This is a genomic window from Paenibacillus sp. FSL H7-0357 (assembly GCF_000758525.1).
Lineage (GTDB): Bacteria > Bacillota > Bacilli > Paenibacillales > Paenibacillaceae > Paenibacillus_AQ.
Map to the genome: position 1 here is coordinate 4,612,919 of NZ_CP009241.1, position 115,343 is coordinate 4,728,261.

Genomic DNA, 115,343 nt, shown 5'->3' on the forward strand with positions numbered 1-115,343 from the left:
GTTCCGGCAACGCTTCAAAGGGATGCGGCGGCAGATCCGGCGCCTCTGTCACAAGAGCAGGCAGCTTCCCGCCATGCGCCAGCCGCAGCCAACCGTCTTCGGTCCATACACAGCGCTGGATCGCCGTCTCTCTGCCGAGCGGATTCATCGTCCCTGTCCCGGGAATCGGGCGTGTGCACAAATGGGCCATATACCATTCGCCATTCTGTGTTTCCACCAGTGACCCATGACCAGCCTGCTGGAAGGGATAGTTCAAGTCATGGGCGGTCGTCATTATCGGATAATCGGGATCTGTTTCATAAGGTCCGGTCAAGCTGCGGCTTCTCGCCATGGTGACCATATGGTTCACACCTGTACCGCCTTCAGCAACAAGCAGATAGTAATAACCATTGCGTTTGTACAATTGCGGACCTTCCGTAACTCCGGTCGGCGTCCCTTTATAGATTTCGTGCACCGGACCGGTCAGCTTGCCGGTTGAGAGATCATATTCCTGCATAATAATACCGGAGAAATTGCTGTGGCTCTTGCGGAAATCCCAGCGCATATTTAGCAGCCATTTCCGGCCGTCTGTATCATGGAACAGAAAGGGATCAAATCCGCTGCCGTTCAGCCGGACCGGCTCACTCCATGGCCCCCTAATATCGGGCGCAGTAATGAGGTAGTTATGCAGATCCTTATACACACTCTTGCGGGATTTCACATCCGTAAACAGTAAATAATACAACCCGTTATCAAATGAAAGCGCCGGTGCCCAAATGGAGCCGGAACTTACGTTGCCGCGCAGATCAACCTGCGAAGACTCCGTCAGTACACGGGTAAGCGAGTGCCAGTGAATCAGGTCGCGTGAATGGTGGATCTCGACACCCGGGAACCATTCAAAAGTAGATGTAGCAATATAATAATCATCCCCAACCCGTAAAAAAGACGGATCGGGATGAAAACCGGTCAATACCGGATTCACAATCGGTTGCGCCATAAATTCTAAACCTCCAGGGATGATTGGATTGTCTATTTAAATTTTGGATTTACAGTTAATATTCTAGCGCTTACAGCGGTTGAAAGTTATAATGAGTTATTATAAAATGTTTGTATTTTGTCATGATGGAGGAACTATGAAGCAACTGTTCGAACCTGTTATTTTCACGGACCACAAGTCGCTCATCTGGGACTATCAGCTATACACTGATGACTATTACAAGGGCTACTACCACTGGCACCAGTGCTGCGAGATCATGTATATCCACAGCGGTCAGGGCAATGTTGTCGTCAATCAGCAAATGTATGATATCCGCTCCGGCATGCTGTTTTTTTTCCAGCCTTATCAGCTGCACCGGATTTATTCGGAGGTCTCTGCGGAATGCCCGTTCGTGCGCAGCATTTTCTATGTGGATCCGCATACCGCCGAGAATCTGCTGAAGAACTTCCCCAAGCGCAAAGCGCTCTTCTCTGCCTTATGGCAGGGTAAGAACACCTATTGCGGGTTTGATCTCGGCAGTCAGAATGAGGCCATACAATGGATTTATAACCAGTATGATCAGTGCCGGACCCATTCCCCGGTGGAAGATTCCGAGGATATTACAATGCTGCTTACGCAATTACTGAGCTGCCTGGGAACCGGCGGCAACATGTTGATCCAACCGGAGGAACGGCGGAATCTCCGCTATTCCGAGCAGATCATGAACTGGATCGAGGAGCATTACCAGGAAGAGGTGAACCTCGAGCAGCTCGCAGTGGAGACCCATTTATCGAAGTCTTATGTCTCGCGGATCTTCCACCAGGAAACGGGAAGCCGCCTGGTCGACTACCTGACCGCCCGGCGGATCAAGCAAGCCTGCCGCCTGCTCAGCACAACGGATATGCCTGTGGAGCAGATCGGTATCACGGTTGGTTTCCCGAACGCCTCCTATTTCAACCAGCTGTTCAAAAGAGTCCTCGGCACCACTCCCCTAAAATACCGGAAGAGTAATTAACGGGAATCTTCACTTACAAAAACAATATTGCGCGCATATTCATTGATCAGCATTCTGTCTGTGCGCGCCTCTCCTATCACTTCACCATTGATCTGCAAATTGATAAAAGATACACCGTCTACGCCCCGTTTTCCATCGTATCCATAAATACGGGAAGGTTGGATGTCAGCTCCGTCATAACGGACATTGCGGAACGTAATATTTTCGATGCCCGAGCCCGGTTCCGGATTATAATCCTTGTTCATCACCACACGCAGATCCAGCAGCTGACCCTGCTCTATCCGTTCCACCCTGATATCGCTATACAAGATATTCCGCACCATATTGCGGTCCCCGGCATTAATCGCCAGTGCTCCCCAATAATTCTCCTGAGGTTCATGATGCTCCAGAATATCGATATTCTCGAACACAATGTTCTCGATCAAATCCCCGCTCCGTTGGTGATCTCCATGAGTGCCAATCATCAGCGGATGAGCCACATCGGCCCATAGTATGGAGTCCCGTACGGTAATGTCCCGGCTGTCTCCATAGAAATCCCATCTGGAGCCGTAAATGGCGATGCAGTCGTCGGAATTCCGCATGAAGACATCACGGATGTCAATAACGCTGCTCGCCATAATGTCGATTCCATCGCTCCAGCCCCGTGTGCTGAATGATTTCAGGTTGTTGATCGAAATCTTAGCAGACTGCCCGATAAATACACTGTAATGTGGCGGGTCAATGACAGTAATTCCTTCCACATTCACCCGTTGCGAGAAGACAATTCGTACACCGCGAAAAGCCGAAAACCGGTGGAAATCCGCCAAATAAATGACACCCCGCCCGTGGATGGTTACATCCTCTACTCCTTCACACACCAGTGAACCTACTAGGACTGACCCTCCGGCAAGATATACGGTCGTTCCTGAGGGCACCGGAAATGCCGTTTCTTCGATGTAATGAGTGCCTGGTGCAAAATAGAGTGTTTGCGGTACTCCGCCTTCGGCCTCTCTGGTCGTTTCGAGCAGGTTTAACAGATCGGGAGTCCGGTGAATGCCCGGCTGAATCAGGTGCACGCTGGCATACTCAGGCTGAGGCACATTTTTCTCCAGCTCATTCGCGAACAGATGCAGATTACGGAAACGGTCGCCGTTTATTTCCACCGAAAGCTTTTGCGGGCCGTTCAACAGGAAAGAGAGTTTGCGGCCATCCTGCTCAAATTTGATATTTCTTGCTGCCGGAGCAATGTTCACATGAGTAATTTCTGTATAGAGGCATGTAATTTCCACTTCAGCCACACCCTGCAGATCAAAAAAAGCGAGCGATGCCGGGCGGACCTGATGCATGTCCACTTTGACCTCGTAAATCAAAAGCGGCTGCCATTCCCCTCCAACCGGACGAACCTTAACCCTGAAATCCTCCCTGAGCGGTATGTTATTGGGAGCGTTATAAATTTGCACTTGGTTCATTGACCTGAGTCCCCCCTGTAATTTTCCTATTCATATTATAAAGTTCAGGGGCCGCACAAAAGTTTGGCAACGTTATAAGGAAATGTTTATATTTTGTCGCGTTAGCAGTAGTTGTGGAATTCGCGAATGATCTTTATTCAGTTATTATCATGACAATATTTCGATATTTTTGAATATCAAATCGCAACTTTGACAATACGGATAGCGATATACTGGGGACACATCTAAAGCATTGGAGGATTCGCGATGAGTAAAACGTATTGGCAGGAAATCATGGACAGACTCGATACAAAGGTAACGCGCATGGTGGAGCAAATCGGCGGCAAATGTCCGCATTTCGCCGGAGCAGACGGCAAATTTGACGATATCGGCTCAGACTGGTGGACGACGGGCTTTTGGCCGGGCCTCCTGTGGATTATGCATGATATGACCGGAAAGGACCTGTACAAGGAGGCCGCCTGGCATTGGGATGGCACACTCGAGGAATGGTTTGTTAAACCGACCGTTGAATTTCATCATGATGTAGGTTTTCAATTTCTGCCGACAGCCGTAATTAAGAATACTTTGACCGGAGATGAGGATGGGCTGCGCAGAGGACTTGAAGCCGCCAATTTCCTCGCTGCACGCTACAATCCGGTGGGCAAATTCATCCGTGCGTGGAATGAGGATAAATACGGCTGGGTGATTATCGACTGCATGCTGAATATCTCTCTGCTGTTCTGGGCGAGCAAGGTCAGCGGCGATCCGCGGTACAAGCATATTGCTGTGAGCCATGCCGAAACGGCGATGAAATATGGCGTCAATGAAGACGGATCGACCAAACATATTCTCTCCTTCGACGCAGAGACCGGAGAATACATCGAGAACTTTGGCGGACAGGGTTATTCCGCCGAATCCTGCTGGAGCCGCGGGGCAGCCTGGGGACTTTATGGCTTCATCAACACTTACCGCCACACCGGGGATGAGCGTTTTCTGGATACGGCCAAGCGGATTGCCCATTATTTCATCGCGGCATTGCCTGAGGATCAGGTGCCATATTGGGATTTCCGTCTGGAGGATGACAAGCGGATGTTCAGAGACAGCTCGGCTGCATCCATCGCTGCCTCCGGATTGCTGGAACTCGCTGAAGTTGTTCCGCCCGGCGAGAAGAGCCTTTACGCAAATGCTGCAGAACGGATCTTGCGCTCGCTGACAGAGAACTACGCCACCTGGGACCAGCCGGAGCATGAAGCCATTCTGCTGCACGGGACGGGCAGCGGAACCTCCTTCATCGACGTGTCACTGATTTACGGAGACTACTACTATGTGGAAGCTGTCTCGAAATTAAACGGATGGAAACATCGCATTTTCTAAGCTTGAGAATGAAGCATGTGACCATAGAAAACGCCTTGCGCTCCCTAAGAGGACAAGGCGTTTTATATTGATACGTACAGTTTATTTATGCTGAGTATTCGCTTCATTGATCAGTTTTTCAGCTTCTATTGGAGTTAACTTTCCAGCTTTCACCTGTCTTTCGCAATAAAGCTTTATTGCAGCCAGCAATTCTTCTTTGGTGTCATAGGGCCCGATGTCTGATATATTTCCGTTGTCATCGGAAATTGTCATTCCGTGGGCTGAAGATACCTCTACTTCTCCAGGGTTATACGACAACATTACGTCATCTTTTCCATCCACCGATTTTGAGACCTTCACACCCTTTTTAATCTCTTCCAATATCCCTTCATACATGGCGATGGTCTCATTAACCTTCTCGGGTGTCCATTCATACCAGCCGTCGGTCGGGTTCCAGCCTTTTCCGCCGATGATCGTTTGCAGCGATTTCTTTTCTTCCGCAAGCCATGTTTTATATTCTTCATAGGTCCACCATACAACTTTTGGCTTCGGATTCGCTTGTTCATATGCTTCTTCACTCATCCACGTTTTCCCGTCATCGTTGCTGATTTGAACTGCGCCAGTTTCATCGCTATAGGAATACACAGTATCAGACGACTGACCCATTGTGCCAGACTGGCCCTCGGAATTATCCGAATAAGCGAAGTCTTCATTGTCCGCAATACCGAGTTCCTTTCTTTTCTCAGCGAACTCCTTCTGCAAAGCTTTCTTCTCGGCTGTTGTCTTGCTGAACTCTTCCGGGCTCCGCTTTTCGATTCCAGCCAGTTTGCCATTCTTATAGACTGCATATACATCCACAGTTCCATCCATCATGGACTGGCCGACTCCGGCCTGTTCATCAAAGAAATCACGGACTTCTTCATTTTGATACATTAATTCGTGGCTTTTTGCATCGTAGACCAGACCGTAGGGTTCATAAACCGCCAGCGAATTCTCTTCAAAACCACTGCCAGAAACCGGCTTAGCAGCACTGGTTGCAAAAGCAGTGACTGTACCCGCAATCAGCAGCAATGCCGCTGCAGATCCAAAAACTGTCGTTTTTTTCATTTTCATAATCGCAATGATCCTCTCTTCAATTGAATTTTTACTGAAGCTGTTGAATAACGGAGTCACCTTGCTTTTCTTCTCCTCCATCCCAATCAGCGTCATAGCATAAGCCGCTTTTACAGGTTCCCCAAATATCCGCACGACGGTTTCATCACAGGAGAGTTCAATATCACGATTGACCAGGATATACATCACCCAGACCATTGGATTGAACCAGTGCAGGCACAGGCCAAATGTCAACACCAGCTTGGTCAAGGCATCAAACCGCCGGATATGCACAAATTCATGGGTGAAAATATACCGCAGCCTCGTTTCATCAGTCCAATCCATATCTTTGGGCATGAGTATTACAGGGTGGAGAATGCCATACGTCAACGGCGCTTTGATTTGATCCGATTGCCTGATTTGTACCTGCCGGCGCAGGGGATGTTCCTGCAGCCAACGGGCGGTGAAATCATTCCCGACTGGCAGAGAGGTTTGAAACTCCCTGCGGCATTTAATATAAGTCACGATAAAAAACAGGGCAAAGACACACATCCCTAGCAGCCCAATGATCGCAAGAGGTGAGATGGATGCTGTTGCTGATGTCGATCCCGATGACGCGACATTTCCTATTGACTCCGCTGTCCCTGAAAAATTCACGGTATGTAAGATTCTTGATGCTTCCGCAGGAGGCGGAGTTGAGGATGTTGTCCTAAATACCCGCTCCAGCTTCTCTAAACCTGTGTAGAAGCTGAAGGGAGACGGGATCGAGAACGGAATAAGCAAGCGGCAGAGCACCACGCCCCAAAGTACGAGAAACGTTTTCTTCGGGAGCTTATGCAAGGTTAGCGCACGAACAACCACGATCGCAATAATGAGTACAGCCGCGGTCAGGCTCATTTGAAAAATATCCATCAGCCAGCTCATTTCAATTGCTCCACGAGCTGCTTGAGTCTTGCGATCTCCTTAGCGGATAGATTCTTCGTGTTCAAAAGAGAAGCAAACAGCATCTCGGTGGAGCCGTCAAAGACCTTGTTTATCAATTCAGCCGTTTCTTGTTCCTGTACCTGCTCTTTAGAGAGAATAGCCCGGCAGAGAAAATTAGGTTCAAGCCGTTCTATGGCACCCTTGTCGATACATTTCTTGATCACAGTGTAGGTGGTGTTCTTGTTCCAGCCCACCTGCTCACTCAGGACTTCAGCAAGCTGCTTGGCGGTTATAGTCCCTTCCTTCCATAAGACATCCATGACCTTGAGCTCAGAGTCAAAAAGTTTAATTTGAATGTGGATCATCTCCTTTCAGACTATTGCAATAGTTTGTAACACCATACTACTACGATCGTCTACACAAATCAAGACTATTACAGTAGTTTCTAAAAATTTTTTTCTCTTACAGGATTTCCGTATCTCAAAATGACTAAAAAGCGGTCCCCGGTCATGAGCTAACCGGAGGAACCGCTTATTCTGGTATTCCCTATATCAAGTACTCGCCTTGCGCTTGTGCTGGAGCACTCTGCTTAGTGTTCATCCAGCCACAGGATAGCTGTTACCCCGCGAGGATAATATTTGCTGCCGGTAATTTCCCCGGAGATAATCTGGTCGCTCCAGCTCCAGATGGAAAGCTGCGGATGCGTGAGCCATTCCACATGCGCCCGGTCCGCTTCCCGGCCGGCTTCATTCCATTCCAGCCCGAGAATTTGTCTGGCGATAAATTGGCAGAGATACACTTTGCTCAGCCAGCTGTTGTTGCTGGTAGAGGAGATTTTCCAGCCGCCGTTCTCGAACAGGCAGACACCCTGCACAAGAACCGCCTCCAGATGCCGCTCCAATGCCGCGATATAAGCGCCGAACCGGCCTCCGCGTTCCAGTGCTTCCTTGCAGCCTGTGAAATACGGGAAGACCAGACCTTCAATAGCCGGGATGATCTTCGAATCATTCCCTTCCCCAATCACTGCCGGGATATAACCATCTTCTGTCACGCTGGCAACAATCGTTGCTGCGCAGCGTTCCGCTTGAGCTCCGGCTGTTTCTGACAGTACTGTGTTTCCATTCTCCCGGAAAATCTTCTCCATGGCCAGATAAGCCGCCCAGCACTTCCCGGCAAGATAGATGTTGTTTCGGGCCTGGCCAAGCGAAACATCCAGGCTGTCATAGGTGGTAATTTCGGCACCGCCCATTGTGCGCGAGCTGTCGAGGCCCATAACTCCGTTTCTCTGCTCCGGGTCCGGATGATCGCGGTTCAGCATACTTTGCAGGCAGCTCTCCAGCACGGTCAGATTCCGCTCCATCCAGGAAAGATCGCCTGTATGCTCCAGGTAAACGGCCGACGTAAGAACCCAGTTGACCAGCTGTTCATGAGTCATATGCGAGAAGCAGCCGTCAATGCCGTACATCTCATAGGCGGAATAACCGGGACGTGATACAGCATTTGCCACCCCCATATCATGGGTAAAGCTGAGGCCTCCAGGGTACTCCGTTTGGTCGCCAGGGAAGCGGACCGTATCGACGTAGCTGAATCTGTCTACGAACATATCCAGCTCGTTGCGCACCGTCCATGGATTCATCTTCAGTTCATAGAACAGCTGATCGACGGTAAGGTCGAAGGTGTTCATCATCCGGTATTCGCCTTCATTTACGATCCAGAACGGCTTGCCCTTGTAGTCCAGCAGCTGCGTCGAGCCGTAATAGCTGCGGATAGCGTGAGCCAGCATAAAGGTCTGATCCCTGCTAAGGCCTGTATTTTCCAGCAGGCTGTTCGCCTGCAGCGCCTGCTGCTTCAATTCATCAAAATGCGACAACGCATATTCCGCCACGGACTCCACATTGCTGAAATAGCGGTTGTAGTAATAGGAAGCATCCATACCGGAGGTAACGTAACCTGACCGGTGGAAGCTGACAGCGAAACGGTAGGTCTTCCGGACGCCAGGGGGAACATCCATAACAAGCGCTCCTACCCGGCCAAGGCCAAAGGTCCAATTCTCCTCCAGCTCCGACAGCAGAATATCCTCCAATTTAAAATGCATGGCCGACCTTGCCGTTCCCTGCTCTGCGGCAATCGCCACAAATCTTCCTTGCCCGACACCGGCAAGCTCTGCAGAGCAATCATCCAGTCTTCTCATCGCACTATAGGGATCGTTGCCCTGGAAGCCAAAGAATGCACGCCGCTCAACTTCACCGGCAGTGTTATCTACTTCAAATTCCACCAGCAGTGCCGGCAGCAAAATCCCCTTCAACTCTTCTTCCGAAGCCGTCTCCGGGTCCGGCATGGACCGCACCGGCGAATAAATGCGGAAGGTCAAATCACCGGCCTGCCAGCTGTCTGTAGTCAGCTTGAAATCCCGGACAATTTCCCCGTCTGCAAACGGAAAGAGGATCCGCGGCTTAGACGGTTTAGGATCCGGATTCTCGATATCGTAGCGCTTGCTCTCATCCTCTCCGTCATGCTCGTGAAACGGCAGCGTATCAAAGCCGCTGCCGTCCTTCCGCTGCAGTCCGATAAATATATTCTGTCTGGGCGGCTTCCCGGCTTCCAGATCAAAGCCGCCTCCAGCCCCCTTAAATCCTAATGTAAAGCTGGCAAAAGAGCCGATCGGTGAATGATGGGCGTTAAAAAACTGATTCTGCGGCATATCGTAAAAACACTCCCTCCAGGCTGATTCCCGGCGGCGGCCGGGCTCTATCTCTATGTTATCTATGCCGCCCTGGGTGCGACAGGGCCAAAGCCGCCTATTATTTGGGCAAATCAATCGCCTGGAGCAAGCTATGCTATAATAAACCCATATTCTATTCGAAAATGAGGATGGCAATGAAGTCAAATGATCCCGGCATTCAGCATTCCCTGGACGGCCGGATGTCACCGGACATCCAGGCAGCTTTTCATATTTTTGCCGCCCACTGGCGCAAAGTAAATACGCAGTGGCAGTATCCAGTACATACCCACCCAATGTTTGAAATCAATGTAGTTCTGCAGGGCAGGCAGCAAATGACGGTCGGCGGCCGCGCTTACGTTCAGGAAAGCGGAGATATTCTATTCATCCGCCCCGGCGTGCAGCATTCCAGCCTCGGCGCGGATTCCGGCAATGAAATGACTTATTTCTGCCTGCATTTTGATATTGATGATCTGATTCTGCGGCGTTCCCTAATGACGATGGATACGGTAAGTCTCAGCGGGAGCAGCCCGGAGCTGCGGTCTATCCGTTCCGCGCTGGACATTATCATCAGCAGGGTGATTCTCTCCGAAGCCAGCGATTCACAGTTGAACCGGTTAATGATACTGAACGCCTCATTGCAGCTATTCACCGCACTCAGCGGCTGGGTCTTGGCCGAAATGCCTGTTGTTTCTGGAAGCGCACTCCCGGGAGTCACGGAGAATACCGTTGCCCTGGCGAATGCCATCGAAGGCCTGCTGCAGGAATCCGTCTTCACGGCAGAAGCTACAGGCAGCCGTGGCGACGGTATTGAAGGCATTGCAGCGCAGCTGGGTTATAGCCCGAATCACTGCAACCGGGCCTTCCGTCAGATCTACGGGATGTCTCCGAGACAATATCTCTCCGATCTGATTATCCGCCATGCCAAGCTGCTGCTGCTTGACAACAGCCTGTCCGTCGAAGCGATTGCCCATCGGCTCGGTTACCGCGACGTCTCCCATTTCAGCAAACAATTTAAGCGCTGGACCGGACTGCCTCCAATGGGCTACCGCAGGCTTACAGCTGATCCAGAGCTGTCAGACGATAAATTAAGCTAAACATCAGGGGAACCGGGAGGATCATATGAAGATATACAGCTTTGCCAAAGAGAGCGGTAAGTCCATTACGGCTTTCAATTCAAATTTTATAATGTCGCGTATTGTACAAACCGAACAGGCTGCCCATATCGGATGTATGCATCTACCAGAGAATGGCGTAATCGGTTATCACCAAGCCGTTGTGCCGCAGCTGCTGCTGATCATAGAAGGAGAAGGATATGTCCGGGGAGAAGCAGCAGAATATGTCCCGGTGCAGGCCTGGGATGCAGTATTCTGGGAGAAAGACGAATGGCATGAAACCAGAACAGATTCCGGATTAACCGCGATTGTTATTGAAAGTGAGACGTTAAATCCGGAAGCATTTATGAAAATGCAGCAAGGCCGCCCCCTGTGATCTAGGGGCAGCCTCAGCAATATATTTATGCTTAACCTTTGGTAGCACCTGCGGCGATGCCTTTTACAAAATACTTTTGCAGCGATACAAAGACAATCAGCACAGGCACAACGGACATCGCTGTTCCGGCAAAAATCATATCCCAGCGGGAGGAAAATTCACCGATATAGCGGTAGATTTCCACGACCATCGTCTTGGCTTCGCCTGAAGGAAGCACGAGCATCGGCAGCAGGAAGTCATTCCAGATCCCCAGACCGTTAAGCACAACCATGCTTGCCGTAACCGGACCCATAAGCGGGAAGACAATTTTCCAGAAGATTCCGTAACGGGAGCAGCCGTCAATCTCTGCCGCTTCCTCAATTTCCTGCGGAATGCCTTTGACAAAGCTGGTGTAGAGCAGGCAGCCAAAGCCGACAGCCCCGGCAACATAGACCAGAATCGGACCGGCAAGACTTCCATACAGTCCGAACATTCTCAGCTCTTTGAACAAAGGGATCATGTATGCCTGAAACGGAATCATCATCCCGGCCAGGAAATACAGGAACATAAATTTGGTCCAGCGTACATTTCTGCGTTCAATGGCGTAACCCGCCATAGGAATGATCAAGACCTGAGCTACAATCGAAACCAGTGTTAGAATCAGACTGTTCAGGATCGCCCGGGGAAATTCGGTTTCTGTGAGCAGGTATTTAAAGCTGTCCAGATATAATCCCTTAGGGAACGCGATGGCGTCCCTCATAATTTCGGCGTTGCTTTTAAAGGCGGACATCAGGTTAAAGAAGATCGGGAAAAAGAAAATGATCGCCAGCAGCAGCGTTACAATAAACAGGGAAATCTCCCAGAGTCTTTTTTTCGTATGAATCGTCATATTACATCTGCACCTCACGTTTCCGGAGGAATTTAACCTGGATGACCGTAATGATCATAATGATCAGGAACAGCACCATTGCCAGCGCCGTACCAAAGCCCTGCCTTAGTTCGCCAAAGCCGACTTTATAAATAATATAGGTCAATGTCTCGGTATCAAAACCGGGGCCTCCATCGGTCATTACTGCAATCTGATCAAAAATCTTCAGCGCACTGATCATGGAAAGCACCATACATACGGTCATCGATCCAGCTAACAGCGGGAAGGTAATGTGGCGGAATTGCTGCCAGCCGTTCGCACCGTCAATGCTCGCCGCTTCATTCAGCTCAGCAGGAATGCCCTGCAGCCCCGCCAGATAGATGATCATGTAATACCCCGCGCCTTTCCACACCGTGGACAAAATGATCGAAATCATCGCATACTTCGGATTCCCGAGCCAGTCTACCATCCAGCTTCCCAGCCCGACACTATCCAGAATCTGATTAAACACACCAAAGTTATAGTTCAAAATCATGGCCCAGACAAACCCCATTACAATCCCGCTGAGCAGAGTTGGGAAATAAAAAATACTTCTGAACAGATTGCGGAACCAGCGTACTTTATCTACAAGAATGGCCAAGGCAATAGCGGCGATATTCTCCAGCACTACCAGGCTGACCGTCATAAGCAAAGTATTCTTCAGCGCGTTGTGAACGCGGGGGCTATGCCAGATTTCCACAAAGTTAGCGAACCCGATGTACCTCACATCTTCGCTGATGCCATCCCATGAGGTGAAGCTTAAATATATACTTCCTACAGTAGGAACAATAACGAACAACGTATAAATCAAAAATGATGGCAAAATAAACATGAACGCGTAGGACTGCCACTTCTTCTTTTTCTTCGGAACGGCTGCCGCCAGCGGCTTGTCTGCTCTCTCTATTGCTGTAGCCATAGTTACTCTCCCTCCCGGAGATCGCCGGTGAAGAGGAGGGTTCACCTTGAACGGAGGCACTCCTCTTCCGGACGCTCTTTCTTTACTGTTGGTTAGCCTTCACTTGCGCATCGTATTCGGTATCGGCTTGTTTCATATAACTAGCTACATCTTCATCATTCACAACCAAATCCTGCAGCAATTTATAGTACCAGTTGCGGAACTGCGGCGGAATCTGGTTATCCCCCCACCAGTTGTTGATCGCCAGGGATTTGGTAACGTTAGGATCAGCAATCAAATCCAGGGCTATCTTCATTTGCTCGCCCGTCTCGTAGGTTACCTTCTCTTTTGTGGATGGAATGGCATTAACGCTGGCCAGATACGGTGAATATTGTTCAGGTGCAAAGAAGTACCGGATAAAGTCTTTAATGGCTTGTGTTTTGTCGGCGTCTTTGGCGGCTTCAGCGGACAGAGACCAGCCGGCAGGTGACGGAAGGCCAATTACGTTCACTTTACCTTCGCGGTCAGGAATCGCATAGAACCCGAAATCGAAGTTTGGATCGGCCTCTTTAATTTGCGAGAACATCCATGTGCCGGAGTAGAGCTGAGCGGCTTTGCCGGAGACCAGAATAGATGCCGTCTGGTTGTCACCGGTGCTTAGCCAGCCCTTGTCGACGTAATTCTTGAACAGGTCTTTAAAATCCGTCATGGCCTGAACCACATTGGCATCCGTAAAGCTGACTGTTTTGGCCGTACGTTTGGAGTTCCAATCCGGGTCCTTTGAATACACATCGTCAATCAGGAATTTATTCACCCAGAAGCCCATGTGGAAAATATCCTTACCGCCAACCACCAGCGGGGTGATTCCGCCAGATTTCAGCTTCTCCTGGATCGCCAGGAACTCATCATAGGTTTTGGGGAGTTCAGTAATTCCGGCATCGGTATAAGCTTTTTTGCTGTAAATAATGCCTTGAGGCACGTTGACGGACAGCGGAGCGTTCCAGACCTTGCCTTCTACCTGCGGAGGATTATCGAATAAATCCAGCAGGTCGGTTGGCAGCTCAACAATTTTACCGGCATCGGCAAAAACCTCGGTATCACGCATTTCCACCAAATCCGGGAATTCGCCTACCGCATCTTTGGTTTTCAGCCAATCGAGATAAGCGGCGGATGTCGTTTCGCTGAGATCTTTAATCTTCACATTCGGATTAGCTGCCATAAAGGCTTTGACCGTATTGGCAATCGCCTGTTTCGTTGCAGGATCACCGGCGGCGTAACCGATGGTGAAACTAACCTCTTTCTTCGTATCCGCCGCTGCCGCGCTCGGAGCATTGGATGCCGCTGTCTTATCACCGGTATTGGCATTTCCGTTATTATTGTTGTTGCCGCAAGCCGACAGGATAGCCGTAGCAGCAAGCAGCGTCACAGACAGCTTTGTCATCGTTTTTGTAATCATCTGTAGAACAACCCCCTAAAATTTTGTTAGTATCACTACGGGAAAACACTTCGTACCTTAGTACAAAACGGAGTATGAATTTTGGAACACTGCTGTGGAACCGTAGGTTGGTGGCAGACTGGAAACTGGGGTTTGATGTGCGCATCATCTTTTCGAAAGCGTTTCCTTGCTACTAGCATAGCACCCGCCGATTCGGGTTAGAATGAAGTTTCTTAAGGCTCATGTGCGGTAAATTTAAGAGGAAACCCAAGCAGAAGTGGTTGGGCATTCCCAAAAAGTACAAAAAAACGGAGGTCCGGGGACCTCCGTCTGTATAAAAAGGCTACTTTATCATCAAGTTTCTTCAAGAGACTTACCCTTACTAAGGCTAGTTTTCCTTTACCTGCCTGTCGTATTCTGCATCCACTAGCTTCATGTAATCTCTTACGCTACCACGCTTCACTACCATCTCCTGCAGCAGCTTGTAGTACCAGTTGCGGAACTGCTGAGGAATAAGATTGCTGCCCCACCAGTTGTTGATCTTCAGTGACTTGGTCACCTTCGGATCCTTGATCAGGTCCAGAGCTGCCTTCATTTGTTCACTCGTATTATAGGTAATCTTGTCTGTGGTAGAGGGAATCACGTTCAGCCGGGCCAGGAAGCTGGAATATTGTTCCGGGGCAAAGAAAAACCTGATAAAGTCTTTAATTGCTTCTCTTTTGTCAGGGTCACCCGCGGCTTCCGCCGACAAGGACCAGCCTGAGGGAGACGGCAGTCCCACAACATTTATGTTGCCTTCACGGTCAGGCACAGCATAAAATCCGTATTCGAAGCTTGGATCGGCTTCCTCTATCTGCGAGAACATCCAGGTTCCCGAGAAAAGCTGCGCTGCCTTGCCGGATACGAGAATGGAAGCCGTCTGGTTATCTCCGGTGCTGAGCCAGTCTTTATTCACATAATTAGTGAACAGACCCTTAAAATCACTCATTGCCTGAATCACATTATCATCCGTGAAGCTGACGATTCCCGCAGTACGCTTGGAGTTCCAGTCCGGGTCCTTGGCGTACACCTCATCAATCAGAAATTTATTCACCCAGAAGCCCATGTGGAATATATCCTTACCGCCGACAACCAGTGGAGTAATGCCGCTCGATTTCAGCTTTTCCTGGATGTCCAGAAATTCATCGTAAGTTGTCGGCAGCTCGGTAATCCTGGCAGCGGCATAGGCTTTTTTACTATAGATAATCCCTTCTGGCACGTTTATGAAAAGCGGTGCGTTCCAGACCTTGCCGTCTATCAGCGGCGGGTGATCGAACAGTTCCACTAAATCGGACGGCAGCGGGACAATTTTATCGGCAGCAGCAAAGGCTTCGGTATCGCGCATTTCAACCAAATCCGGAAACTCGCCCACCGCATCCTTGATTTTCAGCCAATCCAGGTAAGCGTTTGAGGACATCTCAGCCACATCATTGATCATCACATCGGGATGGAGCTGCATGTAGCTTTTGATCGCCGCCGCAATGGCCTGTCTGGTTGCCGGGTCGCCGGCTGCATAAGCGATACTGAATTGAACCTTTTTCCCGCTGTCTGCTTCAACATCGTCAGCTCCTGTAACGTCAGCACCATGATTTGCAGAATTACCGTTATAGCCACGATTACTTTCACAAGCTGTTAGTATGCCGGTGGTCATTAGCAGCAGAAGAGACAGCAGGGTAAACACTTTTTTGCAGAACATAAGCAGTGACCTCCCGGGTATAATGTGGGATTATTCGCTAATCGGAAACAGCAGTGTAATGGAGGTTCCGATATGCTCGCGGCTGCTGACGGACAACCCGTACGCCTCACCGAAGCTGGAACGGATCCGCTCATGCACATTTTTCAAGCCAACATTTTTGCTGGGAGCCTCAGCGTCATTCAATGATTGGGTAATACGCGCCAGTTCTTCCCTGTTCATGCCGATGCCATCATCGTACACGGTGACCGCAAGGACATTCTCCCGACGTTCCACCGTGATGCCTACCGTACCTTTCCCTTTAAGCCGCAGGCCATGCTGGACCGCATTCTCTACAATGGGCTGCAGCGAAAGTTTCAGTATCGGCCAATCCATCTGAATGTCAGCAGCGATGTCCAGATGAAGCTCATACCGGTTCTCAAAACGTACGGAAATAATATAAAAGTAATTCTGCAAATGCTCCAGCTCACTGCCAAGACTTACACGGTCTTCCCCGTAATCAATGACATATTTCAGCTGGTTGGAGAGGGCAAGAATCATATCGGCCACTTCTCCGGCTTCCTTGTCCACCGCATTCATACGGATAACTTCAAGCGTGTTATATAAATAATGAGGGCGGATTTGGCTTTTCAGCGCATTCAGCTCTGTTTGCTTCTGCTTGATCTGAGCCACGTACGCCTCATCAATATAGACCTGAAGCCGCTCCACCATCCGGTTGAATCCATGCGCCAGCCGGCCCATTTCATCATTGGTATTCACGCTGACCTGAATGTCCAGCTTGCCCGATTCCACCACCGTCATCTGTTTTATGAGCTCACGGATCGGAGCGGCAAGCCTGCGGGAAAACCAGACCCCCATAATAATCATTACAAAGGCACAGATCAGAATGGCGATGTATACGGTGGTTCTGGCAGACAGAAGCTGTTCGAACAAGCTGCCCCGGTGGATCTTGGCGATAAGCTTCCCCTGCAAAAAAGGGATATCCTCGCTGAGGATAATCATTTCATTGTTCTGCTTGTCTGGCTGTGCGATGATGCCTGAAGTCTCTTTTTGATTGCTGAAATAGATTCTGCCTTCACCGTCCAGCAAATACAGTTCATCCTTCTCCCCAAGATTCAGCTCTCTGAAGAACTGCTGGAACAAAGTGGTATCGATATCGAGAAAAAGCGTTCCTACAACCTTCGGTTCTTTGGTCACACGCCCTGAGGTATCAATCAGACTGCGCCCGACGGTGAACACCTGTCTTTGCGACTGGAAGAAATAATTATCTATATGTGTGGGGAAGATTTCCACCTTCGAGGGGTTCTCTTCCATCTTCGCCAGCCAAGCCGGGATTGGGACCGGTTCACCGGACAACGAGCGGTTCTCTTTCTCCTGGGAATAAATCTTGCCGTCAGACTGGCGGACAAATTGTACTCCTGTAATATAAGGATCGCTGAATAACAGCGTCTTCAGAAAGGAGTCGATCGGAATGGTGTTGATCTGCTCCCGCTCATTGACATTGGTTGCCTGGTTCTGTGTATAGCTCTCAATAAAACCTTCATAACGGCCGGTATACATCAGCTTGGAGGTTTCATTATATTGATTAAATGCGGTATTCAGATTGTAGCTCATATACAGAACCATCTGCTGCAAATTACTGGTAGTATAGCGCTCCACATAGCCGGAGAAGGTCTTCACGGAGAAGAAGCTGAGTGCAAGCAGCGGTATCAGCCCGACCAATAAAAAGGAAGCGGAAAATTTCACGAAAATGCTCTTGGATCTGCGTCCCCAGATCAGCACGAACACCCCTCTTTTCTCTAAGAAAAATGTCTGTTAATTTCTGAGCGAATGTTTATATTCCTGCGGCAGCTTGCCGTATTTCTTCTTGAACATATCACTGAAATGCCGGGCATTATTATAGCCCACCAGCTCGGAAATTTCATACACCATCAGGTCACTCTGCAGCAGCAGACGCAGCGCATGGCCCATTCTGACTTCTGTGAGATAGGATTTGAAATTTTGCCCGGTATGCTTTTTGAAGAAACTGCTGAAATAATACGGATTCATATAAACCAGTGACGCTGTTGACTCCAGAGTGATGTTCTCCGCATAATGCTCTTCCACATAAGCCTTCACCTGCATCAGCTGGGGCATCTCTTTCCCGCCAGCCTTACAGGCCAGCTGGTCATACATTTTATTGACGACATCCTCAAATGCCTGCTGCAGCTCAGCATAGGTTGGCACATCGGTCAATTTCTCCAGCAGCGGCTTGTCGTCCTGAACCAGCAGCCCGGCGTCCACACCATAGTCGGCAAGCTCCTGCTCCAGCTGAATAATGGCATTGTAGATATGGGAAACCGCCTGATTCCGGCTGTCTCCCGACAGAAGCTGTACCGCTTCCTGCAGTTTCCCGGAGCTCGCAGCGAGCTGCTCCTTATCCAGCGATTTAAGCGCTTCCGAAACTGAAGCTTGAAGGGAGGTCAATGCGGATAATGGGAACGAGGTTTCCTGGCGCTCCGCAATATCCGGGATAACCCGGTTTAATCCGGCAAAATATCGGGCCTTGAGGCCTTTGAGCGCACTGCGGTAAGATTCCACCGCCTCTTCGATGCCACTCACGGACTTGCCGACACCGATAGACACCTGCAGCTTCAGAAAGCTGTTGATCTTGTGGTGAAGATCTTCCATCAACCGCTGCGGCTCCCCTTCATGCTCGTGTTGAAGCAGAATCCCGAAGCGTTCTCCTTTGCGGAACACATAATCACTGCCCGCCTCTTCTACGGTTTCCTTAATAATGTTGGACAACGCGAATTCTACCAGCTTGCGTTCGCGTTCCTCCCAGCGGGTGGGCATCCCGCTGTATTCGTCAATCTCCACGACACATACGGTGGCATAACGGCTGATGGCTATATTACCCATGCGGGCCAGTGCCGCCGCCGCTCCTTTGCTGCCGTCGGTAATCTGTTCGAGTAATTCTTCAATGGTCACGGAATGATTCTTCCGTTCATAGGATTTGAGCATTTCCTTGTTCCGCTCTTCTTCCGTTTCCTGGCGGATTACAGCGACGGCTCTGCTCACGACCTGCTCCAGCTGGCCGGTGTTCACCGGCTTCACCAGATAATCAAGAGCCCCGTACTGCAGGGCTTGCCGCGCATACGAAAACTCCTGATAGGCGCTGATAAACACCACCTTGATCGGAAGCCCGGACTCATGAATATCGCGTATAATATCAATTCCGGTAAATCCCGGCATGCTGATGTCGCTAATTACAAGATCGGGGTTGCAGGCAGCTATCATTGATTTCAGCTCAATGCCGTCACGCGCTTCTCCGACAATATCCAGACCAAGCGCATCCCAGGAAATAAGCTTCTTGAGCCCGCGCAGGATTACCGGTTCATCATCCGCCAGCAGCACCCGAATATTTCTGTTCATCGCTGTCCCTCCGCTTGTATGTTCGTTCGTTAGTTCCCATCTTAGCAGACTAGCTTCCCCTATTATACAGTGTCATTATAACCAGATTGATCCACCTATACTTTACCACGGAAGGAAGGAATGCCGGGTGCCGCTTTTTTAACAGATAAGCGCAGTTTTTTAAGAAATATGTGTATGTGCACTTCAAAATCTGCCTATTGCAAATGCCTGTTCGAACATGGGATTATAGGGGAACCTTTATCATCTTAGTCACATATTCAAAAAGGGGCTCGGCGAGGCATCATCCTTCTGCCTTAAGCATCTATATGGAGAGCTTACGTGGTACAATACGGCTATAGAGTATACATATAAAGGGAACGGAGGTTGATCCTGCTGATCTATATTATTAAATTCGTCTACAGCTTCATTCTGCCGCCGGGTCTGTTTGTACTGTTGTTCGCCGCGGTAGCCGTGTGGTTATGGCGAAAAAACCGCCGCCCCGCCCTGGTGCTGCTGGGCATCACGCTGCTGCTCTATCTGTCCATGACCAGCCTGGTTGCCGATCCGTTAATCGGCAGTCTGGAGCGGAAATATGACCAGCCAAACACCGTTGACGGCGATGTTATTGTGGTGCTGGGCGGCGGCGCTTCCTCCGGCAACCGGGATCTTGACGGTGAAGGCAACCTGCTGGGACCGGCGGCGAACCGGCTGCTGACCGCCGCGCGGCTGTACCGCGAGACCGGGCTGCCGATTCTATTCTCCGGCGGACAGGTCTATACCGATAGCGGAAATGAAGCTGACATCGCCAAACGCCAGTTAATCGGGTTAGGAATCCCCGAGGCTGATGTACTGGCGGAGAACCAGTCGCTGAACACAGAGCAAAATGCTGTAAATACGGCTGCGCTGATGAAGGCTCACGGCTTTAGCCGTCCCGTGCTTGTAACCTCAGACTTTCATATGCCACGTGCCATGCTGGAGTTTGAACATGCCGGGCTGTCTCCGCTGGCCTTTCCCACTGATTACATTGCCAGCCGGGAATCTTCCTTCTATCTCGGCAAGTTCTCCCCTTCCCCCGGTTCAGCGGAGAACACCGGAATTGCGCTGAAGGAATACTTGGGGATACTGGCAGCGCATTTTTAAGAGCAGACACAAAAAAGCAGCGGCCCAAACTCCCCCGGGCCGCTGCTTTTTCTGCTTCATTCTATTTAATCAAATCGCCATACTTCGCATTGACCATTCCGGCGAGTTCATCCGGTGCAAGCTCAATCTGCATGCCGATCTTGCCGCCACTAACCGCTATGCTCTCCAGTTCCTCCGCACTTTGCTCGATATAGGTCGGATACAGCTTTTTCATCCCGACCGGCGAACAGCCGCCCCGGACATAACCGGTCCATTTCAGCAGATCCTTCAGCGGAAGCATTTCAATCTTCTTCTCACCCGCAGCTCTTGCGGCTTTCTTCAGATCGAGCTCTTCGGCAACCGGAATGACAAACACATACAGGTTTGCTCCGCTATGCGAGACCAGTGTCTTAAAGACGGTTTCCGGCGGTCTGCCAATCTTCTCCGCTACCGCAGTTCCGTGGATAGCCCCGTCCTCATTATCATAGGTATGTATTTCATAGCCAATTCCCTTGGCATCCAGCATCCGCATGGCATTCGTTTTGGTTATTTGCATCCTTCATCAGCCTTTCTGGCAGCCCCTCTTAGCTACCGAGTTTTTGCAGCGTAATTGCTTCTATTTATTATATCACGGACATTTACTTCATCAACTTCATCAACCTATTAACTTCATCAACTTCATCAATGACTTCGAACATTAACAACAACAATTGTCAAAAACACCAAAACAGATAAGGTCCAACCTGTAAAAATCATCCACCACCCAATCAAAACTGCTTAAACATTTGTAGCGGGAATACCTTCCGCTAATTATGTATATATCCTTCTTCTGAACAATGTAGCGGGAATCCGTACCGCTAATATTGATGAATATTCGAATTCCATTGTTATAAGAATTATTAGCAGGCAAAATTCCCGCTAGTCACTCAATTCAGCTTGTTCGGTTTTACCTAGCGTTAACTTTTCCCGTTAAAAAGATCGGTAGCGATACCCGAGCAGTATGTATGAAGCGATAAAGTCTGTGCCTGAAGGCCAATACGGGCTCTTCGAAAGCTATCTATTGTACAGATATACAAACCATAGACATCATAACTCAATGCTTAAATGTGTTATGAGACAGTAGTTTGATGTTATACAACCGCACATCGCATGCCTGCCTCCCAACCGCCTCCGTATAACAAAAAACCGCTGCCCAGCTACAAAGGGCTGTGCCAGCGGCTTCTACACTCTTTCCACTACATCGGTTGGATCAAGGCAACCACACTCATTCCACCACTCCAGCTGGATCACAGCATCCACGCTCATTCCACCACTCCAGCTGGATCACAGCATCCGCGCTCATTCCACCACTCCAGCTGGATCACAGCAACCACGCTCATTCCACCACTCCAGCTGGATCACAGCATCCACGCTCATTCCACCACTCCAGCTGGATCACAGCATCCGCGCTCATTCCACCACATCGACTGGATCGGCAGCATCTATGCTCATTCCACCGCATTGATTCGATCAGCGGTTATAATACGATTTTGTCCCTATGGACTGTACCGGTGTACTTGCTCGTCATTCCGCCAGAACAGCACGAATCGTGATAACTCCTGCCGCCGGAACCTCCATGGCGTAAACCCCGCTGTTCCAAGCCATTGATTGTATCGAAACCACGTTTCCCTGACAATCCCGGACAATGACCTCACGCTGACCGGATTCCCGGTCCAGTTCCACTACGATACGGGAGAGCAAGGTACCGTTTATAATCAAGACCAGATCTGGCAGGTCCCCGCTCAAGGGAATAACCGTATCCTGATAGGCAGCCATTGCCCACTTCTGAGGCGTGCGGGCAATGACCAGCGGATACAGCAGTTCGGGATGATACGGTTCAATAGATCCGTCTAACAGCACATCCCGATGCTCGCGCCAGAAGGACAGCCAAAAGGCCAGCATCTCCAAATGCGGCTGCGGGAGCCGGTCCAGCCGGACAGAAATCTGCGGAACGGAAAACAGCACATTGATAAACTGCAGCGCGGCATTTGCCGCAGACTCCTGCGGATGCCACATCAGCATATCGGCATGAGCCGCAGTGCCGCCGCAGATCAGGCGGATATCCAGTGTTTTGATCCGGTTCTGCAGAGCATCATTCGGGCAATCGCCGGCACGGAACATATTGCCGTATTTGCGCATCAGCGGTCCGATATAATTTTGGCGGAATTCAATCATAATCTCCGGTTTCAGCTGCCTCAGGCGGGAGATCACGCCGCTGAGCAGCATATCAACGGCTTCCGGCACAGAATGGGTGTCCCGTCCGCCCCCGTTCTGCGCTTGAGCATCCAGGGTCTGTACCGCATAAAAGCTATCTACAAAGTCGAGCTTAAAGCCATCAAGATCCCAGTCCAGCAGAGCCTGTTCATAGATGGAGGTCAGGTAAGCCCGCACTTCCGGATAGCGCGGATCGACAACTCCAGCGCCAAAGCCATCGTCGTAATACAGCAGCTTGTCACCGAAGGTCTGCCAAGCCTCACTATGCTTGCCGATGAATGGCACGGCATACCACAGCATGTATTTCATTCCCAGCTCATGGACCACGGCCACATGGGCTTTCATATCCGGTATTTTGCCGGAACTAATTCGCCAGTCTCCGCAGTAGGCATAACCTCTTGCCTCATCTGCGGTCTGCCATCCGTCGTCTACGATAACCGCCTTGCAGCCCAGTTCTGCCGCAATTCTACACTCGGCTTCTATCTCTGCTGCCGTCAGCTGCTGATGAAAGCTGTACCAGGTAGAGTACATCGGCTCTTTGGCAACATCCGGCACCGATGACGGCTTGTTTCCTTGAAGGCTAGCCCACCACTCTGCCACCCCTGCCAGCGCTTCATAATAAGGGATGCTGCGGGAATCCAGACGCAGGACAGCCTCATAATCTGTAAACGGAGAGCATGGCTCCGTGAACAGCGTCACAGCGCAATGGAAGCTGGCCGTCTCCTCATGTAGACCCGCATGCAGCCGCAGCGGATGCAGGACATCTGAGCAGGCGAAGCTCAGGACATTGTTACTCCTGTTGCCGTACAGACATGCAACTGGTGCAGAAGAGGTGGACCTCGAAGCGAAACCTTCGAGCCAGTCGGGAATCAGTTCTCTGCTGCGTCCGGCTGCCGGATGCCATAAGCCTTGAACATCCAGCGCGGGACAGCTCCAGCGCAGTGAAAGAGCAGCGGGAACTGCCGGAACGGGAGATTGCAGCGTTAGTCGGACATATTGCAGGCCGTCTTCCCCGCTCTCAAGAGCAAGCGAAGTATGGAAACCGTCAGCATAGCCATCCAGTGTAATTTCATAACAATCCGTGGTTATGATCTTCAATGAAATCCGAACTCCTTCATAGCGGATGAAGCCATCAGGAGGCTACATCCGGCAGGGAATGGTGATCTGTATACAGGTGCCGATTCCAGATCGGCTGGCGATGGCTACGCCATACCCGTTCCCTCCATGCAGCTTGATCCGGGAATCGACATTGCGGATGCCGTAGCCGATCCGGGGTCCTTCCGTTGCCAGAATCTGCTCTATGGTGTCAGCGTTCATGCCCACACCATTATCAATAATTTTGAATACAATGTCCGTTTCCCGCTTCTCCACGACAAGCCGGATTCCGATCGTACTTCCGAACCAGGCATGCTCTAGCGCATTCTCAAGCATCGGCTGCAAAATCAGCTTGACGGTCATATAATCCAGCGCCGCAGGATCAATATCGTAATAGACGGACAGCCGGTTTCCGTATTTGATGCACTGAATGGCAATATAGGCTTTGGCATGTTCAATTTCCTTGCCGACCGTAGTGAGAATTTCCCCGCGGTTCAAGGAGAGCCGGTAGAATTTCGCCAATTCCTGAACGAGAATATGCAGTTTCTGAATATCTCCGAATTGTGCCAGACGGTTGATCGAGGACAGGGTATTATATAGAAAATGGGGATTGATCTGCGCCTGGAGCGATTCCAGCTCCGCTTCTTTTTTCTGGAGACCGGCAACATAATTTTTGTGGATCAGCTCTTCGATATTGCTGCCCATCCGGTTAAACGCTGCAGCAATCTGTGCCAGTTCATCGTTGCCTTTATAATGGATTCTTTTCTGGAAGTCGCCATCGCGAAAAGCATTCAGTGAACCTACAATTTTTTGGATTCGCCGCGAAAAATAACTGGAAACACCAATACCCAGGAAAGCCAGCACAAAAGCGCTAATCAGGCAAACGATCAATGTCATCCTCCGCACGTTATTTGCACTTTCGTCGAACAGGCTGTTCGGAATGTAGGCCCGCAGCTCCCAGCCCAGGCCGTCCAGCGGTTCACTCAGCAGCAGCCGGTTTCCGGTCCGGGAACCCTTCAATCCCTCCGCTTCCGGGGCTGATTCCAGCACCACGTTTCCGCTGCCGTCCAGCACCTCAAGAGTCGTGTGCTCTCCAATCTTGTGGTAATCCACGGAGTCCAGCAGGTCGCTTATTTGGACGGTCACGCGAACCAGCCCGATGTTCTGCCTCCGATGGACATCGTCCAGCCGCTGCAGCAGCGAAATATTGCCATAGCTCTCATCGCGCAGAATCTGGCGCCAGAGCCTTTGGTCCGCCATGCTACCGGAGAACTCCAATCCACGGTACCAGTCTGTCTCCTGTATCCGTTTCAGATGATAAATCTCATAACGTTTAATCGAAAGCAGCGGATTCTGATCAATATCTGTGTAGTATAATTCCGGAAGGGTATCGTTCTGGAGGTAAAGGGACAAGCCGATATTGCTGGCTGTGTAATTCAGAAGATTTTCAAGCGCCGGCATCAGTGTCTTCGTCATCGTCTCATAGCTGTACCATCCCTGCTCGTAACGGCGCAGAGCGCTCTGCAGACTGTAATTGTAATACAGCATTTTGGAAATCCGTTCAACATCATCCGTACGGTAACGAATATTGTCCCGTATCTGCTGCAGCGTGCCTTGTATATTTTCCCGTGTCTTCTCTCTAAGTGAGTTCACGGAATGCGCATAGGCGAACATCCCGACGGTAAGGACGGCAACCAGCAGACAGAGTACATAAGGTACAATCAGCTTATATCCAAAAGGCACATTCAGCATACGGCGCATGTTATAGATGCCTCCGGTAATCGCCCGGACTGACGCCATAATAATCCTTGAACTGCTTGCTGAAATGGGACAGATTCTTATAGCCGACCTGGTGTGCAGCTTCATAGACCTTCAGCTTCGGATCACCGAGCAGCAGCTTGACGCGTTCCAGCCGCCTAATGGAGACATAATCGGAGAAATAAATGCCTGTCTCATCGTAGAAGATTTGACCCAGGTGATTGGGGGAGAACGAGAAGTGGATCGCCGCATCCCGCAGCATGACGTTATTTTCCAGCTCCACCTCAATGTAGGCTTTAATTTCTTCGATAAGCTTGTATTTCTTGCCCTGCCGTTTCCGCTGAAGCCGTTCAGAGAGCTCGAACATCCGGCGGCGGAGCCAGGATTTCATATCCTGGGTTGTCTCAAATTGATATAAAATGCTGAGATGTTTTCTGTCCAGCCCCAGCAGAATATAAAAGTCCTCGTTAATCGTATGCAAAAAAGCATCCAGTTTGGAGACAATGTGCAGAAACAGCTGGTAGATTTCCAGCTTGGTTTCCATTTTGCCGACCCATACGAACAGTTCCTCATTGCAATCGTCGACAGCGACCAGACGGTAAGAAGATACCGCCAGAAATAAAGACTGCAGAATATCATCCAGATCCTTCGCCGTGGCCGAGATCGGACCTTTGGCATCGGTATGGAGAATCAGCTTGCCCTTGCCCAGAAACAGCTTCAGTCCCAGCGCCTCTTTGGCCCGCCGGAAGGAGAGATGCAGCTTGGTAAGACTTGTCACAGGCGGACCAACCCCAATAGTCACTGTAAGCGGTGTCCCGCTGACCGCCATAGCAATCAGTCCCTGCAGCCGGCTGCTGTCCACCCGTTCTTCCACGATGAGGGCAAACCGGAACCGGTCCAGCCGGCAGAACTGAATCCGTTCCTGAGCACAAAATTGCTCGACCGCTGTCTCCAGCCTTCTCTCCATCTCCGCCTTGGCTTCTTCCCCAAAGCCGTTCAGTTTCCAGGATAAATCATCCGGTTCAAGCAGCGCGGTGTACAGCACGGTCCGATGCCAGGTAATCCCAACCTGCTGCAGCAAGGGCAGCATCTTGTCTGCAGCCGCCATGCCGTCATCCAGCAGCTGCATGAACAGCTCCCGCTTCAACAGGGGCTCCGAATCTGAGAAGCAGCGCTGCAAATGGGATTGCGCCTGTTCCCGGTCCAGAATGCCCCGCACCTCTTCAAGCGTCCTGCGCATATCTGCATCATCTACAGGCTTCAGGACATAGCCGGAGGCACTCATCGAAATCGCTTGCTTGGCATACTGAAAATCCTCATGGCCGCTGACAAAAATGATCTTCGGCTTTGGGTTAAGCTCCAGGGCAAGTGCTCTGCGGGCCAGCTCCATCCCCGACATGATCGGCATTCTGATATCAGTGACGATAATATCCACGGTTTGTGACCTCAACACCTCCAGTGCTTCAAATCCGCTGCTTGCGGCTGCGCAAACGTCCATGCCCAGGCTCTCCCAGTTCATGAAGCGCTGCAGTCCTTCCAAATCCAGCAGTTCATCGTCAACCAGCAGCACCTTGTACATATCATCCCATCCTTCAAATCTGTATAGATGAGCTTAACCCATACTTCTGCCCGCAGTTCCTTATCCAGCCTTACATTTTTTAGCAAAAAGGGTATACTTGGTTACAGTATACCCCACAGGTACAGCAGACTCTAGCGTTATTTATTTCATCTTGCTGAGGTTGTTTTGCCATCTTTCCGTCTGGAATTTAAGCAGCTTGCCGTAGCCGGCACGTTTAGCATCCTCATTGGCTTTGCTTAAGAGGGAGCGCACCTCGTCATCGCTTTTGGCATACAGCGCTTTAGCAAAAACCTCCTGATAGATATCGTTGACAGCCGTCGCAATCGTTCCCTCTTCGGAATCCGGCAGCGGGTCCAGATTCGCAAACTCCGTAAAGTTCTTCGAAGTATTCCATGTGACTTTTTTCTGGGACAATGTCGTCCAATTTTGTTTCTCTTCCGGCAGCTGCGCATCCATCAAAGCCTTGGTCTGATCGATGAAGGTGGTGTTGCCCACCCAATTGAAACGGCCGATTCTTTCCTTGTCTTTATCAGCCTGTGGAGTGTTCAGCCCGGCCTCATTCTGAATCGGCACCCCATCAGCATCCGATTCATCCCAGTACAGGCCCTGGCGTCCAAAATTCAGGATACGCTGTCCCTCTTCACCCGTTGCCCAGTCCAAATAGGAGAAGATCGCTTCCGGGTCCTTCGCTTTCTTCGTAATCACAAGCACATTCCAGCCGAGCGAGCTGTAATTGTTCGGAGTGATCTTCTTCGCGTCAAGCCCTGCCTTATGAATCGGCCAGATGATGTCGTACCCGGACTCCGGATCAAGGGTCCGCAGCGCGTTGTTCGCATCCCGGCCCGGATTGACCACATCACCCTCCACGAATACAGCAACCCGGCCCGTCGCAAGCTTCTCTGTCACTTGATTGCCCGTTTGTGTGAACGCATCCTGGGTGATCAGCTTCTCGCGGAACAGCTTGCTGGCGTACAGCATGTTCTCGGTGAATATCGGATCCTCAAAAATTGACTCCAGCGCATTTCCCACCGGATTCGCTTTAGGCAGATAAGGCTTATTCTCGGCAAAGCCGCCATACATCGTATCAATGCCCCGGCCCTTAGCCCCAATCTCCAGCGGGATCACATCACTGTATTTCTCCTTGACCTGCTTCAGGTAGGCATACAGGTCATCATAGGTTTCCAGCTTCGGGGAACCCAGCTCTTTATAAATCTTCCGGTTAATAATCCACCCGCCATTGCCATTGGGACTTGAGGTATACCAGTTCGGGAACTGGTAAAGCTTGCCGTCGTCGGAGCGGAGCATGCCCAGCGTGGCTTCACCGGCATTATTTTTCAGATTCGGATATTGATCAAGGTATTCATCCAGCGCCACAAGCATTCCTGCCTGCCGCAAACGCTCCACATTGGCACCACGATCCATCATAATAACATCCGGCAGACTGCCCGAGGCAATCATCGTGCTGAACTTGGTTTCTGCGGCACCGCTGGACTGGATGGGTGTCATATTTACCTTAAGGGTATCTCTAATCCAGGCGGTTGTGGAATCCTTGCCCCACGGCTCTGTAGTGTCCCAATCGTAATTGCTGTAGTAACTGAAAGTGACCGGCTTTACGGTGCTTCCTACCGCTACGGCAGGCGTTGTCTCAGTAGCTTTGGCAGTTTCCGCAGCAACAGGTTCTTTTGTCGGTTCAACGGTGCTTTGAACGGTTGCATTGTTCCCTCCCCCACAACCCGACATCAGCAGCACCGAACACAACACAGCCGTCATTACCGGCAAGCTCTTGTTACGCTTCAAATGAGTAACCCCTCTCTAATGCTTACTATACGCACGCAAACTCTGAATCATAAGCAAACCATTCACTTCATATGAAGCCGCCTATTCCTTTAATGAACCGATCAGCACACCTTTGACAAAATATTTCTGCAGGAACGGATAGACCATAATAATCGGCAAGGTTGCCACCATGGTTGTGGCCATGATCAGTGATTTGGATGTGACCGATTTCATCAGCGCCAGCCGGTCCTGAGCCGCCGCATTGGCACCGATGGACTGCAGCTGATCCGTCACGATATTGGAATTCAAAATTTGCTTAAGCAGGGTCTGGATCGGAATGAGATTCGGATTATTGATATAAATACTGGCGGAGAACCAGTCATTCCAATGCCATACCGCCGTAAACAGTGACAGAGTCGCCACAACAGGTCCGGAAATCGGTAAAATAATCCGGATCAGCACTCCCATGTGATTGCAGCCGTCAATCCGTGCCGACTCGGCCAGACCTGCGGGCAGCCCCAGAAAAAACGTCCGGAAAATAATCATGTTATATACGCTGATTAATCCGGGAATCACCAGCACCCAGAAGGTGTCCATCATGCCAAACTCGCGCAGCAGCAAGTAAGTTGGAATCAGTCCGCCGCTGAAATACATTGTAATGACGCAGAACACCATGAAAAATTTCCGGCCCATCAGCTCCTGCCTGGATAACCCGTAAGCCAGAATGGCTGTGAACAGCACCGACAGAATCGTCCCGACTATTGTCCGCAGAACGGAGACCAGGAACGCCTGACTGATCCGGCTGTCATGGAACACCACTTCATAATTGTCGAGCGTCGGGCTGCGGGGCCAGAACGTAATGCCGCCAAACGCCGTATCCGCGCCCGTATTGAAGGAGATCACCAGTGAATTCCAGAAGGGATACAGGGTGACGAAACCCAGCAGGATCAGCAGGAAATAGATGATCACTTGCAGCACTTTATCTCCCCGCGACAGCTTCATCATAACCTGTTCCCCGCTTTCCGATAGACTGTACCGACACTAGACCAAGTTTCCAAAAAACCATTCGCCGTCCCTTTGCTTACCATAGGCTTGAGCCCATTTTCCTGGCCGCTTTGTTGGCAATAGCCAGCAAGCTGACGCTGACAACCGCTTTGAACAATCCTGCTGCCGCCGCATAAGAGAAACGGCTGTTCAGAATCCCCATGCGGTAGACATAGGTGTCGATGACATCCGAGACGTCCCGCAGGATCGGATTGGTAGCCAGAATCAGAATGTCCTCAAAACCGGCATTCAGAATGTTGCCCACTGCCAGAATCATAAAGATGATAATAACCGGCCGGATACAGGGCAGCGTGATCAGTTGAATCTGCTTGAAGCGGCCTGCCCCGTCAATGGAAGCGGCTTCATACAAATGCGGGTCAATGCCGGCAATGGCTGCCAGATAGACAATCGCCGCAAAACCGATTTCTTTCCACACCCCCGTTCCAACGAGTATGCCCCAGAAGTATTCCGGCACTGACAGAAAGCTGATCGGCTCTGAGGTAAGATCCAGGCTCATCAGCAGCATGTTTACGCTTCCATTATCCGTCGAAAGCATCGACCCTACGAACCCGCCGACTATGACCCAGGAGAGAAAATGCGGCAAATAGCTGACAGTCTGAATGATCCGCTTGAACGCCATCCTCCGCACCTCATTCAGCATCAGTGCCAGCAGGATAGGTGCCGGGAATCCGAAGCATAGCTTCAGCAGGCTGATGACAATCGTGTTGCGCATCACCGTCCAGAAGTCGGGCGAATTGAAGAATGCTTCTAAGTGCTTCAGCCCGACCCAAGGACTTTGAAAAAAACCGCCGAACAGCTGATAATCCTGAAAGGCCATCAGCACCCCATACATCGGCAGATAGCTGAATACGAAGATAAAGATCATTGCCGGTACAACCATCAGCTGAAGATCCCACTGCCTGACCCATCTGGACCAGGAAGAAACAGAATTCCCTTTCTTGTAAGATAAGGCCCTTGGTTCGATTTCCACATTTGTCATCCTTCCTGTGTCTTTGCTTTACACCTTAATCTTATGTCGCACAGGAAGGACGTACCAGTACCGTGGTCAACGAAAAATGTGGTCTGGCAATGATGACAATCAGCAGCTTGTATGCGGACCAATCATCTATTCCTCTTCCTCCGGCAGCTTGATGGCCTTCACGTTGTCAATGTACAACGTACCACTGCCTTGGGTTCCGCTACCTTGGGCCACATAGAAAGCAAATTCCTTGATAGAGCCCAGATCAATCACGCCGTTGCCGCTGGTGGCCCACCCCGGTTTGGCAAAACCGGTAAATGGAAGAGTGACCAGCACCGGTGCAGTACCCTGGATCTTGAAGCTGGTTTCCCACACTTCACCGTTCGTCTCATGGAACTGGACAGCCAGCTGACGGTTCGAGCCATCCGGCTGCAGCCAGAAGGATATCGCTTCCATCCCCGGCCATTCCTTGCCCATGCTGCGGTAGACCCCCGCGTAACCGGGATTCCCGATCGTATAATCCAGCTTCAGGCCGTAGGTGCCGCTGTTCGTATGGTAGGTGTCGAGTGTTACCGTCGCTGCGTTGCCTGAGACGTTGCGCTGCCATTTCGCACGCAGACTGCTGTTTGAACCGCCGTACTCCTCGAAATCATCAATCACATAGCTGTCCACCGGCGGAGGAACAAACGGACCGTTGCCGGTTTCACCGTTGTTTAATGCGCGGGGATGGCTGTAAAGTGATTGAATGCCGCTGAGAGAATTTTTATCGGTCAAATATCCGGACCAGGTCATGAAATATACGTACCGCGGCTGTTTCTCTTGCAGCATCTCCATATCCGGCAGCTCCCCGTTCTCCCCGATCGCAATGGGTCTGCCGCCGCTCAGCTGCACCAGCTTGTTGTAATACGTATCACGGTAATCGTTGTTGTAAATATCCATCGCCAGCACATCCACCTCATCATGTCCGGGATAATAAGGGGCGGAATCATAGGCCCAGGAGCTTTCCGCATTCGGGCTCCACACCCAGATTAAATTGTCCAGCCCATGCAGATTAGTGAAACGGTCGTACATATTGTGCCACAGCTGCCGGAACAGCTCGGGACGCGCCCCCCACCAGAAGAATTCAGCGTTCATCTCGTGATAAGGCCGCCACAGCACCGGGATCCCTTCATCCCTTAGCTGCTGCAGATAACAGGCTACTTCGTCCATTTGTGCCGCCCACTGGTCATACAAGGCTGTACCGGGAGTTACGATATCCGTCATCTGGGCAACCGTAACATCGCCCGTGACACTTTCCCAGCCAGCCGTCGGCGCATCCATCGGCCTAGGCTCATGATAGGTCAGCGTCACCATGGCTCCCGATTCGCTTTTCACAATGGCCTCATCGATCATTGCCTGGCGCAATGCGCTGAAGTCCCCGCCGGTGTAATAGGCGAAATCCGAGCCCCACAATGCCGGGTAATATCCGGTCAGCTCTGCTGCCGTGTCATACCACAGGCTGGGTTGTTCGTAATAATTATGCTGCCCTGTATAAACGGCATTGCCCACCGTGGCATACAGTCGGTCCAGCAGCTCCACCGCCTCTTCCGAAGCATTCGGATTCACCGGATACATCTTCTCCGTGGTCACCTGGAGCACACTCGCAGCTGACACCGCAGTGCCTTCGCTGACCGCCTTCACCTCGATGTCATACAAACCTTCCGGCGACAAGCCCTCCAGTTTGTATGCATACAATGCTTGACCGGGAACATACGGCACCGTTACATTTTTCCACTCGGTATCGGCTGCTTTTTTATACGAAATCTTGTAAGACTTTACGCCAAAAGGACCTGAAGAAGCTTCCCATTCCAGATTGGCGGATACACCATCCTTACCGGTCACTGAGAATCCCGCGGGTGCCCCGGGTGCAAGCTCCAGCGGAAGCTGCGGAAGTTTGCTGACAACAACCTGATCAAGAAAGAGCTCCGCACCAGTAGTGTTACTCACCGCAAACCGCATGGACTGGGCTGCTGCGCCGGTGATTACCTGCTGCTCCAGCCGTTTCCAGCCTAAAGACGCCTCCGCTGGAAGCGGGTGCGTAATTGTGTCATTGTCCTGATAGACGGCAAGACTTACCGTAGCAGGCGGGACTGCCGCCTCCGCTGAAGATCTGCTCCAGTACGAAACCAGATAAGAGGTATCGCCTTCGGCGGCCATCTCAGCGGTCTTAATTCCTGATTGGTTCAGGAGCTTTAGTGCGTACCCTCCCGAGTACGTGTCATAAGTTACCGTCTGCACGGTCCCCGTGGTTTCCCAAGGTTCTGTACTTCCGCTCTCGAAACCGCTATTAGAGACAAGGTTCGTCCCCGGAGTTGCTTCGAGTCCCATCACCGCATCTGAAATGTTGCCTGCCGCATCCTTGGAGCGCAGCATAATAGCGTACACTGAAAATGGATCCAGCTGACTTAGCGTATAAGTGTGCATTGTGACTGTCTCCTGATGGGGTACGGTCACTGTGCTCCAGTCCGGGGCGTCTGTTTTTTTGTACGACAGCTGGTAGGATGCTACGCCCATATCATCCGTCGATCCCGCCCAAGTCAGCTTTAACGCTTCCGGCTCATGCTCGGCCTGCCAGACACCGGGCGTTGTCGGCCGTTCGATATCCACATTTTCACGAATGACTGCATCGTCAATATAGTAATCCTTGCTGGTGCTGTTCCAGAACGATAGACGGACATGCTGATCCCCGGGAGCGGGGGTATACAGCAGCTGACGGTATTCCCAGCTCGTCGAACCCGAGAACTGAAGACTTTGTTTGCCCTGCTGCGTGCCGAATGAATCCATATCAATTACAGCATGGGTCACTCCTGCTCCGGCGAATTTGACCCATAAACCGACACGATAGGTTTTGCCTTGCTGCACCGCCACAGACGCCGAGGCTCCCCCGGTATTCCGTTTCACCTGAAGACTTTTATCCCCTCCATGCTTTTCACTGGCAGTCACTACAGGGCTACCCCACTTCTCCCACCCGACATCACCTGACTCAAAACCCGGATTACCGAGCAGATTCTCTCCTGCCGCACGCGATGGAGCAGGAAACACAGCGATCGATGCAATAAACAGAGCGACGGCCAGCCAACCATGGAACCATTTTTTGCCTGTTTGTGCAACCACTTTGTTCAGGCCTCCATTTGAAAAAGCCGGTTTATATTCGATGTTGGCATCGTCCGGCCCCTTCAATGTAAGCGTTACCATTTAACTGAACAAGAATCATTTGCAACGAAAAGTTTGTTTTAGCAACGACTAATTTGAAAAGTTCACCTACGCTGCTGTTTATCCCTGTCCGTAACTGCCGATGTACGAAAAGCACCGTTGCCGCAGGAGACAGCGAGTACCTGTCCACCTGCGCAATCGACAGCAATTCCCTTCCAGCGGGGGGCGCCAAGAGATTGATTCTCCCACTCCTCCCAGGACAAACCTCCATCCCGGCTGCAAACGACCCGGGCCTCCGTTCCGGTACGAACCATCGGCTCACACGCCAGAATCAGCAGGTCTTTGCCTGAGTTCCCCTTACCCACAGCAAGCGCCGACACATTGAACCTTTCTCCCTCCCCGGCCGGGTACAGCTTGCTCCAGCTTTGCCCGTTATCTTCGCTGCGCCATAACCCTTCCGAGATAAATCCCGCATACAGGGTGCCTGCATGGGTGGGCGAAAACGCCACTGCATTTAATACAGAGGACGGGCTGCTGTACTGGAAAGGAAGTCCCGCACCGATGGATTGCCAAGTGTCCCCGCTATCCTTCGAGCTCCAGATTCCCTCCGTCCATTCCCCAAGCATAAGATGTCCTGCCTGATGGTAATCCGTGTCCAGCAGTTGATTGGCTCCACAGGCATTTTTGACCTGATAGACAACTACCGGCAGCAGTTCGGCTTCAATCCACTTCTTCTGATGCGGCAAAGTTGCTAGATGCGCCGGAGGACGGAATGACGTCCGTTCCCAGGAATCTCCCCCATCTCTGGAGCGGTAGATTCCAGCTCCTAAGGCCATCTCACCGTCCACATAAGCATAGAAAGTTCCTGGGTTGCCCCTATCTTCCCGCAATGCCTGGACGAACAGCCCCCGACCAAGGGAAAGTACGGCTACCGCGCTGTCGCCTCCGTCACGGCTCCGTGCAATGCAGGCCGTTCGCCCATGCCCGACAAGACCGTACAGATAATGCTTGGAGTCTGTTCCGGACATGACGGCAGCAGTACTGCCTGAGTAGCCATCCAGACCCGGTAAATTGCGGAAGGTCTGCCCGCCATCCTCCGTGATCTTGGGCGGATGGTCTGCCATCGTGACGCAGAACTTCCCCGGCTGCACCGTGTCAGCGATCACCGCTTCCATGCAGGTCGTTTCCAGCCCCCGGAAATGATTCGCCCGCCAGCTCTTCCCCCCATCCTCGCTGATTGCAACTCCATACCAGTTGCATAGATAGAGGCGGTCCTTGCTGAAGCGGTCTACGATGATTTTGGAGATCGCCCAGCCTGTTGCCGCCGCCCGGGATGCTCCGCTGAAATGATCCATATACGCCGGAAAGCCGCTGAGGTCTTCATCGGAATGAGGATGGAGCAGTTGCCAATGTCCACCCCCGTCAGAGGAAACATACAGTGGAATCGGTGGACACTCCTTCATATGCGGCCGCAGATCCGAGGCCGTGTACCATCTTTCCGTACGAAGGCAGTCCTGCACAACGGTCCCGTATCTCTGTCTGCCGGGCAGCAGACCTTCTTCCGTGGAAGCCCAAGTCCTGCCGCCATCAGTGCTGCTCCGGATTCCGCCCCAGATCGTAGCCGCCAGCAGATGCTGGTTATCAAGGCTGTCGAATGACAGCTCGGCAAAGCTGGGCCCTTCCTGCAGCAGCTCCCAGGATTCTCCCAGATCAGAGCTGACATACAGCTTGCCTGACCTGCCCCGGGGCTGATCCTGAAGCAGCCCCAATACGCCGCCTTCGCCAACTTCAACATAATCCATGTTTAAATCGTCATCGCTTATTGTTCCGGCATACAAGACACCGGGAACAGACGGGTGAAACGCAACGCAGCCAAACCGTTCCTCTGGAAGCCCCGTGCGTCTCCAGGTCTCGCCTTCATCCCGGCTGATCCAGAAGCCGCCGGTATACCCTCCTGCGGCGATTATGTCAGGGTGGTGAGGGTCTGCCGCGATCACCTCACCGTACATCCTGGTGGGACCATTTCCATAGAATCCCATACCCGTGCAGACTTCCCGCCAGCTGTGCCCGCCATCAGCAGATTTGTGGACTGAACCATAAAACTTCCGGCTCCTGACCTCCCCGGAGCAGCGAAACAGCACCTCCGGGTGATGCGGACTGATCGCAAAGCTCTGCACCTGATGGTGATACGCCTTCGTCAGCCCACCATTCAGCGTTTCCCAAGTCTCCCCGCCATCAGAGCTGCGGAAGACACCCGCGACATCGCAGCGGGCATACACAATCCCGCTTATAGCCGGGTGCTGAATAAGCCCCGTGATATACCCGCCTCCACACAGTGAAGCCGGTGTCCAGACATGCGCAGTATTTTCGATATTATTCATAATGCTTAATACCTCCTCTACGTCTCTTCAAGCTTACACCCGGGCTTCAGTTACGGGCATCCCTGCGAACAACGAATTGTACCGCTGGGCAAGGAAGATACTTTTATCAAAAAGTTATAAAACTACCCATTCACACAAACAGAAATGATAGTCATTGCATCTCTTATACTATCCAACCGGAAAGAGGTGTTAACTATGACAGAACGTGCAAGAATTCGCAGGGCCATTGCTGCACTGCGTACGCAAAGAGCCATTCTGCGCGAACAGCTGGAAGAAATTAATGAGAATTTACGCAGAGTGCCTAATCCCAGCCGGGCCAGACGGGAACTTTTGGCAGCGAGGGTTGCTATCAGAGAAGCATTGCGTTTAAATGCCATCGCCATTCGGCTTTTGCGCAGTGTGCTGTAACCGGATTATGCTGAAGCTAGTGCAGTAACAGGTATCCTGTGAGGCAGATCCTATATATCCGAAAAAAAAGAGCACCGGGGCTCTCCCCGAATGCTCTTTTCTCTGTTGCCAAGACGGCTTAAGCACGGCTTTCCTGCTCTTCCGGCTGTAGCCGGAGTGCCAGTTCTGGAAATCTATCTTCGCATGCTTTAATCTCTTGGATAATCCATTGCCATTATATCCATAAAAGGCACCTTGACCAGCTCTTCCTTACAGCTGAGATGCACCTTGCCCGTACGCGAGTCCATGCCGACAATCTGCCCCCGGACCTGATCTTCCTTGCCCCAAACCGTCAATAGCACTTCAGAGGCCTCTTGCATCGCTTCCGTCAGTTGATTGCCGATTTCCTCCAGCACAAATTCATCTCTTGTCGGCCGTTTGGCCACCTTCGCTTTTGCCACACTATTCCTCCGTTAAATTAAGACTGTTTCCATGTGTTATTCCATATAAAATAAATGTCATGTTTACTCGCTCATGGATGTTATCGAGTTAATTATAGCAATTACTCTTAAGCGGTGAAAAGAGCGTAGTGATTATGTTCCTCCAACTGAACTTCAGCTGTTTTGCATAAGGAGCTATTCTAACAACTACTCTACGTAGCTTAACATTTCCAGCAGGTCTGAACAAGGTTATCGTGATTTGCGTCACGAATCTCAGAATCGACCTGGGAAGCTGATCGGCGCAACTCATCAGCTCCAGTTCGCGCTCTAAGAAAAGGAGTCGCTGGCGCTTCCCTGCCAACAACTCCTTTTGTTATTTTCTTTTATAGCTCTTAGCCCAATTTAATGTCATTTCTTGAAAACTCACCTGTCTGCGCCAAGTTCTATGAGTGGTTTCCCATTCGTTAACAGCTTGCTTATAAGGTGTGTAAAATCGCCAATCACTAATATCCCAAGAACAATAAATTTTTCGATAAAATTTTCCGAATGGAATGTCTTGAGAGTATCTTCGTACGGCCTTACTTGCCTGTCGTTTTATCCAACGACTTGCCTGGTCTTTACTTACGGGTGTTTTCTTAATGCTTCTACTCAAATCAGCTCTAACCTCCTTCAGGGAAGCTAGAGTCCGTCTAGTAATTTCATTGATTCACCCCTTATTTTTCCATATTCAGATAATAAACCGATTAACTCACTGAAGCAACTTTTCTTTTAGCATGTAATCCGGAAACTGCTCGATGAAATCAAAATCATTTACGGATCTTTAATTCGCTCTGATTCTGCATGCTGATTCCTCCAAAGAAAAAAGCCGTTAAATTAATCAGCGACCTCCTCTCAAAACATTAAAATATATTTGCGGAACTGCAAAAGAGTTGCTATACCTGGAAAGTATGAAGAACGGATCCAATGGCGAATGGGAAAACGTGTTGGACTCAATTCCGGAACTTGTCCACAAGCGCGCTATACACCTCATATCTGTTCTCCCATACCTGTTTCCGGTTATCAAATGGCTTACCGTCCAGCAACGCTGCGATCACTTCCAGACAGACATGCCACCCGGAGAGGTCTTTGGCTGTATGGCCCGTAATTTTGCCTATGGTTTCGATTAATTGCAGGCGGCAGCCTTCCCGCTCCGGAAGCAGCTCAAAACGAACCTTGTCCTCTCCCCAAATAAATTCCAATACGGAGTTCCGCTCAAAATCAGTAATTTCCAATTCCAAAAAGGTACCGTCCCGCATATCAAATTCGATGATCCCGCCGGTTCGCAAATCCTTTACCCTTAGCTCGGAGAACCATTCCTTCAGCAGTTCATTTTGAGTCAACATCGCCCAAACGGTATCCACTGAATGCTTGTAATGGAATTCAAAGGTGGCTGTGAAGCCTTCCGGGACCGCTACAATCTCAGCAATCATTAATAGTTCCCCTTTTCTGTGATTATTAGTATGCTTATCCTTTAAACTGTAAAGTATTTACAACCAAATCGCAAATGGAGTGATACTTATGAGAAAACTGCCTTTTATCTGCCTATTATTAGTCCTGCTGTCATTAAGCATTGCCGGTTGTGAACGCGATACCGGATATTCAATTCAAAAAGCGATTGATAAAGGCGATCCGATCTTTAAAGATTTGAATTACGATGGGCAAGTGATCAGGTATAGTGTGGACAACTCCAACGATGAATATGGGGGAGCCGGCAAAGGTATTAAAACGGATGTTTGCACAGAGATTACAAAGGAAGACAGCGGCAGCGGGGAGATTTTCTATTCGATCAGCGGATGCACAGCCGACAATCCGGAAATGAGCTATTTTCTGATCCGCAAAAAGAAGTAAAATGCAGCGTACACGCAAACGGACAACCGCAAGGTTGCCCGTTCATTTAACCCGTATTTAGGATAGAAACTTATTAAACAACATAGTCTTCCAGTGAAATCCGGCTGCCGCCCAGACTGGCTTGAGGGCCCGCACCCACCCCAAGGGTGAGCTGTAGCTGATCGCCGCTTAAAGTCTGATATTGGACCGACAGGTCATCTCCGGTGCTGAACTCCGGCGCTTTATTCGTCATTTCCGTTGCAAAGGCAGGCAAGTCGCCAAACCCCAGCTCTGCTGCCTCTTTCACCGGAACAGCCTCCACGACAACTCCTCCCGGCATTCCTGTAACCGTAACCTCCAGGTAGTCCTGCCGTTCTTTCAACTCGTAGCGCTGGGACAAGTAAACAGCAAAGTACACTTTACCAGCCCTCCCGAACAGCGCCTCCTGCGACTTGATCCACTCCCCTTTGGGCAGAACCCCTACGACAGAGTCATTCTCTCCTTCCGGAACGGGATACAAGGAAAGGACCGTACTCTTGTGAAACAGCACCTCCATATGCGGACTCTGATGGCGGGGATCGCCTTCCCGATAGCCTTGACCGGGATGGAAGAAATACAGCCGGTTGCTCCCTTCCTGTACGCCAATTGGCAGTGAGAAGGCCCAGCGCAGCTGTTCGTTGTCAAATTCCTCTACCCGCTCCCACATACCTCCAGCCGCATAATCCTCCGTGATATAAGCGTATGAATGCAGCAGCGGCTGAGGATCCGGGTCACTTGGCACAACCTTCCGGGTCAGCTTCTTGACTTCAACAGGCACGCTACGGTCCAAAGCAGCGGACCGTACCTGCTCCGGTGCTTCATAGAATAGTAACCCGGCATATTCAGTTCGCGGCATCTCCGCAGGCAATTTGAAGTCTCCAAACTGCACATAATCATGCAGCACATTGCCGTCTGCCGGAACATCATGCGGCCAGCCCCGGGAATGTGCGCCTACCCAGGCGCCCTGAAGGTAGAAGTGCCCCCGTTCCTTCCACAGATAATCCAGCATTTCTGCCAGCATGTCTTTGATCTTAGGGTCCTCTTCCAGCTCCCAGGCACAGGTAAATGCCTGCACCCAATGCCAGAACCACGGCAGGCTGCCATACTCCGGCATGCCATTCCCGCGGATATAGACCAGTGTATTCTGCAGGCTGAGCAGTCCGTCCTCGCGTAATTCCTCATCATCAAACAGCTTGCCGAAGATCAGCTTCGCTGCGGTATATTTAGCTTCATGATGCCCGAAGGTCACCACCGGTTTGCGGTAAAATCCGCTGCGGTAGATATGGCCGATGGCCGTATGAAAAGCAATTCGGAGTCCTGCACTGAACTCGCTGGAATAATGCTTGCAGAACCAAGCCATCAGGCTGCCCATTATTTCCACCGGAAGCTCATGCGGCGAGGCCTCCCGCGGCAGCGGGTTCAGGCCAAGCGGCCAGTGTCCGTATAGCGCAGTCCCGGGCTGTCTGTTCTGCAGCAGAACGGTTTCCAGCAGCACGGCTTCCGCCTTCTGCTTTGCTGCTACACGGTCAAAGGGCAGCTCGCGAGACGGGTCTACGGCAGCTGCGAACAGGTAAGAGGCATAATAAAAATTATTACGCACATCATCGTGGAACCAAAGACCGCTCTCCAGCAGCGGACGGCTCTCCGCTTCCCGCGCTACATTATATATAATTTCATCCTGACGAATTTTATAAGGACTCTGATTGACATCCACCATTACCGGTTTCACCCTCCATATTTTAAGTTTCTTTTTATCGATCTCTGCCCACTCTCAGGAATCACGACTTCAACAACATCCCCTTCACTCTCCCTGGACCTTGTATTTTAGTCTATTGTGCACGCTTTCGGTTCATATGGCAATCTTTAAAAGCGATAAATAAACTAAAATAAACGTACTAAAAAAGATTATCACTTGCCAAATGAACGTAAATGGATTAAATTGTACCTATACGAACGAAAATGCGTTTTTGAAGGAGATTGAATATCCAATGGAAAGACGTTTCGCCTCACATCCCAACGAAGTTAAGCAGTTTGATACTGAGCGCCTGCGCAAAGAGTTCCACATTCCCGTTATTTTTGCTCCGAATGAACTGAAGCTTGTGCTTACCCATGAAGACCGCATGATCGTCGGCGGTGCCAATCCCGTAACCGAAGATGTTGTGCTAACCACGGATCTGAAGGAACTGGGAGTCACTTACTTCCTGGAACGCCGTGAACTGGGTATCATCAATGTCGGCGGCAAAGGTTCAGTTGTTGTAGACGGAACAGAATATGAAATAGATTTCAAAGAATGCCTGTATGTCGGCCAAGGTTCCAAAGATGTGGTGTTCAAAAGCGCAGACAGCGCCAAACCGGCTAAATTCTACCTGAACTCCGCTCCGGCTCACCAGTCCTATCCTACAACCAAAACTACACTCGCCGAATCCGAATCCGGAGCAATGGGTGGTCTGGAGAACTCCAACGAGCGTACGATTCACCGCTTCATTCATACCAATGGCGTACAAAGCGCACAACTGGTCATGGGTATGACACAGCTCAAACCTGGCAGCATGTGGAATACAATGCCTTCGCATACTCATCCGCGCCGGATGGAAGCCTACTTCTATTTCGATCTTCCGGATGACTCTATCGTGTTCCACCTGATGGGCGAACCTACCGAAACCCGCCATATCGTGATGCACAATGAACAGGCCGTCATTTCCCCAAGCTGGTCAATCCACAGCGGTGTAGGCACGCATAACTATACCTTCATCTGGAGCATGGCCGGTGACAACAAACGTTATGATGATATGGACCCCGTAGGTATGAAAGAATTACAATAGAAAGAAATCAACTACGGAAAGATGAGGCAGGCGGATGAACCCGATACGGCGACACGAGATGATTATGGAAGTTATGCTGAACCAGAAGGACGTAACGGTAAACGAATTGAGCGACAAGCTCCAGGTGACGGGAAAAACAATCCGCGAGGACTTGAGCAAGCTGGAGGAACAGGGATTGATCGTGCGTGTGCACGGCGGTGCTGTATTGGCCCAAAGCGATCAGTTCGGCATTCTGCCTTCCAAGAACCCGCTGGATAAATATTCCGACGAGAAAACGGAGATTGCGCTGCGTGCGCTTGCCCATATCGAAGAGGATGACATCATTGCGCTGGACGGCGGGAGCACCACGCTTGAAATTGCCCGGAGGCTGGACAATATGCCTCTGACGGTCGTCACCAACGATGTGTACATCATCAGCGAACTGGTTCCCAAAGACAACATACGTCTGGTTGTTCCCGGAGGCTACCGCGTCCGCAACATGCTCGCAGGTCCCGAAGCTGTCTCATACGTGCAAAAGCTAAATATACAAAAAGCATTTCTCTCGGCTACAGCCGTGCATATCGAGCATGGGCTGTCTATTTACACCGGTGATTTAATAGATTTCAAACAGGCCTTGGTCTCCACGGCCCGCAAAGTATTCGCCGCCTGCGATCATCATAAATTCGGGCATACCGCTTTGCGCACCTTCGCTTCACTGCAGGAAGTGGATGTGCTGCTTACGGACAGCGGCCTTGCACCCGAAACGGTGGAACAGTTCCGCAGTGCGGGCGTCAATATTGAATGCGGATAATAAATTGCACTTTTTTAAGAATCTTAAGTACAAAATCCACAATCCCCACTCAAAGGAGAGAATATTAATATGTCATCATTATTCAGTCTGGCTGGTAAAACAGCCATCGTAACGGGCGCTGCCCAAGGTCTTGGACAAGGTATTGCCCTTGCTTTTGCGGAAGCTGGCGCAGACGTTGTTTCTGCCTCCCTGAACACAAGTGCAGAAACCGTTGAAGCCGCCAAAGCTTTCGGTGTGAAAGCTCTCGGCATCGAAGCTGACCTGAGTGACCACACTACTCTGCAGGGCATGTTCGACAAAGCACTAGAATTGACCGGCCACGTTGACATCCTGGTCAACTGCGCTGGCATGATCCGCCGTACTCCGGCCAAAGACCATAGCGAAAAAGACTGGTTCGATGTCATCAACCTGAACCAGAATACTGTATTCCTGCTGTCGCAAATTGCCGGCCGCCACTTCCTGGAAAGAGGGTCCGGTAAAATTATCAACATCTGCTCCATGCTTTCCTACCAGGGCGGGATCAATGTTCCGGGTTATACTGCAAGCAAACATGCGGTTGCCGGTCTGACCAAAGCATTCGCCAACGAATGGGCCGGTTCCGGTCTGAACATCAACGCGATCGCACCAGGCTACATGGCTACAGAAAACACAGCTCCGATCCGTGCGGATCAAAGCCGTTCCGACTCGATTCTGGACCGCATTCCTGCCGGACGCTGGGGAACTGCAGAAGATGTTAAGGGACCTGCCGTATTCCTGGCTTCCGCTGCTTCTGACTACCTGAACGGTCATATCCTGAATGTAGACGGCGGATGGCTGGCCAGATAAGACACATTGTTAACTACACATCTGATCAGATAGTAATAGACAAATGATGTGCTTAATAGCTAAATAAACAGCTTTCTAAAGAAAGCTGTCCGGTGGATAATTTGTAAAGGGTGTAACCGAGGTTGCACCCTTTTTTGTGTGAGCAAAAATCTGCTTATTCATCTTTGGTTACTATCGCTTTAATATATTGATTTTGGCCTGTTTCGACGGCTATTTCTTGTGAAGAATCGATATTATTGATAGACCAAAGTTTAGTCCCCACTTGATAAAAATTAGAGGAATTATCCAGAGTTTCTCCCGTCTCCGTTGTTGAATAATTCGTAATCTCTCCGAGCGGCTTGTCAACCTCTTCAGCAGGTGTATCCGTAATAGTGTATATACTATTATTCCATTTAATATAAGGGAAAGCAAAAGAACCAATCCCAGTTGAAGAGGTATTATTTTTTTCCTTAGCTGCTTTATTCTCTTTGGGTTCATTCGAGCAGGATATCAGCAGCAGGAACGAGAGTATAGAAATGATTAGCTTATTCATTTTTGTCACCTCTTCTACTAATCGGAAAGGTCCACTTCTTGTTTATATTTCCTGTTGTACATTGCTTGTTCAAGAATAGCTGTACTCCATCCGGCTTCTATATAAGTTCAAGATTCGGACCTGCTCCTCGCTTAGCTCTTTAGCATTCCAATACATATGCATTAAATTATATTCAAACAATTCTTTTAATTTCATGAATAGCGGTAGTTTCGTAAGCATCTCGGAAGAGAGCTCATTCTCCTCTTTATATCCATCTACTAACGCCCTGGTAATGGATCTTTCATAATCTCTGAGGTTCTCTCCCCCTGAGAAGGAGAACTCCAGTGCAGAATAGATAGGAACGGCTAAATCGTATACATAATAATGTTTTTCACAATCTTGAAAATCAATCATCGTTAGCTTGGAGTCACTGTCTACAAGGATATTTTCCAGCCACAGGTCTCCGTGTATTAAGCCATAGTTTGAAGACTCCTGCGGCAGTTCCTTAATTTTGTTTACTACATCGTGTGCAAATTCCCGTATGGTTTTCTCTTCTGCAGGAATGTATTTAAGAAAATCGTATTCTTTAGACTCATACCAATGATTGATATGTGCAGTAGTCTCAGAATTCATATATCCTTTACTGACCCGATGCATTCTGCCTATTTGTTGTCCAAGATCTTTAAATACCGTTTTGTTCCATTTTGAACGTGGCAGATGAATTCCTGATGCAGCCTGAAATACAACGACCCGTTTCTCTTCCTCTAACTTTATTTTCCCAATGAATGAATTATTAATAGTGGCTATAACCCGGGGAACCCCTATACCTTGGTTAAAAAGATAATTCATCCAATTCACTTCATCTAATTGTTCTTGATAGGACTTATAATTCGTTATTCGAACAAAAAAAACACCTTTTTGAGATTGGCAGCGGTACATTTCATTTGTTACGGCTTTAACATCATAAAAATTAATAGGATATGTATTATTTAGAAATTGCAATATTCTTTCTTCCATAGCGTTGTTTACCTCAACTTTCTAAATGCAGCTTCAACATTCAACAAGATTATAACAAGCAGACTCCCTATATGGCAGGTAAAGTTTCTTTATAAATAATTGTGCGTTAATTTCAAGCTGAATCATCAATCTAAGCACGTACGAAAAAACACCCCGGCATCACAGGCAAGTGAGCTTGCACAGGTTACCGGAGCGTGGGGATTGATGCAGTATGAATCTTATTACACTGCCGGCGTTACGATTGGCAAGGTGACAATGAATGTTGTTCCCCTGCCAGGTTCGCTTTCTAACCGGATGTCACCATGATGAAGCGATACGATCTGTTTAACGATGGCAAGCCCCATACCGCTGCCCTCATACTTACGGCTGTGGGAACGATCAGCCTTAAAAAATCGCTCAAATATACGCTTCTGGTCTTCGGGGGAAATACCAATGCCAGTGTCGGATATTGTGACTGTCACGTTTTTGTTATCCTGTGTAATGCTGACGGTAATAACGCCGCCATCCTGGGAAAATTTAATGCTATTGCCGAGAATGTTGGTCCATACCTGATTTAGCTGGTCATGATCTCCCGTTAGCATAACTGCCTTCAGTTCGAGCTCGAAAGTGATGTTGCGAGCCGACCATTGCGGCTGAATCGCGACAATGACCCGCCTAATCTGTTCATCAAGACTGAGCGTTGACAGAGTCAATTGCTGTGACTGCGATTCAAGCAAACTCAGCTTTAGCAGGCTAGCGCTCATCTTGGACATCCGATTCGCTTCATTGATGATAATGTCGAGATAACGTATCCGATTATGAACCTCGATATTTTCTTGTTTGAGCGCCATTGCATAACCGGATATCGAGGTGAGCGGTGACTGGATTTCGTGTGACACGTTTGATACGAATTCCCTGCGCAGCTGCTCCAGCTGCTGCAGGTCGTGCGTCATTTCTTCAAAGCTGCGAGCCAGAGTACCTAGCTCATCCTTTTGCTTAATATTCAGCTTCACACTGAAATCTCCATCTGCGATACGCTTAGTCGCTATGGTCAGCTTTTTGATCGGACTGACTAGGAACCTGGCAGCAACCAGAATCAATAGGCTTCCTGCGATCAACGAATAAGTTATAAAAGTCAAAATCCACTTTCGGTTGAAAGCGGCAGAAGGCGGGCCGATTGATTCTAAAAATATCGCTTTCGTACCCGTTTCAGTTGTCAAAGGCAGCCCTAAGAGAACAGTAGCATAACCACTGGGATTTACATGAACTATCTCTCCATCTATTACTTTTTTCAGTTGTTCCATACTCACAGTGACAGGTTTGTCTCCGTTAAGCGATCCATAAGACTTGAACTTACCCGTTTCTTCGTAAATTCGAATATAAAAAGATTTGAGCTGATACATTCCACTTACGAACTCGTCCGCTTCAGTCAATGGAAGGGTTTCGTAAAGCCGGGTGACATCCTGGCCAAAGTGAAGTAAAGGCATTAGCATGTTTTCGTTCAATTTATCTTTATATACCCAAACAGCCACATACAGGGCAAGGACTGTGCCCCCGATGACGGAGACTAGAAATGTCAGGACGATACGTGTATATAAGGATCTGATCATTCGTTAACCTCAAGCCGGTAGCCAAGTCCGCGCACCGTCTCGATACGAAAATGTGGTGTAGTCGCGAACCGTTCGCGCAGCCGTTTAATATGTACGTCGACCGTTCGGTCATCTCCAGCGTAATCGATCCCCCAAATTTGATCAATCAGCTGCTCACGTGTATACACTTGCCCCGGTGTTCCAGCAAGCTTATACAACAGCTCGAATTCCTTGAGCGGCAACGTGAGCGACTCCGTCCCTCTCATCACCTTATAGGTTTGCCGGTCAAGGATGACGTTGCCGAACTGGATCGGTTGCGTAGAGCCAATCCGGTATCGTTTCAGCAATGCCCTGACACGAGCTGTCAACTCTAACGGATCGAATGGTTTCGTCAAATAATCGTCCGTCCCAAGTTCGAACCCTTTCACTTTCTCCCAGGTTTCACCTCTCGCAGTCAACATAAGTAATGGAAGGTCAGGATTGGCTCTTCTGAGCTCCTTGCATAACGTCCATCCATCCATAATTGGCATCATTATATCGAGCACGACAAGATCAACATGCGTTGAGGCGTAGACGTTCAGTGCTTCTTTGCCGTCCACGGCTTCAACTGTCTCAAATCCGTCGTTGCGCAGAAACAAGCAAACAAGTTCGCGAATGTTCGCATCGTCGTCAGCAACCAGTATAGTAGGCATTCGTTCCCTCTTTTCCTGTTGTAGATCCTAGCATTATACTATGAATCAACCCAAAATAAACGTTCAACTAAAGGAACCGTCTGTTAAATGCATGTTGTGTCGTCAGTTGCAACTAAGCATAACCGGGTGACTGGACAACATCCTAGCTGAGCGGATTAATCCGCCAATAACACAAACTCCTCGGGATGGGAACGAATATATTTCGCAATAATGGAGTGGGTCATCGGGGCAACCTGCTCAAATCGGTCAAACAGGGATTTTATCATTTGCATCAGTTCGTCATCCCGCTCCAGATCCATAAGCGTTGCATCTCCCCAGTTGACCTTTAACCTGCTGTTTCTCGCTTCAAGCTGCCCCCTAGTTTCCTCCAGCAGCGCTACTATTCCCGACTCGTCAAAAAACCGCACCCCCTCCATCATCCGGTCCCAATACCCCGGAATACTCAGCATGTAGGAGATCCAGGCATAATACTCAGCCGCCGATTTATAACTGTGACCATACATAACCCGGAACATGCAGAGCGCCTGTTGTCCCCCTGTCAGCTGCGAGATCACCTCCGCCTTAACCGCCGGCGATTTACCGCGTATCTGCATAAAAGTCGGCTCCATACACGCACTCCCAAGTTTTTCATCACCTAAGCTATAAAAGGATTCCCGCTTCATAGTCACTAAACTCATTACATTCCTCTTTTCTCATTTAATAAATCCACCAGCGAATAACTATCATACACTCCACAAGTCCGGCTTTTCATTATTTTATTTTACTGCCGATAGCTGCCAGTTCAACTTTGATTTTCTCTGCCGCTTGATTATCCTGTGCATTAAGCGGATTAAGCACAAGTTTATCCGAGATTATTACCAAACCTCTATGATAATACGTTTTCTTGCTAAATACATCCATTATCACTCTCAGGGGGACAAACGTCCGTCCGTTTTTTGTCACGATCGTTGTATTTTTTGCTGAGGAACGGCCATTGACTGAAATGGTGGAATCCGCTTCATTAATTAAGATCTTCTGATCTCTATATTGAATCGAGACCTCATGCTTCTTGGAATCAAAATGTACTGCGGCACCGAACTGATCTGATATAAAACGCAGTGGAACCATTGTTGTCTCTTTGCGCAGATATGGGGTGATCTTTGAATTCGTTTCATCTATCATTGTCTGCTTTCCTTTGGCAAGCACGTTGCTCTGGCCGATAGACAGAACGATGGCGTCTCTCTTAATATCATCTACCAAGGAATTGATTGCTGCCTGCTGCTGGCCACCGCCTTGACAAAGGTCATCCTTGTACAGCTCCATATACTCAATAATAATGTCGATGGCTTCTGGTCGAATGTCCTGTTTCAGACTTTTATCGGCAAGGACCGCCTCCGTATTCTTCCAGCTGCACATTAAGTTCTCTTGGGACACGGCAAGCGCATGGATCAGGGATACCGTCATACTGTCCGGTGACGCCTTCTTGGCCTCAGTGATCCAATACAAATCAGGATCAAAATAATGATCGAGTACCTTCATATAGCCAAAGACAAAAATCTCCTGCGGTGTCAACTTCGCTTTATCCAGCGAATCTGATTTCTTTCCATAAACAGATTGTGAATACTCCTCTGTCAGATCTCTATCCTCCCATCCTTGAACTGAATACAGCGCATTTATTACTGCCGCTTTTTGATCCAGCGGTGTGGTTGCTGATGATAAAAAATCGTTAACTTTCACGCCTAATCCGTTCTTCAAGGCCTCAGTAACCATATCTACATCAAGATAAGCCTCATAAATAGCCGTCGAGGTTATGGGCGAGTCTGCATGCACGGTCTCCTGCTTATTACCAAAAAAATAACCAAAAAAAACTATTGAAGTTACCAGAAACAATTTGCCTATCCTTGAATGTAACAGGCTATTCATAAACATTCCTCCTTGGGATGATGGGATATTCTAGCTCATTCATATCGTATTCTATGTGGACAAGCCGTTGCCTGTGCGGCAAATGCTATGATATATTTAGCCGACGAAGTAGGATCGGCATCACCAGATGTTAACATTAATAAAGGAGCCTTCGCATGAATGACGAACTACTGACCACTTTTGATGACAATGGCAATATTACCGGGACCGCGCCCCGTGATGAAGTTCACCGGTTGGGACTCTGGCACGAAACCTTCCACTGCTGGTTCGTCAGCAAGGAACAGGATATGCTCCATATTTATCTTCAGCTGCGCAGCGAACACAAGAAAGATTATGCCGGTCTGCTGGATATCACGGCCGCCGGGCATTTATTATCTGATGAGGTTCCGGAGGATGGCGTCCGTGAGGTGCAGGAGGAGCTTGGAATCCGCGTTGCTTTTGAGCAGCTGATCCCCCTTGGGATCATCCCTTACAGCATGGACAAAGAGGGCTTTCTCGACAGAGAGCGGGCGCATGTCTTTTTATACACGAACGCCTCCCCTTTAAGCGACTTTAAGCTGCAACAGGAAGAGGTTGCGGGAATTGTAACAGCCGATTTCGCCGGCTTTCGAAGTTTGTGGCTGGGAGACAGCGCTACACTGCAAATCCAAGGATTTAGGGTGGAAAGCAGCGGTAAGCGGATTCCAATCAGCCAGACTGTGGACAGGAGCCACTTTGTGCCGCATGAGATCAACTATTATCGGCGCATCATTGAGGGCATTGAGGCAGCCTTTGGCTGATTAGCATTCTTCAATCATTACCTATTTTAACCATTTTCTTATGCGCATAGCAAGATTCTACCCTGCACCCGCAGGCTGCTTCCGTTTCCACAATGAAAAGGCAGGACCCTGATGACCGGGTCCTGCCTTTTGTAATTCTATCTATTTCTGTGCTACTTTCCGTTTCAGCATTACTAGCCCGTTCACAGGAAGTGCAACAACTTCCGGAGCTGGCTCGCCTGATTCCAGATCTGTATAAACCAGACCATCCAGTGTCACTGAAGCTTCAGTACCGCTAAAGTTCTGCAGGAAAATATAGTCTTGTTCACCGTCTGTACGAAGCTGCGCCGTTACACCTGCTGGCAGTTCACTTTCCAGCACGCGGCCAATTCCCGCCTTGGCGGTAATTGCAGCATACAGCTCTACGTAAAACGCTGCGTCTTTGACGCGGGTAGCCAAATGGTACGCTCTGCCTGCTCCGAGCTTGTTGAGTGTCAATGCCGGCTGCCCGGCGTAGAAATCGCTGCGGTAATGGCCTAGCGCCTCCGCCCCCTCCAGATGGATCAGCTCGGCAATTTCATGGGCATCGTAATCGCCCGAGAGCTTCAAGGCGTTGCCTGCCTGCAATACAAGACCGTTCACATCCCGGCTGTGCAAGCCTTCCGTTTCTTCAGCCCAAATACCGAGCGTTCTGCGCAGCGGTCCCGGGAACCCGCCGAGGTGACACAAATCTGTTTCGCCTACCACTCCAGACCAGTAGGTTGCCAGGAAGGTTCCTCCCTGCTCCACATATTTCTCGATTCTTTGACCATTCTCTTCACTGATCAGGTACAGCATCGGAGCGATGACCAGCTTGTAGCGTGTGAGGTCATCTCCTGAACCAATCACGTCAACTGGGATGCCCAGCTCCCAGAGGGCACGGTAATGCTGCAGCACGGTCTCTTCGTATTTCAGTCCGGAATTGCGGATCCCTTGGGCATCCTTGATTGCCCAGCGGTTATCCCAATCGAACAGGATCGCCGTCTCCGCCGGTGTGACGGTGCCCACTACTTCGGTTAATCCCGCCAGTGTTTTACCAACCTCGGCGACATCCCTGAACACACGGGTTTCTGCATGGCCGCTGTGATCGAGCACAGCACCGTGGAACTTCTCGCTGGAGCCGCGGCTCTTGCGCCACTGGAAGTACTGCACAGAATCAGAGCCATGAGCGACCGCCTGCAGGGATGACAGCTTATGCATGCCCGGCCGTTTCAACTTGCTGACTGACTGCCAGTTCGTGAGCGAAGGCGTACTCTCCATCAGCAGAAACGGCTTATGCTTGAAGCTGCGGAACATATCATGGTTCAGAGCTGTCCAGGCCGCCAGCCGGACATCATCATCGTCCTCGGTGTAATGCCATTCCGGGTATGCATCCCAGGAGACGACATCCAGAATTTTGGCCAGCTCACGGTAATCAATACCGTCGATCATATGCATGTTGGTGGTCACGGGCAGATCCGGGTTGAAATCCCGTACGGCTGCAATTTCATGCCGGCAGAAATCAATCGTCCGCTCACTGACAAACCGCCGCCAGTCCAGGTTCAGGCCATGGACCTGTGTCTCCCCATGCGGTGCCGGTGAATCAATCTGCTCCCACGAAGTGTAGGTATGGCTCCAAAAAGCGGCCCACCAGGCATGATTCAGTTCGTCGAGGCTGCCCTTATATTTGGCCTTCAGCCATTCCCGAAAGGCGTTCTGGCACAAATCGCAATGGCACTCGCCGCCGAACTCATTCGAAATATGCCAGCCGATGACCGCCGGATGATGAGCATACCGTTCAGCCAGCTTGGCATTCAGCGTTGCTGTTTTGTCCCGGTAGACCGGGGAGGTGTAGCAATGGTTGTGCCTGAATCCATGCAGATTGCGCACACGGTTTCGTTCCACCCGCAGCACCTCAGGGTACTTCTCTGACATCCAGGCTGGCCGTGCTCCGCTTGGAGTAGCCAGGAAAGCATATATTCCGTTCTCCGCAAAAGAGTCCAGCACATGATCCAGCCAATCGAATGTAAATACGCCCTCTTCAGGCTCCAGTGACACCCATGAAAAAATACCGACAGACATCACATTGCAGCCCGCCAGCTTCATCAGCCGGATATCCTCACGGAGAATTTCAGGATATCTCAGCCATTGCTCGGGATTATAGTCGGCCCCATGCAACATCACGGGAGCCTTGCTGCTGACCGCAGGGAGTTTTTTGCTCATCATCGTATATTCATCCTCTCATTTTAGATCCGTGTCAGAATGAGACTTTTCTCTGATTCAAGTCATTCTGTGTCTCTGTCTTTTTCACGGACAAACATTTATACTATTTATAATATAGGATAACCGCAGATTCACAGTAGGATTATACTCGCGATTACATAGCACAAAATGAATATGAGGTGAACAGTTTTGCTACCTTTTTCTTTGGTTGAAATGCCGCGTAACCTAGAGGACTTTCCCCTGTACCCTTATTCTGTCGGCAGACACATTCAGTACCATCATGTCCGCCCGTCTGGATTCCCTGTCCATCAGCTCTTCCTGATCCGCAGCGGAAAGGGGATATTCCGCGATCTCACGGACGGAACAGAAACGGTGCTGGCACCCGGAATGGCTTTCGTTTTCCCGCCTGACCGCGGACATGAATATTACCCGCTGTCTCATGAGCCGTGGCATGTAGCTTTTACCGGCATTTACGGCAGCCAGACAGGGCCAATGCTTCACAGTCTCGGCTTGTTGCCGCCCTCCGCCTATCATCCTGTGCGCTTCGAGGAATGCTGGGAAGCCATCGGCGGAATCTGGCAGACCGTAAATGGAGGGAATGCCAGCCGCCAGGAGGAACAGGCCACGCAGGAACTGTCCGTCAGCCTCTACCGGCTCATCCTTATGATGCGCCGGGGCGAGCCTTCTGCCGGTACAGCCAGCCGCCTGGAAAATGAGCATGTCCGCAACGAAGCACTGCAAAAAGCGGTGAGACTAATCAATGAGCATTTCACCGAACCGTTGCTGGTTGCTAATCTGGCTGCCGCCGTCGGCTATTCCGTGCAGCATTTCCAGCGACTGTTCTTGCATGAGTATGGCGTAACCCCGCATAAATACCTCCAGAACCTGAGGCTGGAGCGGGGTCTTCAATTGATGACTGAAAGTCCCGGCATCCCTGTGCAGGATATCGCTTTGAATCTTGGGATGGAAACAAACTATTTCATCCGGGTATTCCGCAAGACTTACGGCTGCACGCCGGGTGTAATGAGGGAGTCACTGCAGCGAAGCCAGAGTCAAGCAGCGAACCGGCAGAAGCAATAAGTGCTTTTGCCTCAGGAACTGGGCTCTATTTTTAAAATAACAGGTAAGATAATATAAAATAGCTCGTTGGAGCTGCCCCCTTTTTATGTTATATTTGCTAGATCCAAATTTTAGGATGTAGAAGTCAACTAAGGGGGATGCAATTTGTTTTACCACAATCTCAGAAGAATGGGTCTCATTTTTGGAGTCCTGATTCTCTTGTCGAGCTGTTCCACAAAGGAACCAGTGAACTTAACAAAGGAAGAAAATAGCAATAAGGCTGTAAGCCCGGCAAATCCGGTCAGGGAATACATCATAAATGACAGTAACAAGGTATTGCTGAATGCTGACAACGTTAGTAACATGGATGGTCATATCTTGGAACTGGCGCGTAATGAGATTTATGCCCGGCATGGTTATATATTCAAACGCAAGGATTTGGCCGGCTACTTTTCTTCAAAGAAATGGTACAAAAAGAACCAAAACTATAAAGATGCTTTCACGGACATAGAAAAGAAAAATATCGAATTATTACATACCTATGAAGCAAAGTACGCAGCCTATCAGTTAATCGCAACACATACGGATGATTATCGTGTCAAAAATTACGAGGGCTCCAATACCTTTAAACAGCAACATATGGTTATTGACCTTAATGGAGATGGAATTAGTGATAATGTTGAGCTAAAGATCCCTACAACGAAAGGCGATACAACATGGACGCTTAAAGTAAATGGAACATCTCTTCAGTTTGACGGTGAAGACATGTTTCCTTATTTTGAAATTGTCGATCTTAATATTAATGATCCTTACTTTGAAATCGCTTTTCAATTTGATAGTCAGTATGATTTTTTTAGAGAGACTTATTTTTATTACTATGACGGTCAAAAAATCAGATCCGTTGGTACCGTTCCCGATTTTGCCGCACATTCTTCTATGATTGACGGGCTTGGCACTGTTAAAGGGATTGATCGAGCGAAGGAGCTGCAGACATGGTATCGTGAACTCGTATTCCGGTTAGATGCAGAGCATCAGCTCCGTGAAGAAGAACAAGATTTCTACTCTATGTCTCCCCCTACTGTGTTAACCGCCAAAAAAGAACTAAAATTGCAAAAACTAAGAAACTCAGATGAAGAATTTCTTCAAATCAACCCTGGTGATCAGGTGAGTTTCTTAGGAGAAGACAACCGGGGTTATATTAAGTTTGAGCTCTCCACAGGATTAACCGGTTGGTTTCAGGCAGGGGATATGTATGATTTCACTGATTATTTCGAAGGGCTGATATTATATGATTGAAGCAGCTTGAACTAACAAAGAACTCTCTCTCAATAAAACAGCGGCAGTCCAGGACGCTTCTTTACCGTCCATGAACTGCCGCTGTTTGTATATATGGGGTCAATGAAAGAGCGTGAAGCTCTGCCAAAGTAGCACAACTCCTCCTCCATAACCTGCCACGTTAAGCCCGCTATACCGTCGCAAACTGGCTGTTGTACAACCGGGCATAGTATCCCCCGCTTTCCAGGAGTCCCTCATGTGTGCCGCTCTCGACGATGTCTCCGTCCTTCATATAGAGAATGAGATCGGACTCGCGGATCGTGGACAGCCGGTGGGCAATAACGAAGCTGGTGCGCCCTGAGATCATGGCGAGAAAAGCCTTCTGAATCCGAATCTCCGTCAATGTATCAATGCTGCTGGTTGCTTCGTCCAAGATGAGCATCGGCGGATCCACGAGCATAACGCGGGCGATGGTGAGCAGCTGCTTCTGGCCCTGGGACAGATTGTCTCCAGAACCGCTGATCTTCGTAGCGTACCCTTCCGGCAGCCGTTTGATGAAGCTGTGCGCATTCGCTGCTTTGGCTGCTGCTATGACCTCTTCCTCTGTCGCATCCGGTTTGCCATAAGCAATATTATCGCGGATGGAGCCTCCGAACAGCCATGTATCCTGCAGCACCATTCCGAAATTACGCCGCAGACTGTCCCTGGTGATCTTATTAATGTCTATTCCGTCAATTTGGATTGTCCCGCTGTCTACGTCATAGAAACGCATAAGCAGGTTGACCAGCGTCGTCTTCCCTGCCCCAGTCTGTCCTACAATCGCTACACGGGTACCCGGCTTCACTTCCAGGCTGAAATTCTTGATTAGCGGACGCCCTGGATCATATGCAAAACTTACTTTATCGAAGGTGATTGTGCCCTGGCTGGTGTCCATGACGTGAGCCCCTGCAGCATCTGGCGTTTCCGCCGGGAGGTCGAGAATGGCAAAAATCCGCTGTGCCGAAGCCGTCGCCATCTGCAGCTGGGTGATGACACCGGTAATCTCATTGAACGGCTTTGCGAACAGGTTCGAATAAATCAGGAAACTGGACAAATCCCCGACCGAAAAATGCCCACCAATTACAAGCGCGCTGCCGATCATCGCAATGACCGAGAAGGTAATATTATTGACCAGCCGTGTTGTCGGATTAGCCAATGAACCGTAAAACTGGGATTTGACACCTGCCTGGTACAGCTCATTATTACGGTCCGAGAAACGGGCGAATGAACGGTCCTCGTAGTGGTATGCCTGCACCACCTTTTGTCCGCCGATAATTTCTTCCACATATCCGTTTAATCCGCCGAGAATCTTCGCCTGCTCACGGAACAGCTTCTGGGAACGCGTAGTGATGAACCGGGCGACAAAAAAGGTTGCCGGAGCCGACAGCAGCACGACTATCGTCATCACCGGACTAATGTACAGCATCAGCCCGATCGCACCGGCAATGGTCACAATACCGGTCAGCAGCGTAGAGAAACCCTGCAGCAGCCCGTCCGAAACGGCGTCCATATCATTGACAAAACGGCTGATGCTGTCGCCCTGCGGATGATTGTCATGGAATTTCAGCGGCAGTACGTTCAGCTTGTCAAACAACTCACGGCGCATGTCGTAGACCGTCTTGTAAGCTATCCGATTAGTGTAATACGTCAGCAGCCAGCCAAAAAAGCTGCCCACAATATATACCGCAGCCAGGATCAGCAGCAGCCTGAGGATTCCGGCGAAATCAACCTCGCCCGGACCCACCATATGATCGACAGCCCGGCCGATCAGCAGCGGCCCGATCAGACTGGCAATCACGCTGATGATAGCGCAGATTACCGCGGTTATGGTCATGCCTCTAAAATGACTTGTATAGCCAAACATTCTTTTCCAGGTATTGTTGCCCTTCATTGTCCCGCCTCCTCGCTGGAAAGCTGGGACTGGCAGATTTCCTGATAAACCCCGCAGCACTCCAGCAGTTCCTGATGACTGCCTTTCCCAACAATCCGTCCTTCGTCAAATACGATAATCTGATCCGCCTGCCGCACCGTGCTGACCCGCTGGGATACCAGCAGCACGGTCATATCCCTGCTGCTCTCCTTCAGTGCCCTGCGCAGTGCCGCATCGGTCGCAAAGTCGAGCGCACTGGAAGAATCATCAAGGATAAGGATCGGAGGGGTACCCACGACGGCGCGGGCAATGGTAAGACGTTGCTTTTGTCCGCCGGATAAGTTCAACCCTCCACGCGCGACCGGTGTATCCAGCCCTTCCGGCAGCTTGCGGATAAATTCATCGGCCTGGGCTACAACGGCTGCCTGCATCAGTTCCTCCTTCGTTGCATTCTGCTTGCCCCAGCGGAGGTTATCGGCAATCGTCCCGGTGAACAGGAGCGCCTTCTGCGGCACAATGCCAATCAGGCTCCGCAGCTGATCCAGCCGGTATTCTTTGACGTTGACGCCGCCTACTCTGACTTCCCCCTCCACCGCATCATAGAAACGCGGAATGAGATTCACGAAGGTGGACTTGCCGGAGCCGGTGCTGCCGATAAGCCCCACGGTTTCTCCGCGGTTGATCACCACTGAGATATCCTGCAGTGCAAGCTCTCCAGTCTTGTTGTAACCGAAGGAGACATGCTCGAATGAAATAGCAGGAGCTGCCGCTTCCATCACTGGCAGGGCGCTGTTCCCTTCATCCGAGATTGAGGTTTCAGCCGCCAGCACTTCATTCACACGATTCGCAGAGGACGCAGCCTTGGTAAAGAGGATTACCAGATTCGATACAACAATCAGCGCCAGCAGAATCTGGGTTACATAGTTGATAAACGCAATGATTTCACCCTGTGATAATCGGCCCGCATCAATGTGTATGCCGCCAGCCCACAGAATGGCAATAATCGCTGCGTTCACCACCAGAGTAGTCATCGGGCCAAGCCAGGCAGAGATGCGTCCAACACGGATCGCCGTTGCCGTCAAATCATCCGAAGCTTCATTGAAGCGCTGCTTCTCCCGCCGTGCTTCGGCAAAGGCGCGGATGACGCGGATACCGGATAGATTCTCGCTCAGTACCAGCGCCAAATGATCCAGCTTCTGCTGATATTTGCGGTAGAGCGGCGAGCTGCGGGTAATGATAAAGTACAGGATAACGCCAAAAACAGGTGTCGCCGCGAGCAGAATCAGCGACAGCCGGAAATCGAGAATCATCGACATAATAATGGCCCCGATGCAGATAAACGGCGCACGGACTACGAGACGGATCAGCATGGCCACAGCCAGCTGCAGCTGATTCACATCACTCGTGATCCGGTTGATTAGCGACGGTGTACCGAAGGTATCCAGCTCGGCATAGGACAACAAAGAAATATGCTTGAACATTTTGTTGCGCAGCGAAGTGCCAAAGCCCTGTGATGCCCGGGCGGCATAATATTGGCAAACCATCGAGCAGCCGAAACCGAGGAGCGACATCAGCAGCATAAGCCCGCCCATCCGGTACACATAGGCACTATCCTGCCCGCCGATTCCGTTGTTCACGATCAGCGCAACGATGGTCGGCAGCAGCAGCTCCAGGATCGCCTCCAGCAGCTTAAAGATCGGCCCGAGTATAACTTCTTTTCTGTACGGTTTAAGAAAAACAGCAATTTTGAACACAGTAACCCTCACCTAACTTATGTAGTATGTAATCACTATGAAATAGCGTTAAGACCCGTTATGATTATGTCATACCTGCTTACATATTAATAATATTGGTTTCGTATCAATGCCATACTTAATTCATATGCCAAATCCGGAGGTTTAACAAATGGATATCCGACAGCTCAAATACTTCTTGGCGATTGCCGAGGAAGGACAGATTACTTCCGCTGCACGGAAGCTGCAAATGGCCCAGCCACCGCTCAGTCAGCAGCTGAAGCTGCTGGAGGAGGAGCTTGGCGTAAAGTTGGTGGAGCGCGGACCGCGCAGCATACAGCTGACCGATGCCGGAGTAATTCTGCGGGGCCGGGCACAGCAGATTCTGGAGCTGGCCGATGCCACCACGCGTGAGATTAGTGATTTTGCAAGCGGGCTGCGGGGAACGCTCTCCATTGGGACGGTATCCTCCTCCGCGGCAACTCTGCTGCAGGATCGGCTCTTTGATTTTCACAAAATCTATTCCGGCGTCAAATTCGAAATTCACGAAGGCAACACCTATAAGGTGATTGATCTGCTCAGCAAAGGAATCATCGAGGTCGGCATTGTACGCACGCCTTTTAACAGCACAAGTCTCGAATGTGTATATGCCGGGGCTGAACCTATGATTGCCGTGATGACTCCTGATTATGACTGGACGGACGGAGAGTCCTCTATTGATATCGGGGAACTCAAGGACAGGCCGCTGATTATTTACCGCCGCTTCGAGCAGCTGATCCGTGAAACCTGCCTGGAGCACGGATTCAATCCGGATGTGTTCTGCATGAACGACGATGCCCGCACCACGCTGCTCTGGGCCAATGCCGGTCTCGGCATCGGCATTCTTCCGAAATCAGCCTTCGGCCTCATGAGAAACGACAAACTGCGTTATAAGGAAATCCGCGGTGAATCGCTCCGCACCCGGGTCGCCGCCGTATGGATGAAGGACAAATATTTGTCGTCACTGGCCGAGAAATTCATTGAATGCTTCAGAGCGGAGTAGGCATGGGTATGGATACACAAAATGAAAAAAGCGCTGAACCGGCATTATCCGGAACAGCGCTGGCATTTCGCTTAAGCTTATTGGCTTGCCGGCCTATCAGCCAGATGAACCTCATCTCCAACGCAGACGCGCCCGGTTTGGATAACGGAAGCATACACGCCGAAATGAAGCCCCAGCTCTTTGTTGACGATTTTCAGAAGCGAGGGGGCTTTCTCCGCAGTATCCGGGTCCATCGTCGTCATGACGCATCGCTCGCACAGCTCATTCACCTGCAGCTCCACCCCGCCAATCCGCAGCCTCCGCCCGGTCCAGTCTCCCTCAAACAGCGACTCATCACTTAATGCTATCACGAAATTCCCACGGAACCGGCGCTGATCGACCTCGCGTCCCCAGAGCGCCTCCAGTTTTCTCAGACTGCCATCGGTAACAAGCAGAATACTGGCCTCATCCACCGACAGCAAATGCGGATTCTCCGGGTGCGGTTGCTTCAGGCCGGACATGCTCACCGGGATTTTTGTCTGGCTTTGAATCTCTTCAAGCAGCTGCTCGTCCCAGCGAAAGGTCCGCCCGTCCGCTGCAGTGACAGCGACCTCCCCATCCCGGTAACGCGCCTGATAGGTAAGCATATTCGGTATATTGCGGGCCGTAACGAATCGCTTCCAGCCCTGTTTCCTTTCATCATAAAAAGAGCAAACCCGATCGCCTACGACGCCGTAGGATTCAATGTCGCAAGCCTCCAGCTGCTCTCCCGCGAACGATTTGACCGGATACCGGTTGATTTCACGGATCACACCAACAGTCAATGTCAAAGTCTGTTCCTCCATTTGTCCTAGAAATTACATAAGCTTATTGTACCCGATTTCGCCTTAAATTGTAGCTCTCTTGAAGCAGGCCTCAACAAAAAAAGGAAGCCTCATCTTTACGATGAGACGTCCTCTCTCTCTGGGTAGCCGTTGGGCGAAGCCTTCAGTGATGCTCCAGTTCGGCAAATGCCGCCATTCTATACCATGATTTTGCAAATATCGTTCGTGAACTGTACAGGATCATTAACCTGCAAGCCCTCGATCAGCAGCGCCTGATTGTAGAGCAGGTTCGTGTAAAGGCCCAGCTTCTCCTGATCCCCTTCGGCAGCAGCCTTCAAGGACTTGAAGACGTCGTGGTTAATATTGATTTCCAGTACCTTATCCGCCTGTACCTCTTGTCCGTTCGGCATCGCTTTGAGGATTTTTTCCATCTCGATGGTCAGCTCGCCTTCCGTGGACAGGCAGACCGGATGACTCTTAAGTCGTTTAGAGGCTTTGACTGCCTTCACTTTGCCCGACAGAATACCCTGCATCGCGTCGAACAGCCCTTTGTTCTCGTTTTCCTCTTCTTCCGAAGGCTTGTCAGCTGCATCTGCTTCAATCCCCAGATCACCGCTGGATACATTTTTGAATTCTTTTTCCTTATAGTTCATGATCATCTTGATCGCGAACTCATCGATATCATCGGTGAAATAGAGCATTTCATAACCCTTGTCCAATACCATTTCAGTCTGCGGCAGCTTCTCGATCCGCTCTACCGATTCCCCGGAAGCATAATAGATATACTTCTGGTCTTCCGGCATTCTTTCCACGTATTCAGCCAGCGTAACCAGCTTCTTCTCCTTGGAGGAGTGGAACATCAGCAGGTCCTGGAGGGTTTCTTTTTCCATGCCATAGTCATTGTAGACTCCGAATTTAAGCTGTCTGCCAAAAGACTTGTAGAATGTCTCGTATTTCTCTCTTTCATCCTTCAGCAGGCTCAGGAGCTGGCTCTTAATCTTGCTCTTGATGTTCTTGGCAATCAGGGTCAGCTGGCGGTCATGCTGCAGCAGCTCTCTGGAGATATTGAGCGACAGATCCTCGGAATCGACCATCCCTTTGACAAAGCTGAAGTAATCCGGCAGCAGATCCCCGCATTTGTTCATAATCAGCACGCCGTTGGAGTACAGTTCAAGACCTTTTTCATACTCCTTGGTGTAATAATCAAACGGTGTATTTTCCGGAATGAACAGGATCGCATTATAGACTACAGCACCATCGGCACTGATATGGATATGCTTCAGCGGTTTATCGAAGCCGTAGCGTTTTTCGGCATAGAAGTTGTCATAGTCCTCTGTGGTCAGCTCGTTTTTGTTCTTGCGCCAGATCGGCACCATGCTGTTCACAGTCTGCTCTTCTTTGGTTTCCTCGAACTCGCCTTCGCTGCCTTCCTTAGGCTGACTGCCGGTAATATCCATCTTGATCGGGAAACGGATAAAGTCAGAATATTTCTTGATGATGGATTTCAGGCGGTAATCTTCCAGGAACTCATCGTAGTTGTCTTCTTCACTGTTCTCTTTAATCTTCAAAATAATCTCGGTGCCGACAGCATCCTTCTCGAACGGTTCGATCGTATATCCATCCGCGCCCTGGGACTCCCATTTGTACGCCTGGTCGCTGCCCAGCGCCTTGCTGATTACAGTAACATCGTCCGCTACCATAAATGCAGAGTAGAACCCGACACCGAACTGGCCGATAATATTGTGGCCGTCCTTCGACTCATTGTCCTTTTTGAATGCAAAAGAGCCGCTGTTCGCGATAATCCCCAGATTGTTCTCCAATTCTTCCTGCGTCATCCCGATCCCTGTATCAGAGATGGTCAACGTGCGGCTGACCTTGTCGGCAGTCACTTTAATGAAATAATCCTCTTTATTGAACACCAGCGCATCATCTGCCAGCGCTTTGTAATAGATTTTATCAATGGCATCGCTTGCGTTGGAGATCAGCTCCCGCAGGAAAATTTCCCGCTGTGTATAAATGGAGTTAATCATCATCTCTAGTAGTCTCTTCGATTCGGCTTTAAACTCTTTTTTGGCCATGAATAAAATAATCTCCTTTCAAAAATAACTCTTCTGTTTGCTCTCTGGAAATTAGCACTCCACTCGAATGAGTGCTAACACTTCCTTTTATATACCATATTCTCGTTTTTGATGTCAATATCTTGCTGCATACTAGCCTGTTAAAAAGTCACTTTTCTATCGTTCCTCCGAGCATTTCACAGCGCCACCGTCTTCGTCTTTGCATCTGCCAGCAGCATCTGAATCAGCGATTGCAGCGGCAGTGATTTCCACTTCTTGGGATGCAGCAGCAGCTGCAGATCGAAATGAATTTCCGGATGGGCAAAAGACAGCTCCGCCAGGTTCCCCCGCTCGATCTCCTCCTCGGCGACGATTCTTGGCAGCAAGGCAATGCCCAGCCCGTTGCGCACGCAACGCTTGATCGCCTCCAGATTCGACAGCTCAAAGCCGATGCGGAAAACAATCCCATGCTCCCGCAGCAGATTCTCGAACAGGCTGCGGTAAATACAGCTCTCCTCGGAAACGATCAGCTCACAATTGTTCAGATCCTGCAGTGTCACGTCCGCAAGTTGGGCCAGCGGATGGGTGGCAGGTGCAACCAACACCAGCGGTTCATCTCTGATGATCGTCCGCTCAAGCACGGAGTCGGTGGCATTCCGGTCCAGCATTAAGCCGATATCCACTTCACCGTCCCGGATCTTCGCCACCAGATTGGCTTCCTGCTCGGTCTGCAGATGAATGTTCAGTCCCGGAAAAGTCGTGCGCAGCTGCTGCAGGAACGGCGGCAAATAAAACGCAGCCAAGGAATCAATGGTCCCGATCGTCAGCGTCCCGCCGATTTGTTGAGCGATCGTCTCCTTGGAGCGGTCATACAAATCCAGAATCTCCACGAACAGCTTCAACAGCTCTTCTCCAGGTGGAGTCAGGCGCAGCGCACGTCCATGCCGCTCTATCAGTGGAACCCCGTATTCCTTCTCTATCTTCTGAATTTGCATCGTCACACTGGACTGCGCATAGCCCAGCTCTTCAGCCGCGCGGGTAAAGCTCTGCCGTTTCGCGACTTCGCGGAAGGTCCGCATATATGTTAAATCCATAACCTCACCCTAACATCAATATTATTGATAACCCACATCATTTATTATAGCTAACGCCGATGGAATATTCCATGCTACAGTAAGATAAAAGGATTTCAACATTTTGGAGGACGATATTCATGTTAACAGAAGAACAGATTTATGGAATCTATGTTCCCGTGGTAACCCCGTTCAATGCAGCTGGCGAGATTGATCTGGAATCATATCAGCGTTATGTGAACAACATCATCAAGAACAATATTCATGGTCTGGTCGTCAATGGAACCACTGGAGAATCGCCGACAGTCAACATACAGGAATTACAGACTCTCGTGGATGCATCACGGGAATTATTGAAATCGAGCCCGGTCCCGCTGGTGGTCGGTACAGGCACTAACGATACGGCCTCCACTATAGCCCGCACTGAGTTGGCTGCCAATTCAGGTGCTGATGCTGTGCTCGTGGTCGTCCCTTATTACAGCCGCCCTTCCCAGCAAGGCATTATTGAGCATTTCCGCAAAGCCGCCGAAGTGGGCATTCCGGTCATCGCCTATGATATCCCGGGCCGCGCCGGAGTCGGCATGTCGGTCGATACCGCACGCACCATCCTTGAGATGAATAACGTAGTAGGTTTAAAAGACTGCTCCGGCTCTCCGCTGCTTGTCTCCGAGCTGTCCCGGCTGGGATCGAAGCCGGTGCTGTGCGGCGACGACCTGCAGTTCCTGCATATGCTGGGCTGCGGAGCCGCCGGGGGCATGCTGGCCTCGGCCAACGTGCATACCGCGAAGTTCCTCGGTATCTACGAGCAGTTCAAAGCCGGGCAGACCGCTGAAGCTACAGCAGCGTTCGACCAGTTGCTGCCGCTGATGAAGCTGCTCTTCAAGGAGTCCAACCCGGCTCCGATCAAATGGCTGCTTAGCGCCTACGGAGAGATTTCCTCTGATACGCTCCGCTTACCGATGACCTCGATCAGCTCTGAGCTGCGTGAAGAACTTGGGGCTTATCTGGCCGGATAACACCTGAATCCATAACCGGTTATTTACACATAACAACAACCGCTACGGTACAGTCACAGACTGTCCAAGGCGGTTGTTGTTATGACTACCATTTTCAGCGTAGTCTAGGTATTATTGATTGTCCGCTGCCACCGGATTAACCGCAAAAATAGAATGAATGTTGCCTTCCGGATCTGCGAAGAAACCCGTGGTATGCCCCCAAGACATCGACTTCGGTGCAGTGATCCCTGCAGCTCCTTTTGAAATAAGCTCCTCATACATCGTGCGGACAGCCTCCGGTGAATCACATTCGAAGTTAAGCTCGAAGGCTTGCCCTTTACGCTCTTCTATAAAGGAATAATGACCGTTTGTGTTATCCGCCATCAATGGTGTTGAACAAATCGCAAGGCGAATGCCGCCATTCACAAATTCAGCATAATGGTTTTCTTCAACAACGGTCTTAAATCCGAGTACATCACGATAAAAGCTAGTCAATCTAGGAACATCATGCGCCAAAACTGTAATTCCTTCTAATTTCAATCTCATACTCCCAATTCCACCTCTTCTGAGATATGCAACTGTTTTATAATGCTTTTAACCATAATCTTCAATCAATGCTATTTTTCCATTTTTAATTTCAAATACCGACTTCCCTTTTAGTTGAAGTGTATCTCCAGTCTTTAATCCATTAGGTAAATCAACAGCCAGTATTGCTTCATAATCAATTTGTATTTCTACTCTGTCATCTACAGCGCTGTAATGGGTAATGGTCTGACGACGATTAGAGAAAACCTGTAAAGACTTTTCTGCCAATTCTTTAAACTCTTGAATTCCCCTGGTCTCTGTCGTGATTCCACCATTGGAAAAATCTTTAAACAATATATCAGAATCTAAAAGTCTAACCATGCCCTCGACATCAAACGCATTGTAGGCCTCAACATAATTATCAATGATTGCTTGGTTTTCTCCACTAATCATAGTCATACTCCTCTCTTAGATTGTACTCTATCCATATTCTTCAGGATGGATAGTTTTACCTTTATTTGCTGTCTCGTGAAGCTTCTGAATCGGATAGCAAGCTGCCTTTACTCGTCGATACCAATAAAAAAGCGGAAGTCATGGCGAAATAAAGCCCTAGACTACCGCTTTTTTGTGTAACTGACGAGACTCGCAAGCTTAACAACAAATTTACTCAGCTTCACTTAGAACCATCTTTAAAATGAAAATGTTCATGGTGGATCCCGTCCATACCAACCAATTTACCACTCTTTTTATGATAGTATGCGAAGCTATAATTTATCGGCATTCGAAGTAATTGATAATTATCAACGACGAAAATTCCCCAGACAAATTCATCTATCACATACCTCACCTCTCTTACTGCAGTTTAGCCTACAGCTTCGGAAAACAGAACTCATAACGCACAAAAAACAGCCTCCCGCTCAGGGAAGGCTGCAGTCTAATCTATAAGCATCCGTTTATTGCGATCTGCCCGCTTTGGCTGCAGGTCTGCCGCCTGGGCGGCTGCTGTGGTTGTTACCGGGTCTGCCGCCTTGGCTGCCGGCAGGTCTGCTGTTCTGTCCGGTACCAGCCCGTTCGCCAGGTCTGCCGCTATAGCCGCCTGGGCGGCTGCTAGCACTTGCTCCGCTGCCGTTTCCTCCGCTTGCTCTGCCGCTAGAACCAGCTCCACCGGCCGAAGCGCTCCCGGGTCTTGCACCCGCTCCTGCTTGATGAGCCGATTCCCCGTTCAGTCTGCTGCCCTGGCCGCTGTTCTTGCTTCCGCCGGAAGTGCTGCCTGAACGGTTGCCCTGTGTGAACCATTCCGACTTTGGCTTGCGCGCCGGATTGGTCTTCGCCTTGGCTGCCGGCTTCGCCGGAGCTTTTGCCGGGCGTTCATTCAGCAGAGCCTGTGCGCTCTTAGACATCGGATACGCATGGTCCTTAACTTCAGGTATCGTCTTGCCGATCAGCTTCTGAATATCCTTGAGGTACGGGATCTCTTCGGCCTCACAAAGAGAAATGGCGATTCCGCTCATACCGGCACGGCCTGTACGGCCGATACGGTGGACATAAGTTTCCGGAATATTCGGCAGGTTGAAGTTGATGACATGCGACAGCTCGTCAATATCAATTCCCCGGGCGGCAATGTCTGTAGCAACAAGCACGCGGGTAGCTCCGCTTTTGAAGTTACGCAGCGCATTTTGCCGGTCATTCTGGGATTTGTTGCCGTGAATCGCTTGAGCAGTAATATTAATCCGCGTCAAATCACGGGTAACCCGGTCAGCACCACGTTTGGTGCGGGTAAAGACTAGTGCCGAGACAATCGATTTGTCCTGAAGAAGGCGGTTTAATTGATTCTGCTTGTTGCCGTTCTCCAGCAGATAGATCGACTGCTCGATTCTGTCCACGGTGGAGGAAACTGGTGTAATCTCGATTTTCACCGGGTTCACCAGTAGTGTTTTAATCAAATTCGAAATTTCTGTCGGCATCGTAGCCGAGAAGAATAATGTTTGTTTTTTGCTTGGCATTTTGGCGATAATCCGCTTCACGTCATGAATGAAGCCCATGTCCAGCATGCGGTCCGCTTCATCCAGTACAAGAATCTGCACATACTGCAGGTCAACATGCTTCTGGGTAATCAGGTCGATGAGCCGGCCTGGCGTGGCAATCAGGATATCCGCACCCTGGCTTAATGCCCGCTCCTGAGCTTTTTGCGATACACCGCCAACAATAGCTGTTGAACGGATACTGGTGAATTTGCTGTAAGCCTGGATATTTTCCGAGATTTGCAGTGCAAGCTCTCTTGTCGGTGTGAGAATCAGCGAACGAATCCGGCGTCTGCCGCCGGTTGCAGAAGGCTGCTGGCTTAGCAGCTGAATAATCGGCAAGGAAAAAGCGGCTGTTTTGCCTGTTCCGGTCTGTGCGCAGCCGAGAACGTCTCTGCCGGCCAAAGCCGCGGGAATGGACTCCTCCTGAATGGGGGTGGGTGATGTATAATTTTCTTGGCTTAACGCCTTGAGGATCGCTGGGATCAAATTCAAATCATTAAAAGTCATGTTGTCTCCTTAATTTTAAATACATATATTATCAATCAGGTAACTGCTGTACCTTGTTTGCAGCGTCTCCACATAGCGCTCATCAAAGTCATAACACATAATGATAACACAAATTGAACAATAAGAGAAACATCAGCAGAAATTTTTTGTTAGTCCTAGTGTACCACCATCCATTCCTTTCACGCCTTTTATTCCATCAGCAAAGCAGGGTTGTTCAGATTTGGTTTAGATTGCTGGTGTACAGTAATCATGCAAATCACAAATGACGCAAAGGAGCGCTTTGAATTATGGGTAAAAAAAGAACAGCAAATCCATCATTATGCACATTCCCCAACTGTTCAGCGAGACATTATGCAAAGGGCTATTGCAAGAAGCACTATAGCAATGAATGGTATAAAAACCGCGCCGCCGCCAAACTCAGCCAGACTTTGCTCGAAGAACGCACTCCGTAGGAACCATCGTAAACACTGTAGTTATAACAAAATAACCACTTTCTCATCTCACTTACCCACTACCCTCAACTCCAAGTATCATCCTAAACGCATAAAATAACAGAACATAAAAAAGCGGAGGATCGCTCCTCCGCGTCTTGACCTGCTTATAAATAAATACTAATCTACAATTTCAGCTGTGTCGCCGTTGTTGGCACCTGCAGCATTGGCTTCGTCGGTGTCGATATGCATATCAAGCGCAAAATTGTCCGATACGCGGGCAAGAACATTTTCCAGTACCAAGCCGCGTTCGCCGCCCAGACGTACTTTTAGAAGCTGCTTGTCGGCGATGCCCCAAGCTTCTGCTTCAGAAGTGTGGAAGTGAATGTGACGTGCAGCAATAATTACGCCAGTCTCCAGTTCTACTTCACCGGCTGGTCCCTTAAGGGTAATGCCCGGTGTGCCTTCGATATGTCCGGATTCACGGACAGGTGCTTTCACGCCGAGGCTGAAAGAATCTGTGCGGGAAATCTCCAGCTGTGATGCCGGACGGACAGGTCCTAGAATTCTTACTTTGTCGAATTTACCTTTGGTGCCGATTACTGCTACTTGCTCGTTAGCTGCGAATTGTCCGGTTTGGGAGAGCGGTTTGAACTCAGTCAGTTGATAACCTGCGCCAAACAACGCTTCCACATGCTCTTGCGTAAGGTGAATATGTCTAGCCGACACACCTACGGGTACAGTCTTGCTCATTGTAAAGTCACTCCTTGTATTTTCTCTAGTATCTGTACAAGCCACTGAACATTATACCTCTTATTACCCAAAAATAAAAAGACCCTCTGCACAATGAGAGTCCTTTTTTCGACATTTTGAGCTTTCGAAGCTGGATTGTCACGATTTTGTCATGATCTGTTACTTTATGGTATTTTATGGTCATTTAATTTTGACGGCAAATGCAGGCTTAAAAAACTCCAAGCATTTTCGTACAGCCACCCCTTCACTTGATCCTCCGGATAGTAGCGGAGCAGCAGCTCAGCAAACTCGGCGTATTTTCCAGGATGCTCCAGTCCATCTACCCAGGCATCAATCCCGTCAAAATCGGAACCAAACATCAGCTGCCTTGTGCCCCCCAGGCTGCAGACATGATCGATATGCCTTAGAAGATCATCCGCTTTGGCGTCGCCTCCATTTTTAACAAACCAAGGAACAAAGGTAAGTCCCATCCGGCCGTCCATGGCAATCAACGCTTTGATCTGTTCATCGCTCAGATTACGCGGATGGCCGCACACAGCTGCGACGTTGGAGTGGGAGGCAATAAACGGACGCTTGCTCCGCTCAGCCAACTCCCAGAAGCCTGCTGGGGCCAAATGAGACACATCCAGCAGCATACCGCTACTGTTACACCACTCGATCAGCTCCCGGCCTTTTTCGGTAAATCCTCCATTCCGCTGTTCGAGTACACCATCTGCAGCCCAGTTCGCATAGTTCCAGGTGACTCCAAGGAAGCGCACCCCGAGATCGAAACACAACTGAGCATAGAATAGATTCCCCTCCAGACCGTCTACGCCTTCCAGAGACAGCAGCCCCCATCTGGGGGGCACTCTAACCAGTTCCACTGCTTCCTCCTTCCAGCGCAGCCACTGAAGGCCTCCTGAGCCTAGTACTTTGCCCTGGAATAGTTCAATTTGTCCCAGCACACTTTCAAAACTAGGTCTTCCCCTAACCGTAGACAGATAAATCGCAAAAACTTGCAGGCCGACGCCACCCGCTGCAAGCCGTTCTGCAGTTACATCAAGCCGGCTGTCCTTGTCGAAATTTAGATGGGGGGAAGCCTGCAGTTTGCTCAGAACATCACAATGGAAATCCGCCACCCGTAGTTGCTCCGCTCTTCCCATGAGATCGCCCTCACTTTCTTACTTGTCATCCAGTTTCCGCGCACATCGCATCCAGCGCTCCTGCTTATAGTTTATGCAGAGGATGACCCGCTCTTCACCTGAACAGCAAAAAACCTGTTTACATAGGTAAACAGGTTCATCCCGTAAGTTCTAACATCCATTAATTATCTAGGCTCTACAATGAGTTTAATCGCCGTCCGATCCTCTCCATCAATCACTATGTCAGTAAAGGCTGGAATGCAGATCAAGTCGACACCGCTTGGCGCGACAAATCCCCGGGCGATGGCAACTGCTTTGACTGCTTGGTTCAGTGCTCCTGCTCCAATAGCTTGTAGCTCGGCCGATCCACGTTCACGAAGAACACCCGCTAGTGCGCCGGCAACGGAATTCGGATTGGATTTAGCTGATACTTTTAATACATCCATAGTAAGTACCTCCCCTGGGAAAATGATGGTGTTCTTCCACTACTGTAGATGTTATTCGCGAGAGAAGAAATAATTCCTTCTTTTTGCGGACTACTCCGGAGAAAATGGTACAAAAGTTACTCTTTTTCGATATAAAAAATATCACACTTTACCCCAAATCAGCGATTATTCCCGAAAAGCCTAATTCCTTGGTGCCCTCATTAACTCATTACCCATTCATCTTCACGCAGCCGAATCTTCTCCAGACGTGTTGCCTTGCCCGTAGCCTCGTCAATCTCTGCGAATAAACCGTGCAACTGCCATTTACCTTCGTCAACCACAAATCTGGCCGGAAGCTGGGTAGTGAACTTATAGAGGACCGCATCCTTTTCCATACCCAAAATTCCTTCTCTTGAACCAACCATGCCGGCATCCGTCAGATAAGCAGTGCCTCCCGGCAGGATAACATCGTCATTGCTCTGCACATGTGTATGGGTTCCTACAACAATGGAAGCATGCCCGTCCATAAAATAGCCCATAGCGATCTTCTCGGAAGTAGCCTCGGCGTGGAAATCCACCAGAATACACTTGTGATTCCGGCGCAGCTCGTCCACAATCTCTTCGCCCACCCGAAACGGATCATCAATTGCCGGCAAAAAGGTCCGTCCTTGCAGATTGACAATCGCCAGCTCTTTGCCATTGCCTTTAATAATCGTATATCCTCTGCCAGGTGTTCCTGCAGGGAAATTAGCCGGGCGGATGATCCGGGGCTCGTCGTCGATAAATTCGAAGATGTCCTTGTTATCCCATGTATGATTGCCCATTGTAATGCCATGAACGCCCCAGTTGAAAAATTCATTGGCAATAGCGGAAGTAATACCTCTTCCCGCTGCGGCATTTTCTCCGTTCGCAATGATTATATGCGGTTGGTATTTGTTCTTCAGCGAAGGCAGCATTTCACGCAGCGCTTTTCTGCCAGTATTGCCTACAATATCACCTATAAATAAAACTTTAATGTTGTTCTCCTCCTAAAAGTTTAGTGGGTTAACCCGTGCTGAATGTTCTTCGTACACATCCGGCTTCGAAAGCATATATTCTGTATGAAAGAAAAAAGGCCCCGCAGGGGGGCCGATTTCCTTGCTTATTTAGCGTATTCAACAGCCCGTGTCTCGCGGATTACGGTAACCTTGATATGACCCGGATAATCCAGTTCACTCTCGATCATCTTCGTAATGTCGCGGGCCAGACGGAATGCTTCCGCATCGTCGATCTTCTCAGGCTGCACCATCACCCGAACCTCGCGGCCCGCTTGAATGGCGTAGGACTTCTCGACACCGTCGAAGCTTTCGGAGATTTCCTCCAGCTTTTCCAGACGTTTGATATACGTTTCCAGTGTCTCACGGCGTGCGCCAGGGCGTGCAGCCGACAAGGCGTCAGCAGCTCCAACCAGCATGGCAATAACCGAAGTAGCTTCGCAGTCACCGTGATGGGACGCGATACTATTGATAACAACCGGATGCTCCTTGTATTTCTTCGCCAGTTCGACGCCAATCTCGACGTGCGAACCTTCCACTTCATGATCCAGCGCTTTGCCGATATCATGCAGCAGACCGGCACGTTTAGCAAGCACGATGTCTTCCCCAAGCTCACCGGCCATAAGTCCAGTCAAATAAGCAACCTCCATGGAGTGCTTGAGTACATTTTGACCGTAGCTCGTACGGAATTTCAGACGGCCCAGAATTTTGATCAGATCCGGATGCAATCCGTGAACGCCAACCTCGAAGGTAGCCTGTTCACCGTATTCGCGAATCCGCTCATCCACTTCTTTGCGGGATTTCTCCACCATCTCTTCAATCCGTGCCGGATGGATACGTCCATCAGCAACCAGCTTCTCAAGTGCCGTACGGGCCACTTCGCGGCGAATCGGATCAAAGCCCGACAAAATAACGGCTTCCGGCGTATCATCAATAATGAGATCAATACCAGTAAGAGTTTCCAGTGCACGGATGTTGCGGCCTTCACGGCCGATAATCCGGCCCTTCATTTCTTCATTCGGCAATGTAACTACTGACACGGTTGTTTCCGCCACATGATCAGCTGCGCAGCGCTGAATAGCCAGTGTAATGATTTCGCGGGCTTTCTTGTCCGCTTCCTCTTTGGCCTGCTGTTCAATTTCCTTAATCATCTGTGCGGTCTCGTGGCGAACTTCCTGTTCTACATTGCTAAGAATGATACTTCTGGCATCATCGATGCTCAAATTGGAAATACGTTCCAGTTCAGTGACCTGGTTCTTGTAAATTACATCAATTTGCTGTTGTGTTTCGTCAATTCGTTTCTCTTTGTTAGCTACTTGTTCTTCTTTTCGTTCAAGCGATTCCATTTTTTTATCCAGTGATTCTTCCTTTTGCAGCAAACGTCTCTCTTGCCGTTGGATTTCATTCCGACGTTCACGAGTTTCTTTCTCAGCTTCAGTACGGATTCTGTGGACTTCGTCCTTAGCTTCGAGTACCGTTTCCTTCTTCAGCGCCTCCGCCTCTTTCTTCGCGTTCTCCACGATGACTACGGCTTCTTTCTCAGCGCTTGAAATCTTAGCTTCTGCAAGGGATTTACGAATAAAATAACCGAATCCAAAGAATAATGCAGCTACAACGAGAACGATTATGACCCAGATTGCAGTTACCATCTGTTCACCTCCTCGTTGGTTCCTCCAAGGGAAATGCCTTGGGAATTGTGCAGTTGTTAAACTATCCGTTCATCACCATACAAAAAACCGGTAATACACCGATTGCCATACTGCACATGCTGCACATGCACACTGCCCGCCTTATCCGGCGATTACATTTCATATGAGTTGTACGCGAACCGGTTCATAAGAGTCTACTTTTTGGGAAGGAAAAAGGATTCTTAGTTTATGCCGATTCATGTTATATTTTATTATTTATAAAAAGACCTTGTCAAGAGAGTCGATAACCGCATTTAAGTCAAGAGAATCAGTCAGGGAAGTAAATCTCCTCTTCTTCACCCTCAAAATCCTCTTCCTGGCGTAAAACATTCAGTACCTGCCGTACCATTTCACCGGAATATCCGCGCCGCATGAGGAAGGCTCCGGTCTTTCTGCGCTTGTCATTAACGTCTCCGCGAATCAGATTCCATTTCTTGCGCCCTGTCTGCAGAGCACTCTCCAGTTCCTGTTCCGGAGAGATATTCTCCAGCGCTTCCGAGATCAGCGACTTGTCGATTCCTTTCTCCCGCAGCTCCTGACGGATCCATAGCTTGCCCTTACGCTGATTTGCAATGCGTTGTTCCGCCCACTGCTTGGCATACAAGGGATCATCAAGGAAACGCTCCTGCTGTAACCGCAGCAGCACCTCGGCAATAATAGTCTCTCCTATTTCTTTCTCGCGTAAACGACGGGCCATTTCCTGAGACGTCCGAGGCTTGCGTTCCAAATACCGCAGCCCCTCTACATAAGCACGCTGCCGTTCATCCGCAACAACAATTTCCACCAGATCTTCCTTCATGAACGAACTGCCGGTAATCATCCGATATTTAATCATGACATCTTCATGAACAGTCATGTTATATGCGCCGAAATGAATAATGTAACGGTGATCGGACTTCTTTTGCCGCTCTACCCGTGTGATGACAAGCAGCTCGCCTTCAGGGAAATTGTCCAGCGGTTGTTCTTCCTGTTCTTCCGGTTCAGGGTTCAATTGTATTACCATGGCTGTCTGTCACCTCATAGCTATTGATTCTTATACTCTTCTGATCTTATGAAAAAGCGCCCTGTTAAGATCATTCACAGGGCGCCTATTACCTTATATAATATTCACTTCAATTTATTCGATTTCGAGCAGCAAGTTTTCTTCTTCCTCTTGCTCTGCAGCAATCTCGGTTTCACTCGGAGCCGCTACAATCGTCGACAAATTGCTGGCTTCACGAATCTTATTCTCAATCACCAGAGCAATGTCCTGATGCTCTTTCAGAAACTGCTTGGAATTCTCACGACCTTGGCCCAAACGTTCACCCTCGTAGGAATACCAGGCACCGCTCTTGTTAACGATATCCATTTCCGTACCGATATCAACAAGGCTTCCCTCTCTGGAGATACCCTCACCGTACATGATATCAACGTCTGCCTGCTTGAACGGAGGTGCAACCTTGTTCTTCACGACTTTGATCTTCGTACGGTTACCGACAACATCATTTCCCATCTTGATGCTCTCTACGCGGCGCACATCAAGCCGAACGGAAGAGTAGAATTTCAATGCCCGGCCGCCTGGAGTTGTTTCCGGGTTACCGAACATAACGCCGATTTTCTCACGCAGCTGATTAATGAAGATGGCAATCGTATTAGACTTGTTGATCGCTCCGGACAGCTTACGTAAAGCTTGGGACATCAGACGTGCCTGCAAACCAACGTGCGAATCTCCCATATCGCCTTCAATTTCCGCTTTCGGTACCAATGCCGCTACGGAGTCCACGACAATAATGTCTACTGCGCCACTGCGGACGAGCGCTTCGGCGATTTCCAGTGCCTGTTCGCCTGTATCCGGCTGGGAGAGCAGCAGCTCATCAATGTTTACGCCGAGAGCATTAGCATACTTAGGGTCAAGCGCATGCTCTGCATCGATGAAAGCAGCTTGTCCACCAAGCTTCTGCACTTCTGCAATCGCATGTAGAGCAACAGTCGTCTTACCGGAAGATTCCGGTCCGTATACTTCAATAATGCGTCCTTTAGGAAGTCCGCCAATACCTAATGCAATATCAAGTGCCAAGGAGCCGCTAGGTACGACTTCGACTTTCATATGCGAGGATTCTCCCAGTTTCATGATCGAACCTTTACCGAATTGTTTTTCTATTTGACGAAGCGCCATATCAAGCGCTGCACGACGATCTGACAATCAGACCACTTCCTTCACTGTTTATAGTAATATAATAACGTGTTTTGGAGGTCTTGCCAAGCTTTTTTTCGAACATACATTCGTTTTTTTTGTCTTCCGGGAGAATACTCCCTTTTATTGTAAGCCTCCTTCCGGATGTTGAATTCAATACAAATCCTTCAGTCACCGGAAATCAACGGCCTATGCTCGCAGGAGCTCCGCTGTAGTCCGCGGCGCCGCATAAAACAAAAAACCGCAGCAGAGAGTTCTCAGTGCTACGGTTCTTCCGTATATACAATTATATACCGTCTTAGCAGGTTATTGCAAGGCTGATCCATCCAGCGGAGTAGCCACCTTGCGCTCCTCCAGCCTGCGCCAGAGACGGTATAATAGCGCTTTGACTGAACGCAGCCGTATGTTCTCACGCGTCCCTTTGAGATTGAGCTCATACACCTCAGTCTTTTGCCCCCGTTCCGCTAAGCCGACATAGACAAGCCCTACCGGCTTGCGTTCGGAATAGCCGGGGCCGGCAACGCCTGTAACCGATAACCCGAAATCACTGTCCCCTATCATTCTTACCTGTTCCGCCAGCACCTCAGCAACTTCGCGGCTGACCGCTCCGGCAGCATCAGGACCCTCGAGAAGAGCAGCAGGCACATTCAGCAGCTTCTTCTTCAGCTCATTGGAATAGCAAACTATACCTCCATTGAACATGGATGCGCTGCCTGGAATATTCGTGATGCTCTCCATCAGCAAACCGCCTGTACAGCTCTCTGCGGCGCTTAAGGTCAGTCCGGCATCTGCCATCCAATCGACAATAAGCTGTTCCAGCGGCACATCTATATTGGCATACATATGCTCCGGCAGAATATCCTTGATTGTTTTCTCCAGCACGTCCAGCTTCTCCATGGCACTGTGTTCAGAAGTCGCTTTGGTAGAGATGCGGACCGTCACTTCCCCTTCCTTGGCATAAGGAGCGATAGTTGGATCAGTCTGACTCCGGATCAGATCGATCAATTTGTCCTCCAGCAGCGACTCGCCGATGCCGGCAAATTTGAGCATTTTGGAGTAAATCGGCATTTCGTCTGTCAGCGCGTGCTGCAGCAGCCATGGCTTAGCCTTGTCCGTAAACATCGGCTTCATCTCGCGCGGCGGGCCTGGAAGCACGATATAATACTTCTCTTCATGGGCGAATGCGATGCCGACAGCAAGGCCGATTTCATTGGAAAGCGGCGTAGTTCCTTCAATAATAAGTGCCTGCTTACGGTTGTTCTCTGTCATCACAATCTTTCGGTCATCAAAAAAACGCTGTACATGATCCATCGCAAGCTGGTCGATATGAAGCGAACGGCCCAGCGTTAACGCCAGTGCGTCTTTGGTCAGGTCATCTTCGGTCGGACCGATTCCACCAGTGAACAAAATGACATCCGCACGGCTCTTTGCAATCTCTATTGCTTCCTGAATACGGCCGCTGTTATCTCCGACCACAGTTTGAAAATAAACATCAATTCCCATCGCGGCCAGCTCTACAGATAAGAACTGGGCATTGCTGTTCACGATTTGTCCAAGTAAAAGCTCCGTTCCGACGGCAATAATTTCCGCTTTCATAGCTGGCTTTCTCCTCCTGGTTGTAGAGTGGATGCGTTGTTAAGTTCTAAGCATCATGAAGCTGCAGCAAATCCTTGTTCTTCACGAAATAATCAATCCCCGAGTAAATAGTGATGAGCGCAGCAGCCCAAATGGCAATATCATCAAGAGGAATACTGACGAACTGGAAGGGAAAGTTGTTGAGCAGCAGAAGTGAAATGGCGACAATCTGCACGACTGTCTTTATCTTGCCCCATTTGCTGGCGGCAACCACTTTGCCTTCGAGCAGCGCTACCTGGCGCAGCCCGGTTACGGCAAACTCACGGCTGATAATCACAATGGCGATCCATGAATCGCATCTTCCCAGCTCAACCAGAGAAATCAGCACCGCAGAAACCAGCAGCTTGTCCGCCAGCGGGTCAAGCAGCTTGCCGAGGTTAGTGACCATGTTATATTTCCGGGCTATATAGCCGTCTATACCGTCCGTGCTGGCCGCGAGCAGAAAGATTACAGCCGCGATCAGATGATTAATTGAAAGCTGGAACGAGCCCCAATGTAAAGGCTCCGGATAAAATCTGAAATCCACCAGCAAAAAAAACATCATAATCGGGATAAGGCAAATGCGGGCTAGCGTGATGCGGTTGGGCAAATTCACTGAAGTTCCTCCCCTGATCGTTACGAATCCAAAATTCCACTATTTTCTTCAAAACTGCTTAAGCAAGTATATTATAGCCATATGTACGTGTCAAAAAAACAGAAAGCACCCCGCAAAAATGGTGCGTAAGCACTGCGGGGCACAAAAGCTTACTTTAAATTGTTAAACTGCAAATCCAGCGGCAAATCGGCTTTGCGCAAAATCTGAATAATTTGCTGCAAATCATCGCGGCTTTTGCCGGTAACGCGGATTTGATCTCCCTGAATCTGACTCTTCACCTTCAGCTTGGAATCCCGGATCAGAATATTGATTTTCTTAGCGTTTTCCTGATCGATTCCCTGCTTGAGGCCAAGACGCTGGCGCACTGTCCCAAGGGAAGCCGGTTCGACTTTTCCGAAATCCAGATTCTTGAGGGTAATCCCACGTTTGACCATCTTGGATTGCAAAATATCAATGACTGCCCCCAGCTTATACTCGTCCTCTGAGGCGATCATAAGCGCATCCTTTTCCAGCTTCAGGCTGCTTTTGCTGTTCTTGAAGTCAAACCGGTTATCAATCTCCTTCTCGGTCTGGTGAACAGCATTGGTCAATTCCTGCATATCCATTTTGGATACAATGTCAAATGAACTTTCCGAACTCATGAATCCACGTCCTTTGCTAACAATTATTCTGCTCCTATTATATGAGAAAGGGCTTCTTAAGTCTAATTATGGCAAGAATAAGGCACCCGCACCCCCCGCATGCAAAACAGCCCCACAGATGTGGAGCCAAGTGCAAGCCTTTGATAATCAAAGGCTAAAAACACGCCCCCGGCAATAACCGCAACCGGGAGACGTTCATACAGCGGCTTTATCTGCTACGAGCGGGAGCCCGAAACATATCCAGAATCCCCAGCACAATATGTGCCAGTCCAAAGCCAAGAATTCCATAGCCCCAGGCGCTCGGTGTCAAGTAATAACCGAGGAGACTGACGATAATGCCCAGCCCTGTTACAATCCAGCTAACGGTCATGAGAGTACACCTCACTTTGGCGTAAGAACTGTAAATCACTCTTAGATTCTCCAAAATGCCAAAGTCTATACGTGGATACCTTTATTGACCTGAAGTGCTATTCTGGCTAGTAGCGCTGTCCTGCGACTCATCTGTGTTTCCGGATTCACTGTCGGCTGAAGTGCCCTCATCCAGTTCAAGCAGAATGCGGGAGGAGGTTTTGCCGTCAGTGATCACTTGTCCGTTAACAGTAATATTTGTAGCTGGCGAGTAACCGGATTTAATATAGATCCCTTCACTGCCGAGTGTAAAGCTCTTATTCTCGCCGGCCGCAGTGTTGCCAAAGCTGAGCTTCTCACCTTTGGAATTTTCACCCTTGTAAACTTCAAGCCAGCTTACACCGGTTGCCGCAATCTCAACCTGCACAGCGCTTCCGGAAGGAGCAGAAACTTTGTAAATCGTCGTTTTGCCCGATTTACGGTCCTGTGTGACCGTAACCGCCTGAGAGCTTGGTGAAGGAACCGGTGTAGCCGTCGGAGCCACAGTAGCCGTTGCAGTCGCTTCAGGGCTGCCTGCTGATTCCGAAGGAGACACCACTCCGCCCCCGACCGCTGTCGGGGAAGGCTGATTTTTAGAAGGATCCTTTTGTTCGTTGGTCAAATTCTCGGGAGCAGCATTTTCAGGATCAGCTTTGTTCATATTCGAAGATGCGTACAAATAAATTACTACAATAATCAATATTGGGAAGGTCCACATCAGGACTGTCGGAAGCCACTTCGCATTCCGTTCCGTTTCAGGTCTGCGGCTGCGCTTCTGAATCACGGTCTCCATCGTTGTTGTTTCTACCGGGGCAGCCGGGACATTGCCATGCTCCTCCATGAGCTCGTCCGGGTTCACACCCACTGCCTCAGCATAGGTTTTGATAAACGCCCGAACATAGAAGCTCCCGGGAAGCACTTTATAGTCACCCGCCTCGATGGCTTCTAAATATTTTTTTCGAATCTTTGTTACTTCCTGGACATCGTCAAGACTCATCCCTTTTTGCAGACGAGCCTCCTTCAAATGCCGGCCCAGTTCCGACATGCCATCACCTCCTAAAAGTTTTGTCAGCATTTGCTTTCTTGAAGAGCATCGTACAAAACCCGCTTCGAAAGCATCCGCTTTGTTTTATATTCTAAAGATCATCACTGTAGCTTGTCGTAAACGACTCGTACAATATCTCTTCGTTCGGCATATTGCGCAGCTCAATAATGATATCAAAATCATCAAAGGTATACTCGGATTCCCGCACAAAAATATCCGGATGCTCAATTACTTTTGTGCTGGGCATACTCATCACATTCTGAAGCAGATTGTAATGCTTCTCATTGGAGCGGATCGTGCTTACAATCCCGTCAATAATAAAGACATTATGAGGGTTCATCTCATCCTCAGCCAGCTGGCTGCGGACCGTTTGCCGCAAAAGCGTCGAAGAAACAAATGTCCAGCGCTTCATGGCGCAGACACTACCGGCGATAATAGACTCCGTCTTGCCGACGCGGGGCATTCCCCGTAGTCCTATAACCTGATTCCCTTCCCTTTTAAACAGTTCACCGAGGAAATCCACGAGCAGTCCCAGCTCATCCCGCGTAAAACGGAACGTCTTGCGGTCATCCGAATCGCGGTCAATATATCGTCCATGCCGGACAGCCAGCTTATCCACAAGCCGTGGAGAACGCAGCGCCGTAACCGTAATATTATCTACTTTTTTGAGCATTTCACCCATCAGCATAATCTTCTCATCATCGTTTGTTTCCAGGAGCATTCCGCGCGTCTTGCCTTCCACACCGTTGATGGTCAGGATGTTGACTTCAAGCATTCCGAGCATAGAAGCGATATCTCCAAGCAGACCAGGTCTGTTCTTATGTATCTTGTACTCCATATACCATTGTTTATATTCCACTTGTTACACCTCATAGATTCCTTTTCCCTGCACTTTGCCATACATTAAAAAAACCTGCTTCGGCAAGCGTTCTGAAACACGGGTCATGTTAATGATATATAAAATGAAATTGAAAGGCAAGGACACTACTGTAATAATTGCAGAAAAGCTCCCGCGAGGGGAGCTTGTTCCGCATGCCTATGCGTTTTTCTTCGCCAGCTTGACCATGAGGGAAGCAATGGTATGCTTCTCATCGTCCGTACCGACATCCCACAGCTCTTTGATTGCCCGGTTGGAATAGTTTCCCGGATCGACTTTCTTATCAAGGAATTCCCCGATTTCGAAAGCCAGCTTGGAAATGGTTTCTTCGCTCATCCCCATTTTTTCAGCCTGAATGACCCGTTCACCCAAAAAGCTTTTCCAGCTATCAAAGTTTTTCACTACGGTTTCTGTTGACATCTTAAATCCTCCTTCATGTTTACGGTCCGCCCGCCTTGTTCAGGTGACAGCCGCCTTACGTGAGATTTAAAAGCAACAGTTATAATATGTCTCGGACGGTACGTTCTTATGCTGGAGCATTTCTCCAAGCCTCCACGCCAGTAACAGGAACCATCAGGTGATCCATCCGCCGTTCGGACTGATCACCTGGCCGGTAATGTACCCGGATTCAGGCAAGGCGAGAAAATAAACAAGCGAGGCGATTTCATGAGGGGAAGCCAGTCGTCCCGCAGGAATCTCTTCCTCAAGCATCCGCATCTCATCCTCCTGCAGATTGGCCAGCATGGCCGTATGGACAGCACCGGGAGCCACGGCATTCACCGTGACTCCTGAGGGTGCCAGCTCTTTGGATAATGCCTTAGTAAAGGCATTCACCCCACCCTTGCTGGCGGAGTAGGCAACCTCGCAGGAAGCGCCTGAGATGCCCCAAACGGAGGAGACATTAATAATCCGCCCATACCGCTGGCTGACCATATAAGGCATAAAAATCTGGCTGCACAAAAAAGTGCCTTTCAGATTCACCGCCATAATATCGTCCCACTCTTCCTCCGTCACATCGGCCAGCATGCCATAATGCGCTTTTCCGGCGTTATTGACCAGAATATCCGGCTGCATCCCGCTGCTTTCCAGCTTTTCTGCCATGCGGACAAGCTGGCTGCGGTCCTTCATATCAGCGGTCACCGTCAACACCTTGGACCCCAGCGCCATACAGCGCCGGGCCACATCATTGGCCGCTTCGTGCGAGTTCATGTAATGAATAACAATGTTCATCCCCACGGAAGCAAAACGTTCGGCGATAGCCCCGCCAATTCCCCCGCTGCCTCCAGTGACAAGCACGGTCATTTCTCCTATTGGCTTGCTGCCCTCTCCCGATAACGCCATTAAGGACTCACCACAAGCGACACAGCGAGTTGTTCCCAGTCCACATGATCACGCAGGCGGGCATTGACTTCATCCAGCGTAATGGATTCATAAAGCGGCAGCACTTCAAACAAATCGCCACCTCTGAACTGGTAGCGTGTGAATTCGTGAGCAATGCTCTCCGGCGAGTTCAGCATGCGCAGATAGCCGCCGATTTTCTTTTTGCGCGCCCGCTCGAAATCCTTCTCGGCAAAGCCGGTCTTCAGAATAACACTGATTTCTTCCTTCAGCCTGCTGATGAGCAGATCCGGGTCCTTCGTATCTCCGCCAATCGCCGAGAACGCGTACTGCGGTGAGCTGTTGAATTCATGTCCGAAGCTGTCGGAGATCAGTTCCTCGTCATAGAGCTTCTGGTACAGCGTCGTACTGCTGCCCAGCAGCAGATCCAACATTAGCTTAGTGGTGAGATCACGGCGGACTGCCGCTTCACCGGTGAGGCCTTCTACCTTCTCTTTAAAGCCAAAGAGACATTTCGGCATAGATACGGCGAGACGGCTTTCCTTGTGTTTCTCTGCAACGTGAACGGGCTCCTCTTCAAAAATACGCGTGATTTCACCCTGCTTCTCGTATGATTTGCCGGCCTGGTTGCTGCGGATCAGCTCGAATACCTTCTCCGGTTCTACGCCGCCGACTACAAACAGCAGCATATTACTGGGATGATAAAAGGAATTGTAGCAGGTGTACAGTGTTTCTTTGGTAATAGTGGCAATTGATTCGATCGTTCCGGCGATATCGATATGTACCGGATGTTTGGCATACATGGCCTCAATCAAACCGAAATAGACGCGCCAATCCGGATTATCCGCGTACATATTGATTTCCTGGCCGATAATTCCTTTTTCCTTTTCGACATTCTCGTCGGTGAAATAAGGCCGCTGTACAAAATCAACGAGGGTACTGAGATTGGTCTCAATATTTTCTGTGGCCGAAAAAAGATACACTGTCTGGTCAAAGCTCGTGAAAGCATTCGCCGACGCACCGTTAGAAGCAAAGGTGGCAAAAATGTCGCCTTCCGGCTCTTCGAACATTTTATGCTCCAGGAAGTGGGCAATACCGTCAGGGACAGTGGTTTCCTCACCGCCGGCAACTTTGAAGTGATTGTCCACAGAGCCATATTTAGTGGCAAAGGTGGCATAGGTTTTCTGGAAAGCGGGCTTAGGCAGCACATATACCTGCAGACCGTTATCCATAACCTCGTGATACAGTGTTTCTTGAAGTCTTTCGTAATGGATCTGTTTCACCGCTATTCCTCCTTCCCTGTCAGGAAATAAATCGTATCCAGCTGGAACGTGTCGGCAGCCGCCTTCACATCTTCCACTCCGGTGCCATCGACTTGAGCCAGCAGCTCCAGTGCAGAACGGTCTTTTCCGGACAACTGACGGTTGAAATCAAACGAGATCAGTTCAAACGCCGAATCTTGAATTTCGGAAAGCAGATTGCGGATCATTGCCTTGGTCTGATTCAGCTCCAGGTCACTGATATTGCCGGCCTTCAATTCTTCCAGCTGTTTGCGGATAATATCGACGGCTTTGCCGTAATTTTGGGTTTCGATCCCCGATTGAATGGTTCCAATGCCTTTATGCCCGTCATAGCGGGAGGAAGCATAATAGGCAAGGCTCTCCTTCTCACGAACGTTGACGAACAGCTTTGAGTGAGGATAGCCGCCCAATATCCCGTTATACATCAGCGCGGAGGCGTATTTGTCATCCTTGTAAGTAATGGAAGTGCGCAGCCCCATGTTAAGCTTACCCTGATTGACATCCAGCTTCTCTTCCACAGTCCGGACCTCTGTAACGGCTACCGGTGTAAAATTGGAGGAATACGCTACGTTCTCCTTGTGGCCACGGCCAAAATGGCGAACGACCAGCTTTTCAACTTCTTCAGGTGTAGTGTCACCAACAACGTAAAGATCGAGGATCGCTCCGTTCAACCAGGAATTGTAGGATTCGTACAGGTTTTCTGGAGTAATGCTGTCAAGGTCGGCTCTTTGGCCAAGCGGATGCAGACGGTAAGGCTCCTGACGGCACATTTCTTCGATACAGCGTTCGGCCGCATAGCGGATCTTATCGTTAACAATCGCTTCCAGCTTTTTGCGTACCGTCTCACGTTCTGTTGCGACATACGAAGCACGGAAGCTTCCGTCTTCCAGCAAAGGCCGGGTCAGTACTTCGCCAAGGAAAGCAAAAGACTCCCCGAGAAGGCTCTCTTTGCTCTGCACAAAGGAGTCGTTGATCGTATCCATCCGGAACTGGACAATCTGATAATCGCCTCTTTTGTAGATATCAAAACCAAATCCGGCACCATAAAGTTCCTCCAGACGTTCACGGAACTGGGTTGTTTCCGGATAGTTGGCTGTACCTCTGCGAAGCACAAAAGGAACCAGCGCTGTTGAAGTGACCGTACTTTCGTCCAGCGGAACCCCTGCATAAAGTGAAATGGCGAAGGTCTTGAACGCCTTGGTCGGCAATACATGAATACGCATGCCTGCGGCGTTGCCATGTTGAAATCCATTATTTGTCAAGTCCAAAACTCCTTTACGGCGTGGATAGATGCTCTACAACAAGTTTATGAAGTATTATCCATTCTAAACCATTCCAAAGTAAGGAAGCAACCGGAAGAAAGCTTACCGGTTGCTCTGGGTCGGTTTTATACAGGGGGTTACATTGCGGCAAGTGCAAGTCCGCTGCTACATGCAGAAAATATGCTCCCCGATTGTCTTCACCTGCGGACGGGTCCAGATCCATTTGGAAGTAGCCGTCTTCGGATTAAAATAATAAAGGCAGCCGCCGGAAGGGTCCCAGCCATTAAGCGCCTGTTGAACAGCTTTGCGTGCCTGCTCATTGGGTTCTAGGTAGATCTGCCCGTCAGCTACGGCCGTAAATGCCCCTGGCTGAAAAATAACGCCGGAAGGTGTATTCGGAAAGCTTGGGGATTTCACGCGGTTCAGAATAACCGCAGCAACGGCAACCTGTCCTTCAAACGGCTCACCCCGCGATTCCCCGTAAACGGCATTGGCCATGATTTTCAAATCATTTTCGGACAGGCCCATTGTATTCCCTGAGGACAGTTCCGCTGTATTCGACTTACCGGAATCGGCAGTTTTACTTTTGTTTCCGGTATTTTTATTTGCTGTGCTGGTTGAAGGCTCTGTCGGCTTCCAGGCCTTGGTGGCATTGTACAGTTTCAACTTTGTTTTGGCACCGACGATACCGTCAGATTTTATGCCGAATTTCCACTGGAACCAGGTTACTGCATTTTTCGTTTTAGACCCGAATTGGCTGTCAATTTTGCCCGCGTAATACCCAAGATGCTTCAATCTTCCCTGCAGCTCGTAAACATCTTGTCCGGAAGAGCCGACCTTAAGCGGTGTTGTTCCAAAAGCAGGCAATGCCTCAACATCGGGAGCAGCAGTTTCCGACAGATCAGATGAAGCATGATACGGACTGGCGTAGATCGCATTCTGATCCTCAAAGAATAGACCTGCAAGCGGCAAGGTGGCCAGTGCAAGGGTTAAGCCGGCAAAAATCCATTGCTTATGTTTTTTCATTGGGTTCGCTCTACCTTTCTCTTGTAAGTTCAACATTGATGGCTAAAGTTATTATGACGACTGACAGGTGATCCTATGCATTGCAACCCGGAGAAGGACTGTATTCCATTGCAAATGAGAATAATTATCACCTATAATCAAAAGATGAACCGACAGGAGTTGAGATACGGCCATGAATTTGCAAGATCATATTTTGCTGTGGAATAAAGCTCTGATAGAAATTATAGATATCCGGCAGAGTTCCTTCTGCCAATCTTTTCGCTTAATGCACAGCTCGATTACATCGTTGAACGTCTCCTTGAAGCGCCAAAAGCAAACTAAATATCACATACAAAAAAGAGCTGATCCCTTTACCCGGGATCAGCTCTTTTGGCTATATTATGAGCTTATTTTGTTATGTTGATATTGCTCCAGTGACATAAGCACTTCCCGCGGCTTGCTGCCTTCGTACGGCCCGATAACCGCTCTGGCTTCCATGGCATCTATCAGCCGCGCAGCACGGGTGTAACCTACGCGCATCCGCCGCTGGAGCAGCGATACAGAGGCCTGCTTCGCTTCCAGTACAATCTGTACCGCCTGCTCATAGAGCTCGTCCTGCGGCTCCTGGTCCTCTGTCACCATGTCATCTACTTCAGGCACCAGGGTCTCGTCATAATTGGCCTCCCCTTGGCTGCTGACATACTGCACGATGGTCTCCACTTCCTGATCGCTCATGAATGCCCCCTGCACACGGATTGGCTTAGATGCGCCCATAGGCAGGAAGAGCATATCCCCTCGTCCAAGCAGCTTCTCGGCCCCCGGCATGTCCAGGATCGTCCGGGAATCCACATTTGACGACACGCCGAATGCGATACGGGAAGGAATATTTGCCTTAATAAGTCCAGTAATAACATCCACCGATGGACGCTGGGTGGCAATAATCAAATGAATGCCCGCCGCCCGTGCCATCTGCGCCAGCCGGCAAATCGCATCCTCAACATCATTTGCCGCAACCATCATGAGGTCGGCAAGCTCGTCCACAATAACAACAATATAAGGCAGAACTGCAGCAGGATTATCCTTCATCAGTGTATTGTAGCCTTCCACATTGCGTGTGCCCGATTTGGAGAAGAGCTCATATCTCTTTTCCATTTCCACGACAATCTTCTTCAGCGCCAGGCTAGCCCGCTTAGGATCTGTAACTACCGGGGCAAGCAGATGGGGAATCCCGTTATATACATTCAATTCAACCATCTTCGGGTCAACCATCAGAAATTTGACCTCATTTGGTTTCGCTTTATAAAGGATACTTGTAATGATACCGTTGATACACACGGATTTACCCGATCCGGTAGCACCGGCTACGAGCAGATGGGGCATCTTGGCTAAATTACCGACAATCGTCTGGCCGGAAATATCACGGCCGAAAGCGATCGACAACCGGGACTCGGCATCTTGGAACACCTGTGTTTCCATAACCTCCCGCATGGTTACGACGGATACCTCAGAGTTAGGCACCTCGATCCCAATTGCTGATTTGCCCGGTATTGGCGCCTCCATACGGATATCCTTCGCTGCAAGCGCAAGCGCGATATCATCCGTAAGATTGACGATCCGGCTTACCTTCACCCCGATATCCGGCTGAATTTCGTAACGGGTTACGGCCGGTCCTCTTACCACCTCAAGTACCTTCGCCCGGACACCAAAGCTCTCCAGTGTAGCTTCCAGCTTGCGGGCAGTCTGCATGTAATCGTTCTGGTCTCCCGCCTTACCTCCATTGTTAGGCTTGGCCAGAAGCCGGAAGGAAGGGAGCTTATACGGTTTGGGCGGCGGAGGAAGCGGAGCGGCAGGCACAGGGACTCCGTCTTCGCCAGCACCCAGCAGCCCGTCCAGCTCCACAACCACAGGATCTTCCGGCGCATCTCCATCAATAGCTGGAGTATCTGCCGGAACTCCTTCTAACACAGAGCCTCTCAAGCTGTTCCCGCTCCGCGCTGCAGGAGAGAATTCGCTCCAGTCTTCACGGTCTTCTTCATTCAGTCCTTCTGAACGGATATGCTCGAAGAAATCGCGGATAATCGGTGTAACGGGCTCCAAATCTTCTCCAGCGAAATCATCCTCCAGATTATCCAGGGAAGCACGCCCCCTCCCGGCATCCAGTCCGCTAATAATCGGGCTATTGGGTGAGCCGTTAAGCAGATCTGTCGAGAGATCTTCCTCCCGTTCTTCTTCGCCTTGCCCTTCTGTCCGTGTAGTCCCGCTCAGCCAACCCCCAATCCGCCGGAAGAACAGCGGCTGACTTCGTCTTGGCAAAGCCTGCTCGTCCTCATCCTCTTCGTCCTCATCCAGCTCTTGTACAGGCTGCGGTGCTGGTGTTCTGCCTGTTCTGGTAGAACGGGCCGCAACGGGAACTGCAGCTGGACGGTTGGCCGCTTTCAGGCGAATCCCTTCCAGCAGTTTCCCAGCACGTACCCGCAGCAGCGAGAAAAGTTCTACATAAGACAGGTTCGTGACCAGCATGAAGCTGATGGCCATCATTACAATCATTAGCAGCTTGGCACCAAGCGTGCCGAAAAGCCACAGCAGGGCTGCGAACTCCAGCGCACCAATATAGCCTCCGCTAATATCTTTGCCAAGCATATATACGCTGCTGTTGCTGGAACCGGGCGAAAGCGCACCGGAAAGATCATTATGTATTTGCGCCATAACATTGCCAGGATGCAGCATCGACAATGGACCGAGCTTCTGCTCCATCGCTGAGATCGAACTCATCAGACACAAGGACAGCACAAGCAGCAGCACGCCGGAATGGCGGCTGTTCCAACTTGAAGGCCATCTTCTGTGAATCATCACCATCAGCCCGTAAAAAATACCGGCCAACGGCAGCACAAAATAAAAACGGCCTAATAAATAACCTGCCATACTTGAAAGAGAACGTCCAACCGCAGCCTCGCCGGACAATGCAATGACGGAAATCGTTATCAGCATAATGCCGTAAATTTCATATTTTAGAACACTGCCGAGCAGCGCTTTTTTCTTCTTCTTTTTTCGTTTAGCCACAACAGCCACCCCCGGAACAACATTATACCATATAATGGCGTGGCGTACCTATGTTCTGTTTTGTCAGAAAATGCATCTTTATGTTCTCTGTTCGCATTTCCCTTAAGGATTCCGGGGGTAGTTGTCATCTATCGTAAAACACGACGGCTCCCGGAGCGAATGCCGGGTCCAAATATTTGTCCAGCGGGCAATGAAGCAGCCTTACAATCCGTGCTTGTCCTCCCTCCAGCGGTTCAACCTGCATCAGCATTCCCTGAATGCTGACCTCCCGCAAGGGCTGTGAAAAGTGGATCGCCCCTTCAAAAACTTGTTCCATCGGAAGTACCGTATAGAAGGTCATTGTGTCAGCCCCCCCGGCAGCAATACATCCGTGCTTTGGGGATTATCCTTGGCAATCAGACCATTCAGGTGCGCCAGCGCCGCGCCGATGCCTCCAACCTCATCCATCAGACCATATTTGACGGCATCATAGCCGCCTACAGCTGTGCCGATATCACGGTTAAGCTCCCCTGTCTTAAACATTAAATCTTTAAATTGCTGTTCTGAAATACGTGAATGGGAAGTGACGAATCTGACCATCCTCTCCTGCATGCGCTCCATGTATTCAAAGGTCTGGGGCACACCGATAACAAGCCCGTTCATGCGGATTGGATGAATCGTCATAGTCGCGCTCTCCGCAATAATGGAATAGCTGGAAGACACGGCAATCGGAACTCCGATGCTGTGGCCCCCGCCAATGACTACGGTCACTGTAGGTTTCGACAAGGACGCGATCATTTCTGCAATCGCCAGCCCTGCCTCCACATCACCGCCGACCGTATTCAGAATAATCAGCAGCCCTTTTATATTTTTGTTCTGTTCGGCAGCCACCAGCTGCGGAATAATATGTTCATATTTAGTCGTTTTGTTGTGCGGAGGCAGTACGAAATGCCCCTCAATCTGCCCGATAATCGTTATACAGAAAATATCGGGTTCCCCTGTTGGAACTACCGTCTGCCCCAGCTCCTTCAGAACCCCCACAGTACCCGGTGGGATGGGTTCACTCGTTACGGGCTTTATTTCTCCCGGAAGGATCTCTTCATTCTTGCCAGTATCTGTACCTGCTGTAAAGTCCATTGTGCGCAGTTCACCCTTTCCGCTTACAGCCCTAATCTGCTGCAGCCGTACTATCTTTCAATAGTATGACATTCTAGGGGACTCCCTTATGCAATGAACTTCTATAAAAAATCAGCCTGCTCCTCCTATCTTAATAGTTATCCGCAACGGCTCCCAGCACAGCACCGCGGATATAGGGCTGCCCTTTCAGGTTCTTCAGACCGGCTGCGGAGCCAGTGACCACGACACCCAGAATACGGACATCTCCGGCTTCAGGTTCATTTTTGTCTTTTTTTAAGTATTGTTGGATCCGCTTGTATTCACTGTGGTAATTGTCCTTTAGTTTAAGCCCGTTCTTAATGTGCTCGAGAAAATCATCCGGTGACGCCTCATCCCGGTTAGGCCCGATCCCAAAACCATATACACCAGAGGAAGATGCCATGGGCTCTGGGTCTATCATCCCGCCATTCCCGTCTTCATGGGGTTCCAAATTGAACCATGAGGTTTCATCATACGTATCGACCCAATACCATACAGGTCTCGTTCCTTCAGGCAGCATCTTCTTCACTTCATCAAAGGAATAAGGCTTATCGAAAGATAAAGCCATCTCCATCAGTTCATCAGGCTCCTTCTTCGTAAGCAAAGGAAGGTCGTTCAGGATTTTACCATACTTTACTTGCGGAATATAATAAGCCAGCTCTCTCTGTCCGTTGTAGGGATTGTACTGCCTGTTGTATTCATAACGCTCCACTTTCATCTGCGGGTCAGTCCCACTAAGATGGGTTGTACCCCCATATGCTCCGGTAGCGAACGGAAACCACCACTCGTTGTAATTGAACCATTTTTCATTCCACGGAACAGGTACACCTTCAATGATTTTGTACGTATTCACTTCCATGACACCCGACAGAAATCCACGGTTGTCTCTAAAACCAGACGGAAATTCATTGGGGCTGCTGATCATCATATACATCCATTCGCTGTAGCGGGCCTCAGTCGATCTCCGCTCCACCAGCTGCGCAGCACCGAAGAAAATAGCGGTCAGCGTAAGAATACTAACAATCAGCGAAATGACAATGCTGCGGAACAGGCTTTTGCGTTTGGCTTTTTTCAGTGTATGTACCAGATTCTGATCCTCTTGTTCTTCCCATGGAGCAGTCATTCAGCCTCACCTCCGTAAATTTGTTGAAACTGCTGTCTGGCGCGGTATAGTGAAGCCTTTACCGTCCCTTCCGTTATGCCTAGAAGCGCCGCGATTTGTTTATAGGAGAATTCCATCTCATATTTCAGCAATATCAGCTGGCGGTTCGCCGGATTCAGCTTTCCAAGAACCTTTTCGATAAGCACTTTTTGCTCCTGCTGAAGCAACATTGATTCGGGCAGCTCATTTGCAGGTGCCTCAAGATCGATTTCCTCGGAATACTGGAACCGCGTTTGCCTTCGGCATAAATCATAGTAGCTGTTAATTGCCACCTTGTAGAGCCACGCGCTGATCTTATGTTCGTCAATCCCGTCAAGATACAGCAGTGCCTTGTACACAGTGTCCTGCACGATATCCTCCGCATCGGCGGTGCCAGCGCCCAAGCGGATTAAATACTTGCGGATTTCTGCCATTTTGGATTGAAGCTGCTGCTCCTTCAGTTTCGGGCCCATCTTGCACCTCCTTGGCTATATAACGATTGAAGGGCCTAAATGTTGTCCCTGCCATAAAATTATTTCGGCACATTGGCATCGGAGCCGGACCTGCCATTCAAATTTTGCATAGACACTGGGGATAATACTGCACAACACAAAGACCCCTCCTCCCCAAGAAACCGTCCAATATTTCCGGGGAGAAGGGGCCTTTGGCCCTGCATATTTATATTATAAGAAGCTAGTTGCTTCTTACACTTCCATAATGATCGGGAGGATCATCGGTCTGCGGCGTGTTTGCTCATAGAGGAAACGGCCGAGTGAATCTTTGACGCTTGTTTTGAGCGAAGCCCATTCATTGACCTTCTCGCTCATCAGGCGCTGCAGCGTACTGGAGACAATCCGGTTCGCTTCATCCAGAAGTCCTTCGGACTCGCGCACGTAGACAAAGCCGCGGGAGATAATATCCGGTCCGGATACGATTGCTCCGTTCTGCTTGCTCAGTGTCACAACGACAACAAGGATACCATCCTGGGACAGCAGCTTGCGGTCGCGCAGTACAATATTGCCAACATCGCCAACGCCAAGACCGTCAATCAGCACGTTGCCTGCAGTAACCTTGCCGGCTTTGCGGGCTGATCCGCCCTGAATTTCAACAATTTCGCCGATTTCGGTAATGAAAATGTTGCTTGGTTCCACTCCGACAGATTCTGCCAGAAGCGCATGTTTGCGCTGCATCCGGAATTCACCATGGATAGGAATAAAGTATTTAGGCTTCATCAGGTTGAGCATCAGCTTCAGCTCTTCCTGGCTGCCGTGACCGGAGACGTGAACGCCGGAATTGGAACCGCTGTAAATCACGTTAGCACCAAGACGGAACAATTCATCAATCGTACGGCCTACATATTTCTCGTTACCCGGTACCGGCGTTGCCGCAATGATAACGGTGTCGCCCGGCAGAATATCCACTTTGCGGTGGCTGGAGCGCGCCATGCGTGTAAGAGCTGACATCGGTTCGCCCTGGCTGCCTGTGCACAACACAACTACACGGTTGCCGGCCATTCTATTCATTTCCTCTGGTTCAATCAGCATGCCGTCCGGCACATGCAGATAACCCAGCTCAGAAGCGATGGATACCACATTCACCATACTGCGGCCAATAACCGTAATCTTGCGGCCAGTGGATTCAGCGGCGTTAACCACCTGCTGAATACGGTGCACGTTGGAGGCAAAGGTTGCCACAACAACACGCTGTTCAGCCTTGCGGAAGATATCTTCCAGTACGATGCCGACATTCTTCTCCGAAGGCGTGAAGCCTGGCTTCTCTGCGTTCGTGCTGTCAGACATAAGCGCAAGTACGCCTTTCTGGCCGATTTCAGCCATACGGTGGAGATTGGCAAATTGACCATTGACTGGGGTGTGGTCAAATTTGAAGTCACCTGTATGGACAACATTGCCTTCCGGTGTTTCGATACATACTCCGACGGAGTCAGGAATACTGTGATTGGTTCTGAAGAAGGTTGCTTTCAATGACGTTCCCAGTTCGATTTCCGAATCTTCGTTAATTAGAATCCGTTTCGTTTCTCCGAGCAGATTAGCTTCCTTAAGCTTGTTCTCCACAAGTCCAAGGGTAAGTCTTGTTCCATAAACCGGAACATTCAGGTTCTTAAGCACATAAGACAATCCGCCGATGTGATCCTCGTGTCCGTGGGTAAGCACAATACCTCTTACCTTGTCACGGTTTTCTGTCAGGTACGAAATGTCAGGTATTACAATATCAATACCGAGCATATCTTCCTCCGGGAACTTTAGACCGGCATCCACGACTACAATGTCGTTTCCGTATTGAACGACATACATGTTTTTCCCGATTTCTCCGACTCCGCCCAATGCGAATATCAGCAATTTATCGTTGTTGTTTTTTTTGGACAAATGAATCTAACCCTCCTATGATGTTGGACGTCATACTTTTTATTTGTAAACAATGAGCTTCATTATTTCAGCGGCGCTGAACACATTCTTCAAATTGCCGATAGTTTCCACGATGAACAAGAAATTCCGTAAGTCTGCATAATTACGCAAAGCGAAAAACCCCCGAATTCGGGCAGTGAGCACCTTCTTGAAGCGGACAAACACCGTCAAACTTCACCGCCGCGCCCCTCGCGCGTAAATCTGGCAGCAATTGCACAGACTTATACAAGGACCTATCCTGTCACACAATGTAAAATTACATTGACGGAAGATTACCGCATATTTAATTTTTGCCGCACCCAGTCACTTAAGAACATTATACATGATTTTTTTGGCAAAAGACAAGTCATCGGCTTCGTAAGCCTATTCTTTCCTTAAAGAACCTGCATTATTTGAGGAAAAGACAAGCAGAAGCTATGTTGCAATCCTTAACATTTCCGCTTATTTCACAGCATTTCCCTGTATGAGATTTAACCGCCAGCTTACAGTTTTAATACAAAAAACAAGAAGCCGTTTCCCCACGCGGGAAGCCGGCTTCTTGCTGCAATGCTTATTCAAGAGATTTGACCTTCTAATTCAGCAGCGCTTTAATGAACTCGGCCTCATCTTCGCTCGGTCCCACCAGTGGTAGACGCACGGATCCGACAGGAATCCCCCGCAGTTCCAGTGCATACTTAACAGCCGAAGGGTTCGGCAGCGGCTGCGGGCATTCAAACAACCCTTTGAATACAGGGAACAATTGGCGGTGAAGCTCGCCGGCCCGGTACACATTGCCGGAGATAAAGGCTTCGATCATTTCCGACATCTCAACTCCCACCACATGGCTGGCTACGCTAATAATGCCGTGACCGCCGACGGCAAGTGTTGCCAGTCCCGCAGAATCATCCCCCGAGTATACGTGGAAATCATCCGCACAAGCCGAAGCGATCAGAGTAATCTGATCGACTGAGGCACATTCCTTGGTCGCCACAATATTGGGGATTTCAGCAAGTCTTAATGTCGTCGCCACACTCATGCTTACACTGGTACGGCTTGGAACATTGTAAAGAATACAGGGCAAGGTTGTTTCCGCAGCGATCGCCGAGAAGTGCCGGTACAGCCCCTCCTGGTTTGGCTTATTGTAATAAGGAACGACGAGAAGAACACCATCTACTCCGATTTTCTCCGCTTCCTTCGTAAGATGTATGGAATTCTTCGTGCTGTTGCTGCCCGTTCCGGCAATGATTTTACAGCGTCCGTCCGCTTTCTCCAGAACGTAGGAAAAAAGCCGTAGCTTCTCCTCCTCGCTAAGTGTGGGCGATTCTCCGGTGGTACCACAGACTACCAGCGCTTCGGATTTCTGTTCCTCAATCAAATAGTCAACAAGGCGTGAAGTTGCTTCCCAGTTGATTTCTCCATCCCCGTCAAAAGGGGTTACCATCGCGGTTATTAATCTTCCGAAATCCACTTTGAATTCCTCCTTGTCAGCGGTGCAATTCAAACTTGGCATGCAGTGCGCGCAGCGACTGCACCATATCTTCCTTCTTCACCAGTACCCAGATTGTTGTATTGGAATCGGCAGACTGTAAAATCTGAATGTTCTGCGAGGTTAACGCCTCAACAATGCGCGCCATAATCCCCGGCACGCCGTTAATGCCTCCGCCGATTACCGAGACCTTGGCGCAGCCGGACAAGCTCTTGGGACGAAGCCCCAACTCTTGCAGCGCAGCGATTGCCTGCTCCGATTTGTCATCGTTCACAGTATACAGCGCCTCCGAAGGCGTTACATTGATAAAGTCCACACTGATTTCATTGTCGGCCATGCTTTTGAAGATTTGCAGCTGCACTCCGGTACCGTTGCCGTCCGGACACTCCACAGAGATCTGTGTAATATTGCTGACATAAGCAATCCCCGTAACATAACGGTCCACTACCCCGTGTGAAACATCGCTGAATCCTTCAGGATGGGTGACAAGCGTACCTTCGGCTTCCGAGAACGTTGAGCGCACACGTACAGGAATCTGGGCCTGCATGGCAATTTCCACCGCACGGGGATGTATAACTTTAGCCCCTTGGTAGGCCATGTTGCAGATTTCTGTATAGCTGACATAGGTCAGTTGCTTCGCATCCTCGACAATCCGCGGATCGGCTGTAAGAATCCCGTCCACATCTGTGTAAATATCGACCATATCCGCACGGAGCGCTGCACCAAGCGCAGTTGCCGAGGTATCGCTTCCCCCGCGTCCAAGGGTCGTAAAATCACCGGCTTCGGTCTGACCCTGAAACCCGGTTACTATAACTACTTTATGCTCTCGCAATTCCCGTAGAATGCGTTCGGTCTGCACATCAAGAATTCTTGCGTTGCCGTAGTTGTTGTCGGTAAGGAAGCCAGCCTGTGCGCCTGTAAGCACCGTAGAGCGGATGCCCTCCTGCTCCAGCAGACCACACAGTGTAGTGGCGGAGATTATTTCTCCGCAGCACATCAAGAGATCTTTCTCCCGGTCCGGCAGGGAATTCCCGTTCTGCACTGCCCAGTCAAGCAGCGTGTCGGTTGCGTAAGGCTCCCCTTTGCGTCCCATAGCGGAGACGACAATAACCAGATCAAAGCCGCTGGCCATCTCCCGTTTGACGTGGCGGATGACATGCTCCCTCGCTGCCGGTGTGGACAATGAGGTTCCGCCGAACTTTTGCACCAAAATACCCATTTATAATTCCTCCATTACTTCTCTAAGCAAGCATGCGTTATATGCACTGAAGAACTGTTTCTATCCAAGGAACGGCTCATGTGCGCAAGATCTTTACTTTGAAATGCTGAATATTGGTCAAACCTTCCTCTTAGCAGATTGAAGCGGATTGAAAGTAATAATATAACCTACTCATTTATAAGCCAATTCATTTATTGTCCGCTGTGCGCAATGTCTCGTCCGATATCGACTGCACCAACGCATTAGCCATAATCATCCCTGCGCTTTTTGGGGCAACTATTCCAGGCAGACCTGGAGCCAGCATCGCCTTGATTCCATTCTTCTCCGCATAGCGGAAATCGCATCCGCCCGGGTCGGAGGCCAGATCGATAATTACACAGTGCTTCTGAAGACGTGAAAGTACCTGCGCGGTTATAATCATGCCCGGTACGGTATTAAAGATGAGATCAGCCTCCGGCACATGCAGCAGCAGTTCTCCGGTCATAAATGGCTTCCAGCCCATCTCTTCCGCACGTGCGTAATGCTCTTGCCTCCTGACGCCTATCTTTACTCTGGCACCGAGTCCCTGCAATACCTTTGCCATTGTAAATCCGGTTCTGCCCATGCCGAGCACCATCGAAGAGGAGCCGTGAATTGTAAAATCGGTATTCTGGATAGCCATAACCAGTGCACCCTCTGCTGTTGGGATGGAGTTGTAAATCGCCACATCGTCCCGGTTCAGCAGTTCCACGAGCTTAATCGAATGTCTGGCGCACAGGTTGCGTAAATAACTTTTGGCTACACCGGCATACACTGTGCAGTTCGGCGGCAACGCCGCGATATGTTCGTCAAGCAGCTGTAGGCGATCCGAGGAAAATACGGCATTAATATTTCCTTCCTCGTCACATCCCACCGTAGGCAGCACCAGCACATCCGCGCTGCTGAGCAGTCCGGCCGAAAGCTGAATCATGTTCACTTCCGGACTTGGAGTTTCCCACTTATCAAACCCGGCGGCGCTTACCGTCGCATCCATCTCTACGCATTTACTAATGACCTCCAGCTGTCTTGCGTCCCCGCCCAGGAACACGATCCTGATGCCAGTAAACATAAGGATGACGCTCCTTTCTAATTGCACGGGACCTGCCCAAATCAAGTAATGACAATAGATGCGGCCAGGTCCAACCTTTGGAATGCTAAAAAAGAGCTGAACCGCCCTCAGAATGAGGGCGGCAAAAGTGAAGCCTATGTTCGAGCATGATTACTATATCGAAACATGCTAATTATGCTGAATGAAACCGTTCGATAATCATCGGCTGCAGCTGATTGCCCTGCAAAGCTGCGTAGCAGGCCTCGGGTATGAGATCCATACGCGCTACAAGCGAGTTGGGCTTGCCTACAGGATTATCCTGGCCGAACGGCACAAAATAAATATGTTTGGCTACCAAAAGCTTTGCAATATTCGCCGCATTCAGGCCAAGGCCGTCATTCGTGGAGATGGCCAGCACTAGCGGCCGACCGTTACGCATCTGGGACTTTGCTGCCATCAGTACGGGGCTGTCTGTCATGGCGTTGGCCAATTTGCTCGTCGTATTCCCCGTGCAAGGGGCGATCGTCAGAACGTCCAGCAGCTTGGAAGGACCCAACGGTTCCGCTTCAACAATTGTAGAAATGATATCATTCCCTGTTATATCTTTCAACTGTTTTAACCAATTTTCCGATGTGCCGAAGCGGGTATCCGTGTTCAGCACCGATGCGGAAACAATCGGTACCACATTTGCACCGTCGTCCATAAAGCGCTGAATCTGCGGCATCACTTCGGCAAACGTGCAATGTGAACCGGTAATTGCATAACCTACTGTTTTACCATGCCAATCCATTTATTCGTCCCCCCTGATTGAAGTCTCGTCAGATATCGACTGTACCAGCGCACTACCCATAATAATTCCGGCGCTCTTGGGGGCAACGATCCCGGGCAATCCCGGAGCCAGCATCGCTTTAATCCCGCGCTTCTCCGCATAGCGGAAATCACATCCGCCCGGTGCGGAGGCCAAATCAATAATTACGCAGTGCCTCTGAAGCCGGGATAGTACCTGCGCGGTAATAATCATGCTTGGGATGGTATTGAAGATTAGATCAACATCCGGCACATGAAGCAGCAGCTCACCTGTCATAAAAGGCTTCCAGCCCATCTCTTCCGCCCGCGCATAATGCTCCTGTCTTCTTACCCCCACCTTTACGCTGGAGCCGAGCCCTTGAAGCGCCCGCGCCATCGTAAACCCGGTTCTTCCCATTCCGAGTACCATCGATGTAGAACCATGAATAGTAAAATCGGTATTCTGAATGGCCATAACCAGCGCGCCTTCTGCTGTAGGGATGGAGTTGTATATCGCCACATCGTCCCGGTTCAGCAGTTCCACCAGCTTTAGCGAATGTCTGGCGCACAGACTGCGCAAGTAGCTTTTGGCCATACCGGTATACACCGTGGATCGGGACGGCATCGCAGCGATGTGCTCATCCAGCAGCTGCAGACGGTGGGAGGAGAACAGCGCATTGATATTCCCTTCATCATCACAACCAACTGTTGGCAGTACCAGCACATCCGCATTGCCTAAGAGCTCTGCCGACAGCTCTTCGAGGTTCACCCCCGGGCTAGGGGATTCCCACTTATCGAATCCGGCAGCACTTACCGTCGCATCCATTTCCACACATTTCCGAATCACTTCAATCTGTCTCGCGTCCCCGCCCAGGAACACGATCCTGATGCCAGTAAGCATAGGGATGACGCTCCTTTCCACATACACTATCGACTATAAATCATCTTATGCCGGGGGCCGCCCATGGGTGAAGAGCAGAGAAGAAATACAGGGGAAACTGATAAATGGATTGACTCAATTTAAGGTCAATTCAACAAAAAAAGCCTGCGGAGGAGGCCTTTACAGGCTACATCCGCAAGCTCCAGGTATGAGTAAAACAATAAATTCCGCCTGCTATTTGCCCGTATGGCCAAAGCCTCCGGCGCCGCGTTGTGTCTCGGACAGCTCGTCCACTTCCACCATGTTCACGGACGGCACGGCCTGGAACACCATTTGGGCAATCCGCTCATTGCGTGCGATGGCAAACGGCTCCTGACCCAGGTTAATCAGTAAAACTTTAATTTCACCACGGTAGTCGGCATCAATCGTCCCCGGGGTATTCAGGCAGGTAATGCCGTGCTTTAGAGCAAGGCCGCTGCGCGGACGGATCTGCGCCTCCAGCCCGTCAGGCATCGCCAGTGAGATTCCCGTAGGGATCAGGGCGCGCTCGCCCGGAGCAAGCACAACCTCACCGTCCACAGACGCATACAGGTCATAGCCGGAAGCCTGTTCCGACATTTTGCGGGGCAGCAGCACATCCTCGTTGCCGGGCAGTTTGTTAATTTGAACGTAATAAGACAAGATCATCTCTCCTAACATTAGCAATAGCTTTATCAGAGGAGCCGACCATCGCTAATGCGAGGGGCTCAGCAAACATGTGGTCCAGTAATCGATTGATATCATCCATGGTGACGAGTCCGATTTTGGTGATCATTTCGTCAAGTGTATCATGTCTTCCAAGCATCAGCTCATTTTTGCCAATCCGGTTCATCCGGCTGCTGGTGCTCTCCAGGCTGAGGATCAGGCTTCCCTTGAGCTGCTCCTTGCCTTTTCTCAGCTCATCTTCGCTCAGACCGTTAACGGCAAGATCATGCATCATTTCCTTGATCAGCTCCGTCACCTCTTTGGTCTGCTTCGGCGCAGTGCCGGCATAGACGGTAAACAGGCCGCTGTCTGCCTGGGAGCTGTGATAGGAGTAGACGGAATAGGCTAACCCGCGTTTTTCGCGAATCTCTTGGAACATTCGGGAGCTCATCCCGCCGCCGATAGCATTATTCAGCAGCACCATGGCATATTGCAGCGGTCCGCCGCTTTCTACGCCCGGGAGGGAGAGGCAAATATGGTTTTGCTCCGTCTTCTTGCGGTGAAACAGCAGTTCGCCATGGAAATCAGGAGCTGTCAAAGGCGCCGATTCACCATGGTTATCGAATGATCCGAAATGGGCCTCCAACAGGTCAACCAGTCCGTCATTGATATTGCCTGCTACGCTGATTACCGTATTCTCAATGGTATACTGCTGTTTCATATACGCGTGGAGATCATCGGCCGTCATGTCCGCCAGCCGTTCCTTCAAGCCCAGAATGGAATAAGCCAGCGGATGCTCGCCGTACGCCGCAGCGCACATCAGATCATGCACCAGATCATCCGGCGTATCCTCGCACATGGCGATTTCCTCCAGGATGACATTTTTCTCCTTGGCCAGCTCTTCGGCATCAATCCGCGAGCGGAAAAACATATCGGACAGCACATCCACGGCTATCGGCAGATGCTCATCCAATACTTTTGCATAATAACATGTATATTCCTTCGAGGTAAATGCGTTGACGTTGCCGCCAATCGCATCAAACTGCTCGGCAATATCTTTGGCACTGAACCGGTCGGTGCCTTTAAAAAGCATGTGTTCGATAAAATGGGAAATCCCGTTATTCAGCGGGTTCTCATTGCGGGAGCCATTCTTGACCCAGATTCCAAAGGAAACGGAGCGTCCGGTAGGAATTTTCTCCGTAACCACCCGCAGGCCGTTCGATAATACTATTTTTTCCACTTCTACGTCCTCCTGGCATAGCCCTGTATCTATCTTTGTATTTGTTACGCGCGACTCTTATCCTACCAGAAATTAACCGCTCACTCAACTTCTGAAGGGGCCAGCCGCTCCGCTGACAGTGTTTCACTGACCGTACCCAGCTGAAGACCTTTAGCTTTAATCCCCCGGATCATGCCTCTCAGCGCTTTGGAAGAGGAAGCCGTCGGATGCATCAATATCAATGTACCCGGCTCGGACTGGCTGCTGATTTTGGCGACAACGGATTCTGGAGAAGGGTTGCGCCAATCGACGGTATCCAGTGTCCACAGCACCGTTTTCAGCCCCAATGAGGCGGCGATATCCACTGTTTCCTGATCAAAATCACCGGACGGAGGCGCAAACCAGGTATTGGTTACTCCAAGACTCTCTTTCAGCAGACTCTTTGTTTTCTCAATCTCGGCGGTCGCCCGGGCCCGGCTTAAAGTGCTCATATCGGGATGGGTATACGCATGATTCTCCATCTCATGCCCGCGTTTCAGCATTTCGGCCGCAAGCTCCCGGTTATGGCTAAGCCAGCTTCCATCCAGAAAAAAGGTCACCTTTACCTTTTCCTCATCCAAAATGTTAAGCATCGGTATAATGAATTGATTGCCCCATGCTACATTGATCATCAGCGAGACCATAGGCTTGGCGGGATTGCCCCGGTAAATCGGGTGAGCACCCAGATCATTCAGTGACACCTTCGGCGGGATTTGCCGGTACACCCATTTGAGGCCCTCTCCCGGCCCCTGCAGCAGTGTATTACGGTACGTGGCCTCTACATCAACCTCAAGGCCATTATAACCCGGAATTGCCTTCCACACCCGGTCCACGGCAGCATCCACCGGTGCGGCATTCAGCTTAGCCGCTTTGCTCTCAATCAAAGAACGCAGCTCCTGGTCACGCTCTTTCGGAATGTTACTCCACACAGCCAGTCCATCCTGCGGCTTAAGCTCAGCCAGCATTTCCTTCACCGGTCCGTATGTACTGCCAAGACCGATTACCACAGCAATACAGGCAAGCACAAGCGCTGCTTTTTCCGTCTTCATGACGCATTTCCTCCCCGGCAGAAACGTCTCACGCTCGTCCCGCACAGGGTGCTAGGACGCTTTGTCCCAGCCTATGTAGGTTTGGAGAAGAATATGCATACAGCTTGCACTTGAAGCAAATTAAAATAACCCCACAAAGTGGGGCCCGGGCTGTAAAGATAATCCAGATACATCGTTATATCAAGTGGAAACAACTTCGCCGTCCTTAAAAGGAAGGTATCCGTTTCAGCGAGATATATAAGGATAATTTATAGCGTGAAGCATATAAATTCCTATATTTTTAAAAAAGAGCCAGAATGCATACGCTTCTGTCTCTTCTCAATTATACAATTGACGCTTTTGCCAAAAGGGTGAGTCCGGCTTACGCCTTTGCTCCGCTTTCCGAAGTCAATACCGCTTTGCGCGATAGATTCACACGGCCCTGCTGGTCAATTTCGGTTACTTTTACAGTGATGGTGTCGCCGATGGCAACTACATCTTCCACCTTGGCTACGCGCTCAGTGGAGAGCTGGGAAATATGCACCAATCCGTCTTTACCCGGAATCAGTTCAACAAATGCGCCGAACTTCTCGATGCGTCTAACGGTACCCACATAAATTTCGCCGACCTGCACTTCACGCACAATGCCTTCGATAATGCCGCGGGCTTTCTGAATCATTTCTTCGTCCGAAGATCCGATAAAGACACGGCCATCCTGTTCGATGTCGATCTTCACGCCGGTTTCTTCAATGATTTTATTGATAATCTTACCACCTGCACCGATAACATCACGGATCTTGTCCGGATTGATATTGATGATAATGATCTTAGGAGCGTATTTGGACAAGCTTGGTCTAGGCTCGGAGATAGCCTCCATCATTTTGCCCAAGATGAACATACGTCCTTCTTTAGCCTGCTGCAAAGCATCCTGCAGGATTTTACGGTCGATGCCGTCGATTTTGATATCCATCTGGATCGCCGTTACACCTTCAGCCGTACCTGCTACCTTGAAGTCCATATCGCCAAGATGATCTTCCATTCCTTGAATGTCCGTTAAGATCGAGACATGCTCTCCATCTTTAATCAGACCCATCGCTACTCCCGCTACAGGGGCTTTGATCGGCACACCCGCATCCATCATTGCCAAAATGCTCGCGCAGATACTTGCCTGGGAAGTAGATCCGTTGGATTCAATCGCTTCAGATACCAAACGGATGGTGTACGGGAATTCAGTTTCACTAGGAATGACTTTGGACAACGCGCGTTCTCCAAGGGCTCCGTGGCCAATCTCGCGACGTCCCGGTGCTCTAAGCGGACGTGCCTCCCCTACGCTGAACGGAGGGAAATTGTAGTGATGCATAAACCGTTTGGTTTCTGCCGGATCAATACCGTCAAGAATCTGTACATCACCCAGTGCACCCAGTGTACATACGCTAAGGATTTGTGTTTGTCCACGGGTGAATAGTCCGGATCCGTGCGTACGCGGAAGCAGAGAAGTATCGCATTCAATCGGACGGATTTCATCCAGCTTGCGGCCATCCGGGCGAACCTTATCATGTGTAATCAAACGTCTGACTTCATCCTTCACGATATCATGCAGGACTTCCTTCACATCTTTAAGAAGTTCAGGTGTCTCTATGTATTTCTCTACGAAATACTCCACCGTTTCATTGTTGACCAAGTCGATGGCATCCTGACGGGCATGCTTCTCGGCAATTTTCACGGCATCTACGAGACGGCTTTCCGCATAAGCGCGAACCTCTGTGTTGACATCAGCGTTAACCGCATGCAGCTTCACAGCCATCTTCTCTTTGCCGGCAACTGCTACCAGCTGCTCAATTGTTGCTACGATCTTGCGGACTTCATCATGACCGAACATGATGGCTTCCAGCATTACATCTTCCGGCACTTCATTGGCTTCCGCTTCCACCATCATGATGGCGTCTTTAGTTCCCGCTACCACCACGTAGATGTCACTTGCCGCCTGCTGTGCAACGTCAGGATTAATGATGAATTGACCGTCAATGCGGCCGACAGCCACACCGCCGATAGGACCATTGAAAGGAACATCGGAAATACTGAGTGCTGCGGAAGTACCGATCATAGCAGCAATATCCGGCGCACAATCCTGATCCACGCTCATAACCATATTCAATACTTGCACGTCATTGCGGAATCCTTCCGGAAACAGCGGACGAATCGGACGGTCAGTCAGACGGCTGGACAAAATAGCCTTCTCACTTGGTCTGCCTTCGCGTTTAATAAATCCGCCCGGGATTTTACCCACTGCGTATAATCTTTCTTCATAGTTAACCGTAAGCGGGAAAAAATCCAGATCTTTAGGTTCGCTTGACGCTGTAACCGTACACAATACAGCAGTATCTCCGTAACGAACCATTACGGCTGCGTTCGCTTGTTTGGCCAGACGGCCTGTTTCCAGCACAAGGCGTCTTCCGCCAAGCTGCATTTCTACACGTTGTTCCATAAAATCCCTCCTTGAATGGTAGTAGACCCGCTGTACATTATCGCAGGTTCAATGATTGTCATTGGTGAAACGGATGTCTTGATCACTTTGGGGTCAAGGGCCGGTTCTCTATGTTTTATACAAGCAAAAACGGCTTGTCCTCCATAAGAGGTAAAATAGCCGTTTTTGCGAATAAGTTAAGCTTGCCTAATTGTAAAAGTTTTCCCTAAATTTTCAAAAAGCAACCCGGCTGTCCCGCTGTCGCTCCGAGAAGGACATACGGTATACAACCAGGCTGCTTTAAGGGTAATCTTATGGAAAATTAACGACGCAATCCCAGTTTTTCGATCAGGGCGCTGTAACGTCTGATGTCTTTGTTCTTCAAATACGCCAGCAGTTTACGACGTTGTCCAACCATCTTCAGCAATCCGCGACGGGAATGATGATCCTTCTTGTGCGTACGCAAGTGGTCAGTCAAATTAACGATGTTCTCCGTAAGGATAGCAACTTGCACCTCAGGGGATCCAGTATCGGATTCATGAGTTTTGTGCTCGTCGATCAATTGGTGTTTACGTTCTTGAGTCAATGCCATCCTGTTCACCTCCTTCATTATAATCGCCAGTAGCCTCGTCACCGTCGGTGAGAACGAGCAACCAAGCTATGGTTATGATGCTGTTTTTCCAGCAACGTTAATCAGTATAGCATTATCGGAAAGAAAAGTAAACGGCTTGTCCCGTGCAGATTAAGAATGATAGCCCAGCAGCTCTTTGGCCGTTTCGGCATCTGCAGCAATCTGTGAAATCAGGGCATCAATCGACTCAAACTTACGCTCAGGCCGGATAAAGGAGACCAGTTCTACCTTAAGTTCCTCTTCATAGATGTCTCCTGCAAAATCAAACAGATGCACCTCAAAGCTCGGGGCAATCATCCCCTCATGGAACGTAGGCTTCACGCCGACATTCATTACGCCGTACAGGACGTCTTCCTTATAAAAGACCCGCACTGCATACACCCCTTTAGCCGGGATGACATAACGGTCTTCCAGCTGAAGATTTGCAGTCGGAAAACCAATCGTGCGGCCTCTCTTCTCCCCGTGCCCTACAACTCCGCGCAGATGATAGCAGCGCCCAAACCATGCGTTGGCCAGGGTTAGATCTCCGTTCTGGAGGCTCTTTCGAATGCCGGAGCTGCTTACCTTCTCTCCTTCAAGCAGAAAAGGAGGCACTGTCTCCACATTCATCACACCGTTCCCCAGCTCACGGAGCATATCGGCATCCCCTTCGCCCATGTAGCCAAAGCGGAAATCGAAGCCGATAACTGCAGTTACAATATGCAGCGGCAGCAGCATTACAGAGACAAAATCCTGCGGGCTAACCCGGGACAGCTGCTCATTAAATTCAATTATATACAAAATATCGACCCCCATGCCGGCAAGCAGTTCCTGCTTGTCCTTCGCCGGGGTCAAATATCCATCATAGTCACCTTTGCCCATTACATCCTTGGGATGAGGATGAAAGGTCATGACTGCTGCCGGTACGCCTTGTTTACGGGCCAGAGCTACAGCGGAAGTAATGACGCTGGCATGTCCGCGGTGCAGTCCGTCAAACTGGCCCAGGGCAGTCACTTGCGGCTGCGCCCACTGCGCTGCGGTCTCCGCTGGCATTGGATAACTTAAGGTTACGGTTCTCACGCTGTTTCTCACCTACAATTCACTAATAAAATTAATATTATGCTTGTGCGAATACCTTTACAGGGGCTATTGCTCCTGTGTCATCCAATTCATAAATGCCCAGGAACACTCCCTGTAGATCATACAGCCGAAAATGTCCGGCCTGCTTTACTTCAGGTGCTACGTAACGTGTTGAAAGGCGCTGCCCCTGCAGGGCGGCCTTCCTCTTCTCATCCATTACCGAATGCCGGGACAGATGAGAAATCGCATCATCCGCCGCGATCAGATGTTCATCGAGTGTGCCTGCTTCTTTATGCTCGGCAATTTGCTCAAGAGTTAGACAGTGACTGGCAGATATCCCTGCGGACATCGTCCGTTCCAGCTTGACCATCACACCGGGCACTCCAAGCGCCCGGCCGATATCTACGCAAAGCGTACGGATGTATGTACCCTTGGAACACAGCACACGGAAGGTAATATCGGGATAATTGCCGCTATACACCATATCCGTCATCTCAATTTCGTAAATCTCCACTTCACGGCTCTTGCGCTCTACAGTCTTGCCTTCTCTAGCCAGCTCATAGAGGCGTTTGCCTTCCACTTTCACCGCCGAGTACATCGGGGGAACCTGAGAGATTACTCCTTTAAAGGAGTTCAGTACCGCCAGAACTTCTTCCCCGGTAACTTTCACTTCATCTACAGTTTCCGTAATGGTTCCGGTTAAGTCTTCGGTATCGCTTGCCATACCTAGTCTCAATGTGGCCACATATTCCTTAGGCAGCTCCTGGATATACTCCACAACCCGGGTTGCCCTTCCAAGACAAAGCGGCAATACGCCTGTCACTTGAGGATCCAGAGTTCCGGTGTGTCCGATACGCTTCATGCCAAGAATCCGCCGGGCTTTGGCTACAACATCATGTGAAGTGTACCCTGCTGGCTTAAAAACAGCCAAAACACCTGTAAGCTCACTCATAAAAGACGTCTGACCTCCTCCAGCACCCGTGGTATTGCCTGCTCCAGCGTCCCCTCAACCCGGGCACCTGCTGCGCGGGTATGTCCGCCGCCTCCAAAGACTTGAGCCAGCGCCGCGACATCGACCTTGCCGGCCGAACGCAGGCTGACCTTCACAGCAGTCTCATCGATGACCTTGAACAGCATGCCGACCTCCACACCGCGGATATTACGCGGATAATTAACAATGCCTTCAAGATCCTCATTGGCGGCATTACATTCGAGCATATCCTGTGGTGTTACATAAACCCAGGCAACATCGCCCTGCGGAGTTAATTGCAAAGTGTTCAGTGCCCGGTTCAGCACCTTCACCTGAGCTAATGTCATTTCCTCCAGCAACGTCTCCGCCAGCTCGGGACCGTTAACTCCCAGTGCCAGCAGCTCAGAGACAGCCGCCATCACTTTAGGTGAGGTATTCGTGTAGCGGAAGCCGCCTGTATCGGTCAGCAATCCTGTATAGATTGCTGTAGCAATATCTATATCCCATTCCACCTCAAACGTCTTCAGCAGGTCGAACAAAATTTCTGCAGTCGCAGCAGCGTCCGGCTTAATCAGCGTAACGAATCCGTAACCGTTATTGGTGGGATGATGGTCAATGTTTGCGATAAGGGCATCCTGAGCAAAAAAGCGCTGGGTCAGCCCCACACGCTGAAAATCTGCACAATCGACGCAAATGACATTACTGTACGTCCGGGGCAATTCACCGTCCGCCAGATTGACAATCTCATCGGCATGCCATAAATATTCCATCCGTTTGGGAATCGGGCCTTCATTCAGCATAGTATATTTTTTGCCCAGACATGAGAGAAGCCAGCCCACCGCGAGGGTGGAGCTGACTGCATCTCCGTCCGGCTGAACATGCGACACTACAAGATAATCGTCGTGTTCCAGCAGAAACTTACGGGTCTGCTGGAGACTTTGTTCATAGCTCTGCATTCGCCGTCTCCTTTATGTTTCCTAACTTTCTTCGTTCTTGCCGATCTCGCCGAGCAGCTTCTCAATATGACTTCCGTAAGCAACGGATTCGTCTATCTTGAAGATCAGCTCAGGCGTGTGGCGCAGGCGGATCGCCTTGCCAAGCTCGGAGCGGAGAAAGCCATTGGCTTTCTCAATCGCTTTTAGCGAATCGCTCTTCTGCTCTTCGTCTCCGAACACGCTCAGGTATACCTTGGCCTGCGAGAGATCGTTCGTTACATCTACCCCGGTTACTGTTACGAACCCGATGCGCGGGTCCTTCAGTCCGCTTTGGATAAGCTGGCTCAGCTCTTTCTTGATCTGTTCGCCAACCCGTCCCGCTCTGATTTTAGACATCTATATTCACCTCTTCGCTTAGCGCTCTACCGTTTCCATAATGAACGCTTCGATAATGTCGCCCTCTTGGACGTCATTATAGCGTTCCAAAGTTATGCCGCATTCATAACCCTGCGCCACTTCTTTGGCATCATCTTTGAAACGTTTTAAGGTGTCGATCTTGCCTTGGAAGACAACGATACCGCTGCGGATCAAGCGCATTTCGGCATTGCGGGCAATTTTGCCTGAAGTAACCATACAACCTGCAATGGTACCCACTTTGCTGATTTTGAAGACGTTACGCACTTCTGCATGACCGATAACATTCTCTTTATAGATGGGATCAAGCATCCCTTTCATCGCACTTTCAATTTCCTCAATTACGTTGTAGATGATGTTGTGCAGACGAACATCCACTTTTTCTTGCTCGGCAGCCGCTTTCGTCTGGGCATCCGGACGAACATTGAAGCCGATAACAATAGCATTGGATGCAGCAGCAAGTGTGATATCAGATTCCGTAATGGCACCTGCACCGCTGTGAATGATCTTCACGCGTACACCTTCGACTTCGATCTTGGCCAAAGAGCCCTTCAGCGCTTCAACCGATCCCTGCACGTCCGCTTTAATGATTACGTTCAGGTCTTTGATCTCGCCATCCTTGATGTGCTTGAACAGGTCATCCAAGGTTACACGGGTATTCGTGTTCAGCTCGGATTGGCGCTGGGTTGTAGAACGTCTGTCCGCGATAGCACGGGCTTTACGCTCATCTTCAAAGGCCATAAACGGATCGCCTGCCTGAGGCACCTCAGTCAAACCGGTAATTTCCACTGGTGTGGAAGGACCTGCTTCCTTGATCTTGCGTCCTTTGTCATTAACCATGGCGCGTACGCGTCCGAAGCAGTTACCTGCTACAAAGGCGTCCCCGACTTTCAGCGTACCGTTCTGCACGAGAATACGGGCAACCGGTCCACGGTTCTTGTCAAGCTCAGCTTCGATTACAGTACCGCGTGCCCGTTTGTCCGGGTTAGCCTTGTACTCATTCACTTCAGCAACGAGCAGGATCATTTCCAGCAGTTCTTCCAGGTTGATGCGCTGTTTGGCGGACAGGTTAACGAAGATGGTATCTCCGCCCCACTCTTCCGGAACCAGCTCATAGCTTGTTAGCTCCTGCTTTACCTTATCAGGGTCTGCACCCGGCTTGTCGATTTTGTTGACTGCAACGATAATCGGAAGACCTGCAGCTTTTGCATGGTTGATGGCTTCAACCGTCTGAGGCATTACACCGTCATCGGCAGCAACTACAATAATCGTCATATCTGTTACTTGGGCACCACGAGCACGCATCGCAGTGAACGCTTCGTGACCCGGTGTATCCAGGAATGTGATTTTCTTGTGGTTGATTTCAACTTGATAAGCACCGATATGCTGAGTAATTCCGCCAGCTTCGCCGCCAGTTACGTTCGTGGAACGAATGGCATCTAGCAGTGTTGTTTTACCATGGTCAACGTGACCCATGATCGTTACTACTGGAGGACGAGCCTGAAGATCCTCTTCGGAGTCGTTCTCTTCAACGGTCTCGAAGCTGTCTTCATCCACTGGAATCTTCACTTCAACTTCTACACCGAACTCACCGGCCAGCAGCAGAATGGTGTCAATATCAAGTTCCTGGTTGATGGTTGCCATAACACCCATCGAAATCAGCTTCTTGATCACTTCAGAAGCATCCTTATGAAGCAGCTTGGCAGTTTCACCAACGGTCATGCTGCCGCGTACGATAATTTTCTTCGGTGTGTTGTCAATCTTCTCGCGGCGTTCCATTGACTGGTTTCTGCCACGGTTGTTCTTGCCGCCACGGCCGCGGTAGTTGCCGCCTTTGCCGTCTTCAAAACGCTTTTGGCCGCTGTTGTTGTTCGGTCTGCCGCCTGTAGTGTTTCTCTTAGCGCCTCTGTCACCGCCACCGCCGCGGGAGAAGTCTCCGCCGGTGCCGCCGCCTTGAGCTTGCGGACGGTTCTCGCCAGTGCGTGGTGCACCGCCTTGAGCTTGCGGACGGCTGCCAGTGGAGCCGCCTTGCGGACGGTTGCCGCCAGTCGAGCTGCCTTGCGGACGGTTACCGCCGGTCGAGCTGCCTTGCGGACGGTTGCCGCCGGTCGAGCTGCCCTGCGGACGGCTGCCGCCAGTCGAGCTGCCCTGCGGACGGCTGCCGCTAGTAGAGCTGCCTTGCGGGCGGCTGCTGCTAGTGGAGCTGCCTTGCGGGCGGCTGCCAGTGGAGCTGCCTTGCGGGCGGCTGCCAGTGGAGCTGCCCTGAGGGCGGGAATTTTGAGTGGAGCCTGTTGTTGTTCTGCGGGAATCTTGTCCGCTTTGGGGCCTTGGGGACGTCGTCGATTGGTTGTTGTTTTGGTTACTGTTCATACCTACCTGCTTTTCCGGTTGATTTTTGTTGGCATTCTGAGCACTTTGAGGTTCGGCTGTTACCGAGCCGGTAGTTACCGGACGGCTGCTGGTGCCGGGATCCCGCTTGGCTGCAGCGTTTGACTTAATATCCTTGAAGAACTGTTCTACTTTGGTCACAGAGCCATTCTCCATGACACTCATATGATTATTCACAGGGACATCCAAACGCTTCAGAATTGTAATAATTTCTTTACTGCTCATGTTCAGAGACTTCGCGTATTCATACACGCGCAGTTTATCTTTATTGTCTTCTTTAGTCAATAACTCCACCTCCGACAGTATCTCCGAGTTGCTTGGAGATCATTTCCGCGAATCCTTTATCCGTAACGGCCAGCACAACGCGCTGGTCTTTACCAATACTTGCACCGAGTTCATCCCGGTGAAATGCGATTACTAGTGGAATATCGTAGGTTCCGCATTTATCACGGAACTTTTTTTGGGTATTATCTGAAGCGTCACCCGCCAGAACGACCAGCTTCGCCTCTGAAGACCGTACCGCTTTAAGCACGGCCTCATCGCCGGTGACAATCTTGCCTGCTCTCATCGCAAGCCCTAAATAAGAAAGTGCCTTACTCATCGTCCTCACTATCCTTTGCTGCCAAAAATTGCTCCTCCACGGATGCAAAATCCCGGGCAAGCTGGGCATAGATTTCAGGACTCACTTGACATTTTAACGCACGGTCAAGTGCTTTATTCTTTTGTGCCAGTTTAAAGCATTCAAGCTTGCCGCAGATATAAGCGCCCCGGCCTGACTTTTTGCCTGTCAGGTCGATCAGCACTTCGCCCTCGGGCGTTCTAACCACGCGAATCAGCTCTTTTTTGGGCATCATCTCCTGGCTGGCAACGCACTTGCGCAGCGGCACCTTTCTTTGCTTCATCATAAACGCCTCCCCTCTAGTGAGCAGGTTAATTAATCAATGGAGACGGAATCCTGATGCATTTCATCGCTTACCGTTCTAGGTCTGCCGTATTCCTGCTCTGCCTGGGTCTCGCTCTTGATATCAATTTTCCAGCCGGTCAGTTTGGCAGCAAGACGGGCATTCTGCCCCTTGATGCCGATCGCCAGCGACAATTGATAATCAGGCACGATGACACGGGCCATTTTTTCCGCTTCAAAGACCTGAACTTCAAGCACTTTGGACGGGCTGAGCGCGTTGGCCACATATTCCTGTACAGCCTCAGAATAACGGACAATGTCAATTTTCTCGCCGCGCAGCTCTGTGACGATGGTCTGCACGCGTGTGCCTCTTGGGCCTACGCAGGAGCCAACCGGATCCACTTCGGGATTGCGCGAGAAGACGGCAATTTTCGAACGGAAGCCTGCTTCGCGGGCCACAGAACGAATTTCAACCACGCCGTCAAAAATTTCCGGAACCTCCAGCTCGAATAGACGCTTCAACAATCCGGGATGACTGCGGGACAACATAATCTGCGGCCCTTTGGTCGTATTCTCCACCTTGGTGATATAAGCCTTGATGCGCTCGCTTTGCTTGAACTTTTCTCCAGGCATCAGCTCGCTGAGCGGCAGAACCGCTTCGATTTTGCCAAGGTCAACATAGATGTTGCGCATATCCTGGCGCTGTACAAGCCCGGTAACGATATCATCTTCCTTGTCGATAAAAGCGTTATAGATAAGTCCGCGCTCCGCTTCACGAATACGCTGGGTGACTACCTGCTTGGCAGTCTGGGCAGCAATACGGCCGAAATCGCGCGGTGTTACTTCAAGCTCAGCGATATCCTCAAGCTGGAAGTGCGGGTTGATTTCCCGTGCAGCCGGCAGTGAGATTTCGGTCCGGGTATCCAGAACCTCTTCAACAATCAGCTTGCGGGCAAATACCTTGATTACGCCAGTGTTGCGGTTCATGTCCACACGCACGTTTTGCGCCGCATTAAAATTGCGTTTATAGCTGGAGATCAGCGCAGCTTCGATGGCTTCAAACAACACATCCTTGCTGATGCCTTTCTCCCTCTCCAGTTCATTCATAGCTTCGATAAAATCCATACTCATGAAAATCCGGTCCCCCTTTCAAGACGTTAAAAAATAATGGCCAATCTCGCGCTGGCGACTTTGGCATACGGTACTACATGTTCTTTTTTGCCCGCGGAGATGAGCAGTTCCTCGTTCTCGAATGAGAGCAAACGACCTTCGAATTCTTTGAGTCCCTGAATCGGCTCATAAACTGTCACATACACGTCTTTGCCTACCGCTTTGGCAACATCCGCCGCTTTCTTAAGCGGGCGCTCAGCACCCGGCGAGGAAACCTCAAGGAAATAAGCCTCGGGTATAGGATCATTCTCGTCCAGCTTCGAGCTGAAATATTCGCTGATGGCACCGCAGTCGTCAATATCTATGCCGCCTTCTTTATCTACGAATATGCGCAAAAACCAGTTGGAGCCTTCCTTCACGTATTCAACGTCCACCAGTTCGAAACCATTGTCCTCGAGATAGGACCCGAGCATCTGCTCTACCGTTTGTTTAATTTTGGATTTGGGTGTGCTCAAAAGAAATTAACCTCCACGAACTTGTCTTTTGCTATATACCAAAGATAAAGAGTGGGTTTCCCCACTCTTTACACAACGGACTTATCTCATTATTACCAAAAAAATTATACCATAGTGCATCAGCACTGACAAGTGCTAGCCCTTGACTGCCTCTTTTCAGGCATCCAATTTGTAGTTTAAAACAGGGATAGCTGGTTGCTTTCCGGCAGGCCGCGGAAGCAGCCCATCCCGGTCAGCAGCTCAATTACCGTCTTACTCGCCTTGGACTTCTGCTGAAAATCCTCGATGGAGAGGAACTCTCCGGCATCCTTGGCGGCGGCAATGTTATAGGCGGCATTCTCACCAATTCCCGCGAGTGCAGAGAACGGTGGAATGAGGCTTTTGCCGTCAACGGTAAATTTGTTAGCATCGGAACGGTACAAATCAATATTTTTGAAAGTAAAACCTCGGGCTGTCATCTCAAGCGCCATTTCAAGAATCGGCAGCATCGCTTTTTCCTTTGGAAGCGCCTGGAAGCCCTTCTGTTCAATATCTACAATCTGGCGGGCGATGGCTTCGTAACCCTGGCAGCAAAGTTCAATATCAAAATCAGCCGCCCGCACCGTGAAGTATGTCGCATAATATTCAATAGGATGATACAGCTTGAAGTAGGCGGTACGGACCGCGGAAATAACATAGGCGGCGGCATGCGCCTTCGGGAACATGTACTGGATCTTCAGGCAGGAATCAATGTACCACTGAGGAACCTTGCACTTTTTCATTTCCTCGATCCATTCAGCAGACAGCCCTTTCCCCTTACGTACGCTCTCAGTAATTTTGAAGGCCAGTCCCGCATCCATTCCAGCCTTGTAAATCAGGAACAGCATAATATCATCGCGGCAGCCGATAACTGTCTTGATGTTGCAGGTGTTGTTCTTGATCAGTTCCTGGGCATTGCCGAGCCAAACTCCCGTACCATGCGACAGCCCGGAGATTTGCAGCAAGTCGGCAAAGCTGGAAGGCTTCGACTCCACCAGCATCTGGCGGACAAATTTCGTACCCATTTCCGGAACTCCGTAGGTAGCCACAGGGGTCCGGATCTGGTCAGGCCTTACTCCAAGCGCATCAGTAGAGTTGAACATGCTCATGACCTTCGGATCGTTCATCGGGATGGTTGTAGGGTCCACTCCTGTTAAATCCTGCAGCATCCGCATCATTGTCGGATCATCGTGGCCCAGAATATCGAGCTTTAGCAGGTTGGCATCAAAGGCGTGATAGTCAAAGTGGGTGGTCTTCCATTCCGCATTGACATCATCTGCCGGGAATTGCACCGGTGTAATATCCTCTATCTCCATATAATCCGGCAAAACGACAATACCACCGGGATGCTGGCCAGTGCTTCGCTTGACCCCGGTGCAGCCCGCGGCCAGACGTCCCACTTCTGCTCCCCGCCAGCGCTTCTGATGATGTTCCTCATATTTCTTCGTGAATCCAAAGGCAGTTTTCTCTGCTACCGTACCGATGGTGCCGGCACGGAATACGTTGTCCGGACCAAACATTGTTTTGGTAAAGTTATGGGCGTTCGGCTGATATTCACCCGAAAAGTTAAGGTCGATATCGGGAACCTTATCGCCCTTAAAGCCCAGAAACGTTTCAAAGGGGATATCCTGGCCTTCACCCTTGAGCTTGCCGCCACAGTCCGGGCAGACCTTGTCCGGCAGGTCAAAGCCGCTTGGCACGCTGCCGTCGAGGAACCATTCACTATGCCGGCATTCCGGATTTACACATATATAATGAGCTGGCAGCGGATTTACCTCGGAGATTCCGAGGAAGGTGGCAACTACAGACGATCCTACCGAACCACGGGAACCTACGAGGTAGCCATCCTTATTCGACTTTTTCACAAGACGCTCAGAAATCAGATAGTTGGCAGAGAAACCAAATTTAATAATCGGCGCCAGCTCTTTTTCCAGCCGGGCAACGACAACCTCAGGCAATTCCTCACCATAGATTGATTTTGCCGTCTCATAGCAGGTGTTGCGGATTTCGTCATCAGCGCCATCGATAATCGGCGTAAACAGCTGGTCCGGGAACAGGTCATATTCCTCAAAGCGGTCAGCCAGCTCCACCGTATTGGTGACGACAACTTCCATCGCTTTTTCCGCGCCCAGGAATTCGAATTCGGCCAGCATTTCTTCCGTGGTGCGGAAATGGGCATCCGGCTTGCGCTGGTCTTTGAGCGGGCTAAATCCTGTAATCCCGTGGATCGTAATATCGCGGAACAGCTTGTCCCGCGGCTCCAGATAATGCACATTGCCTGTTGCAATGACCGGCTTGTTCAGCTGTTCGCCGATTTCACAAACCTTGCGCACTACGCCCCGCAAATCCTCTGCGCTGGCCACGAATCCCTTGTCCACCAAATGCATGTACATCGTCAGCGGCTGAATCTCCAGAATATCGTAGAACTGGGCAACCTCCATCGCTTCTTCAGTAGACTTATTGAGCACAGCCTCAAAGAACTCTCCCCGTTCGCAGCCGGAAATGACCAGCAGACCGTCCCTGTGCTCTTCGAGCTTGGACTTAGGAATGCAGGGAACGCGCTTGTAATACTCCGTATGCGACATGGATATCAGCTTGTAAAGGTTCTTCTTGCCAGTCGGGTTGAGTGCATAGATGCCGCAGTGAAACGGCCGGGTGTTCGACAAATCATTGCCTACATAATCATTCAGACGGTCAAGCCGGGTCATCCCCTTCATCTTCTCGGCATCA

At 50.0% G+C, this 115,343-nt stretch carries 98 protein-coding genes and 1 pseudogene (2 of these 99 running past the window's edge); 16 read left to right on the top strand and 83 right to left on the bottom strand.

Annotated elements, in window-relative coordinates; genetic code table 11:
• On the bottom strand, positions 1 to 976 hold the 5' portion of the coding sequence (locus H70357_RS20045; protein ID WP_038593203.1) for a glycoside hydrolase family 43 protein. 614 nt of this gene lie to the left of the window's left edge; the window shows 976 of its 1,590 coding nt (coding positions 1-976); its start codon is at positions 974 to 976; the stop codon falls past the left edge of the window.
• 136 nt (positions 977 to 1,112) lie between these two features.
• Here H70357_RS20045 and H70357_RS20050 point away from each other — a divergent pair, with 136 nt between their 5' ends.
• Positions 1,113 to 1,970, top strand: coding sequence for an AraC family transcriptional regulator (locus H70357_RS20050; RefSeq protein ID WP_038593206.1), 858 nt, complete (start codon positions 1,113 to 1,115; stop codon positions 1,968 to 1,970).
• Here the strand turns inward: H70357_RS20050 and H70357_RS20055 are convergent.
• Complete coding sequence (locus H70357_RS20055) at positions 1,967 to 3,418, bottom strand: glycosyl hydrolase family 28 protein (RefSeq protein WP_038593209.1); 1,452 nt, start codon at positions 3,416 to 3,418, stop codon at positions 1,967 to 1,969. The two genes, H70357_RS20050 and H70357_RS20055, sit on opposite strands and share 4 nt — an antisense overlap.
• A 246-nt stretch (positions 3,419 to 3,664) precedes the next feature.
• Here H70357_RS20055 and H70357_RS20060 point away from each other — a divergent pair, with 246 nt between their 5' ends.
• Positions 3,665 to 4,771, top strand: a complete 1,107-nt coding sequence (locus H70357_RS20060) for a glycoside hydrolase family 88 protein (RefSeq protein ID WP_052092150.1) — start codon at positions 3,665 to 3,667, stop codon at positions 4,769 to 4,771.
• A gap of 81 nt (positions 4,772 to 4,852) precedes the next feature.
• Here the strand turns inward: H70357_RS20060 and H70357_RS34435 are convergent, their stop codons facing one another.
• From H70357_RS34435 to H70357_RS20075, 3 genes are all read right to left on the bottom strand, one after another.
• Complete coding sequence (locus H70357_RS34435) at positions 4,853 to 6,766, bottom strand: M56 family metallopeptidase (RefSeq protein ID WP_052092151.1); 1,914 nt, start codon at positions 6,764 to 6,766, stop codon at positions 4,853 to 4,855.
• Positions 6,763 to 7,131, bottom strand: coding sequence for a BlaI/MecI/CopY family transcriptional regulator (locus tag H70357_RS20070; RefSeq protein WP_442950451.1), 369 nt, complete (start codon positions 7,129 to 7,131; stop codon positions 6,763 to 6,765). Before H70357_RS20070 ends, H70357_RS34435 begins: the two co-directional genes overlap by 4 nt.
• A gap of 224 nt (positions 7,132 to 7,355) precedes the next feature.
• Complete coding sequence (locus tag H70357_RS20075; protein WP_038593215.1) at positions 7,356 to 9,467, bottom strand: glycoside hydrolase family 52 protein; 2,112 nt, start codon at positions 9,465 to 9,467, stop codon at positions 7,356 to 7,358.
• A gap of 176 nt (positions 9,468 to 9,643) precedes the next feature.
• On the opposite strand from H70357_RS20075, the gene H70357_RS20080 reads away from it, so the two are divergent.
• Positions 9,644 to 10,582, top strand: coding sequence for an AraC family transcriptional regulator (locus tag H70357_RS20080; protein ID WP_038593218.1), 939 nt, complete (start codon positions 9,644 to 9,646; stop codon positions 10,580 to 10,582).
• A 25-nt stretch (positions 10,583 to 10,607) separates the two neighbouring features.
• The gene (locus H70357_RS20085) at positions 10,608 to 10,976 is read left to right on the top strand and encodes a cupin domain-containing protein (protein ID WP_038593221.1); all 369 of its coding nucleotides are present in this window, start codon (positions 10,608 to 10,610) and stop codon (positions 10,974 to 10,976) included.
• Between the two features lie 31 nt (positions 10,977 to 11,007).
• On the opposite strand, the gene H70357_RS20090 is transcribed toward H70357_RS20085, so the two are convergent.
• The 6 genes from H70357_RS20090 to H70357_RS20115 form a co-directional block, all read right to left on the bottom strand.
• Positions 11,008 to 11,844: a carbohydrate ABC transporter permease gene (locus H70357_RS20090; RefSeq protein ID WP_197073602.1), complete on the bottom strand. Its 837-nt coding sequence runs from the start codon at positions 11,842 to 11,844 to the stop codon at positions 11,008 to 11,010.
• 1 nt (position 11,845) lies between these two features.
• Positions 11,846 to 12,778 (bottom strand): carbohydrate ABC transporter permease, encoded by a 933-nt coding sequence (locus H70357_RS20095; protein ID WP_052092152.1) that lies wholly within the window; start codon positions 12,776 to 12,778, stop codon positions 11,846 to 11,848.
• Positions 12,779 to 12,860: 82 nt separating this feature from the next.
• The gene (locus H70357_RS20100; protein WP_038593224.1) at positions 12,861 to 14,213 is read right to left on the bottom strand and encodes an ABC transporter substrate-binding protein; all 1,353 of its coding nucleotides are present in this window, start codon (positions 14,211 to 14,213) and stop codon (positions 12,861 to 12,863) included.
• A gap of 367 nt (positions 14,214 to 14,580) precedes the next feature.
• Positions 14,581 to 15,927 (bottom strand): ABC transporter substrate-binding protein, encoded by a 1,347-nt coding sequence (locus H70357_RS20105; protein WP_038593227.1) that lies wholly within the window; start codon positions 15,925 to 15,927, stop codon positions 14,581 to 14,583.
• 30 nt (positions 15,928 to 15,957) lie between these two features.
• Positions 15,958 to 17,706 (bottom strand): cache domain-containing sensor histidine kinase, encoded by a 1,749-nt coding sequence (locus tag H70357_RS20110; protein ID WP_052092153.1) that lies wholly within the window; start codon positions 17,704 to 17,706, stop codon positions 15,958 to 15,960.
• A gap of 33 nt (positions 17,707 to 17,739) precedes the next feature.
• Entirely contained in the window at positions 17,740 to 19,338 is a 1,599-nt protein-coding gene (locus H70357_RS20115; protein WP_038593233.1) for a response regulator, read from the bottom strand.
• A 372-nt stretch (positions 19,339 to 19,710) separates the two neighbouring features.
• Between H70357_RS20115 and H70357_RS20120 the strand changes: the two genes are divergently transcribed.
• Positions 19,711 to 20,457 carry a YdcF family protein gene (locus tag H70357_RS20120; RefSeq protein ID WP_038600066.1) on the top strand — a complete coding sequence of 249 codons (747 nt, stop codon included), beginning with the start codon at positions 19,711 to 19,713 and terminating at the stop codon, positions 20,455 to 20,457.
• Between the two features lie 61 nt (positions 20,458 to 20,518).
• Here the strand turns inward: H70357_RS20120 and ybaK are convergent, their stop codons facing one another.
• The 9 genes from ybaK to H70357_RS20165 all read right to left on the bottom strand — a co-directional run bounded on the left by ybaK (position 20,519) and on the right by H70357_RS20165 (position 36,493).
• Positions 20,519 to 20,992, bottom strand: a complete 474-nt coding sequence (ybaK, locus tag H70357_RS20125; RefSeq protein WP_038593236.1) for a Cys-tRNA(Pro) deacylase — start codon at positions 20,990 to 20,992, stop codon at positions 20,519 to 20,521.
• Positions 20,993 to 21,999: 1,007 nt separating this feature from the next.
• On the bottom strand, positions 22,000 to 23,787 hold the full coding sequence (locus H70357_RS20130; protein WP_038593239.1) for a glycoside hydrolase family 36 protein: 1,788 nt from the start codon (positions 23,785 to 23,787) through the stop codon (positions 22,000 to 22,002).
• Positions 23,788 to 23,829: 42 nt separating this feature from the next.
• Positions 23,830 to 25,584 (bottom strand): sensor histidine kinase, encoded by a 1,755-nt coding sequence (locus H70357_RS20135; RefSeq protein WP_197073603.1) that lies wholly within the window; start codon positions 25,582 to 25,584, stop codon positions 23,830 to 23,832.
• Entirely contained in the window at positions 25,547 to 27,121 is a 1,575-nt protein-coding gene (locus H70357_RS20140; RefSeq protein WP_038593245.1) for a response regulator, read from the bottom strand. Before H70357_RS20140 ends, H70357_RS20135 begins: the two co-directional genes overlap by 38 nt.
• A gap of 141 nt (positions 27,122 to 27,262) precedes the next feature.
• On the bottom strand, positions 27,263 to 28,891 hold the full coding sequence (locus tag H70357_RS20145) for an extracellular solute-binding protein (protein ID WP_038600069.1): 1,629 nt from the start codon (positions 28,889 to 28,891) through the stop codon (positions 27,263 to 27,265).
• Between the two features lie 108 nt (positions 28,892 to 28,999).
• On the bottom strand, positions 29,000 to 29,902 hold the full coding sequence (locus tag H70357_RS20150) for a carbohydrate ABC transporter permease (protein ID WP_038593249.1): 903 nt from the start codon (positions 29,900 to 29,902) through the stop codon (positions 29,000 to 29,002).
• 76 nt (positions 29,903 to 29,978) lie between these two features.
• Positions 29,979 to 30,842, bottom strand: a complete 864-nt coding sequence (locus tag H70357_RS20155) for an ABC transporter permease (RefSeq protein ID WP_156131021.1) — start codon at positions 30,840 to 30,842, stop codon at positions 29,979 to 29,981.
• A 225-nt stretch (positions 30,843 to 31,067) separates the two neighbouring features.
• Positions 31,068 to 34,073: a glycosyl hydrolase gene (locus H70357_RS34440; RefSeq protein ID WP_197073604.1), complete on the bottom strand. Its 3,006-nt coding sequence runs from the start codon at positions 34,071 to 34,073 to the stop codon at positions 31,068 to 31,070.
• Between the two features lie 143 nt (positions 34,074 to 34,216).
• Positions 34,217 to 36,493 carry a WD40/YVTN/BNR-like repeat-containing protein gene (locus tag H70357_RS20165; RefSeq protein ID WP_038593253.1) on the bottom strand — a complete coding sequence of 759 codons (2,277 nt, stop codon included), beginning with the start codon at positions 36,491 to 36,493 and terminating at the stop codon, positions 34,217 to 34,219.
• A 195-nt stretch (positions 36,494 to 36,688) separates the two neighbouring features.
• Between H70357_RS20165 and H70357_RS20170 the strand changes: the two genes are divergently transcribed.
• A complete protein-coding gene (locus H70357_RS20170; RefSeq protein WP_038593256.1) occupies positions 36,689 to 36,901 on the top strand; it encodes a hypothetical protein in 213 nt (70 codons plus the stop codon).
• Positions 36,902 to 37,089: 188 nt separating this feature from the next.
• Here the strand turns inward: H70357_RS20170 and H70357_RS20175 are convergent, their stop codons facing one another.
• From H70357_RS20175 to H70357_RS20180, 3 genes are all read right to left on the bottom strand, one after another.
• Positions 37,090 to 37,341: a YolD-like family protein gene (locus tag H70357_RS20175; protein WP_038593259.1), complete on the bottom strand. Its 252-nt coding sequence runs from the start codon at positions 37,339 to 37,341 to the stop codon at positions 37,090 to 37,092.
• A gap of 352 nt (positions 37,342 to 37,693) precedes the next feature.
• A complete protein-coding gene (locus H70357_RS35395) occupies positions 37,694 to 37,972 on the bottom strand; it encodes a hypothetical protein (RefSeq protein ID WP_081965866.1) in 279 nt (92 codons plus the stop codon).
• A gap of 337 nt (positions 37,973 to 38,309) precedes the next feature.
• A complete protein-coding gene (locus tag H70357_RS20180; protein ID WP_038593262.1) occupies positions 38,310 to 38,789 on the bottom strand; it encodes an SRPBCC family protein in 480 nt (159 codons plus the stop codon).
• An 88-nt stretch (positions 38,790 to 38,877) separates the two neighbouring features.
• On the opposite strand from H70357_RS20180, the gene H70357_RS20185 reads away from it, so the two are divergent.
• The gene (locus H70357_RS20185; protein WP_038593264.1) at positions 38,878 to 39,207 is read left to right on the top strand and encodes a DUF4362 domain-containing protein; all 330 of its coding nucleotides are present in this window, start codon (positions 38,878 to 38,880) and stop codon (positions 39,205 to 39,207) included.
• A gap of 73 nt (positions 39,208 to 39,280) precedes the next feature.
• Here the strand turns inward: H70357_RS20185 and H70357_RS20190 are convergent, their stop codons facing one another.
• Entirely contained in the window at positions 39,281 to 40,954 is a 1,674-nt protein-coding gene (locus H70357_RS20190; RefSeq protein ID WP_231578290.1) for a hypothetical protein, read from the bottom strand.
• 259 nt (positions 40,955 to 41,213) lie between these two features.
• Here H70357_RS20190 and kduI point away from each other — a divergent pair, with 259 nt between their 5' ends.
• From kduI to kduD, 3 genes are all read left to right on the top strand, one after another.
• Positions 41,214 to 42,047, top strand: coding sequence for a 5-dehydro-4-deoxy-D-glucuronate isomerase (gene kduI, locus H70357_RS20195; protein ID WP_038593270.1), 834 nt, complete (start codon positions 41,214 to 41,216; stop codon positions 42,045 to 42,047).
• Between the two features lie 34 nt (positions 42,048 to 42,081).
• The gene (locus H70357_RS20200) at positions 42,082 to 42,837 is read left to right on the top strand and encodes a DeoR/GlpR family DNA-binding transcription regulator (RefSeq protein ID WP_038593273.1); all 756 of its coding nucleotides are present in this window, start codon (positions 42,082 to 42,084) and stop codon (positions 42,835 to 42,837) included.
• Between the two features lie 69 nt (positions 42,838 to 42,906).
• Positions 42,907 to 43,662 carry a 2-dehydro-3-deoxy-D-gluconate 5-dehydrogenase KduD gene (gene kduD / locus H70357_RS20205; protein WP_038593276.1) on the top strand — a complete coding sequence of 252 codons (756 nt, stop codon included), beginning with the start codon at positions 42,907 to 42,909 and terminating at the stop codon, positions 43,660 to 43,662.
• A gap of 154 nt (positions 43,663 to 43,816) precedes the next feature.
• Here kduD and H70357_RS34445 read toward each other — a convergent pair whose 3' ends face one another.
• The 6 genes from H70357_RS34445 to H70357_RS20235 form a co-directional block, all read right to left on the bottom strand.
• A complete protein-coding gene (locus tag H70357_RS34445; protein ID WP_052092155.1) occupies positions 43,817 to 44,194 on the bottom strand; it encodes a hypothetical protein in 378 nt (125 codons plus the stop codon).
• Positions 44,195 to 44,263: 69 nt separating this feature from the next.
• Positions 44,264 to 45,190, bottom strand: coding sequence for a phosphotransferase enzyme family protein (locus H70357_RS20215; RefSeq protein ID WP_038593278.1), 927 nt, complete (start codon positions 45,188 to 45,190; stop codon positions 44,264 to 44,266).
• A gap of 221 nt (positions 45,191 to 45,411) precedes the next feature.
• Positions 45,412 to 46,779, bottom strand: coding sequence for a sensor histidine kinase (locus H70357_RS20220; RefSeq protein ID WP_038593279.1), 1,368 nt, complete (start codon positions 46,777 to 46,779; stop codon positions 45,412 to 45,414).
• Positions 46,776 to 47,450: a response regulator transcription factor gene (locus tag H70357_RS20225; protein WP_038593282.1), complete on the bottom strand. Its 675-nt coding sequence runs from the start codon at positions 47,448 to 47,450 to the stop codon at positions 46,776 to 46,778. The genes H70357_RS20220 and H70357_RS20225 overlap by 4 nt, the downstream gene beginning before the upstream one ends.
• Before the next feature lie 155 nt (positions 47,451 to 47,605).
• On the bottom strand, positions 47,606 to 48,058 hold the full coding sequence (locus H70357_RS20230) for a hypothetical protein (protein ID WP_038593284.1): 453 nt from the start codon (positions 48,056 to 48,058) through the stop codon (positions 47,606 to 47,608).
• Positions 48,059 to 48,200: 142 nt separating this feature from the next.
• Positions 48,201 to 49,319 (bottom strand): stalk domain-containing protein, encoded by a 1,119-nt coding sequence (locus tag H70357_RS20235; RefSeq protein ID WP_197073605.1) that lies wholly within the window; start codon positions 49,317 to 49,319, stop codon positions 48,201 to 48,203.
• Positions 49,320 to 49,507: 188 nt separating this feature from the next.
• Between H70357_RS20235 and H70357_RS20240 the strand changes: the two genes are divergently transcribed.
• On the top strand, positions 49,508 to 50,131 hold the full coding sequence (locus H70357_RS20240) for an NUDIX hydrolase (protein WP_038593288.1): 624 nt from the start codon (positions 49,508 to 49,510) through the stop codon (positions 50,129 to 50,131).
• Between the two features lie 141 nt (positions 50,132 to 50,272).
• Here the strand turns inward: H70357_RS20240 and H70357_RS20245 are convergent, their stop codons facing one another.
• On the bottom strand, positions 50,273 to 52,351 hold the full coding sequence (locus H70357_RS20245) for a beta-galactosidase (RefSeq protein WP_038600078.1): 2,079 nt from the start codon (positions 52,349 to 52,351) through the stop codon (positions 50,273 to 50,275).
• 189 nt (positions 52,352 to 52,540) lie between these two features.
• Between H70357_RS20245 and H70357_RS20250 the strand changes: the two genes are divergently transcribed.
• Together H70357_RS20250 and H70357_RS20255 are read left to right on the top strand one after the other, a co-directional pair.
• Positions 52,541 to 53,431 (top strand): helix-turn-helix domain-containing protein, encoded by an 891-nt coding sequence (locus H70357_RS20250; protein ID WP_231578291.1) that lies wholly within the window; start codon positions 52,541 to 52,543, stop codon positions 53,429 to 53,431.
• A gap of 144 nt (positions 53,432 to 53,575) precedes the next feature.
• Positions 53,576 to 54,706 carry a YARHG domain-containing protein gene (locus H70357_RS20255; protein ID WP_156130908.1) on the top strand — a complete coding sequence of 377 codons (1,131 nt, stop codon included), beginning with the start codon at positions 53,576 to 53,578 and terminating at the stop codon, positions 54,704 to 54,706.
• A 169-nt stretch (positions 54,707 to 54,875) separates the two neighbouring features.
• On the opposite strand, the gene H70357_RS20260 is transcribed toward H70357_RS20255, so the two are convergent.
• Positions 54,876 to 56,615, bottom strand: a complete 1,740-nt coding sequence (locus H70357_RS20260) for an ABC transporter ATP-binding protein (protein ID WP_038593294.1) — start codon at positions 56,613 to 56,615, stop codon at positions 54,876 to 54,878.
• A complete protein-coding gene (locus H70357_RS20265) occupies positions 56,612 to 58,348 on the bottom strand; it encodes an ABC transporter ATP-binding protein (protein WP_038593296.1) in 1,737 nt (578 codons plus the stop codon). The genes H70357_RS20260 and H70357_RS20265 overlap by 4 nt, the downstream gene beginning before the upstream one ends.
• 151 nt (positions 58,349 to 58,499) lie before the next feature.
• Here H70357_RS20265 and H70357_RS20270 point away from each other — a divergent pair, with 151 nt between their 5' ends.
• Positions 58,500 to 59,369: a LysR family transcriptional regulator gene (locus H70357_RS20270; protein ID WP_038593299.1), complete on the top strand. Its 870-nt coding sequence runs from the start codon at positions 58,500 to 58,502 to the stop codon at positions 59,367 to 59,369.
• A 77-nt stretch (positions 59,370 to 59,446) separates the two neighbouring features.
• On the opposite strand, the gene H70357_RS20275 is transcribed toward H70357_RS20270, so the two are convergent.
• The 3 genes from H70357_RS20275 to H70357_RS20285 all read right to left on the bottom strand — a co-directional run bounded on the left by H70357_RS20275 (position 59,447) and on the right by H70357_RS20285 (position 63,323).
• Positions 59,447 to 60,178 (bottom strand): MOSC domain-containing protein, encoded by a 732-nt coding sequence (locus H70357_RS20275; RefSeq protein ID WP_156130909.1) that lies wholly within the window; start codon positions 60,176 to 60,178, stop codon positions 59,447 to 59,449.
• A gap of 191 nt (positions 60,179 to 60,369) precedes the next feature.
• Positions 60,370 to 62,250: a molecular chaperone HtpG gene (gene htpG, locus H70357_RS20280; RefSeq protein ID WP_038593302.1), complete on the bottom strand. Its 1,881-nt coding sequence runs from the start codon at positions 62,248 to 62,250 to the stop codon at positions 60,370 to 60,372.
• A 176-nt stretch (positions 62,251 to 62,426) separates the two neighbouring features.
• A complete protein-coding gene (locus H70357_RS20285; protein WP_038593305.1) occupies positions 62,427 to 63,323 on the bottom strand; it encodes a LysR family transcriptional regulator in 897 nt (298 codons plus the stop codon).
• Positions 63,324 to 63,442: 119 nt separating this feature from the next.
• Between H70357_RS20285 and dapA (H70357_RS20290) the strand changes: the two genes are divergently transcribed.
• Positions 63,443 to 64,318: a 4-hydroxy-tetrahydrodipicolinate synthase gene (gene dapA, locus H70357_RS20290; RefSeq protein ID WP_038593308.1), complete on the top strand. Its 876-nt coding sequence runs from the start codon at positions 63,443 to 63,445 to the stop codon at positions 64,316 to 64,318.
• Between the two features lie 111 nt (positions 64,319 to 64,429).
• Here the strand turns inward: dapA (H70357_RS20290) and H70357_RS20295 are convergent, their stop codons facing one another.
• From H70357_RS20295 to H70357_RS20305, 3 genes are all read right to left on the bottom strand, one after another.
• Complete coding sequence (locus H70357_RS20295) at positions 64,430 to 64,843, bottom strand: VOC family protein (RefSeq protein WP_038593311.1); 414 nt, start codon at positions 64,841 to 64,843, stop codon at positions 64,430 to 64,432.
• A 48-nt stretch (positions 64,844 to 64,891) separates the two neighbouring features.
• Complete coding sequence (locus H70357_RS20300; protein WP_038593314.1) at positions 64,892 to 65,275, bottom strand: nuclear transport factor 2 family protein; 384 nt, start codon at positions 65,273 to 65,275, stop codon at positions 64,892 to 64,894.
• Between the two features lie 500 nt (positions 65,276 to 65,775).
• The gene (locus tag H70357_RS20305; protein WP_038593318.1) at positions 65,776 to 67,353 is read right to left on the bottom strand and encodes a DEAD/DEAH box helicase; all 1,578 of its coding nucleotides are present in this window, start codon (positions 67,351 to 67,353) and stop codon (positions 65,776 to 65,778) included.
• A gap of 287 nt (positions 67,354 to 67,640) precedes the next feature.
• Here H70357_RS20305 and H70357_RS35970 point away from each other — a divergent pair, with 287 nt between their 5' ends.
• Positions 67,641 to 67,805: a hypothetical protein gene (locus H70357_RS35970; RefSeq protein ID WP_156130910.1), complete on the top strand. Its 165-nt coding sequence runs from the start codon at positions 67,641 to 67,643 to the stop codon at positions 67,803 to 67,805.
• Between the two features lie 159 nt (positions 67,806 to 67,964).
• Here H70357_RS35970 and pduL read toward each other — a convergent pair whose 3' ends face one another.
• The 44 genes and pseudogenes from pduL to H70357_RS20520 form a co-directional block, all read right to left on the bottom strand.
• Positions 67,965 to 68,537: a phosphate propanoyltransferase gene (gene pduL, locus H70357_RS20310; protein ID WP_038593320.1), complete on the bottom strand. Its 573-nt coding sequence runs from the start codon at positions 68,535 to 68,537 to the stop codon at positions 67,965 to 67,967.
• Between the two features lie 164 nt (positions 68,538 to 68,701).
• Positions 68,702 to 69,679 (bottom strand): dipeptidase, encoded by a 978-nt coding sequence (locus tag H70357_RS20315; RefSeq protein ID WP_038593322.1) that lies wholly within the window; start codon positions 69,677 to 69,679, stop codon positions 68,702 to 68,704.
• A gap of 164 nt (positions 69,680 to 69,843) precedes the next feature.
• Positions 69,844 to 70,104 carry a stage V sporulation protein S gene (locus H70357_RS20320; RefSeq protein WP_019910496.1) on the bottom strand — a complete coding sequence of 87 codons (261 nt, stop codon included), beginning with the start codon at positions 70,102 to 70,104 and terminating at the stop codon, positions 69,844 to 69,846.
• A gap of 200 nt (positions 70,105 to 70,304) precedes the next feature.
• Positions 70,305 to 71,099 (bottom strand): TIGR00282 family metallophosphoesterase, encoded by a 795-nt coding sequence (locus tag H70357_RS20325; protein ID WP_038593324.1) that lies wholly within the window; start codon positions 71,097 to 71,099, stop codon positions 70,305 to 70,307.
• 125 nt (positions 71,100 to 71,224) lie between these two features.
• Positions 71,225 to 72,766, bottom strand: coding sequence for a ribonuclease Y (gene rny / locus H70357_RS20330; protein WP_038593326.1), 1,542 nt, complete (start codon positions 72,764 to 72,766; stop codon positions 71,225 to 71,227).
• A gap of 307 nt (positions 72,767 to 73,073) precedes the next feature.
• On the bottom strand, positions 73,074 to 73,808 hold the full coding sequence (locus H70357_RS20335; RefSeq protein ID WP_038593328.1) for a regulatory protein RecX: 735 nt from the start codon (positions 73,806 to 73,808) through the stop codon (positions 73,074 to 73,076).
• Positions 73,809 to 73,922: 114 nt separating this feature from the next.
• On the bottom strand, positions 73,923 to 74,987 hold the full coding sequence (recA, locus tag H70357_RS20340; protein ID WP_038593331.1) for a recombinase RecA: 1,065 nt from the start codon (positions 74,985 to 74,987) through the stop codon (positions 73,923 to 73,925).
• Between the two features lie 297 nt (positions 74,988 to 75,284).
• Entirely contained in the window at positions 75,285 to 76,574 is a 1,290-nt protein-coding gene (locus H70357_RS20345; RefSeq protein ID WP_038593334.1) for a competence/damage-inducible protein A, read from the bottom strand.
• Between the two features lie 46 nt (positions 76,575 to 76,620).
• Complete coding sequence (pgsA, locus tag H70357_RS20350) at positions 76,621 to 77,208, bottom strand: CDP-diacylglycerol--glycerol-3-phosphate 3-phosphatidyltransferase (RefSeq protein ID WP_038593337.1); 588 nt, start codon at positions 77,206 to 77,208, stop codon at positions 76,621 to 76,623.
• Positions 77,209 to 77,357: 149 nt separating this feature from the next.
• Complete coding sequence (locus H70357_RS20355; RefSeq protein ID WP_038593340.1) at positions 77,358 to 77,849, bottom strand: YajQ family cyclic di-GMP-binding protein; 492 nt, start codon at positions 77,847 to 77,849, stop codon at positions 77,358 to 77,360.
• Positions 77,850 to 78,057: 208 nt separating this feature from the next.
• Positions 78,058 to 78,219: a hypothetical protein gene (locus tag H70357_RS36355; RefSeq protein ID WP_167347618.1), complete on the bottom strand. Its 162-nt coding sequence runs from the start codon at positions 78,217 to 78,219 to the stop codon at positions 78,058 to 78,060.
• An 81-nt stretch (positions 78,220 to 78,300) separates the two neighbouring features.
• The gene (locus H70357_RS20360; protein WP_038593343.1) at positions 78,301 to 79,281 is read right to left on the bottom strand and encodes a helix-turn-helix domain-containing protein; all 981 of its coding nucleotides are present in this window, start codon (positions 79,279 to 79,281) and stop codon (positions 78,301 to 78,303) included.
• A gap of 91 nt (positions 79,282 to 79,372) precedes the next feature.
• Entirely contained in the window at positions 79,373 to 80,140 is a 768-nt protein-coding gene (locus H70357_RS20365) for a DUF3388 domain-containing protein (RefSeq protein WP_038593346.1), read from the bottom strand.
• A gap of 177 nt (positions 80,141 to 80,317) precedes the next feature.
• Complete coding sequence (locus tag H70357_RS20370) at positions 80,318 to 80,578, bottom strand: DUF3243 domain-containing protein (RefSeq protein WP_038593349.1); 261 nt, start codon at positions 80,576 to 80,578, stop codon at positions 80,318 to 80,320.
• 153 nt (positions 80,579 to 80,731) lie between these two features.
• Positions 80,732 to 81,499: an elongation factor P 5-aminopentanone reductase gene (gene ymfI / locus H70357_RS20375; RefSeq protein WP_038593352.1), complete on the bottom strand. Its 768-nt coding sequence runs from the start codon at positions 81,497 to 81,499 to the stop codon at positions 80,732 to 80,734.
• Positions 81,499 to 82,779, bottom strand: coding sequence for an EF-P 5-aminopentanol modification-associated protein YfmH (gene yfmH / locus H70357_RS20380; RefSeq protein ID WP_038593355.1), 1,281 nt, complete (start codon positions 82,777 to 82,779; stop codon positions 81,499 to 81,501). Before yfmH ends, ymfI begins: the two co-directional genes overlap by 1 nt.
• A gap of 2 nt (positions 82,780 to 82,781) precedes the next feature.
• On the bottom strand, positions 82,782 to 84,020 hold the full coding sequence (gene yfmF, locus H70357_RS20385) for an EF-P 5-aminopentanol modification-associated protein YfmF (protein WP_197073727.1): 1,239 nt from the start codon (positions 84,018 to 84,020) through the stop codon (positions 82,782 to 82,784).
• A 204-nt stretch (positions 84,021 to 84,224) separates the two neighbouring features.
• A complete protein-coding gene (gene sleB, locus H70357_RS20390) occupies positions 84,225 to 85,085 on the bottom strand; it encodes a spore cortex-lytic enzyme (RefSeq protein WP_038593360.1) in 861 nt (286 codons plus the stop codon).
• A gap of 378 nt (positions 85,086 to 85,463) precedes the next feature.
• On the bottom strand, positions 85,464 to 88,124 hold the full coding sequence (locus H70357_RS20395; RefSeq protein WP_038593363.1) for an FtsK/SpoIIIE family DNA translocase: 2,661 nt from the start codon (positions 88,122 to 88,124) through the stop codon (positions 85,464 to 85,466).
• Positions 88,125 to 88,248: 124 nt separating this feature from the next.
• Positions 88,249 to 88,464 carry a YlzJ-like family protein gene (locus H70357_RS20400; protein WP_038593366.1) on the bottom strand — a complete coding sequence of 72 codons (216 nt, stop codon included), beginning with the start codon at positions 88,462 to 88,464 and terminating at the stop codon, positions 88,249 to 88,251.
• Positions 88,461 to 89,240 (bottom strand): ClpP family protease, encoded by a 780-nt coding sequence (locus H70357_RS20405; RefSeq protein WP_038593369.1) that lies wholly within the window; start codon positions 89,238 to 89,240, stop codon positions 88,461 to 88,463. Before H70357_RS20405 ends, H70357_RS20400 begins: the two co-directional genes overlap by 4 nt.
• 130 nt (positions 89,241 to 89,370) lie before the next feature.
• On the bottom strand, positions 89,371 to 90,381 hold the full coding sequence (locus tag H70357_RS20410; protein ID WP_038593371.1) for an anti sigma factor C-terminal domain-containing protein: 1,011 nt from the start codon (positions 90,379 to 90,381) through the stop codon (positions 89,371 to 89,373).
• Complete coding sequence (locus tag H70357_RS20415; RefSeq protein ID WP_038593373.1) at positions 90,378 to 90,872, bottom strand: RNA polymerase sigma factor; 495 nt, start codon at positions 90,870 to 90,872, stop codon at positions 90,378 to 90,380. The genes H70357_RS20410 and H70357_RS20415 overlap by 4 nt, the downstream gene beginning before the upstream one ends.
• A gap of 231 nt (positions 90,873 to 91,103) precedes the next feature.
• On the bottom strand, positions 91,104 to 92,783 hold the full coding sequence (locus H70357_RS20420; protein WP_038593375.1) for a ribonuclease J: 1,680 nt from the start codon (positions 92,781 to 92,783) through the stop codon (positions 91,104 to 91,106).
• Between the two features lie 610 nt (positions 92,784 to 93,393).
• Positions 93,394 to 94,269 (bottom strand): 4-hydroxy-tetrahydrodipicolinate synthase, encoded by an 876-nt coding sequence (gene dapA, locus H70357_RS20425; RefSeq protein WP_038593377.1) that lies wholly within the window; start codon positions 94,267 to 94,269, stop codon positions 93,394 to 93,396.
• A gap of 16 nt (positions 94,270 to 94,285) precedes the next feature.
• Positions 94,286 to 95,506, bottom strand: coding sequence for an aspartate kinase (gene dapG, locus H70357_RS20430; RefSeq protein ID WP_038593379.1), 1,221 nt, complete (start codon positions 95,504 to 95,506; stop codon positions 94,286 to 94,288).
• A 187-nt stretch (positions 95,507 to 95,693) separates the two neighbouring features.
• On the bottom strand, positions 95,694 to 96,593 hold the full coding sequence (dpsA, locus tag H70357_RS20435; RefSeq protein WP_038593381.1) for a dipicolinate synthase subunit DpsA: 900 nt from the start codon (positions 96,591 to 96,593) through the stop codon (positions 95,694 to 95,696).
• A 172-nt stretch (positions 96,594 to 96,765) separates the two neighbouring features.
• Positions 96,766 to 97,362: a dipicolinate synthase subunit B gene (locus tag H70357_RS20440; protein ID WP_038593383.1), complete on the bottom strand. Its 597-nt coding sequence runs from the start codon at positions 97,360 to 97,362 to the stop codon at positions 96,766 to 96,768.
• The gene (dpsA, locus tag H70357_RS20445; protein WP_038593387.1) at positions 97,363 to 98,259 is read right to left on the bottom strand and encodes a dipicolinate synthase subunit DpsA; all 897 of its coding nucleotides are present in this window, start codon (positions 98,257 to 98,259) and stop codon (positions 97,363 to 97,365) included.
• 213 nt (positions 98,260 to 98,472) lie between these two features.
• Complete coding sequence (gene dut / locus H70357_RS20450; RefSeq protein ID WP_197073606.1) at positions 98,473 to 98,919, bottom strand: dUTP diphosphatase; 447 nt, start codon at positions 98,917 to 98,919, stop codon at positions 98,473 to 98,475.
• Positions 98,897 to 100,162, bottom strand: a complete 1,266-nt coding sequence (locus H70357_RS20455) for a M16 family metallopeptidase (RefSeq protein ID WP_038593393.1) — start codon at positions 100,160 to 100,162, stop codon at positions 98,897 to 98,899. The genes dut and H70357_RS20455 overlap by 23 nt, the downstream gene beginning before the upstream one ends.
• A gap of 80 nt (positions 100,163 to 100,242) precedes the next feature.
• Complete coding sequence (locus H70357_RS20460) at positions 100,243 to 101,229, bottom strand: polysaccharide deacetylase family protein (RefSeq protein ID WP_038593396.1); 987 nt, start codon at positions 101,227 to 101,229, stop codon at positions 100,243 to 100,245.
• A 361-nt stretch (positions 101,230 to 101,590) separates the two neighbouring features.
• Positions 101,591 to 103,693 (bottom strand): polyribonucleotide nucleotidyltransferase, encoded by a 2,103-nt coding sequence (pnp, locus tag H70357_RS20465; RefSeq protein ID WP_038593399.1) that lies wholly within the window; start codon positions 103,691 to 103,693, stop codon positions 101,591 to 101,593.
• Positions 103,694 to 103,994: 301 nt separating this feature from the next.
• Positions 103,995 to 104,264 (bottom strand): 30S ribosomal protein S15, encoded by a 270-nt coding sequence (rpsO, locus tag H70357_RS20470; protein ID WP_019910460.1) that lies wholly within the window; start codon positions 104,262 to 104,264, stop codon positions 103,995 to 103,997.
• Positions 104,265 to 104,414: 150 nt separating this feature from the next.
• Positions 104,415 to 105,362, bottom strand: coding sequence for a bifunctional riboflavin kinase/FAD synthetase (locus tag H70357_RS20475; RefSeq protein ID WP_038593402.1), 948 nt, complete (start codon positions 105,360 to 105,362; stop codon positions 104,415 to 104,417).
• A 37-nt stretch (positions 105,363 to 105,399) separates the two neighbouring features.
• The gene (gene truB / locus H70357_RS20480; RefSeq protein ID WP_038593405.1) at positions 105,400 to 106,314 is read right to left on the bottom strand and encodes a tRNA pseudouridine(55) synthase TruB; all 915 of its coding nucleotides are present in this window, start codon (positions 106,312 to 106,314) and stop codon (positions 105,400 to 105,402) included.
• Positions 106,311 to 107,288: a DHH family phosphoesterase gene (locus tag H70357_RS20485; RefSeq protein ID WP_038593408.1), complete on the bottom strand. Its 978-nt coding sequence runs from the start codon at positions 107,286 to 107,288 to the stop codon at positions 106,311 to 106,313. The genes truB and H70357_RS20485 overlap by 4 nt, the downstream gene beginning before the upstream one ends.
• 21 nt (positions 107,289 to 107,309) lie before the next feature.
• Positions 107,310 to 107,663, bottom strand: a complete 354-nt coding sequence (gene rbfA / locus H70357_RS20490; RefSeq protein ID WP_038593410.1) for a 30S ribosome-binding factor RbfA — start codon at positions 107,661 to 107,663, stop codon at positions 107,310 to 107,312.
• Positions 107,664 to 107,681: 18 nt separating this feature from the next.
• Positions 107,682 to 110,354 (bottom strand): translation initiation factor IF-2, encoded by a 2,673-nt coding sequence (gene infB, locus H70357_RS20495; protein ID WP_038593413.1) that lies wholly within the window; start codon positions 110,352 to 110,354, stop codon positions 107,682 to 107,684.
• Positions 110,352 to 110,670 (bottom strand): annotated as a pseudogene (locus H70357_RS20500) (YlxQ family RNA-binding protein); the annotation flags it as partial. The pseudogene H70357_RS20500 and the gene infB, both read right to left, overlap by 3 nt.
• Complete coding sequence (gene rnpM, locus H70357_RS20505) at positions 110,663 to 110,971, bottom strand: RNase P modulator RnpM (RefSeq protein ID WP_038593419.1); 309 nt, start codon at positions 110,969 to 110,971, stop codon at positions 110,663 to 110,665. The gene rnpM and the pseudogene H70357_RS20500, both read right to left, overlap by 8 nt.
• Before the next feature lie 32 nt (positions 110,972 to 111,003).
• A complete protein-coding gene (gene nusA, locus H70357_RS20510) occupies positions 111,004 to 112,101 on the bottom strand; it encodes a transcription termination factor NusA (RefSeq protein WP_038593421.1) in 1,098 nt (365 codons plus the stop codon).
• A 26-nt stretch (positions 112,102 to 112,127) separates the two neighbouring features.
• On the bottom strand, positions 112,128 to 112,595 hold the full coding sequence (rimP, locus tag H70357_RS20515) for a ribosome maturation factor RimP (protein ID WP_038593427.1): 468 nt from the start codon (positions 112,593 to 112,595) through the stop codon (positions 112,128 to 112,130).
• Between the two features lie 176 nt (positions 112,596 to 112,771).
• On the bottom strand, positions 112,772 to 115,343 hold the 3' portion of the coding sequence (locus tag H70357_RS20520; RefSeq protein ID WP_038593430.1) for a PolC-type DNA polymerase III. The gene runs 1,757 nt beyond the window's last position; only the last 2,572 of its 4,329 coding nucleotides appear in the window; the start codon falls outside the window, past its right edge — the gene reads right to left on this strand; the stop codon is at positions 112,772 to 112,774.

Coding starts and splice junctions, on each gene's coding strand:
- H70357_RS20180 (WP_038593262.1), bottom strand. CDS start 38,789: ATGATTGCTGAGATTGTAGCGGTCCCGGAAGGCTTCACAGCCACCTTT.
- H70357_RS20095 (WP_052092152.1), bottom strand. CDS start 12,778: ATGGCTACAGCAATAGAGAGAGCAGACAAGCCGCTGGCGGCAGCCGTT.
- H70357_RS20185 (WP_038593264.1), top strand. CDS start 38,878: ATGAGAAAACTGCCTTTTATCTGCCTATTATTAGTCCTGCTGTCATTA.
- rny (WP_038593326.1), bottom strand. CDS start 72,766: ATGGTAACTGCAATCTGGGTCATAATCGTTCTCGTTGTAGCTGCATTA.
- kduI (WP_038593270.1), top strand. CDS start 41,214: ATGGAAAGACGTTTCGCCTCACATCCCAACGAAGTTAAGCAGTTTGAT.
- yfmF (WP_197073727.1), bottom strand. CDS start 84,020: ATGCGTATTCATGTATTGCCGACCAAGGCGTTCAAGACCTTCGCCATT.
- H70357_RS20230 (WP_038593284.1), bottom strand. CDS start 48,058: ATGGAGCCGACTTTTATGCAGATACGCGGTAAATCGCCGGCGGTTAAG.
- H70357_RS20370 (WP_038593349.1), bottom strand. CDS start 80,578: ATGTCAACAGAAACCGTAGTGAAAAACTTTGATAGCTGGAAAAGCTTT.
- ymfI (WP_038593352.1), bottom strand. CDS start 81,499: ATGGCGTTATCGGGAGAGGGCAGCAAGCCAATAGGAGAAATGACCGTG.
- H70357_RS20295 (WP_038593311.1), bottom strand. CDS start 64,843: ATGAGATTGAAATTAGAAGGAATTACAGTTTTGGCGCATGATGTTCCT.
- H70357_RS20115 (WP_038593233.1), bottom strand. CDS start 19,338: ATGAACAGAAATATTCGGGTGCTGCTGGCGGATGATGAACCGGTAATC.
- H70357_RS34445 (WP_052092155.1), bottom strand. CDS start 44,194: ATGAATAAGCTAATCATTTCTATACTCTCGTTCCTGCTGCTGATATCC.
- H70357_RS20405 (WP_038593369.1), bottom strand. CDS start 89,240: ATGGACTTTACAGCAGGTACAGATACTGGCAAGAATGAAGAGATCCTT.
- H70357_RS20345 (WP_038593334.1), bottom strand. CDS start 76,574: ATGAAAGCGGAAATTATTGCCGTCGGAACGGAGCTTTTACTTGGACAA.
- dpsA (WP_038593387.1), bottom strand. CDS start 98,259: ATGCTTACTGGCATCAGGATCGTGTTCCTGGGCGGGGACGCGAGACAG.
- H70357_RS20300 (WP_038593314.1), bottom strand. CDS start 65,275: ATGATTAGTGGAGAAAACCAAGCAATCATTGATAATTATGTTGAGGCC.
- H70357_RS20285 (WP_038593305.1), bottom strand. CDS start 63,323: ATGGATTTAACATATATGCGGACCTTCCGCGAAGTCGCGAAACGGCAG.
- H70357_RS20355 (WP_038593340.1), bottom strand. CDS start 77,849: ATGAGTTCGGAAAGTTCATTTGACATTGTATCCAAAATGGATATGCAG.
- sleB (WP_038593360.1), bottom strand. CDS start 85,085: ATGAAAAAACATAAGCAATGGATTTTTGCCGGCTTAACCCTTGCACTG.
- H70357_RS20305 (WP_038593318.1), bottom strand. CDS start 67,353: ATGACTTTTAATGATTTGAATTTGATCCCAGCGATCCTCAAGGCGTTA.
- dapA (WP_038593308.1), top strand. CDS start 63,443: ATGTTAACAGAAGAACAGATTTATGGAATCTATGTTCCCGTGGTAACC.
- H70357_RS34435 (WP_052092151.1), bottom strand. CDS start 6,766: ATGAGCTGGCTGATGGATATTTTTCAAATGAGCCTGACCGCGGCTGTA.
- H70357_RS20315 (WP_038593322.1), bottom strand. CDS start 69,679: ATGGGAAGAGCGGAGCAACTACGGGTGGCGGATTTCCATTGTGATGTT.
- H70357_RS20060 (WP_052092150.1), top strand. CDS start 3,665: ATGAGTAAAACGTATTGGCAGGAAATCATGGACAGACTCGATACAAAG.
- H70357_RS20055 (WP_038593209.1), bottom strand. CDS start 3,418: ATGAACCAAGTGCAAATTTATAACGCTCCCAATAACATACCGCTCAGG.
- H70357_RS20335 (WP_038593328.1), bottom strand. CDS start 73,808: ATGGTAATACAATTGAACCCTGAACCGGAAGAACAGGAAGAACAACCG.
- nusA (WP_038593421.1), bottom strand. CDS start 112,101: ATGAGTATGGATTTTATCGAAGCTATGAATGAACTGGAGAGGGAGAAA.
- H70357_RS20485 (WP_038593408.1), bottom strand. CDS start 107,288: ATGCAGAGCTATGAACAAAGTCTCCAGCAGACCCGTAAGTTTCTGCTG.
- H70357_RS20200 (WP_038593273.1), top strand. CDS start 42,082: ATGAACCCGATACGGCGACACGAGATGATTATGGAAGTTATGCTGAAC.
- H70357_RS20050 (WP_038593206.1), top strand. CDS start 1,113: ATGAAGCAACTGTTCGAACCTGTTATTTTCACGGACCACAAGTCGCTC.
- pnp (WP_038593399.1), bottom strand. CDS start 103,693: ATGGAACAACGTGTAGAAATGCAGCTTGGCGGAAGACGCCTTGTGCTG.
- H70357_RS20245 (WP_038600078.1), bottom strand. CDS start 52,351: ATGAGCAAAAAACTCCCTGCGGTCAGCAGCAAGGCTCCCGTGATGTTG.
- H70357_RS20165 (WP_038593253.1), bottom strand. CDS start 36,493: ATGAATAATATCGAAAATACTGCGCATGTCTGGACACCGGCTTCACTG.
- H70357_RS20170 (WP_038593256.1), top strand. CDS start 36,689: ATGACAGAACGTGCAAGAATTCGCAGGGCCATTGCTGCACTGCGTACG.
- H70357_RS20070 (WP_442950451.1), bottom strand. CDS start 7,131: ATGATCCACATTCAAATTAAACTTTTTGACTCTGAGCTCAAGGTCATG.
- H70357_RS20260 (WP_038593294.1), bottom strand. CDS start 56,615: ATGAAGGGCAACAATACCTGGAAAAGAATGTTTGGCTATACAAGTCAT.
- H70357_RS20135 (WP_197073603.1), bottom strand. CDS start 25,584: ATGGCGTCAGTCCGGGCGATTACCGGAGGCATCTATAACATGCGCCGT.
- H70357_RS20100 (WP_038593224.1), bottom strand. CDS start 14,213: ATGATTACAAAAACGATGACAAAGCTGTCTGTGACGCTGCTTGCTGCT.
- H70357_RS20240 (WP_038593288.1), top strand. CDS start 49,508: ATGAATGACGAACTACTGACCACTTTTGATGACAATGGCAATATTACC.
- pduL (WP_038593320.1), bottom strand. CDS start 68,537: ATGAGCAAGACTGTACCCGTAGGTGTGTCGGCTAGACATATTCACCTT.
- H70357_RS35970 (WP_156130910.1), top strand. CDS start 67,641: ATGGGTAAAAAAAGAACAGCAAATCCATCATTATGCACATTCCCCAAC.
- dapG (WP_038593379.1), bottom strand. CDS start 95,506: ATGGGTATTTTGGTGCAAAAGTTCGGCGGAACCTCATTGTCCACACCG.
- rpsO (WP_019910460.1), bottom strand. CDS start 104,264: ATGGCATTGACTCAAGAACGTAAACACCAATTGATCGACGAGCACAAA.
- H70357_RS20150 (WP_038593249.1), bottom strand. CDS start 29,902: ATGATGAAGCTGTCGCGGGGAGATAAAGTGCTGCAAGTGATCATCTAT.
- H70357_RS20155 (WP_156131021.1), bottom strand. CDS start 30,842: ATGGTTGTACCGGCAATGATCTTTATCTTCGTATTCAGCTATCTGCCG.
- H70357_RS20440 (WP_038593383.1), bottom strand. CDS start 97,362: ATGGATTGGCATGGTAAAACAGTAGGTTATGCAATTACCGGTTCACAT.
- dpsA (WP_038593381.1), bottom strand. CDS start 96,593: ATGTTTACTGGCATCAGGATCGTGTTCCTGGGCGGGGACGCAAGACAG.
- kduD (WP_038593276.1), top strand. CDS start 42,907: ATGTCATCATTATTCAGTCTGGCTGGTAAAACAGCCATCGTAACGGGC.
- H70357_RS20270 (WP_038593299.1), top strand. CDS start 58,500: ATGGATATCCGACAGCTCAAATACTTCTTGGCGATTGCCGAGGAAGGA.
- H70357_RS20410 (WP_038593371.1), bottom strand. CDS start 90,381: ATGACTGCTCCATGGGAAGAACAAGAGGATCAGAATCTGGTACATACA.
- H70357_RS20460 (WP_038593396.1), bottom strand. CDS start 101,229: ATGAAGACGGAAAAAGCAGCGCTTGTGCTTGCCTGTATTGCTGTGGTA.
- htpG (WP_038593302.1), bottom strand. CDS start 62,250: ATGGCCAAAAAAGAGTTTAAAGCCGAATCGAAGAGACTACTAGAGATG.
- H70357_RS20400 (WP_038593366.1), bottom strand. CDS start 88,464: ATGACCTTCTATACGGTACTTCCGATGGAACAAGTTTTTGAAGGGGCG.
- H70357_RS20415 (WP_038593373.1), bottom strand. CDS start 90,872: ATGGGCCCGAAACTGAAGGAGCAGCAGCTTCAATCCAAAATGGCAGAA.
- rbfA (WP_038593410.1), bottom strand. CDS start 107,663: ATGTCTAAAATCAGAGCGGGACGGGTTGGCGAACAGATCAAGAAAGAG.
- H70357_RS20090 (WP_197073602.1), bottom strand. CDS start 11,844: ATGACGATTCATACGAAAAAAAGACTCTGGGAGATTTCCCTGTTTATT.
- truB (WP_038593405.1), bottom strand. CDS start 106,314: ATGAGTGAGCTTACAGGTGTTTTGGCTGTTTTTAAGCCAGCAGGGTAC.
- H70357_RS20360 (WP_038593343.1), bottom strand. CDS start 79,281: ATGTCGGAACTGGGCCGGCATTTGAAGGAGGCTCGTCTGCAAAAAGGG.
- rnpM (WP_038593419.1), bottom strand. CDS start 110,971: ATGAAGCAAAGAAAGGTGCCGCTGCGCAAGTGCGTTGCCAGCCAGGAG.
- H70357_RS20225 (WP_038593282.1), bottom strand. CDS start 47,450: ATGCCTACTATACTGGTTGCTGACGACGATGCGAACATTCGCGAACTT.
- H70357_RS20145 (WP_038600069.1), bottom strand. CDS start 28,891: ATGACGGCTGTGTTGTGTTCGGTGCTGCTGATGTCGGGTTGTGGGGGA.
- H70357_RS20215 (WP_038593278.1), bottom strand. CDS start 45,190: ATGGAAGAAAGAATATTGCAATTTCTAAATAATACATATCCTATTAAT.
- H70357_RS20080 (WP_038593218.1), top strand. CDS start 9,644: ATGAAGTCAAATGATCCCGGCATTCAGCATTCCCTGGACGGCCGGATG.
- ybaK (WP_038593236.1), bottom strand. CDS start 20,992: ATGCAAATAACCAAAACGAATGCCATGCGGATGCTGGATGCCAAGGGA.
- H70357_RS20140 (WP_038593245.1), bottom strand. CDS start 27,121: ATGTACAAGGTGCTGCTGGTTGACGATGAACTGCTGGATTTGGAAGGA.
- H70357_RS20220 (WP_038593279.1), bottom strand. CDS start 46,779: ATGATCAGATCCTTATATACACGTATCGTCCTGACATTTCTAGTCTCC.
- H70357_RS20105 (WP_038593227.1), bottom strand. CDS start 15,927: ATGTTCTGCAAAAAAGTGTTTACCCTGCTGTCTCTTCTGCTGCTAATG.
- H70357_RS20320 (WP_019910496.1), bottom strand. CDS start 70,104: ATGGATGTATTAAAAGTATCAGCTAAATCCAATCCGAATTCCGTTGCC.
- H70357_RS20075 (WP_038593215.1), bottom strand. CDS start 9,467: ATGCCGCAGAATCAGTTTTTTAACGCCCATCATTCACCGATCGGCTCT.
- H70357_RS20085 (WP_038593221.1), top strand. CDS start 10,608: ATGAAGATATACAGCTTTGCCAAAGAGAGCGGTAAGTCCATTACGGCT.
- H70357_RS36355 (WP_167347618.1), bottom strand. CDS start 78,219: ATGACCGTTAGCTGGATTGTAACAGGGCTGGGCATTATCGTCAGTCTC.